The sequence below is a fragment of the Marinomonas alcarazii genome, from assembly GCF_003208215.1.
In the GTDB taxonomy this organism is placed as follows: Bacteria; Pseudomonadota; Gammaproteobacteria; order Pseudomonadales; family Marinomonadaceae; genus Marinomonas; species Marinomonas alcarazii.
In genome coordinates this window covers 1-115,343 of sequence record NZ_QKLW01000011.1, presented here as the reverse complement: position 1 = coordinate 115,343, position 115,343 = coordinate 1, and the positions used below count along the sequence as shown (strand labels likewise).

At 43.4% G+C, this 115,343-nt stretch carries 111 protein-coding genes (1 of these 111 running past the window's edge); 31 read left to right on the top strand and 80 right to left on the bottom strand.

Features of this window, described 5'->3' with window-relative positions:
* From DFP75_RS16955 to DFP75_RS16930, 6 genes are all read right to left on the bottom strand, one after another.
* Positions 1 to 104, bottom strand: partial view of a protein-methionine-sulfoxide reductase heme-binding subunit MsrQ gene (locus DFP75_RS16955; RefSeq protein ID WP_110577236.1) — the 5' end (the start) only. Its footprint begins 478 nt before the window's first position; only the first 104 of its 582 coding nucleotides appear in the window; the start codon lies at positions 102 to 104; its stop codon lies beyond the left edge, outside the window.
* Position 105: 1 nt separating this feature from the next.
* Positions 106 to 1,098: a protein-methionine-sulfoxide reductase catalytic subunit MsrP gene (gene msrP / locus DFP75_RS16950; RefSeq protein WP_110577235.1), complete on the bottom strand. Its 993-nt coding sequence runs from the start codon at positions 1,096 to 1,098 to the stop codon at positions 106 to 108.
* A 96-nt stretch (positions 1,099 to 1,194) separates the two neighbouring features.
* Positions 1,195 to 1,965: a CDP-diacylglycerol--serine O-phosphatidyltransferase gene (gene pssA, locus DFP75_RS16945; RefSeq protein ID WP_110577234.1), complete on the bottom strand. Its 771-nt coding sequence runs from the start codon at positions 1,963 to 1,965 to the stop codon at positions 1,195 to 1,197.
* 29 nt (positions 1,966 to 1,994) lie between these two features.
* Positions 1,995 to 3,278 (bottom strand): glutamate-1-semialdehyde 2,1-aminomutase, encoded by a 1,284-nt coding sequence (gene hemL / locus DFP75_RS16940; RefSeq protein WP_110577233.1) that lies wholly within the window; start codon positions 3,276 to 3,278, stop codon positions 1,995 to 1,997.
* A gap of 91 nt (positions 3,279 to 3,369) precedes the next feature.
* Positions 3,370 to 4,986: a chloride channel protein gene (locus DFP75_RS16935; protein ID WP_245927087.1), complete on the bottom strand. Its 1,617-nt coding sequence runs from the start codon at positions 4,984 to 4,986 to the stop codon at positions 3,370 to 3,372.
* Positions 4,987 to 5,154: 168 nt separating this feature from the next.
* The gene (locus tag DFP75_RS16930) at positions 5,155 to 5,583 is read right to left on the bottom strand and encodes an Lrp/AsnC family transcriptional regulator (RefSeq protein ID WP_110577231.1); all 429 of its coding nucleotides are present in this window, start codon (positions 5,581 to 5,583) and stop codon (positions 5,155 to 5,157) included.
* Between the two features lie 159 nt (positions 5,584 to 5,742).
* On the opposite strand from DFP75_RS16930, the gene yjeH reads away from it, so the two are divergent.
* The gene (gene yjeH, locus DFP75_RS16925) at positions 5,743 to 7,020 is read left to right on the top strand and encodes an L-methionine/branched-chain amino acid transporter (protein WP_110577230.1); all 1,278 of its coding nucleotides are present in this window, start codon (positions 5,743 to 5,745) and stop codon (positions 7,018 to 7,020) included.
* A gap of 64 nt (positions 7,021 to 7,084) precedes the next feature.
* Positions 7,085 to 7,597 (top strand): S-ribosylhomocysteine lyase, encoded by a 513-nt coding sequence (luxS, locus tag DFP75_RS16920; RefSeq protein ID WP_110577229.1) that lies wholly within the window; start codon positions 7,085 to 7,087, stop codon positions 7,595 to 7,597.
* A gap of 77 nt (positions 7,598 to 7,674) precedes the next feature.
* Here the strand turns inward: luxS and DFP75_RS16915 are convergent, their stop codons facing one another.
* Complete coding sequence (locus tag DFP75_RS16915; protein WP_110577228.1) at positions 7,675 to 8,310, bottom strand: LysE family translocator; 636 nt, start codon at positions 8,308 to 8,310, stop codon at positions 7,675 to 7,677.
* A gap of 301 nt (positions 8,311 to 8,611) precedes the next feature.
* Between DFP75_RS16915 and DFP75_RS16910 the strand changes: the two genes are divergently transcribed.
* Positions 8,612 to 9,487 carry a DMT family transporter gene (locus tag DFP75_RS16910; protein WP_110577227.1) on the top strand — a complete coding sequence of 292 codons (876 nt, stop codon included), beginning with the start codon at positions 8,612 to 8,614 and terminating at the stop codon, positions 9,485 to 9,487.
* On the opposite strand, the gene DFP75_RS16905 is transcribed toward DFP75_RS16910, so the two are convergent.
* From DFP75_RS16905 to DFP75_RS16895, 3 genes are all read right to left on the bottom strand, one after another.
* A complete protein-coding gene (locus DFP75_RS16905; RefSeq protein ID WP_110577226.1) occupies positions 9,484 to 9,930 on the bottom strand; it encodes an Lrp/AsnC family transcriptional regulator in 447 nt (148 codons plus the stop codon). The genes DFP75_RS16910 and DFP75_RS16905 overlap by 4 nt on opposite strands.
* Positions 9,931 to 10,011: 81 nt before the next feature.
* Positions 10,012 to 10,503: an acetolactate synthase small subunit gene (ilvN, locus tag DFP75_RS16900; protein WP_110577225.1), complete on the bottom strand. Its 492-nt coding sequence runs from the start codon at positions 10,501 to 10,503 to the stop codon at positions 10,012 to 10,014.
* Between the two features lies 1 nt (position 10,504).
* The gene (locus tag DFP75_RS16895) at positions 10,505 to 12,217 is read right to left on the bottom strand and encodes an acetolactate synthase 3 large subunit (RefSeq protein ID WP_110577224.1); all 1,713 of its coding nucleotides are present in this window, start codon (positions 12,215 to 12,217) and stop codon (positions 10,505 to 10,507) included.
* A 436-nt stretch (positions 12,218 to 12,653) separates the two neighbouring features.
* Here DFP75_RS16895 and DFP75_RS16890 point away from each other — a divergent pair, with 436 nt between their 5' ends.
* Together DFP75_RS16890 and queG are read left to right on the top strand one after the other, a co-directional pair.
* Positions 12,654 to 12,914: a hypothetical protein gene (locus DFP75_RS16890; protein WP_110577223.1), complete on the top strand. Its 261-nt coding sequence runs from the start codon at positions 12,654 to 12,656 to the stop codon at positions 12,912 to 12,914.
* Positions 12,915 to 12,972: 58 nt separating this feature from the next.
* Positions 12,973 to 14,046 (top strand): tRNA epoxyqueuosine(34) reductase QueG, encoded by a 1,074-nt coding sequence (queG, locus tag DFP75_RS16885; protein WP_110577222.1) that lies wholly within the window; start codon positions 12,973 to 12,975, stop codon positions 14,044 to 14,046.
* A gap of 3 nt (positions 14,047 to 14,049) precedes the next feature.
* Here queG and DFP75_RS16880 read toward each other — a convergent pair whose 3' ends face one another.
* Positions 14,050 to 14,907: an acyl-CoA thioesterase gene (locus tag DFP75_RS16880; RefSeq protein WP_110577221.1), complete on the bottom strand. Its 858-nt coding sequence runs from the start codon at positions 14,905 to 14,907 to the stop codon at positions 14,050 to 14,052.
* Positions 14,908 to 15,090: 183 nt separating this feature from the next.
* Between DFP75_RS16880 and moaA the strand changes: the two genes are divergently transcribed.
* The 4 genes from moaA (at position 15,091) to DFP75_RS16860 (ending at position 18,380) form a co-directional block, all read left to right on the top strand.
* The gene (moaA, locus tag DFP75_RS16875; RefSeq protein WP_110577220.1) at positions 15,091 to 16,116 is read left to right on the top strand and encodes a GTP 3',8-cyclase MoaA; all 1,026 of its coding nucleotides are present in this window, start codon (positions 15,091 to 15,093) and stop codon (positions 16,114 to 16,116) included.
* Between the two features lie 12 nt (positions 16,117 to 16,128).
* A complete protein-coding gene (gene moaB / locus DFP75_RS16870; protein WP_110577219.1) occupies positions 16,129 to 16,668 on the top strand; it encodes a molybdenum cofactor biosynthesis protein B in 540 nt (179 codons plus the stop codon).
* Positions 16,669 to 16,671: 3 nt separating this feature from the next.
* The gene (locus DFP75_RS16865; protein ID WP_110577218.1) at positions 16,672 to 17,865 is read left to right on the top strand and encodes a molybdopterin molybdotransferase MoeA; all 1,194 of its coding nucleotides are present in this window, start codon (positions 16,672 to 16,674) and stop codon (positions 17,863 to 17,865) included.
* An 89-nt stretch (positions 17,866 to 17,954) separates the two neighbouring features.
* Positions 17,955 to 18,380 (top strand): HepT-like ribonuclease domain-containing protein, encoded by a 426-nt coding sequence (locus DFP75_RS16860; RefSeq protein WP_110577244.1) that lies wholly within the window; start codon positions 17,955 to 17,957, stop codon positions 18,378 to 18,380.
* Positions 18,381 to 18,399: 19 nt separating this feature from the next.
* Here the strand turns inward: DFP75_RS16860 and DFP75_RS16855 are convergent, their stop codons facing one another.
* Both DFP75_RS16855 and serB read right to left on the bottom strand, forming a co-directional pair.
* Entirely contained in the window at positions 18,400 to 19,320 is a 921-nt protein-coding gene (locus tag DFP75_RS16855) for a LysR family transcriptional regulator (protein ID WP_245927086.1), read from the bottom strand.
* Positions 19,321 to 19,455: 135 nt separating this feature from the next.
* Positions 19,456 to 20,367, bottom strand: a complete 912-nt coding sequence (gene serB, locus DFP75_RS16850) for a phosphoserine phosphatase SerB (RefSeq protein WP_110577216.1) — start codon at positions 20,365 to 20,367, stop codon at positions 19,456 to 19,458.
* 144 nt (positions 20,368 to 20,511) lie between these two features.
* On the opposite strand from serB, the gene DFP75_RS16845 reads away from it, so the two are divergent.
* Positions 20,512 to 21,948 carry an AhpA/YtjB family protein gene (locus tag DFP75_RS16845; RefSeq protein WP_110577215.1) on the top strand — a complete coding sequence of 479 codons (1,437 nt, stop codon included), beginning with the start codon at positions 20,512 to 20,514 and terminating at the stop codon, positions 21,946 to 21,948.
* 75 nt (positions 21,949 to 22,023) lie between these two features.
* Here DFP75_RS16845 and rpoS read toward each other — a convergent pair whose 3' ends face one another.
* The 13 genes from rpoS to DFP75_RS16780 form a co-directional block, all read right to left on the bottom strand.
* The gene (gene rpoS, locus DFP75_RS16840) at positions 22,024 to 23,025 is read right to left on the bottom strand and encodes an RNA polymerase sigma factor RpoS (RefSeq protein ID WP_110577214.1); all 1,002 of its coding nucleotides are present in this window, start codon (positions 23,023 to 23,025) and stop codon (positions 22,024 to 22,026) included.
* Positions 23,026 to 23,056: 31 nt separating this feature from the next.
* Positions 23,057 to 23,851 (bottom strand): peptidoglycan DD-metalloendopeptidase family protein, encoded by a 795-nt coding sequence (locus DFP75_RS16835; protein ID WP_245927085.1) that lies wholly within the window; start codon positions 23,849 to 23,851, stop codon positions 23,057 to 23,059.
* 69 nt (positions 23,852 to 23,920) lie between these two features.
* On the bottom strand, positions 23,921 to 24,856 hold the full coding sequence (locus DFP75_RS16830) for a DUF368 domain-containing protein (RefSeq protein ID WP_110577213.1): 936 nt from the start codon (positions 24,854 to 24,856) through the stop codon (positions 23,921 to 23,923).
* Positions 24,849 to 25,514: a protein-L-isoaspartate(D-aspartate) O-methyltransferase gene (locus tag DFP75_RS16825; protein WP_110577212.1), complete on the bottom strand. Its 666-nt coding sequence runs from the start codon at positions 25,512 to 25,514 to the stop codon at positions 24,849 to 24,851. Before DFP75_RS16825 ends, DFP75_RS16830 begins: the two co-directional genes overlap by 8 nt.
* Positions 25,511 to 26,257 carry a 5'/3'-nucleotidase SurE gene (gene surE / locus DFP75_RS16820; protein WP_110577211.1) on the bottom strand — a complete coding sequence of 249 codons (747 nt, stop codon included), beginning with the start codon at positions 26,255 to 26,257 and terminating at the stop codon, positions 25,511 to 25,513. The genes DFP75_RS16825 and surE overlap by 4 nt, the downstream gene beginning before the upstream one ends.
* Positions 26,235 to 27,329 (bottom strand): tRNA pseudouridine(13) synthase TruD, encoded by a 1,095-nt coding sequence (truD, locus tag DFP75_RS16815; protein WP_110577210.1) that lies wholly within the window; start codon positions 27,327 to 27,329, stop codon positions 26,235 to 26,237. The genes surE and truD overlap by 23 nt, the downstream gene beginning before the upstream one ends.
* Positions 27,326 to 27,817: a 2-C-methyl-D-erythritol 2,4-cyclodiphosphate synthase gene (ispF, locus tag DFP75_RS16810; protein ID WP_110577209.1), complete on the bottom strand. Its 492-nt coding sequence runs from the start codon at positions 27,815 to 27,817 to the stop codon at positions 27,326 to 27,328. The genes truD and ispF overlap by 4 nt, the downstream gene beginning before the upstream one ends.
* A 31-nt stretch (positions 27,818 to 27,848) precedes the next feature.
* Complete coding sequence (ispD, locus tag DFP75_RS16805) at positions 27,849 to 28,556, bottom strand: 2-C-methyl-D-erythritol 4-phosphate cytidylyltransferase (protein ID WP_110577208.1); 708 nt, start codon at positions 28,554 to 28,556, stop codon at positions 27,849 to 27,851.
* Positions 28,553 to 28,831, bottom strand: coding sequence for a septum formation initiator family protein (locus tag DFP75_RS16800; RefSeq protein WP_110577207.1), 279 nt, complete (start codon positions 28,829 to 28,831; stop codon positions 28,553 to 28,555). The genes ispD and DFP75_RS16800 overlap by 4 nt, the downstream gene beginning before the upstream one ends.
* A 105-nt stretch (positions 28,832 to 28,936) precedes the next feature.
* Positions 28,937 to 30,238 (bottom strand): phosphopyruvate hydratase, encoded by a 1,302-nt coding sequence (eno, locus tag DFP75_RS16795; RefSeq protein ID WP_110577206.1) that lies wholly within the window; start codon positions 30,236 to 30,238, stop codon positions 28,937 to 28,939.
* Positions 30,239 to 30,289: 51 nt separating this feature from the next.
* Positions 30,290 to 31,924, bottom strand: a complete 1,635-nt coding sequence (locus tag DFP75_RS16790) for a CTP synthase (RefSeq protein ID WP_110577205.1) — start codon at positions 31,922 to 31,924, stop codon at positions 30,290 to 30,292.
* Positions 31,925 to 32,101: 177 nt separating this feature from the next.
* Entirely contained in the window at positions 32,102 to 33,058 is a 957-nt protein-coding gene (locus DFP75_RS16785) for a PDR/VanB family oxidoreductase (protein ID WP_110577204.1), read from the bottom strand.
* Positions 33,059 to 33,130: 72 nt separating this feature from the next.
* Positions 33,131 to 34,237 carry an aromatic ring-hydroxylating dioxygenase subunit alpha gene (locus DFP75_RS16780; protein WP_110577203.1) on the bottom strand — a complete coding sequence of 369 codons (1,107 nt, stop codon included), beginning with the start codon at positions 34,235 to 34,237 and terminating at the stop codon, positions 33,131 to 33,133.
* A 226-nt stretch (positions 34,238 to 34,463) separates the two neighbouring features.
* Here DFP75_RS16780 and DFP75_RS16775 point away from each other — a divergent pair, with 226 nt between their 5' ends.
* Positions 34,464 to 35,189 carry a GntR family transcriptional regulator gene (locus DFP75_RS16775; RefSeq protein ID WP_110577242.1) on the top strand — a complete coding sequence of 242 codons (726 nt, stop codon included), beginning with the start codon at positions 34,464 to 34,466 and terminating at the stop codon, positions 35,187 to 35,189.
* Between the two features lie 23 nt (positions 35,190 to 35,212).
* On the opposite strand, the gene DFP75_RS16770 is transcribed toward DFP75_RS16775, so the two are convergent.
* Positions 35,213 to 35,518, bottom strand: a complete 306-nt coding sequence (locus tag DFP75_RS16770; protein ID WP_110577202.1) for a DUF6482 family protein — start codon at positions 35,516 to 35,518, stop codon at positions 35,213 to 35,215.
* Between the two features lie 125 nt (positions 35,519 to 35,643).
* Between DFP75_RS16770 and DFP75_RS16765 the strand changes: the two genes are divergently transcribed.
* A complete protein-coding gene (locus tag DFP75_RS16765; protein WP_110577201.1) occupies positions 35,644 to 36,321 on the top strand; it encodes a P-loop domain-containing protein in 678 nt (225 codons plus the stop codon).
* A 10-nt stretch (positions 36,322 to 36,331) separates the two neighbouring features.
* Here DFP75_RS16765 and DFP75_RS16760 read toward each other — a convergent pair whose 3' ends face one another.
* The 21 genes from DFP75_RS16760 to rpsB form a co-directional block, all read right to left on the bottom strand.
* Positions 36,332 to 38,368, bottom strand: coding sequence for an FUSC family protein (locus tag DFP75_RS16760; RefSeq protein WP_245927089.1), 2,037 nt, complete (start codon positions 38,366 to 38,368; stop codon positions 36,332 to 36,334).
* Between the two features lie 19 nt (positions 38,369 to 38,387).
* Positions 38,388 to 39,248: an efflux RND transporter periplasmic adaptor subunit gene (locus tag DFP75_RS16755; RefSeq protein WP_110577199.1), complete on the bottom strand. Its 861-nt coding sequence runs from the start codon at positions 39,246 to 39,248 to the stop codon at positions 38,388 to 38,390.
* Positions 39,249 to 39,252: 4 nt separating this feature from the next.
* A complete protein-coding gene (locus tag DFP75_RS16750; protein WP_110577198.1) occupies positions 39,253 to 39,456 on the bottom strand; it encodes a DUF1656 domain-containing protein in 204 nt (67 codons plus the stop codon).
* A 152-nt stretch (positions 39,457 to 39,608) separates the two neighbouring features.
* Complete coding sequence (tilS, locus tag DFP75_RS16745) at positions 39,609 to 40,919, bottom strand: tRNA lysidine(34) synthetase TilS (protein WP_110577241.1); 1,311 nt, start codon at positions 40,917 to 40,919, stop codon at positions 39,609 to 39,611.
* A gap of 84 nt (positions 40,920 to 41,003) precedes the next feature.
* Entirely contained in the window at positions 41,004 to 41,951 is a 948-nt protein-coding gene (gene accA / locus DFP75_RS16740) for an acetyl-CoA carboxylase carboxyl transferase subunit alpha (RefSeq protein ID WP_110577197.1), read from the bottom strand.
* Positions 41,952 to 42,071: 120 nt separating this feature from the next.
* Complete coding sequence (gene dnaE, locus DFP75_RS16735) at positions 42,072 to 45,548, bottom strand: DNA polymerase III subunit alpha (protein WP_110577196.1); 3,477 nt, start codon at positions 45,546 to 45,548, stop codon at positions 42,072 to 42,074.
* A gap of 4 nt (positions 45,549 to 45,552) precedes the next feature.
* Positions 45,553 to 46,152, bottom strand: coding sequence for a ribonuclease HII (gene rnhB, locus DFP75_RS16730; protein ID WP_110577195.1), 600 nt, complete (start codon positions 46,150 to 46,152; stop codon positions 45,553 to 45,555).
* Positions 46,152 to 47,309, bottom strand: a complete 1,158-nt coding sequence (gene lpxB / locus DFP75_RS16725) for a lipid-A-disaccharide synthase (protein ID WP_110577194.1) — start codon at positions 47,307 to 47,309, stop codon at positions 46,152 to 46,154. Before lpxB ends, rnhB begins: the two co-directional genes overlap by 1 nt.
* 65 nt (positions 47,310 to 47,374) lie before the next feature.
* A complete protein-coding gene (gene lpxA / locus DFP75_RS16720; RefSeq protein ID WP_110577193.1) occupies positions 47,375 to 48,151 on the bottom strand; it encodes an acyl-ACP--UDP-N-acetylglucosamine O-acyltransferase in 777 nt (258 codons plus the stop codon).
* Complete coding sequence (gene fabZ, locus DFP75_RS16715) at positions 48,151 to 48,588, bottom strand: 3-hydroxyacyl-ACP dehydratase FabZ (RefSeq protein WP_110577192.1); 438 nt, start codon at positions 48,586 to 48,588, stop codon at positions 48,151 to 48,153. The genes lpxA and fabZ overlap by 1 nt, the downstream gene beginning before the upstream one ends.
* On the bottom strand, positions 48,585 to 49,625 hold the full coding sequence (gene lpxD / locus DFP75_RS16710; RefSeq protein ID WP_110577191.1) for a UDP-3-O-(3-hydroxymyristoyl)glucosamine N-acyltransferase: 1,041 nt from the start codon (positions 49,623 to 49,625) through the stop codon (positions 48,585 to 48,587). The genes fabZ and lpxD overlap by 4 nt, the downstream gene beginning before the upstream one ends.
* 3 nt (positions 49,626 to 49,628) lie before the next feature.
* The gene (locus DFP75_RS16705) at positions 49,629 to 50,123 is read right to left on the bottom strand and encodes an OmpH/Skp family outer membrane protein (protein WP_110577190.1); all 495 of its coding nucleotides are present in this window, start codon (positions 50,121 to 50,123) and stop codon (positions 49,629 to 49,631) included.
* Positions 50,124 to 50,153: 30 nt separating this feature from the next.
* Positions 50,154 to 52,469 (bottom strand): outer membrane protein assembly factor BamA, encoded by a 2,316-nt coding sequence (gene bamA / locus DFP75_RS16700; protein WP_245927084.1) that lies wholly within the window; start codon positions 52,467 to 52,469, stop codon positions 50,154 to 50,156.
* 10 nt (positions 52,470 to 52,479) lie between these two features.
* Positions 52,480 to 53,826 (bottom strand): RIP metalloprotease RseP, encoded by a 1,347-nt coding sequence (gene rseP, locus DFP75_RS16695; protein WP_110577188.1) that lies wholly within the window; start codon positions 53,824 to 53,826, stop codon positions 52,480 to 52,482.
* On the bottom strand, positions 53,826 to 54,998 hold the full coding sequence (gene ispC / locus DFP75_RS16690; protein ID WP_110577240.1) for a 1-deoxy-D-xylulose-5-phosphate reductoisomerase: 1,173 nt from the start codon (positions 54,996 to 54,998) through the stop codon (positions 53,826 to 53,828). The genes rseP and ispC overlap by 1 nt, the downstream gene beginning before the upstream one ends.
* Complete coding sequence (locus DFP75_RS16685; RefSeq protein WP_110577187.1) at positions 54,998 to 55,801, bottom strand: phosphatidate cytidylyltransferase; 804 nt, start codon at positions 55,799 to 55,801, stop codon at positions 54,998 to 55,000. Before DFP75_RS16685 ends, ispC begins: the two co-directional genes overlap by 1 nt.
* Positions 55,802 to 55,803: 2 nt before the next feature.
* A complete protein-coding gene (uppS, locus tag DFP75_RS16680; RefSeq protein ID WP_110577186.1) occupies positions 55,804 to 56,535 on the bottom strand; it encodes a polyprenyl diphosphate synthase in 732 nt (243 codons plus the stop codon).
* Between the two features lie 51 nt (positions 56,536 to 56,586).
* Positions 56,587 to 57,144 carry a ribosome recycling factor gene (gene frr, locus DFP75_RS16675; protein WP_110577185.1) on the bottom strand — a complete coding sequence of 186 codons (558 nt, stop codon included), beginning with the start codon at positions 57,142 to 57,144 and terminating at the stop codon, positions 56,587 to 56,589.
* A gap of 7 nt (positions 57,145 to 57,151) precedes the next feature.
* Complete coding sequence (gene pyrH, locus DFP75_RS16670) at positions 57,152 to 57,874, bottom strand: UMP kinase (RefSeq protein WP_110577184.1); 723 nt, start codon at positions 57,872 to 57,874, stop codon at positions 57,152 to 57,154.
* Between the two features lie 132 nt (positions 57,875 to 58,006).
* Positions 58,007 to 58,867 carry a translation elongation factor Ts gene (gene tsf / locus DFP75_RS16665; protein WP_110577183.1) on the bottom strand — a complete coding sequence of 287 codons (861 nt, stop codon included), beginning with the start codon at positions 58,865 to 58,867 and terminating at the stop codon, positions 58,007 to 58,009.
* Between the two features lie 85 nt (positions 58,868 to 58,952).
* Positions 58,953 to 59,687 carry a 30S ribosomal protein S2 gene (gene rpsB / locus DFP75_RS16660; protein ID WP_110577182.1) on the bottom strand — a complete coding sequence of 245 codons (735 nt, stop codon included), beginning with the start codon at positions 59,685 to 59,687 and terminating at the stop codon, positions 58,953 to 58,955.
* 331 nt (positions 59,688 to 60,018) lie between these two features.
* On the opposite strand from rpsB, the gene map reads away from it, so the two are divergent.
* The 5 genes from map to DFP75_RS16635 all read left to right on the top strand — a co-directional run bounded on the left by map (position 60,019) and on the right by DFP75_RS16635 (position 66,337).
* Positions 60,019 to 60,876, top strand: coding sequence for a type I methionyl aminopeptidase (gene map / locus DFP75_RS16655; RefSeq protein WP_175404950.1), 858 nt, complete (start codon positions 60,019 to 60,021; stop codon positions 60,874 to 60,876).
* A gap of 85 nt (positions 60,877 to 60,961) precedes the next feature.
* Positions 60,962 to 63,655, top strand: a complete 2,694-nt coding sequence (gene glnD, locus DFP75_RS16650; RefSeq protein ID WP_110577181.1) for a [protein-PII] uridylyltransferase — start codon at positions 60,962 to 60,964, stop codon at positions 63,653 to 63,655.
* Positions 63,656 to 63,661: 6 nt separating this feature from the next.
* Positions 63,662 to 64,849, top strand: a complete 1,188-nt coding sequence (gene dapC / locus DFP75_RS16645; protein WP_110577180.1) for a succinyldiaminopimelate transaminase — start codon at positions 63,662 to 63,664, stop codon at positions 64,847 to 64,849.
* Positions 64,850 to 64,893: 44 nt separating this feature from the next.
* On the top strand, positions 64,894 to 65,931 hold the full coding sequence (dapD, locus tag DFP75_RS16640; protein ID WP_110577179.1) for a 2,3,4,5-tetrahydropyridine-2,6-dicarboxylate N-succinyltransferase: 1,038 nt from the start codon (positions 64,894 to 64,896) through the stop codon (positions 65,929 to 65,931).
* A gap of 58 nt (positions 65,932 to 65,989) precedes the next feature.
* Complete coding sequence (locus tag DFP75_RS16635) at positions 65,990 to 66,337, top strand: ArsC family reductase (RefSeq protein WP_110577178.1); 348 nt, start codon at positions 65,990 to 65,992, stop codon at positions 66,335 to 66,337.
* On the opposite strand, the gene DFP75_RS16630 is transcribed toward DFP75_RS16635, so the two are convergent.
* A complete protein-coding gene (locus tag DFP75_RS16630) occupies positions 66,334 to 66,528 on the bottom strand; it encodes a hypothetical protein (protein WP_110577177.1) in 195 nt (64 codons plus the stop codon). The genes DFP75_RS16635 and DFP75_RS16630 overlap by 4 nt on opposite strands.
* 79 nt (positions 66,529 to 66,607) lie before the next feature.
* On the opposite strand from DFP75_RS16630, the gene dapE reads away from it, so the two are divergent.
* Genes dapE through panD form a run of 4 tightly spaced genes read left to right on the top strand, consistent with a single transcriptional unit; the run spans position 66,608 to position 68,854 of the window.
* Positions 66,608 to 67,753 (top strand): succinyl-diaminopimelate desuccinylase, encoded by a 1,146-nt coding sequence (gene dapE / locus DFP75_RS16625; protein WP_110577176.1) that lies wholly within the window; start codon positions 66,608 to 66,610, stop codon positions 67,751 to 67,753.
* Between the two features lie 30 nt (positions 67,754 to 67,783).
* Entirely contained in the window at positions 67,784 to 68,050 is a 267-nt protein-coding gene (locus tag DFP75_RS16620) for a hypothetical protein (protein ID WP_110577175.1), read from the top strand.
* Between the two features lie 4 nt (positions 68,051 to 68,054).
* Positions 68,055 to 68,429, top strand: coding sequence for a hypothetical protein (locus tag DFP75_RS16615; protein WP_110577174.1), 375 nt, complete (start codon positions 68,055 to 68,057; stop codon positions 68,427 to 68,429).
* Positions 68,430 to 68,473: 44 nt separating this feature from the next.
* Entirely contained in the window at positions 68,474 to 68,854 is a 381-nt protein-coding gene (gene panD, locus DFP75_RS16610) for an aspartate 1-decarboxylase (RefSeq protein ID WP_110577173.1), read from the top strand.
* Positions 68,855 to 68,944: 90 nt separating this feature from the next.
* On the opposite strand, the gene tpx is transcribed toward panD, so the two are convergent.
* Together tpx and DFP75_RS18725 are read right to left on the bottom strand one after the other, a co-directional pair.
* Positions 68,945 to 69,442 (bottom strand): thiol peroxidase, encoded by a 498-nt coding sequence (gene tpx / locus DFP75_RS16605; protein ID WP_110577172.1) that lies wholly within the window; start codon positions 69,440 to 69,442, stop codon positions 68,945 to 68,947.
* A gap of 26 nt (positions 69,443 to 69,468) precedes the next feature.
* Positions 69,469 to 69,939: a cold-shock protein gene (locus DFP75_RS18725; protein ID WP_110577171.1), complete on the bottom strand. Its 471-nt coding sequence runs from the start codon at positions 69,937 to 69,939 to the stop codon at positions 69,469 to 69,471.
* A gap of 287 nt (positions 69,940 to 70,226) precedes the next feature.
* Between DFP75_RS18725 and DFP75_RS16595 the strand changes: the two genes are divergently transcribed.
* Positions 70,227 to 70,439, top strand: a complete 213-nt coding sequence (locus DFP75_RS16595; RefSeq protein ID WP_110577170.1) for a SlyX family protein — start codon at positions 70,227 to 70,229, stop codon at positions 70,437 to 70,439.
* An 11-nt stretch (positions 70,440 to 70,450) separates the two neighbouring features.
* On the opposite strand, the gene DFP75_RS16590 is transcribed toward DFP75_RS16595, so the two are convergent.
* The 9 genes from DFP75_RS16590 to cysM all read right to left on the bottom strand — a co-directional run bounded on the left by DFP75_RS16590 (position 70,451) and on the right by cysM (position 81,860).
* On the bottom strand, positions 70,451 to 71,242 hold the full coding sequence (locus tag DFP75_RS16590; protein WP_110577169.1) for a class I SAM-dependent methyltransferase: 792 nt from the start codon (positions 71,240 to 71,242) through the stop codon (positions 70,451 to 70,453).
* A gap of 129 nt (positions 71,243 to 71,371) precedes the next feature.
* Positions 71,372 to 72,175: an undecaprenyl-diphosphate phosphatase gene (locus DFP75_RS16585; RefSeq protein ID WP_110577168.1), complete on the bottom strand. Its 804-nt coding sequence runs from the start codon at positions 72,173 to 72,175 to the stop codon at positions 71,372 to 71,374.
* Between the two features lie 6 nt (positions 72,176 to 72,181).
* Positions 72,182 to 72,889 (bottom strand): tRNA (adenosine(37)-N6)-threonylcarbamoyltransferase complex dimerization subunit type 1 TsaB, encoded by a 708-nt coding sequence (gene tsaB, locus DFP75_RS16580; protein ID WP_110577167.1) that lies wholly within the window; start codon positions 72,887 to 72,889, stop codon positions 72,182 to 72,184.
* Between the two features lie 7 nt (positions 72,890 to 72,896).
* Complete coding sequence (gene adk, locus DFP75_RS16575; RefSeq protein ID WP_110577166.1) at positions 72,897 to 73,553, bottom strand: adenylate kinase; 657 nt, start codon at positions 73,551 to 73,553, stop codon at positions 72,897 to 72,899.
* Positions 73,554 to 73,777: 224 nt separating this feature from the next.
* Entirely contained in the window at positions 73,778 to 76,408 is a 2,631-nt protein-coding gene (gene ppc / locus DFP75_RS16570; RefSeq protein WP_110577165.1) for a phosphoenolpyruvate carboxylase, read from the bottom strand.
* 72 nt (positions 76,409 to 76,480) lie between these two features.
* Positions 76,481 to 77,284, bottom strand: a complete 804-nt coding sequence (gene mazG, locus DFP75_RS16565) for a nucleoside triphosphate pyrophosphohydrolase (RefSeq protein ID WP_110577164.1) — start codon at positions 77,282 to 77,284, stop codon at positions 76,481 to 76,483.
* Positions 77,281 to 79,530: a GTP diphosphokinase gene (relA, locus tag DFP75_RS16560; protein WP_110577163.1), complete on the bottom strand. Its 2,250-nt coding sequence runs from the start codon at positions 79,528 to 79,530 to the stop codon at positions 77,281 to 77,283. The genes mazG and relA overlap by 4 nt, the downstream gene beginning before the upstream one ends.
* 16 nt (positions 79,531 to 79,546) lie before the next feature.
* Entirely contained in the window at positions 79,547 to 80,818 is a 1,272-nt protein-coding gene (rlmD, locus tag DFP75_RS16555; RefSeq protein WP_245927083.1) for a 23S rRNA (uracil(1939)-C(5))-methyltransferase RlmD, read from the bottom strand.
* Between the two features lie 148 nt (positions 80,819 to 80,966).
* Positions 80,967 to 81,860 carry a cysteine synthase CysM gene (gene cysM, locus DFP75_RS16550; RefSeq protein ID WP_110577161.1) on the bottom strand — a complete coding sequence of 298 codons (894 nt, stop codon included), beginning with the start codon at positions 81,858 to 81,860 and terminating at the stop codon, positions 80,967 to 80,969.
* Positions 81,861 to 82,058: 198 nt separating this feature from the next.
* Between cysM and DFP75_RS16545 the strand changes: the two genes are divergently transcribed.
* A complete protein-coding gene (locus DFP75_RS16545; protein WP_110577160.1) occupies positions 82,059 to 82,283 on the top strand; it encodes a hypothetical protein in 225 nt (74 codons plus the stop codon).
* Positions 82,284 to 82,307: 24 nt separating this feature from the next.
* On the top strand, positions 82,308 to 85,109 hold the full coding sequence (locus DFP75_RS16540) for a response regulator (RefSeq protein ID WP_110577159.1): 2,802 nt from the start codon (positions 82,308 to 82,310) through the stop codon (positions 85,107 to 85,109).
* Here the strand turns inward: DFP75_RS16540 and acpS are convergent.
* The 8 genes from acpS to glgC all read right to left on the bottom strand — a co-directional run bounded on the left by acpS (position 85,076) and on the right by glgC (position 92,975).
* Positions 85,076 to 85,462, bottom strand: coding sequence for a holo-ACP synthase (gene acpS, locus DFP75_RS16535; RefSeq protein WP_110577158.1), 387 nt, complete (start codon positions 85,460 to 85,462; stop codon positions 85,076 to 85,078). The two genes, DFP75_RS16540 and acpS, sit on opposite strands and share 34 nt — an antisense overlap.
* A gap of 21 nt (positions 85,463 to 85,483) precedes the next feature.
* Positions 85,484 to 86,227, bottom strand: a complete 744-nt coding sequence (gene recO, locus DFP75_RS16530; protein ID WP_110577157.1) for a DNA repair protein RecO — start codon at positions 86,225 to 86,227, stop codon at positions 85,484 to 85,486.
* Positions 86,228 to 86,232: 5 nt separating this feature from the next.
* Positions 86,233 to 87,135: a GTPase Era gene (gene era / locus DFP75_RS16525; protein WP_110577156.1), complete on the bottom strand. Its 903-nt coding sequence runs from the start codon at positions 87,133 to 87,135 to the stop codon at positions 86,233 to 86,235.
* Positions 87,128 to 87,811, bottom strand: coding sequence for a ribonuclease III (rnc, locus tag DFP75_RS16520; RefSeq protein ID WP_110577155.1), 684 nt, complete (start codon positions 87,809 to 87,811; stop codon positions 87,128 to 87,130). Before rnc ends, era begins: the two co-directional genes overlap by 8 nt.
* Before the next feature lie 18 nt (positions 87,812 to 87,829).
* Positions 87,830 to 88,654 (bottom strand): signal peptidase I, encoded by an 825-nt coding sequence (gene lepB / locus DFP75_RS16515; RefSeq protein ID WP_110577154.1) that lies wholly within the window; start codon positions 88,652 to 88,654, stop codon positions 87,830 to 87,832.
* Between the two features lie 50 nt (positions 88,655 to 88,704).
* Positions 88,705 to 90,510 (bottom strand): translation elongation factor 4, encoded by a 1,806-nt coding sequence (gene lepA, locus DFP75_RS16510; protein ID WP_110577153.1) that lies wholly within the window; start codon positions 90,508 to 90,510, stop codon positions 88,705 to 88,707.
* A gap of 246 nt (positions 90,511 to 90,756) precedes the next feature.
* Positions 90,757 to 91,389 (bottom strand): riboflavin synthase subunit alpha, encoded by a 633-nt coding sequence (locus DFP75_RS16505; protein ID WP_110577152.1) that lies wholly within the window; start codon positions 91,387 to 91,389, stop codon positions 90,757 to 90,759.
* A 329-nt stretch (positions 91,390 to 91,718) separates the two neighbouring features.
* Positions 91,719 to 92,975: a glucose-1-phosphate adenylyltransferase gene (gene glgC, locus DFP75_RS16500; protein WP_110577151.1), complete on the bottom strand. Its 1,257-nt coding sequence runs from the start codon at positions 92,973 to 92,975 to the stop codon at positions 91,719 to 91,721.
* A 93-nt stretch (positions 92,976 to 93,068) separates the two neighbouring features.
* Here glgC and glgA point away from each other — a divergent pair, with 93 nt between their 5' ends.
* Positions 93,069 to 94,508, top strand: coding sequence for a glycogen synthase GlgA (glgA, locus tag DFP75_RS16495; protein ID WP_110577150.1), 1,440 nt, complete (start codon positions 93,069 to 93,071; stop codon positions 94,506 to 94,508).
* A gap of 27 nt (positions 94,509 to 94,535) precedes the next feature.
* Here the strand turns inward: glgA and DFP75_RS16490 are convergent, their stop codons facing one another.
* Both DFP75_RS16490 and DFP75_RS16485 read right to left on the bottom strand, forming a co-directional pair.
* Positions 94,536 to 95,366 carry a substrate-binding periplasmic protein gene (locus DFP75_RS16490; RefSeq protein WP_110577149.1) on the bottom strand — a complete coding sequence of 277 codons (831 nt, stop codon included), beginning with the start codon at positions 95,364 to 95,366 and terminating at the stop codon, positions 94,536 to 94,538.
* Between the two features lie 268 nt (positions 95,367 to 95,634).
* Entirely contained in the window at positions 95,635 to 97,809 is a 2,175-nt protein-coding gene (locus DFP75_RS16485; protein ID WP_245927082.1) for a transglycosylase domain-containing protein, read from the bottom strand.
* A 406-nt stretch (positions 97,810 to 98,215) separates the two neighbouring features.
* Here DFP75_RS16485 and DFP75_RS16480 point away from each other — a divergent pair, with 406 nt between their 5' ends.
* Genes DFP75_RS16480 through modC form a run of 4 tightly spaced genes read left to right on the top strand, consistent with a single transcriptional unit; the run spans position 98,216 to position 101,180 of the window.
* Entirely contained in the window at positions 98,216 to 98,545 is a 330-nt protein-coding gene (locus tag DFP75_RS16480) for a Rieske (2Fe-2S) protein (protein ID WP_110577148.1), read from the top strand.
* A 33-nt stretch (positions 98,546 to 98,578) separates the two neighbouring features.
* A complete protein-coding gene (gene modA, locus DFP75_RS16475) occupies positions 98,579 to 99,370 on the top strand; it encodes a molybdate ABC transporter substrate-binding protein (RefSeq protein WP_110577147.1) in 792 nt (263 codons plus the stop codon).
* An 11-nt stretch (positions 99,371 to 99,381) separates the two neighbouring features.
* Positions 99,382 to 100,080 (top strand): molybdate ABC transporter permease subunit, encoded by a 699-nt coding sequence (gene modB / locus DFP75_RS16470; RefSeq protein ID WP_110577146.1) that lies wholly within the window; start codon positions 99,382 to 99,384, stop codon positions 100,078 to 100,080.
* Entirely contained in the window at positions 100,077 to 101,180 is a 1,104-nt protein-coding gene (gene modC, locus DFP75_RS16465; RefSeq protein WP_220032650.1) for a molybdenum ABC transporter ATP-binding protein, read from the top strand. Before modB ends, modC begins: the two co-directional genes overlap by 4 nt.
* Before the next feature lie 13 nt (positions 101,181 to 101,193).
* Here the strand turns inward: modC and DFP75_RS16460 are convergent, their stop codons facing one another.
* On the bottom strand, positions 101,194 to 101,646 hold the full coding sequence (locus DFP75_RS16460) for a DUF2798 domain-containing protein (protein WP_110577145.1): 453 nt from the start codon (positions 101,644 to 101,646) through the stop codon (positions 101,194 to 101,196).
* Positions 101,647 to 101,748: 102 nt separating this feature from the next.
* Between DFP75_RS16460 and DFP75_RS16455 the strand changes: the two genes are divergently transcribed.
* Entirely contained in the window at positions 101,749 to 102,195 is a 447-nt protein-coding gene (locus tag DFP75_RS16455; RefSeq protein WP_110577144.1) for a MarR family winged helix-turn-helix transcriptional regulator, read from the top strand.
* A 9-nt stretch (positions 102,196 to 102,204) separates the two neighbouring features.
* On the opposite strand, the gene DFP75_RS16450 is transcribed toward DFP75_RS16455, so the two are convergent.
* Positions 102,205 to 102,843, bottom strand: coding sequence for an HD domain-containing protein (locus tag DFP75_RS16450; protein WP_110577143.1), 639 nt, complete (start codon positions 102,841 to 102,843; stop codon positions 102,205 to 102,207).
* A gap of 119 nt (positions 102,844 to 102,962) precedes the next feature.
* The gene (locus tag DFP75_RS16445) at positions 102,963 to 103,574 is read right to left on the bottom strand and encodes an OmpW family outer membrane protein (RefSeq protein WP_110577142.1); all 612 of its coding nucleotides are present in this window, start codon (positions 103,572 to 103,574) and stop codon (positions 102,963 to 102,965) included.
* 315 nt (positions 103,575 to 103,889) lie between these two features.
* Here DFP75_RS16445 and DFP75_RS16440 point away from each other — a divergent pair, with 315 nt between their 5' ends.
* Positions 103,890 to 104,765, top strand: a complete 876-nt coding sequence (locus DFP75_RS16440) for a carboxylate/amino acid/amine transporter (protein ID WP_110577141.1) — start codon at positions 103,890 to 103,892, stop codon at positions 104,763 to 104,765.
* Between the two features lie 73 nt (positions 104,766 to 104,838).
* On the opposite strand, the gene DFP75_RS16435 is transcribed toward DFP75_RS16440, so the two are convergent.
* The 7 genes from DFP75_RS16435 to DFP75_RS16405 all read right to left on the bottom strand — a co-directional run.
* Complete coding sequence (locus tag DFP75_RS16435; RefSeq protein ID WP_110577140.1) at positions 104,839 to 105,570, bottom strand: YccT family protein; 732 nt, start codon at positions 105,568 to 105,570, stop codon at positions 104,839 to 104,841.
* A gap of 227 nt (positions 105,571 to 105,797) precedes the next feature.
* Positions 105,798 to 106,277: an MgtC/SapB family protein gene (locus DFP75_RS16430; RefSeq protein ID WP_110577139.1), complete on the bottom strand. Its 480-nt coding sequence runs from the start codon at positions 106,275 to 106,277 to the stop codon at positions 105,798 to 105,800.
* Positions 106,278 to 106,328: 51 nt separating this feature from the next.
* On the bottom strand, positions 106,329 to 108,164 hold the full coding sequence (locus DFP75_RS16425) for an ATP-binding protein (protein WP_110577138.1): 1,836 nt from the start codon (positions 108,162 to 108,164) through the stop codon (positions 106,329 to 106,331).
* A 187-nt stretch (positions 108,165 to 108,351) separates the two neighbouring features.
* Positions 108,352 to 109,437, bottom strand: a complete 1,086-nt coding sequence (locus tag DFP75_RS16420; RefSeq protein ID WP_110577137.1) for a hypothetical protein — start codon at positions 109,435 to 109,437, stop codon at positions 108,352 to 108,354.
* A 97-nt stretch (positions 109,438 to 109,534) separates the two neighbouring features.
* Positions 109,535 to 113,146, bottom strand: coding sequence for a toxin VasX (locus DFP75_RS16415; protein WP_110577136.1), 3,612 nt, complete (start codon positions 113,144 to 113,146; stop codon positions 109,535 to 109,537).
* Complete coding sequence (locus DFP75_RS16410; protein WP_110577135.1) at positions 113,133 to 114,053, bottom strand: DUF4123 domain-containing protein; 921 nt, start codon at positions 114,051 to 114,053, stop codon at positions 113,133 to 113,135. Before DFP75_RS16410 ends, DFP75_RS16415 begins: the two co-directional genes overlap by 14 nt.
* Before the next feature lie 3 nt (positions 114,054 to 114,056).
* Positions 114,057 to 115,343 (bottom strand): type VI secretion system Vgr family protein (locus DFP75_RS16405; protein WP_245927081.1); only part of this gene is annotated, 1,287 nt, incomplete at its 5' end.

Below are 115,343 nucleotides of genomic sequence, written 5' to 3'. Positions count from 1 at the left end.
GGAAAGTACTGCCCCATTAATAGTGAGCTAAACATCCATACAAATGGCAAAGCAAACACAATCAAGACATATGGCTTTTCTCTTCTATCCCAGAACGCTGCCATATTAATAAAACCTTTTCAGATCCATGCCTGCATACAAAGACCCAACCTCTTCTTCGTAACCATTAAACATCTTTGTTTCAATGACATTAGGAAAAAGAACACCACCAGGCAATCGCCTCTCTTGTTTTTGCGACCAGCGAGGGTGATCCACATTAGGATTTACATTGGCATAAAAGCCATATTCATTAGGAGCCAACATAGCCCAGGTTGTTTTGGGCATTTCCTCAACAAATCGAATTTTCACAATAGACTTAATACTTTTGAAGCCATACTTCCAAGGCAAAACCAATCTAACCGGAGCGCCATTTTGATTCGGCAATATACTTCCGTACATGCCCACTGCAAGTAGTGCCAAGGGATTCATAGCCTCATCAATACGCAAGCCTTCTCGATATGGCCAATCCAGTCCACCACTTCGCTGACCTGGCATTTGTTTGGGATCATATAAAGTTTCGAAATACACATATTTGGCTTTTGAAGTTGGTTCGAACCGCTTTAGGACATCCGCAAGAGGCACACCGACCCAAGGAATAACCATAGACCAAGCTTCTACACAACGGAGTCGATAGATTCGCTCCTCCAGCATCGACTCTTTTATAATATCCTCAAGATCAAAGACACCGGTCTTGCCAGCTTCACCTTCTACGGTAATGGTCCATGGCGTTGTTTGAAACTCAGAAGAACGATCTTTAGGGTCACTTTTTCCATAACCAAACTCGTAAAAATTATTGTAGGAAGTCGCAACATCATAAGGAGAGATTTTATCGTCTTTACCGAAGGAGGTTTCGGTAATGTTTTCAAAATAAGGCTTCAAGGAGATAGGCGGAGACAGAGGGTTACCGTCCTGAAGAGCTGCAGATACTTGACCAATAGCACCGGCACCCAAAACAATTCCGCCGGTTGTTTTCATAAATTGGCGACGATTCAAGTAAACAGATTTATCTGTCACCTCTGACTCAGAACAGTCTGACGCTTTCTTATTAAAAATTAACATAGCATGTCCTCTTCTATCGTTAGAATTATTGACAAGAAGCTATGGCACTAGTTCAAAAAAGCATTCATTAAAAATGAATGCTTTTTTGTACATCATCTAGCGGAATCGCTTAAATACGATCCCAAGCGGCCCCGATAAACCGTAAAGGCAAAACACGCTCATCAAAACCAACGCGGGTTGAAGAGTGACCAAAACGAATACCAACACAGCAATCAGGAGAACAACAAAAGGAACTCGCCCTTTTAAATTGAGATCTTTGAAGCTGCGGTACTTCACATTACTAACCATCAATAAGCCAGTAATAGGCACAAGTAACGCCATCAACGTGGCCATACTTTGCCCTGAAAAGCCATTATCATTAGCCGCCCATATAACACCAGCAACCAGAGCGGCTGCAGCAGGACTAGGTAGACCAGTGAAATATCGTTTCTCTTCTACCCCCAACATAGTATTAAACCGGGCCAGACGAAGTGCGGCGCCAACAGCGTAAATAAAGGCAGCAACCCAGCCTATTTTACCCAGTGGCGCTAAAGACCAAGTAAATACAACAAGCGCAGGAGCTATACCAAAGGAGACCATATCAGCCAATGAATCATACTCAGCACCAAACGCGCTTTGAGTATGAGTCAAACGAGCAACACGACCGTCTAAACCATCAAACACCATTGAAATAAAAATGGCGACTGCGGCATAGGTAAAGTTTTCGTTCATCGCTGCAATAATGGAGTAAAAGCCAGAAAACAGTGCCGCCGTGGTAAACAAGTTAGGCAACAAGTAAACCCCTTTATGCGGCTGCTTTTTTTCATCACCTAAATCCACATCTTCGATTTCATCGACAGGTGCTTTTTTCACATCTTCTATAGACATGTTAGAAACCTTCCTTCTTTAAAAACTATTTATACTAGCTTAGCAAAAGAACGCTTTGCGGCTTCGATAGTGTAATCGATGTCTTCTTCTGTATGAGCTTGAGAGATAAAACCAGCCTCGAACGCTGCAGGGGCAAAATACACACCCTCCTCCAACATATAGTGGAAAAATGCTTTAAATTTAGCTAAATCACATTTCTGCACATCTGCAAATGTCGTAACCTCTTGCGCTTCAGTAAAGAAAAAGCCAAACATTCCACCGACACTCACAACGCAAAAAGGTACGCCCGCCGCATCAGCCGCTTTTTTCAATCCAGATACCAAACGTTCAGCTTTAGCCCCTAATGCCTGATGAAAACCGTCTTCACTGATTTTGTTCAGTACAGCCAAGCCCGCAACCATAGCAACAGGGTTACCAGACAGAGTACCCGCTTGATAAACAGGCCCTAACGGAGAAATACACTCCATAATCTCACGTTTACCACCAAAAGCACCGACCGGCATTCCAGCGCCAATAACCTTACCTAAGGTTGTCAGATCTGGAACGATACCAAAGTGATCCTGAGCACCACCAAGAGCGACACGGAAACCTGTCATCACCTCGTCAAAAATGAGAACCGCACCGGATTCATCACACACTTTACGCAATGTTTCAAGAAACCCTTCGACAGGTAAAATACAGTTCATATTGCCTGCAACTGGTTCGACAATAATACAAGCGATTTGATCCCCTATCTCTGCAAAGCAGCGAGTCACTTCTTCGATATCATTGTATTGCAATGTGATCGTATGTTTTGCTAGATCGGCTGGCACACCAGGCGAGTTCGGCACACCAAGAGTTAATGCGCCAGAACCAGCTTTTACCAGCAATGAATCAGAATGCCCATGGTAACAACCTTCAAACTTAACGATTTTATCTCGTCCGGTATAACCACGAGCCAAACGAATCGCACTCATAGTCGCTTCCGTGCCAGAGTTCACCATACGGACCATATCCATGGATGGAACAAGTTCACATACTTTTTCCGCCATAGTGATTTCAACTTCTGTCGGAGCACCAAAACTCAATCCGAAATCCAATTGTTGTCTAACCGCATCCAAAACATCTGGGTGAGAATGGCCCAAAATCATCGGCCCCCATGATCCAACATAATCTATGTATGATTTTTTATCTTCATCATAAACATAAGCCCCTTCTCCACGCTCGAAGAAAACAGGCGTTCCACCTACACCATTAAAAGCTCTTACTGGAGAGTTTACGCCTCCAGGAATACGGTGTTGGGCGCGTGCGTATAGATCTTCAGAACGACTCATATTTTTAAATCCCATAGCTAATAAAATACAAAGGCAAACAAGCTTCAAAATAGTAAGCAATTGCCCATAAAAAATTTAATAAAAAAGTGCACTAGTCACTTTTCAGTAAAAATTGATCCACACGGTGACGAGATACCAAACTATAAGAGTCACTTGATGTCGATACCAACACCTCAGTCAAACCGGTTTCTTGAAACCAAGCCAACATAGCCTCTAATGATGAAGGTTCATCTATCACTGGTATACTTACGGAATCTAACGCCAAAGATAAGTTCATCTTCACTTTATCCTCTTCCGAAACCAACCAAATTTGTGGACCCTGATCTAGCATTATCAATGCATCTAATACCGCTTTTCGTCTAAGCAAGCGTAGCTCATCACCATGTTCGAAAGCGATATAGTCTACCATACTTGATGCTAAATCCTTCACCCGCTCAATAGAAACGACCTCAGGGAACATCAATACTTCTTCAGCAACGGGCTTAACTGTATGGTGTCGAAGGTAGCGTTGAAAAGGGGATATTGTCGAAGACATTCCCATAAAACTTAACCTTTCAACAAAAACCGATTCTTGATGACAAAACACTCGCACTAGCAAGCAAGCCAACACGATAACAAACAAAGCTGGAACAATAGCCGCAGACGAGTGTGTCATTTCTATAATAGCAACCAATGCCGTAAGTGGTGCTTGAAAGCAGGCCGCCATCATTGCGGCCATGCCTAATAGAGCAAACAAAGCAATATCCGCTACATTATTATCAAACACTAAAGCGACTTGAACACCAGCCAAGCCCCCGATGATAAAAGTCGGTCCAATCATGCCACCTGGAATACCTAAACCAATAGTAAGAGCAGTCAAAACCGTTTTAACCACAATTAACAGCAACAAAGAATAAAGGACCAAATCGCCCGATAGCAAACGAGAAAGAGAAAGGTAGCCACTTCCTAACGACTCAGGTAAATAAATCGCCGCCAATGTCGTAGCAATCGCGACCAACAAAAAACGCCACCAAATAGACACTCCACTAAAACGCCACAGGCTTTTTTGAGTGTGAAGAAATAATGCCGATAGCAATACAATAACAACAACTAAAATAGAACAAGCAACAAACAAGTCCGTTGAAAGCAACACAGAGGAGATACTTTCAATACTAAAAATATCCAGCGGCCCAATGACATAATGACTCACTATGGTAGCAATGACCGAAGACAGTAATACAGGCAAGACATAACGCTGTCGGTACTCGAGAAAGATAACCTCGAAAGCAAACAGAACGCCCGCTAAAGGCGTTTGAAATATTGCCGAAATGGCTCCAGCAACGCCACAAGCTAATAACGTTTCCACACCGTATTGAGGCAACTTAGCCTTCTCAGCTAAGTAGCCACCAAGCGTTGCCCCAAGATGAACCGCTGGGCCCTCTTTACCAATAGAAAGACCACCAACCAAAGCGATTGCCGCAGAGAAAAACTGTACAACCGCATTCCATACAGGCAAGTTTCCATGATGATGATTTAAACGTTCAATCACATAAGGGACACCGACTTTTTGCAACTTACGAGGTACAACAGTAAAAAGCAGCGCCAAAACAACACAAGCAGAAAGAGAAAGCCCAATACGCCATTCAACCGACAGCAGCTCAAACGAATCAAAATCAGAGCCAATCAAGGATCGAGTAGGCAAATAGATCACAGCGTAGAAAAACGCCATCAAAAGACCACTTAACAATCCGCAAAAAGCACCAAGAGCCGCCAGAACCAACAAATCATCATAAGATTTGACTTTAGCAGACCAGTTTTCCCTTAAATTTAATCGTTTCAGAAGGCCTCTCCATTATTAGGACACGTTCATTCAATCAAGCAGTCGAGCTAACACCACTCACCAACGATCTAATCGTTGAGCAAGGCACATATGTGTCACCACTTTGTGTAGATTAGGCCACGTCTCCATTTTTTCACGTATTTCATTCAACCTATCCATTGATGATGCTTGCACTAACAACAGCAAATCAAGATCGCCACTAATTGAATGAGCTAATTTAACTTCTGGAATACTGTTAATCAAAGGTAAGACTTGATCGCAGGATAAAGGTCGAAATGTCAGAGCAATATAGGCACTAACCCCTTTTTCTTTTGAAACTGACGTATGGGCGTGATAGCCAGTAATAGTTCGATTATCTTCCATGCGACGAATTCGTTCAGTCACTGCCGAGCGTGATAAATTCACTTGGCGACTGATATCAGACACTGACATTCGAGCATCATCTACCAGCAACGCTAAAATTTTTTGATCATAGTGATCGGCCACTCAAGCCCCCTTGTAAAACATAATCACTCAACTTGACGGTCATTCCGGCAAAATGCGCCTTAATGGGGTCAACTTGCATAGCGTATCGATAATGTAAGTATTTTATCCTTAGCAGCAATAAATAACAGCCACTGAATTTAACAAGTACAGGCAAAACTCATGACGCAATATCAAAAAACTCTTGGCCCTCTTCAGGGCATTGCAATGACAGTAACCACCTTTATCGGAACAGGGCTAATGATCTTACCTGCTATGTCGGTCGCGCAGGCTGGTTCCTTTGCTTTTTATGCTTGGTTAATTACCGCCACCATGATTATCCCCATTGCCTTTATTTTTGCTTTGCTTGGTTCTAAATACCCTTCTGCTGGCGGGGCATCTCATTATATTGGGCGTGCATTTGGTTCACGTTATGAAAAAGCTGTCGGCTGGTTGTTTTTAAGTATCTTATTAGTCGGCCCGGCGGTTGCCATCAAGGTCGCCGCAGCGTACTTAATCATTATATTTAAAGCGCCAGACGAATGGATTCTCGCCTTCAGCCTCGTCACTCTGGCTGGCATGCTGTTCTTTGCCATCGTAGGCATGCAAACTTCGGCTCGCTTTCAAACAGGTGTCGTCATTGTGATGATTGCAACCATTGTATGGCTATGTTTTATTGGCGACATTGCCGATAGCCGCCAAGTAATAGAGGCACCGATAACGAGTTCAGAATGGCAGCAAACTCTATACGCAACAGGCGTTATATTTTGGTGTTTTTTAGGCATTGAAGTCATGGCTCATATGGGCGCTGAGTTTAAAAACCCAACCAGAGATTTCCCAATCGCCTTATTAGGTGGCATCACCATCGTTATTCTTGCCTACCTAAGCTTGGTGCTGCTTATCGCTTGGCACCATACTTATGGCGATGAGGTTACCAATAGCCAGTCTTTAGCGCTTTTAGTAAGTAAACTCATGGGCGAAACCAGTAGCCGGTTCTTTGCAGCCGGTGCTTATATAATCGCCTTCGCTAATGTAGCCATTTACATTCTAGGCTTCTCTCGCATGGTGCAATCCATGGCGCAGCAAGGTGCACTGCCCAAGTCCTTTATCAGACTGAATAAAAATGGCTCGCCAGAAAGAGCCGTCCTGTTGGTGGGTGTTATTACACTATTCTCTATTGTGTTTTCTGAACTATCGGGCTGGAAGATGTCGTGGTTTATTGAAATGACAAACGGTAGTTTTTTGCTAATTTACACACTCACCTGTATTGCCGCATTCAAACTGGTTAATCGAGTCACTCAAATACTGGCCATGCTTGCCCTAATGAGCTGTGGCTTCATGGTACTTTTCATTGGCCAAAGCATACTATTCGCTGTTATCGCTTTTTGTTTGGCCCTCAGCTATGAATCTTTGAAGTCACCAAAAAGCCCAATCAAAGATTCAAAACTTCATGTACAATAACGCCTATTAATATCATCATTAAAACAGCAACGATGATTTCGTTAAGTTAAGCAGGAGAGTTTTTATGCCATTATTAGACAGTTTTCGTGTCGATCACACTCGTATGGACGCGCCAGCAGTTCGCGTTGCTAAGTCTATGTCCACACCTAAGGGTGATGACATCACAGTATTTGATTTACGCTTCTGTGTGCCAAATGAAGAAATTCTTTCAGAGAAAGGCATTCACACACTAGAGCATTTATTTGCTGGTTTTATGCGTGAACACCTAAACAGTGACAATGTAGAGATCATCGACATTTCCCCAATGGGCTGCCGTACGGGTTTCTACATGAGCTTGATCGGCACCCCTTCAGAAGAAGCGGTTGCGGCTTCTTGGAAAGCGGCAATGGAAGATGTATTGAAAGTGAAAGCCAAAGCCGATATTCCAGAGCTGAACGAATATCAGTGCGGCACTTACGAAATGCACTCACTAGAAGAAGCGCAAGAAATCGCGAAAATGATTCTAGACCGTGACGTGAAAGTGAACAGCAACGAAGAACTCTACCTAAGCGAAGAGTTCTTAAAAGAGCACAGCTAAGCGCCTTTCGATGCACCAAAATAAAAAAGGTGGCTATATGCCACCTTTTTTATTGAGTTCAAGAAAGAATATTGACCTTAAGAACGCGTCGCTGTTGCTAAAAAAGCACTCGCTGCAACAAACACACTTCCCATACCACGATTAAGATTTTTCATGCCATTCGGGCTACGAATCAAACGTCGAATTTGCTTACCACTCATCGCATAAACATAAGCCGCGATAAACTCAGTACAGCAAAATGTTAATCCCATCCAGAAAAATTGCATAGGAACAGGCTGACTAAGATCGAGAAGCTGAGGAAAAATTGCCGTAAATAGCAATACCGCTTTAGGATTGCCAATCGCAACCAAAAACTCCTGACGCATTCTCGCAAAATGTCCGCGTTTTGCCTTGGTGCCTATCTCACTTTCATGCTCCTCAAGAACAATGGCAGCACTTCGCCATGTTTTGATACCAACATAAAATAAATAAGCAACACCAAACCACTTAATAACACCAAACCAGAAGGCTGAAGAGACGATGATTGCACCCAATCCTAGCGCAGAAACCAACATCAAAAGACTAAACGCACAGTTTCGACCAACCACAGCAATAACCGCTTTTGTTGCCCCAACCTGAATGCCATTATGCATCGCTGTAAAATTATTGGGACCAGGCCCTAACGAAAGCAACATTAATAACGGCGCGGTTGCCAACCAAACACTGAATGTCATAACAACGGAATCTCTTAATATATACCTGTGGGATGGTGCCATTACACCCTGAAATTGGGCGCCACTGTACAATTAAACAACACACATGTCAGCCTATTTTTTAACCTTTTCGACTATCAAACAATGAATGTATTAAGCGGGTTTAAAATCAAATAGTTAACTCCCTTCATTTAGTAAAGCAAAAGCTTAAATTTATTTTTTTTCCAAAGCCAAACTCACTCAGAAGCTTTTATTTCAACTGTGGAAAAACACCCCCCATCCGTAAAATAGCCATTCCATTACCACTAACCAGAGAGTCACTATGTCTATTTCACATGTTTTTTTATGGGCCACCGCTGCCATTTGGGGTTTTGCCTTTGTCGCCCAGAGCGTAGGCATGGAAAGTCTTGGACCACACAGTTTTAACGCTGTACGTTTTCTATTAGCTACCTTATCGCTTTTACCTCTACTGTTGATCTTTAAAATCAAACAATCCCAGAACAATAGCAAATTGTGGTTAGGTGGCTTAGCTGCGGGAAGTTGTTTGTTTTTAGGCTTTACCTGCCAACAAATAGGCTTGCAATACACTACAGCAGGTAATGCAGGCTTTATCACCAGCATGTACATTGTGTTCGTGCCTATTTTAGGGCTTATGCTGGGTCATAAAACCGAAAGACATACTTGGGTTGGCGTTGGGCTTGCGTTAATTGGACTATACAGTTTGACTGTTGGGCCAAACCTATCTGTCAACAAAGGCGACGCGATAGAACTCCTAGGTACCTTTTTTTGGACAGGACATGTCTTATTGATAAGTTATTTATCTCGATATGTATCGGCTTTACCACTGTCTATCGTACAGTTTTCCGTGGCAACAGTACTAGCCGCACTCACCGCTTTCACATTGGAACCCCCCACAATTGAAGGCATCAAAATGGCCTGGTGGCCGTTAGTTTATGCCGGCGTTGCTTCATCAGGCATTGCCTTCACACTGCAAACATTGGGACAAAAAAATGTTTCCCCCAGCGTAAGCGCACTTATTCTGTCGTCCGAAGCGGTATTTGCCGTATTAGGCGGATGGATATTTATGGAAGAAATTCTTTCAACCCGCGCTTTGGTTGGTTGTGGTTTTATAATGACCGGAATGATTATTAGCCAATGGCCTAGAAAAGCGATCCCTACCAAAGTCGCGGTAAGCTAATCCTCTTGAGCGATATTTAATGGCATGACGCGCTTAACTGGTGTGGTCATTATCATCATGGTGTTGGTATCGCTTAAATCAATTAAACGCTCTAATAATGCATCAAGTTTAGACATAGACTTTACGCCGACTTTAAGTATAAAAGCATAAGGTCCTGTCACGTTATAGCACTCGATGACTTCATCCAGATCCATAATGAGCGCTTTAAATTCTCGCTCTTTGGTGCGATAAACTTGGCACTCCACTAAAGCGGTAATGGGAATACCTACTTTCTCTAAATTAACTTGCGCACTGTAGCCTGTAATGACCCCAGACTCTTCAAGCTTTCTTACTCGCTCTGCGACCGCAGGCGCCGTCAGATGAACCATTTTCCCCAGCTCTGCGTAGGTCAAACGGCCGTTGTCTTCCAGCAGTTTAAGTAACTTCCAATTCGTCTTATCCATTTAGCCTCCATTGTGACGTCATCAGATTTCCATAAAAAAGCCGCGAATAATCGCGGCCTTTTTAATCTAGCTATAAGGTGATTACAAAGACAATGTCTTTTCACCACGAGCAATACCAGAGACACCGGTTCGAACCACTTCAAGCAAATGAGCACCGCCCAATGCCTGCAAGAATCCGTCTAGCTTATCGGATTCACCTACGATTTGAACTGTGTAAATAGAAGGTGTCATATCAACTATGTTGCCACGAAAGATATCAACCGTACGTTTCACTTCAGCGCGTTGAGCACCAGTGGCACGAACTTTCACTAGCATCAATTCACGCTCAATATGTTGACCTTCAGTTAAGTCCACCAGCTTCACCACATCTATCAACTTGTTCAGTTGTTTGGTGATTTGCTCGACAACCTGATCGGAACCAAACGTCGTCAATGTTAAACGCGATAACGTCGGATCATCCGTTGCCGCTACGTTCAACGATTCAATGTTAAAGTTACGCTGAGAGAACAAACCAACTACTCGCGACAAAGCACCCGGCTCGTTTTCCATCAATACAGAAATAATATGTCGCATATTAGGTACGCTCCGTCTTGCTCAAGAACATATCGCGCATCGCGCCACGAGGCACTTGCATTGGATACACATGCTCTTCTGGATCCACGTAACAGTTAATGAAGACCAACTGGTCTGTCATCGCAAACGCTTCTTCCATCTTGGCATCGAGTTCATCTTTAGTTCGAATTTCAACGTATTTATGGCGATAAGCATCCATCAATACTTTAAAGTCTGGCAATGAATCCATGTAAGAGTTTGAGTAACGACCTTCATAGTTCATATCTTGCCACTGACGAACCATGCCTAAATAGCCATTATTCAAGCACAAAATTTTCACTGGCAAACCGTATTGCAAACAGGTAGAAAGCTCTTGAATATTCATTTGAATACTGCCTTCGCCCGTTACACATACAACCGTTTCTTCAGGGAAACTCATCTTCACACCCATCGCAGCAGGCAAACCAAATCCCATTGTTCCTAAACCACCAGAGTTAACCCAACGGTTTGGTTTATCGAATTTGTAATACTGCGCAGCAAACATTTGATGCTGACCTACGTCGGAAGCAACAAAAGCGTCACCTTTAGTGGCACGCCAGCAAGCTTCAATGGCCGCTTGTGGCTTAATTTTATCGCTACTCGTGTCGTAACGACCACCGTGCACTAAACGCCATTCATTAATTTGCTTCCACCAGCCAACAAGTGCTTCGGTGTTTGAGCTTTGACCTTCAACCAAGGACAGCATCTCTTCCAACACTTGGTGAACAGGACCAACGATTGGTACATCCGCTCGGATGGTTTTAGAAATGGCAGCAGGATCAATATCAATATGAATGATTTTCGCGCCCGGACAGAATTTATCAGGGTCATTTGTTACGCGATCATCAAAGCGAGCGCCAACAGCTAAAATCACATCGCTGTGATGCATTGTCATATTCGCTTCGTAAGAACCATGCATTCCCAACATACCGACAAACTGTTTATCTGTTCCTGGGTATCCGCCCAAGCCCATCAAAGTGTTAGTAACAGGGACATTCAACGATTTCGCCAGCTTTACTAGGTAATCAGATGCACCACCCATAATAACACCACCACCTGCATAGATGATGGGACGCTTAGCAGCAAGAAGAAGCTCAACCGCTTTCTTGATTTGACCGCTATGACCTTTCGTTGGTGGGGTATAAGATCGAATAGAAACAGATTCTGGGTATTTATATTCGTATTTATCACCAGGCATGGTCATGTCTTTAGGAACGTCAATCACAACTGGGCCCGGACGTCCTGAGGTCGCAATGTGATACGCCTTTTTCATGATCATCGGAATTTCAGAAGGATGCTTAACTGTGAAGCTGTGCTTCACAATTGGGCGAGACACACCGATCATATCCGTTTCTTGGAACGCATCTTCACCGATCAGATAACTCATTACCTGACCACAGATAATGACCATAGGAATAGAGTCCATATAAGCGGTCGCAATACCCGTTACCGTATTGGTCGCACCCGGACCCGATGTTACGAGAACGGTACCCGCTTTACCTGTAGCACGTGCATAGCCATCGGCCATGTGCGTAGCAGCCTGTTCATGCCTAACCAGAATATGCTTCACATCAGACTGACGATGCAAAGCATCGTAAATATGAAGTGCGGCTCCACCTGGATAACCATAGATATATTCAACTCCCTCATCTTTGAGGAAGCGGGCGATCATTTCACCACCGGATAATAACTCCACCTTGTTACCCTCTATAGTATTTATCTGTCTTTTAGTTTTAGTGCAGTCATTGTAACCGCATACGACAAGCAGATTAAAGTTGATAGAACGAAGTTTGCAAAACTAAATGAAGTAACTTTTAAAAACGAAGAACATTTAAATAAAAGTAGGAACACTCAACGCAATAAATCGCAGTTTTTACACTGCCCGCGTCTTTTCGCGAGGAGAAGTATAGGATAACAATATTGCGTCATTCTATACTTGTGCTTATCAGAAAAAATCTGATTGAGATGAGCTAGTGGCCCATAAAACGGAGTCATCGACAGGGTGTTGTCGAATTATATAGCGCTCCATTCTGTCTTTGTACCTAAGATTTGTCAACACAAAGCACATAAAAACTTGCTCTAGCCCACGCTTCATGGTGTCATAGCCACATAATTTGATTAGGAGTTTTACCATGGCTAATGAGCTGAACCAACAACGTATTATTGACGAATTTCTACGCTGTTTTCGTAAAATGTTGATGGACCCAGAACTCGCTGGTGAGTTAGTCCGAATAGCTAAAGAAAATATCAATCAGCCTAATGCCTACCAGCGCATTGCCGAAGAAGTGTCGAACCAAACAACAATAAAAATCCAAGAAGAGCACACTGAAGCGGATCGCAAGTTCATCAAACTATTGATGGACGTCGTAAAAGGCGATTCACAGCTTTACTAATTTTTTGTTTTACACGCTAGGCTGCTTTCTGGCCTAGCGCCCATGTTTCGGTACCCAATTGCTTCCTTTGATTTTATCCAGCCCTGAAGAGCTAAACCAACTTGCTGATGATATTAAATCATGGGCAATAGAGTTTGGTTTTGCCGAAGCTCGTATCGTCGAGCCAGATCTAGCACAACATAAAGACGACTATAATAAGTGGCTTGATAATGGCTATCAGGCAGGTATGGACTACCTTGCCAACCATGGTGATATGCGTTTTTATCCTGAGCAACTTCACCCAGGAACTCGTCGTGTTATCTCCCTTCGCATGCATTATCTCCCTCAATCGGTCGAAACCGTTGAACGTCTTAAAACCAAAGATAAAGCCTATATTGCTCGTTATGCACTAGGGCGTGATTACCATAAGCTCATTCGTAAACGCTTAACTCAACTGGCCAAAAAAATAGAACAGACTGTCGGTGATCACGGCTACAGAGCTTTTGTCGACAGCGCTCCCATTCTAGAAAGACAAATTGCCGAACAAGCAGGAATGGGTTGGATTGGTAAAAATACACTTTTGCTCACACCTAAAGCGGGCAGTTGGTTTTTACTTGGCGAGATCTTCACCAACCTCCCCCTTCCTGTAGATGCGCCCACCGCGACAAGGCATTGCGGCAGCTGTACGGCCTGTTTGACCCAATGCCCAACGGATGCGTTTGTCGAGCCATGGGTACTGGATGCAGGAAAATGTATTTCCTACCTAACCATCGAACATAAAGGCTCTATACCGGAAGAACTTCGTAGTAAAATGGGCAACCGAATTTTTGGGTGTGACGATTGCCAGCTGGTATGCCCTTGGACCAAGTTTGCCAAATACACAGCGGAAGACGACTTTCAACCAAGACATAGCCTAGACTCAGCGGATCTAGTTGAATTATTTGAGTGGGACGAAGAAACCTTCCTAAAAAATACCGAAGGCTCTCCTATTCGTCGAACAGGCTTTGAAAACTGGCGTCGAAACATTGCCGTAGCACTGGGCAACGCCCCCACCAGCCCAACCACTATTCAGGCTCTAGAAAATGCGCTCCCGCACTCGTCTGAATTAGTGAAAGAGCACATCGTTTGGGCATTAAAACAGCACAACCATTGACAGCTAACGAGAGTAACGCAACAAACCTTCTTGAGCAGTTGATGCAACAAGCTCACCTTTTTGGTTAAAAATTTGTCCACGAACGAACCCTCTCGCGGCACTCGCTGAAGGCGAATCCGCCACATACAGCAGCCATTCATCCAATCTAAATGGACGATGGAACCAAATAGCATGGTCTAAGCTCGCTACGTTCAGATAAGGGCTACCTATCGAAATCCCATGAGGCATCAAGGCCGTTTCAATAAAACCATAATCGGTTGTGTATGCCAGCATAGATTGATGTACCAATGCATCATCAGGCAAAGCCGATACACTACGAATCCACATATGGCGTTTCGCAATACCGGGACGCGGACGAAACGGATTTTGGTTCTCTACAATGCGATATTCTATCGGCCGATCGGCGGTAAATAAATCTCGTACTTTCGATGGAATCTCATCCGCATGCTCTCGATAGAGCGACAACTCAGATTTAAAAGATTCAGGCCCAGGAACATTCGGCATTGCCTCATGATGATCCAGCCCCTCTTCCGTTATATGAAAGGACACTGTCATCGCCAGAATACTTTTACCAAACTGCGACGCGATTACTCGCCTTACACTGAAGCTTCCACCATCTCTAACCACTTCCACGTCGTATTCAATAGGATGGGACGAGTCGCCAGGACGTAAAAAATAGCAATGCAAAGAATGAGGAAATCGACCGTCAACCGTTTGAGTCGCAGCACTCAAACCCTGACCAATAACCTGACCACCAAACAGTTTCGGAAAACCTATGTCTTGGCTGCGCCCAACAAATTGAGTCTCTGAAATTCGCTCTAACTTTAGCAATTCAATTAAATGCTTAACAACCTGACTCACCTCTTTCTCCTACTTTTAACCCAGCGCAATGGTGTCTATTATCGCGCGATTTTATTCATTGGCTGAACCCAAAATATTTATATATTAAAAATAACGTCAGAAATTATACTTAAACCGTCTTAGTACTTTGCTAAATAGACATTTTTTTGCTTCTATGGGCGTATAACTATTGGGGTAATTTTCTTGGCGACGTCCACTTTAATCGATCCATTTGGTCGAAAAATAGACTATTTACGCATATCTGTTACTGACAGATGTGATTTTCGCTGTACCTATTGTATGGATGAAGATGTTACGTTTTTAGCTAGAGACCATATTTTGTCTTTAGAAGAAATTGTACACGTAGCAAAAACCTTCATCGCCATGGGCACGAAACGCATCCGAATTACTGGCGGAGAGCCTTTAGTGCGTAAAAACATTCTTTGGGCCATCGAGCAAATAGCGAATACACCTGGCCTAGAAGAACTGACGATCACAACGAATGGCTCACAGCTTTACAAAATGGCGCAACGCCTGCTGGATGCAGGTGTGTCACGCATCAACATTAGCCTTGATACCCTTAAAGCGGACCGTTTTCACACACTAACTCGCAGAGACAAATTCCAGCAGGTTATCGATGGGATAGAGCTTGCAAGTAAACTGCCTTTCAAGCGCTTAAAGATTAATAGCGTGATGCTGAAAAATCATAATGATGATGAGCTGTTTGACCTTGCCCAATTTGCCTTAGACAGAAAAATGGACATCAGCTTTATCGAAGAAATGCCGCTTGGTATTATCACCGACCATAACCGTGCTGCTACTTATCTATCCAGTGACGACGTCATAGAAACACTGGGTTCTAGGTATGAGCTTACCCCCAGCTTAACGACGACCAGTGGCCCAACACGTTATTATCAAGTGACAGGCTATGAGCACAAGATTGGGGTAATTTCGCCACATAGCCACAATTTCTGCGACACCTGTAACCGAGTGAGATTGACAGCAGAAGGCCGTTTATTACTTTGTCTTGGTAATGAGCACTCAAAAGATTTGAAAAACGTGCTTCGTAGTCCTTCATACTGCTCGACGCCACTAAACTCGAAAGATCACGATGCAACAGCATTAGAAAACGCTATTATTGAGGCCCTCGCCCTCAAACCACATAAACATCATTTTAACCTCGATGAAGCTCCACAAATTCTCCGCTTCATGAGCGCGACTGGAGGCTAAATAAGGATTCCCATGGCTAAAACACCCACACCTTTTCGCCCATTAAATATCAGCGTTTTAACCGTTTCAGATACTCGTTCTATTGCTGAAGACACATCTGGCGATGCGCTTATTGAATTACTGACAAAAGCAGGCCACAAACTCAACGAGAGAAAGCTAGTCAAAGACGATGTGTACCAAATGCGTGCCGTCGTTTCTAACTGGATAGCGGATTCCGACACGCATGTAATTTTAATCACAGGCGGCACAGGATTCTATTCTCGCGACAGTACACCAGAAGCGATGACCCCCTTATTTGATAAAACGATAGAAGGCTTTGGTGAACTATTTAGACAAATTTCTTATACAGAAATTGGCACTTCCACCATTCAATCTCGTGCAATCGCAGGATTGGCGAACCAGACTCTGATCTTTTGTTTACCTGGCTCTACTGGAGCGTGTAAAACGGCATGGAATGGTATTTTAGAAGAGCAGCTTAATGCTTCTCACAGACCCTGTAATTTTGTCAGCATGCTGATTGGACCGTACTCTGAAAACCAGCATGGGGCGTAACCGATGTCCACTTTACTCGCCTTTGAAGATGCTCTAGAAGAGATTACGCGCAGTGCTAAGGTTCTTGTAGGGCAACAAACAATTCCCCTCGTAAGCGCACTTGGCTGCACTTTAGCTGAGGACGTCATTGCTGAAATATCCGTGCCACCTCACGATAACAGTGCGATGGATGGCTACGCACTGTCTACTAAAGATTGGCAGGCCGGTAAACAATTTAGCATCAGCCAACGAATTGCAGCGGGGCAACATCCGCAAACCTTGCTACCTGGAACCTGTGCTCGTATTTTTACCGGTGCAAATATTCCACCTGGTGCAGATACGGTTGTCATGCAGGAAAATGCTCTATTAGTTGGCGATAAAGTCATCTTTAGCGAGCAACCAGCGTTGGCGGACAACATTCGTCCGCTGGGGCAAGATATGCAAGCGGGGCAAACCGTCATGAAAGCTGGCTGTAAGATCACCCCAGTGCACATTGGCCTTCTTTCCAGCCTTGGCATTACCGAAATCTCGGTATACAAGCCACTACAAGTAGGAATACTCACAACAGGGGACGAGCTTATTGCTGCTGGTGAACCTTTAAATTCGGGCCAAATATACAACTCCAATGGCCCAATGCTAAGCGCCCTCGTCACTCAAGCGGGTCATCAAGTAAAGCATTGCATCCACGCGGCAGATACGGCTAACGACACCAGAAACGCACTAGAAACCTTAATGAAATCTTGCGATGTGATTCTTTCCTCTGGCGGTGTTTCTGTCGGTGAAGAAGACCATGTGAAAGGTGTATTAGAACAATTGGGGAAAGTACACTTATGGAAAATAGCCATAAAACCAGGTAAACCGTTAGTACATGCCACATTAGATGGCATTCCATTTCTTGGACTACCAGGCAACCCTAGCTCAACTCTAGTGACCTACCACTGGTTCGCGCGTCTTTTATTATCCATATGTGCAGGGCAAACTGCTGAACGCCCCCAGCCTTATCTTGTGGATGCAGGATTTAACCGTAGCAAAACCATCCAACGAGACGAGTTCTTGCGGGTGTCTATTGGTAAAGATGGACTGGCTTATGCCCATCCACAACAAAGCTCTGGCGCCCTACTTGCCGCTTGTGAGAGCCACGGGTATTTACATGTAAAAGCAAATACTCAAATTGAATATGGTCACTCCTATTCTTTTTACCCTTTCTCTAGCTTCTAACTTTCCCCTTTTCACTTATCTCACCTAAACTAATAAAGGCATGCATAACAATGTGCATGCCATTTCTTCATAAAAAAGGCGAAATCAAAATGAGAGATGTAGAATGGGAAACCTCCCTTTATAACCATCAGCATGAGATGATCAAACGTCTTGATGCCTATAGAAAACGGTCTTCCGGGGCAAATTACAGCAAAGATGAAACCATGGTAATCGAGCATTCATTTCAATTACTGGTTGCCTTCATGATTGATCTTGCTCGGTATGTGTTAGAACATCATTACGAAACAGTAGTGACTTCACGTAAAGAGGTGCTAAACGCATTAATTGCTCATAACGACGTGACTTATGAACAAGCCGAACAAATGCGAACTCTGATTTCATTGAGAGATAAGATTTTACATGATTATCTAGATGAAAATTTCAAAGACTTAGAAGAAGCCATGACACTAAGACGCTACGGGTTAGTCGAAATACTAACTAAAGAGTGGATAACACGCTTATCAAGCTTGCCCTGACAAGCGCTCAAAGCTAACGCTAAATAGATGCGTCTAGAAACGCTTGCCTCAACAAACCACGAAACCAAATGTGGGCGGCATCTCTTTGAAAACGTTCATGCCAAATCATCGAATAATCAAACTCACGCGTTCCAAATGGCAACTCATACACAGCGATCTCAGATACCGTTGCCGCCATATCCTCAGCAAAAAGCTTGGGGACTGTAAGCAATAAATCACTGTCCATCACAACGCGAGCAGCTGGTACGAAGTTCGGCAGATGAACAGAAACATGCCTCTTATGGCCCATTTTCTCAAGCTCTCTATCAACGGCAAAATACTCTCGACGCCCCAACACCACTTGCACATGATCGGCTTGTAGATAGTTGTCTAACGTCAACTCCTGCTGAATACTTGGGTGGTCTTTTCGGGCTAAACAAACCAATCGGTCACTTTTTAAACGCATAGCGCGTATGCTAGGCGGTGGCTCTTTTGATAATACAGCCACGGCAATATCAATGTTTGTTTGATCTAGTTCTAGCACTCTATCTTCGTCCCAAGACTTTACATCAAGAATCGCATTAGGGGCTTGCTGACGAAACAGATCTAAGATCTTTGGAAGAACCGTCAAGGTTCCAAAATCGGTTGTCGAGAGCACAAAACGACGCTTACTAGTTTGAGGGTCGAACTCGCTGGGCTGAATGATATGCTCAAGCCCTTTCAACATATCGGATAATAAGGGTGCTAAATTCTGTGTTTTAGCGGTTGCAGAAAGACCATGTGAGGTTCGAATGAACAAGGGGTCATCAAACATATCTCTTAGTCTAGACAATGAGCGACTGACGGCGGGCTGGGACACATTTAGGCGTGTTGCTGCTTTGGTAACATTCAGCTCTTCAATGAGAACCTGCAACACATACAGCAAATTTAAATCCACATCGGATAATCTAATTTCTGACAAAACAGCACCCCAACTAAGCTTGTTATAATTATAACTAAGAATCATAACAAGCTTTTAGAAAAGACAATAGCTTTCTCGCTAGGAAGTACTAAGCAATAGGGACATAGCGTTTTATCACATAATCCAAAGTAATAATTATACGACTAGATCTCGAATTTCAGCGGATGTCATCCCCAGCAAATATAAAATGCCATCTAATCCAAGGTTGTTCATCGGACAAGGGGCCTTTTCTCTTACTAAAGGTTTTGCATGCAACGCCACACCAAGCGCTGCATGGTTAAGCATCAACAAATCATTCGCACCATCACCGCACGCAATGGTCTGAGACCAATCCGCTTTTTTGGTTTCAACAATCTGGGTTAATAATAGTTTTTTACGCTCAGCATCGACAATATCGCCCAGATGGCGACCGGTTAATACACCTTCCTTAATTTCAAGAACGTTAGCATGAACTTCCGCCATCCCGTAATCGGCTTGGACACGATCGGCGAAATAAGTGAAGCCGCCAGATAAGATAGCAGTATGCCAACCATAGTGATGCAACACCGTCATCAAGGTTGAAATCCCATCCATATGTTGAATACGTTGATAAACACCGTCCATAACCTCGCTGCTAAGGCCTTTTAATAAGGCTAAACGCTGAACAAAGCTTTCAACAAAATCGATTTCACCACGCATAGCACTGGCTGTAACGGCTGCAATTTGTTCCCCGATTCCAGCCTCAACGGCCAACTCGTCCATAACTTCCGCTTTGATCAGAGTTGAATCCATGTCAAATACGGCTACGCTAGGCCGACGGATATCTATCATAGTCGACTGATAAATATGATCTATTCCAGTCTCATTCGATAACGCTAGCAACTCTGTACGAACAACAGCACTATTCGCCACTTCACTAGGCAGAAGAACTTGTGCAACAGCAATGTTATCATCTGCATCTGTTAGCAAACGAATTGCCCCTTGCAAACTACGCGCGTCTAACCAAGCGTTAAATTCATCAAGATATTCAGGGGTCAAAGCCCCTATAAGAGTAATACTGGCAGACATAAAGGCTCCTAATTCGATAAGACGCCTACTATAGCAAATCGTTTTCTTTTCGCTAAGCACCTGTTCTACTTTAAAGAATTCAGAAAATAGTCGTTATGATGTGTATACTTTAATTATTGTTCTATGTGTTACCAAAGGAAATAAATGAACACCCAATCTAAAACCCATGCAATTCGTGCATTTATACGAGAAAAGCTCAGCGCATCTGTCGTCACAATTGCCACTTTTATTTCATTAATGATCCTTACCGTCTGTCTTTTTTGGTATACGATGACGCATGCATTGGGCAACTACTTGTCACAACAAACAGAGGTATTAGGCAGTAGCTTGGCGACTCAAGCCGCCTTTAATGCCACCCAGTCGATATTGAACAATGACCTATTAAGCCTCAATGTTTTGTTAAACCGACTCGTCGTTGACGACAACATATTAAGTGCAAGAGTCTATAACAAGAAAGACGAATTACTTGCAGAAGCCGACAGTAGCAACTCTGGCATGCTATCAGAACCAGATTTCCGTCCAAATGACAAACGCCGAGTGTATAGTTCGAGCATCAAGTTCAGAGATGAAATTGTTGGTCATGTTCTTATCACCCTAGATAAAACCCCCGCCCAAGCGACACTCCAGCACTTAAACAACCTTCTAATCGGTGTCGCTATTTTTACTTGCACCATAGCGTTACTACTGATCATTCTGGTTACAAAATGGCTACTTGCTCCAGTCAATGAAGCAACATCAGCTCTCATTGCTTACAGCAAAGGCAAAAACCCTGTCGATATCCCAACACCATCTTATAAAGAAGCACGAGCACTATTAAAGGCCGTTAAAATTGTACAAGGCATAAAGCCACAAGAATCAATAGTCGAAAAGGCCGAAGAGAAGAAAGAAGAAAAAGTAGCAGAGGTAGCCAAACCTCAATTTGAGATAAACTTTGAGGCTATCTTTGAAGAGTCTAGAAATCGTAGCTGCGTTTTGTATTTCGACATTCTTAATCTTAAAGAATGGCATGAAAACATGACACCATTACAAGTTGCTAATTTACTAACCCCTATTTACAGAGCGATGTTTCAAGCAAGCGAAATATACCTAGGGCAAGTCCATCAGTATAAAAATGATTCAGCAATCGTTCTTTTTAGTGCCCGTCACTGTGAGGACAACCTCTATATTAACGCTGTCTGTACCGCCCAGCTTTTCTTAAGCTTGATGGATAAATTACTAGAAAACGACTTATATGCAGACTGCCCAAAACTCAACTTTCACTTAGGTCTACATCAAGGTAATACTTACATAACCAACATGGTAAAAGAAAATTACTTTGAGCCCGACGATATAGAATCTCTCTTAAACAACATTCATCAACTCAGCCGCTCAGAAAGCGTCAACGCTCTGGTTATTACGGATGATATTTTCACGTTATCTCACATCCAAAACCGCGTATTTACTGGGCTACCAGAAATAATAGAAGATGATGAAAAGGAAATTTTAGCCTATGAAGTTAAAGGACTTTCTGACAAATACAAACAACAGATTCAACAATATGTTGATGAGATAACACAACCTGAGCAGCATCAAGACGCCTAATATCGCAACACGAAAACAAATAAGAAGACCCGCTTTAAGCGAGTCTTTTTATTCGTCTCTTAAGCAAATGCACACCTAATCTTCAAGGCGGATAACATCGTCTAACGCTAAGCCAGCTTTATCCATGATCAATCGTAGCTTACGCAACGCTTCTACCTGAATTTGACGAACACGTTCACGTGTTAGGCCTATCTCAGCGCCTACGTGCTCAAGTGTACTTGCCTCGTGACCTCGTAGTCCGAAACGACGAGTAATCACCTCACACTGCTTCTCACTCAGTTCATTCAGCCATAATTCAATACAATGAATAACATCACCATCTTGACGGTCAGCTTCAGGCCCCTGATGAATAGTGTCGGCTAAAATTTCCACCAAACTCTTATCGTTATTCTCACCACCGAAAGTCGCATCAATCGAACTTACTTTCTCGTTGAGTCCAAGCATTTTCTGCACATCTTCAACCGGGCAATCAAGCATTTCTGCGATTTCTTCAGCTCTTGGCTCATGATCTAACTTTTGAGTTAACTCACGGGCTGCACGCAAATATACATTAAGCTCTTTGACAACGTGGATAGGCAAACGAATGGTTCTGGTTTGATTCATGATGGCACGTTCAATGGTTTGTCGTATCCACCAAGTCGCATAAGTGGAAAAACGAAAACCTCGCTCAGGATCAAACTTCTCAACAGCACGGATTAAACCAAGGTTCCCCTCTTCGATGAGGTCCAATAGAGATAATCCTCTATTTAAGTAACGTCGCGATATTTTAACCACCAAACGCAAGTTACTTTCTATCATGCGCTTACGTGCTTTTTCGTCGCCCTTTAGAGAAAGGCGAGCGAAGTAAACTTCCTCCTCTGCACTCAGCAATGGCGAAAAGCCGATTTCACTCAGATATAACTGAGTAACATCTAAATTGCGGCTAGTGTCAGCCTCTGCATATCGTGCGTTGACTGCCGATTCAAATTCTTCATCTACTAGGTCATCGTTCTCGTCAAACTCATCCATTGACTCGAAATCAAAGTCCTCTGTATTCGAAATTTTAGTTGATTCTTTGTCCATATTTGCCAACTTCATGCCCCCTCCTTAAAACGCCAATTCGCTTAATTTATTTGGGTAAAACATCTAGCGGATCAATCGGCTGGCCATCACGGCGCACTTCAAAGTGAAGCAGTGGTCTATCTTCTCCCTTGCCACCAATAACAGCAAGAGAATCGCCAGCGCGAACATGTTGCTTTTCTTTTACCAAAATCCTTTCGTTATAGGCATAAGCACTAAGGTATACATCATTATGTTTTACTATCACAAGATTTCCGTAACCAATTAGACCGCTACCTGCATAGACAACCGTTCCATCCGCTGCGGCTGTCACTAAGGCTCCTTCTTCTGCTTTTATATCTATACCTTTACTACTAACGCCGCTATTTGAAAACCCCCTAGTGACCTTTCCATCGACTGGCCAGAACCAATCACTGGTAATTTTGCTGTCTTTAGTGTCACTCTTAGGTGATATTACAGGCGTTTTAGTTACTGTCGACGTTGCAGGTTTAGATGGTGTAGTTTTCGTATCTTGTACAATTAAAGGAGTAGAAGATGTTGCTTTTGGATTTGCAGCTACAGCCGATTCTCTACTATTTTCCAAACGTATTTTTTGCTTCGGATAAATAGTATAAGGCGCATCGATACGATTAGCTTTCGCCAATTCTCTATAATCTAAACCGTACCGAAAGGCAATAGAGAACAAGGTTTCACCACTTTGCACGCGATGAATACCCGAAGATGGGATAGAAGAAACACTGGCATTATTCGATGCATAAGAGCGGTTATTTTTATCTGAATAATGCAGCACTTCATATGAGCAACCAGATAAAAAAAGACAAAAAAAAGCCAGCCAACCCGTCAAGCGAGTTAGCGAAAAAAGATCTTGTCTAATCGCTACACTACAAAAAATAACTCGTCACCTTAACTGTCATTAGAGTCCACTATTTACACTTGTATCTTTTTGTAAAAAAATGTAAGAAATGAGAACTACACTCAAAAAACCTATAAAAACAAAGACTACGGGCAGCAAAAAATCCGTTTGCCAATCAAAATTGGCGCTGTTCCAAGGCAAAATCAAATGCTCTTGCATAGGGTATTTTTTATCACCAATCAGCGCCCACTCATCTGTCACTTTCCATGGCCACACTTTTACCAGCGCACCTAGCATAACACCTGTTAAAACAGAGAGAGTCATGGACCTTACATGATTAAGCAAATAACGCAGAATTTTAGAAAAGCTCAACAACCCTACTAGTGCCCCCGCCGCAAAAATGGCAATTACAGCAAGATCGACACTCTTGACAGCGGACAAAATAAATCCATACATCCCCATCATCAGTAGCAAGAAGCTTCCTGAAATCCCAGGCAAAATCATGGCACAAATAGCAATCATGCCAGAGAAAAACACCATTAAAAGGGATGTGTTCAGTTGAGTTGGAACCAATAATGACAAGCTGGCCCCAATCACCACGCCAACCACAAGGCCACCAAAATGCTGGCGAGAGAACCCTTCTATTTGGCTAATTAAAAAGTAAGCAGACGCTAAAATCAGGCCGAAAAAGAAGCTCCACAGGTAGCTAGGATATTCTAATAATAAATGCGTTATTAAACCCGCTAGCAAAAAAATACTGGTCAAGATACCAGCACCCAGTGACAGCAAAAAAGCGCCATCAAAATGCCGCCACAAGGCCTTGAAGTCGCCTTTAAATAACATACTCAAACTGTCCTTATTAACACCACTCAACGCATTAATAAGGCGCTCATACACACCTAAAATAAACGCAATCGTACCCCCAGAAACACCAGGAACAACATCTGCGGCCCCCATCAGCACACCACTTAAATACACTTTCAGCCACTTAGGCATATTCCATTCCTTCCAATAGAGGGACAAAATGCGCAGATTCAGTCCCCAAACACTTCCAACGATCACCCTCTTTTTTCCAACAACCAATCTGCGGGCTAGGATGATCAATCGGCATAATAAGAATTCCGTTTTGCTTTAGGCAATTTGTTAAAGCCAACGGGATTTTGCTCGCCATTGCGGTAATAATAACAGCGTCCATCTCTACTTTATTTGGCCAACCAGCCTGACCATCGCCAAATAAATACTCAACGTTTTTCACCCCCATTGATGACAAGCGTTGTTTCGCTTGCAGATAAAGCGACTCTTGTCGTTCAACGGTATGAACTTTATTGAAAAAATGCGACAAAATTCGAGTCTGATAACCAGACCCCGTCCCTACTTCCAACACACGCCCAAGTCGAGCATGCAACAGCAGCCATTCAGTCATTCTAGCAACTGTCAGTGGCTGGCTAATCGTTTGATTTCGACCAATAGGAAGCGGGGTTGCAGAATAAGCCAAATGAGAAAAAGCAGGCTCCACAAAATCATGGCGAGGTATAGACTCCATCAAAGCCAATAGCTCTTCATGACAAATCCCATGCTCTCTAAGCTGTTGAACCATCCTAGAAGAGCGAGACTCAGAGTTTGATATCAACCAATTAAGATCGTGAAGACTCATAGCGTTATAGTATCAGTCCATATTTTCAGTGGTGATTGAGCTTCATAGCAGGTCATATCGGTGTGAATTGGGGTAATAGAAACGTAGCCATTTTCAATTGCCCAAAAGTCTGTTCCTTCAGACACATCATGAGGTTCAGACAGAGCACCAATCCAATAGCTTGGCAAACCACGCGGGTGCTGCGCAGAAATGGGAGCTTGAGCTTTATGCCGATAGCCTAAACGCGTAACTTGAATACCTTTTAGCTCACTATAGGGTACATCTGGAACATTGATGTTCAACAAAATACCCGCCGATAAAGTAAGCGAAGGAGCGTCTTTTAATAGCTGTAAAACCACCTTTGCTGCCGTCTCAAAATGCTGACTCCCAACCAAGGAAACCGCCAATGCAGGACGACCTAAGTGACGAGCTTCCATGGCCGCAGCAACGGTGCCAGAATAAATCACGTCATCACCTAAGTTAGCGCCATGATTGATTCCCGATACAACTAAATCTACCTCTCCATCAATCATCCCAGACAAAGCCAAATTCACACAATCTGTCGGTGTCCCATCAATGCGAAAGCAATGGGGTCTAACTTCTGTAGGTTGCAGCGGACGAGTCAAAGTCAAAGAGTTACTCGCACCACTGCGGTTACGATCGGGAGCGACGACTAAAACATCGTATTCCTGCTGTAAATGTTGCGCTAATGTTTGTATGCCAACCGCATCAAATCCATCATCATTGGCGATCAATATTCTCATGATATTTCTCAGCTGACTTATCCGTAAAATCAATCATCTCGCGTAATAAACTGGTCGCAAAACACCCTTTCGGTAAAGAAAACTCCACTATCAGTTGCGTATTCCCTTCGCTTTCTCTTAGCAATTCCCACGCCATATTCATAGGCACAAGGCGAGCTAAACGACTGTCTCTGGAAAGGTCAAAAGCAATGAGGGCATCCACCAGCTCCATACTCTCTGACAAAGAACTTTTTATCGCTTTTTCTCTCTGGGCGCCAGTGCCGGCTTCCCAACCTTCACTAATCATAGGTAAAACAGGGCTTATCGTGCCGCGATGAACACTTAGATGCATCAAAGCACCCACTTCTTTTACACGAAATTGCTCATCTTTATGCTGAAACTGAGCGATATCGCCATCGCATAAACGCATCCACATTCCATTTTCAACTTGATCACTTAACGCTTCATTGAAACACCAAGAGCGTACAGCTGATAACCAGAAAGACTCTGTCTTTGAAAGTTTGCGGCGACTTTGCCGCCCTTTTAACACAAAATCCTTACCATAGTGCAAATTATTACCGTTTATACCAAAGCGTTGTGGGCCATAATAATTAGGCACGCCGCTTTGTTTAATAAGATTCAAACGTGCCTCAAGCTCATCCAAGTCGCCATCAACGCCTCGTAATCGTATAACAAAACGATTCGCCAAATGCGTTCCGGTACGCAGCTTTTTGGAATGGCGTAACTGCGCAACGACTCGAACATTTTCAGGCTCACGAAAGGCTTCTTGAATTGTCGACAAATCAGGCTCTTGATTCAAAACATGCAAACAAAACCACTGACGCGTACAAGCATGGCGATCTTTTACGCCGCTGTAAGTCACTTTATTCGGTGCTATTCCAGCAAGCTGGGCTAAGCGCTTGGCAAGAAAGTCGGTATTTACACCTTCCTTTTCAATAAATACAAAGCAAAACTCCCCTTTACCATCGGGCTCAAAGCCTAACTGCTCTTCCACATAAAAATCTTGTACATGGGTTTTCAAATCCCCTGTAACCGTCGGCTTAGACCAAGCGTATCGCCATTCGGTATTCATATTTGATCCTGTTTGACAATGAGAGCAACCGCTTCGACTGCGATCCCCTCTTTACGCCCAGTGAACCCCAACTTTTCCGTTGTTGTGGCTTTTACATTAACCGTGCTTATATCAATCGCCAAATCATCAGCGATATTTGCTCGCATCGCATCAATATACGGTCGCATTTTTGGCGCTTCCGCAATAATCGTTATATCCACATTACCAACACAAAAACCCAGAGCCTGTATTTCTTTATAAGCGCGTTTTAATAAAATTCGACTATCAGCGCCAGAAAACTCAGCGTCTGTATCAGGGAAATGCTTACCTATATCACCCAGCGCAGCCGCTCCAAGCAAAGCGTCTGTTAAAGCGTGTAAAGCGACGTCACCGTCAGAATGAGCGATCAACCCTTGAGAATAAGGAATCGATACTCCGCCCAGTACAACGTGATCACCTTCACCAAATTTATGTACATCAAAACCATGGCCGATACGAAATGGCGTCATGATAGTTACTCCTGTGCGATATATTGCACTGTCAATGTGATTTAGAAAGGTATGAAAACAGCGCTTCTGCGATCAGCAAATCTTCAGGTAAAGTAATTTTAATATTGCTACTCTCACCGATAACAAGATCAGGGTGCCAACCAATAAACTCCATCGCAGAGCATTCATCCGTTACCGAGACACCTTCTAATCGTGCTTTTTCTAATGCGTCTAAAAGGGCTGAAAGAGGAAACTTTTGCGGTGTTTGAGCCAACCAAATAGCACTCCGATCCAACGTTGCGTCCACCAAAGGCCGCTCCGCCAACTGAAGTTTTACCGTATCTTTAGCAGGCATTGCCAAAATAGCTCCGTGTTCAGACTGATGATCCATAATACGATTGAGCGCATCTTGGCTTAATAAAGGTCGCGCCGCATCATGAACCAATACAGCTTGATGCTCATTGATATCAGGCATAGAGAGAAGATGACGCAAACCTTTTTGCACGGTATCGCTGCGCTCTTCACCACCAATAAAGGTTTTTACCAAAGCATGATTATACCACGTTGAATGTGGCCAATAAGCGTCTTCCTGCCCAACACCAACTAGTACACCAGCAATCAATGGATGCGAAATAAACAAGGCTATCGTTCGGTCTAGAATCGTTTCCCCAGCAAGTGATAAATACTGCTTAGGACAATTCGCTTGCATGCGCTGACCAACGCCTGCAGCAGGAATAATCACCCAGAAAGTCTGCGTCATTTTTTGTTTACCATGCGATAAAACACTTCACCATCTTTTATATATTGCAGCTCACTACGAACATGCTCTTCTACAGCCTCTTCGCCTAGGCGTAGATCATTTACCTGCGCTCTAAGCGCTTGATTTCGCTGTTTTAGACGTGAGTTTATACGCTCCTGATAAGCAATCTGTTTTGCCAGCTCTTCTTGTCGCTTAATACCCTGCTCACCAAAGTACAGATGATAAGATTGATAACCCACGGCACAAACGAAGAAAAAAATTAACAAACGCGCCATAACACCCTCAGAAGCCTAAAATACATTCCTATTATCAAAGGAATTGAATCAAAAACAAATAAAAAAAGGGAGAACCAAGTTCTCCCTTTTTTAATCAGGACGAGATTAAGCTTGACCTTTGATCTCAGAAAGACCTTTGTACGGAGCTTTACCGCCTAGTAACTCTTCAATGCGTAACAATTGGTTGTACTTAGCTACACGGTCAGAACGACATAGAGAACCGGTCTTAATTTGACCCGCCGCAGTACCTACTGCAAGATCCGCAATCGTCGCATCTTCCGTCTCACCAGAACGGTGAGAAATAACAGCGGTAAATCCTGCGTCTTTCGCCATCTTAATAGCCGCTAACGTCTCAGTTAAAGAACCGATTTGGTTAAACTTAATCAAGATTGAGTTCGCGATACCGTTATCAATACCACGCTTCAAGATTTTAGTGTTTGTAACAAAAAGATCATCACCCACTAATTGGATTTTATCGCCCATTAATTTAGTCTGATGTGCGAAACCATCCCAATCTGACTCGTCAAGACCGTCTTCGATAGAAACAATCGGATATTGCTTAGTAAGGTCTTGCAAGAAAAAGTTAAACTCTTCTGACGTAAACTTCTTACCTTCACCTTTAAGGTTGTAGATATTTGCCTCTTTGTCATAGAACTCAGATGCAGCACAGTCCATCGCCAAAGTAATGTCTTTACCTAGCTCGTAGCCTGCAGCGGCAACCGCTTCTTTGATAACAGCCAATGCTTCAGCATTAGATGACAAATCAGGAGCAAAACCACCTTCATCACCAACCGCAGTACTTAAACCACGATCGCTCAATACTTTTTTCAATGCATGAAAAATTTCAGCACCGTAACGTAACGCTTCGCGGAAATTCGGTGCACCAACGGGTTGAATCATGAATTCTTGAATATCAACGTTGTTGTCTGCGTGCTCACCACCATTAATGATGTTCATCATAGGTACAGGCATCGAGTAAACACCTGGCGTACCGTTTAGATCTGCAATGTGAGCATAAAGAGGCACTTTCTTTGAAGCCGCTGCTGCTTTGGCTGCTGCCAAAGAAACGGCCAAGATAGCATTTGCACCAAAAGTAGATTTGTTTTCTGTACCATCAAGATCAATCATAATCTGATCTAGTTCTGCTTGAGCAAGGGCATCTTTGCCGATCAAAGCGTCACGAATAGGACCATTTGCCGCTGCAACCGCCTTCAACACACCTTTGCCTAGATAGCGACTTTTATCACCATCACGCAATTCTAATGCTTCACGAGAACCGGTAGAGGCACCAGAAGGTGCACACGCTGAACCTACGGAGCCATCTGCCAAAATAACATCGGCTTCAACAGTAGGATTACCACGAGAGTCTAAAACCTCTCTGGCTTTAATATCAACGATTTGACTCATAACAAACCTCTTAAAATAAATGAAAAATCACAAACTACCTGTTTGCTCAACTTATTTTTCTTTTCCTGCGTATTTAAGTGCCGCATGTACAAAGGCACTAAACAGGCCGTGTCCATATCTAGGTGTTGAAGTGAATTCTGGATGGAACTGACAAGCAACAAACCAAGGGTGATCAGCAATTTCTACCATCTCAACCAAAGAGTTATCTTCTGAGCGACCAGAAATCGTCAGACCTGCTTTTTCCAATGCATCAACATAAAAGTTGTTCACTTCATAACGATGGCGATGACGCTCTTTAATGACTGCTTTACCGTAAGCTTCAAAGGCTTTCGTGCCTTCAGTAAGGTTACAATTCTGCGCGCCAAGACGCATAGTACCACCTAGATCGGATTCCTCTGACCGGATTTCTTTGGAACCCTCTGCATTAGTCCATTCAGTAATCAGACCAACAACTGGGTTCTCTGCTTTTAGATTAAACTCGGTGCTGTGAGCACCAGCTAAATTTGCTACGTTACGAGCAAATTCGATTACCGCTACTTGCATACCCAAACAAATACCCAAATAAGGTACTTTGTTTTCACGGGCATACTGAGCCGTTAATATCTTACCTTCAACGCCACGCTCACCGAAGCCACCAGGTACAAGAATCGCGTCCATCCCTTTCAGAACTTCAGTACCTTTTTCTTCAACGCTTTCAGAATCGATATAGTGTAATTTCACTTTTGTACGGGCGTGAATTCCAGCGTGATCCATAGCTTCAATCAAAGATTTGTAGGCATCCAACAACTCCATGTACTTACCGACCATGGCGATATTGATTTGCTTCTCAGGATTCAATTTAGCCTGAGTCACTTTATTCCAGATTTCTAGATCTGGCATATTACAATCTAAGTTGAAGTACTCAACGATCAAGCTATCTAAGCCCTGATCATTTAACATTTGAGGAATACGGTAAATAGTGTCCGCATCAGGAAGGGAAATAACGGCTCGCTCTTCAACACTCGTAAACAATGCAATCTTCTTACGCTCTGGCGCTTCAATAGACACTTCAGAACGACAAACAAGAATATCTGGCTGAATACCGATAGAACGCAGTTCTTTAACCGAATGCTGAGTTGGTTTGGTTTTGGTTTCACCCGCCGTGCGGATATAAGGAACCAAGGTCAAATGCATGAACAAGGCACGACGAGAGCCCAGTTCAACTTTTAGCTGACGAACCGCTTCTAAGAAAGGTTGTGATTCTATATCACCTACCGTACCACCGATTTCAACCAAAGCAACGTCTGCGCCTTCTGCACCAGAAATAACGCGGCGTTTGATTTCGTCAGTAATATGAGGAATAACTTGAACAGTACCACCAAGGTATTCACCACGGCGTTCTTTTCTCAGAACATGCTGGTAAACACGACCGCTGGTAAAGTTATTGCGTTTACCCATTTTGGTGGAAATAAAACGCTCATAATGGCCAAGGTCTAGGTCAGTTTCAGCGCCGTCTTCTGTTACGAAAACTTCGCCGTGCTGGAAAGGACTCATGGTGCCAGGATCCACGTTGATGTAAGGATCTAGCTTTAGCATGGTGACTTTTAGACCACGAGATTCAAGGATAGCCGCCAAAGATGCTGCTGCCAAACCTTTACCAAGAGATGAAACTACACCACCTGTAACGAAAATATATCGTGTCGCCATGAGTGTTTAACCCGCCTTACAAATATAAAAAAATGAGATTTGAAAGCACATAAAAATGTACCTTCAGGACGGGAGAAAATAATAACATCGGAAGGCCTTTCACTCAATGTAAAACACAGTTGTTTTACATTGAGTGAAAGATTCACTACAAGAAAAATTGAGGTGCAAAAAACGTTATTACAAATCCAGTTCCAGAACAGGCGTTTTAGAGCGAGAACAACAAGGCATTACCAGCTTACCTTGAGCATGCTCTTTATCTGTTAAAAAAACATCTCGATGATCAGGCGTTCCGTCTATGACACCCGTTTGGCAGGTACCACAAACACCAGATTCACAAGACACAGCAAGGAAAACCCCATTTCTATCTAGAACTTCAAAAATACTTTCATCCGCTTGTACGTCGAAAAGCTCACCACTGCTGTGAATCTTTACTTTAAACGCCGTATTCTCACTGACATTTTCATCCAATGCTGGCGCCGCAAAAAACTCTCTATGCAAGCGTTCCTCTGGCCAACCCAACATTTTTGCTTGCTGTAAGACGCCACTAATAAAGTCCGCAGGACCACAAATATACAGCTCTGAATCGTTCGAGTGACACGACAATACATTCACCACATCCATACGGCTAGATCCCGCCACCTGACTGTAATGAAAATGCATTTTGTCCGCAAAAGACGACGACGCTAACGCAGAAGCAAATGCCGCTGTCTCAGGCGATTTGGCACAATAGTGAAATTCAAAAGGCAGCCCCATTTTTTGCAAGTGCTGCGCCATAGGCAACATAGGTGTGACACCAATACCACCAGCCACCAAAATGCTATGGCGATTTGTTTCTACCAAAGGAAAATGATTTTTAGGTTCACTGATTGAAACAGAATCTCCAATATTTAAACTATGAACCTCAACAGAACCCCCTCTGGATTGAGGATCTTTCAAAACGGCAATTTCATAGTACTGAGCATCTTCTTGAAGACGACAAAGAGAATATTGACGCGTCAAACCACTTGGCAGCTTAATATCAATATGCGCCCCAGCTTCAAAGGCGGGTAACGCCGAACCATCCACAGAACCCAGCACGACTCGAACAATGCCTCGTGCTTCTGTGACCATATTTCTAACAATGACCGGAATCATTTGGCACTCCTAACTTATTATTATTCTTTGCCAGAAGACAAAGAGAATACCTTCTGGCAAGCACCCATTTGCTTAAAATGACACTGTTTGCAGTGGTGCATCAGCTTGTGTTTTTGACGTGTTTCCCTGCTCTTTTGTAAGCTGTTCCTTCGCAATGATACGATCAATAATTCGTCGTGACTGAACACCACCAGCGTCGATGTCTAACTTTAATAGATCATAGTCTGGAAAGGCCAATAGGTTTTGCTGCTGGCGCTCAAGCACTTCCAAATCTTCTGCGAAAATTTTACCTTGCCCTTCTCGAATAGTGTCGGTTAATGCTTGATCTTCAGGTTTAAAGTTACGAGCCATTCCCCAGAAATACCAAATGGACGTTTCTGTTTCTGGCGTAATAAAGTCCACCACGGTACTGCTGGCCTTTTTATCTCCTGGCGCTTCAAAGCCACCATTCCCCGCATGAGCAACACCGACATCAATCATGACATGCGAAGGTGGGCTGAAACGACAAATTTGCCAACGATCCACCAAAACATCATCCGCCAAGCCGTTACCACGCAATGCCGCTTTCCAAAACGGTGGCGCCATAATGTTTTCCATAAAGCGACTGGTAATAACTTTGTCGCCATCAACTTTCGTAGAAACAGGCGATTCATCGATTTCTTTCTGACCAATACTACTCGCATGAACATAGGTTTCATGGGTCAAATCCATCAAGTTATCGACCATAAGACGATAATCACAGTTGATATGATATAAACCACCACCGTAAGCCCACTCAGGACTGACTGCCCATTCTAAATGTGGAATCAATGATTTATCGGCTTGAGATTGATCACCAGGCCACACCCAAATGAAGCCATAACGCTCTTCAACAGCATAGGATTTCATGCATGGAAAGCCTTTCACTCGTTGCAACGGCATCTCTTTGGTTTTGCCATCTGCACCCATTTTTAAACCATGGTAACCACAGACCAATAGACCATCTTCAACATAACCTAAAGACAATGCCGCGCCACGGTGCGGACAAAAATCCAGCACGGCGGCAATTTCATTATCGAGGGAACGGTAGAAAGCAATGCTTTCACCACAGATTTTACGACCGAGAGGTTTGCTGCCCGCAACCTCTTCAGACATCGCTGCTACATACCACGCATTTTTAGGAAAAGTTTGCTTACTCATTGGGACACTCCTGCTTTTATTCTTATTTATTGGATCCAATATAGCCAAGGAAAATCAAAAAACAATACAGTTATGCATTAATTGGATCCATTAAAACCATAATGAATAATAGTTAAAAAGCTAAACAGTTGATAAATAAACGTTTCTTTATTGGATCCAATTGTTACTTTTTTATTCATATTTACGTTATGATTATTTTTCTATGAAAGACACTGAGGCAAGAACCATGAACAAACCCGGACAACAAGTAATTGGCCGATTACGACAAATGATTTTGTCTGGCGAATTGGCTTCGGGTCAACGTCTTGCTGAAATCCCCACCGCAGAGCAACTTGGCGTTTCACGAACGCCTGTGCGCATTGCCTTCAGAACGTTAGAGCAAGAAGGGCTACTGACCAAATTATCTGGGCGGGGCTATATCGTCCGCCAAGTGACACAAGCAGAAATCAGCGGTTCTATAGAAGTACGTGGAGTTCTGGAAGGTTTAGCCGCAAGACAAGCGGCTGAAAATACGCTATCCCAAGCACAAAAAAGTGAGCTATTAACATTATTAAAGCAAGGCGACGAGCTATTCGTAAAAGGCAGCATAGATGAACAAGACCTTGCTCTATATCATGATATGAATCAGCGCTTTCATCAGATTATTATTGAGGCCAGTTTAAACCCCGCCATAGCCGAGGCACTAAGTCGCAACGAGCACCTGCCTTTTGCTTCCGTTAGCGCATTGGCGTTTGACCAAAACAACCTAGTACAGGAATATCGACGCTTTAACTTTGCCCATATGCAACACCACGCCGTCTTCGACGCCATCACGAATGGCCAAGCAAGCCGCGCAGAAGCCATTATGCGTGAACATGCGAATGCCACTCATGGCTATGCCAAAACATTCTCCCAGATGGAAGAAAAAGGTGAAAAGATGCAAGTGTTAAACAACGTGAACTCAGCACTGTAAGCTCAACATGCCTCACTCCCCCATTAGGTAGACTGAGCGAATTCTGTATTCCCTATTGGCACCTCTAACACATTTCCAACTCCGATCGGCTGACCTATCATTTCGTCATAAGCACTACGATGACAAAGCACCATAGCCCCAACCGATTTACCTTTAAACAAGGCCTGCAGATCTAGCTTATTATGGCTGGTTATGAAGCGTCCTTCATCTGTTTCAATATATTGCTCCTCTCCATCGATCACCACCGATAACTGGTATAGGTTTGACTCTAAAGAATGCAGTTTGACTTTATCAAAATGAAAAATCTTCTTAAGCTCTTTTAACAACATAACAGTATTCCTTTATGGCTTTACTTAAGTACGTACCTCATTGCATTATCAGTTCACATTAAGTGGTGAATTGCCTTCATAAGCTCGCATTAACGACCTAGTACAAGAATAAAATAGGAGAAACCATGGCCATTGATATTTACGACAGTTATACCAATTCGACCAATGTCCAAGTCGCCCTTAGCAAAATAGAGTCTTACATTAAGCAGCCAAACCGTAGTTTGATAGGTTTAACTGGCGGACCGGGGTCAGGAAAAAGCACCCTAGCAAACTATTTACTCGATCACTTTAGTAAGCAGCAAAACGCTCAGGTAGTTTGCCTCTCAATGGATGGGTTTCATTTATCGAAAGCCCAACTTCACAGCCTCCCCAATGCTGAAGACGCTTTTGCTAGACGCGGAGCCCCTTGGACTTTCGATAGCTCAGCCTTTATAAAACAAGTGAAGAAGATCAAACATGGCTACCAACAAGAGGACATATTATGGCCAAGCTTTGACCATGCCCTTGGCGACCCAATTACCGACGATGTATCGATCAAAAAAGAAACAAAAGTCATATTAATTGAAGGGCTTTATTTGCTCCACCAGCAAGACGGCTGGGAAGAATCAAAAGCCTTATTCAACGAGCATTGGTTTCTAGACATCCCCGTTAATGTAGCGATCGAGCGTTTGGCAAAACGCCACATGCAGGCTTGGGGATTTAGCCATGAGCAAGCAATGAATAGAATCAACCAAAGTGATGGCTTAAACGCCAAACTCGTTGCCACCTACAAAAATCAGGCAGACTGGCTATTAAAAATATAGCCTTCCTTTCCTAAGATTTCTGCATAGCAATGGCTTCTGCACTGCGCTCAAAGGTCAAATTAATGCGTAAGAACATACCTTGAATCGCTTCAACTTGACTAGAATGACCTCCCAAAGCAAGCAACTCGTCATATAAAGACTGACTGGCTTTTTCAAAACCATTATTACAGTGACCTTTGCTTGCTAATAGAAATGCGTCAGCCAAGGCTGTCTGCCATTTTTCCAATGATTGCAATTCCTTACCCGCCAACTTTTCACAAATGGAGCGTAAGCGGATAGACACATGCCCAAGATTCAAAGCAGTCAGTGCCAAATCAGTAATCGCCCGCGTTTTAGAACCCTGATCATAATTGGTTAACCGCAACAATCTATCAGCCATTCGGCGATTATACCAAGCAGCAGGTGCTGCATGCTGGTTCACCTCCAATAGATCCTGATACGTTGTCTTAAATATACGGTGAACCAGCAACTGAACACTTGGCCCCGTAATTAAGTGGAATACCCAAAATAAAATACTCACTCCAGCAAAAATAGCCATCGCAGAGCTTATTGTAAAATCGATAGAGAAGGCCCGACTCATATCTCGACTTGGGCTGACCAGAATAGAAAAAGGAATACAAAAACCCAAACCATATGGCAGAGTCTGACGATCAAAGAGCAACAACAAACCAATAAAATATGGCACTGCTAGCACAAGCAACAAAAGCTCTAATTGACCAGAGCTCTGAGCCAATAAATTAAGCGCAAAGAAAATAGCAACCAGCAATGCCACGACGACACCAATCAGCAGCCGTTTCAAAACCACTTTTAGAATCATCAAAGGCAATCTAGCCAGCATGATAGAAAAAATAACCGGCAAAATCATAATCATCAGTGCAGCTGAAGAGCCAGTACCAACCCAGATACACGCTCCAATCAAAAACACAACCATAGTGCGAACACCAATGACCATTCCCGCTAATGGATCACGATAGGACAGCATGCTAGGCGCATTCAACAAGGTGCTATCACGCTTTTCTAGTGCGCGAAACGCTCTCAGCAAAACAGTTAACTCCGAGGTGACTTCTGCACCGACATTTAACATATGGGATTCAAAGGGAGCATCTGAGTCATTATTTGCACGGTAATCAGCAAGATCACTACGTAATATTTTGACTTGCTCTAGGCAATAATCAAAATCTTCCGATTCTGCAATTCGTCCAAATGTGTCCCGCAACTGATCGAGAAGTTGAGTCACAGCGGGCGTCATCAACTCGGCATGACGACGCTGTAAGCGCCCAAAGATTTGCACCAAGGCCAACAAAGACAAAACTTTTTGAGCCAATTGATTCGCAGCTCGTGTGTGACCGGGTCCTTTTGGCCCCTCGTAACTCACTGCACTGGAATCTTCGCTAACCATTCCTAGCGTCGCCATAATGCCATCAATTTGCTTATGGCGATTTTCGTGAGTGCCAGACTTATCGAGTTCCGTCACGAGGTATTGTAGCGTCTGGTTAATGACAGATCTTGCTTGTCGTTGCAGGCTATCTTTTACTTTCACAGGCCAAAACATATGGCTGACTACCCCTGCGCAAATAGAGCCAATAATGATTTCACTCACCCTCGCTTGAGCAATATCAAACACCGCTTTACTGTCTGCGGTGGATGGGCTAGCCATCACCATTAACACAATAATCTCCGACGTCACTGCCGCCATTGCAAACGCATAGACAAAGTTAGCTTGTCGCACCATAGCGGATAACGCGGAATTCAACCCTAACCATAACGCCAGCACACCTAAAGCCAAAAAAGGGTAAGCCATTAAATACGTTAATAAGACAATGCCAAATAGACCACCAATAATCGTTCCTATAATTTGGCATACCGCCTTTTCAATGACCAAACCACTCTCAGGCCGCATTTGCAAAAAAACAGCAGAGACCAAAGCCCAGTATGGACGATCAAGATTTAACGATAAGGAAAGAGTCAGCGCCATTGCCATGGCAATGATGCCTTTCAGCGCAAAAATAACCGCCTGCTTTTCAGGTAAAAACAGATTGCGAAGCACGATCTCCAAAGCGGTCTCCCTACTGTTTGGCCAAATGAATCGTCGCCGTCATCCCCGCACTAAGTTGAGTGCCCTCTGGTAATGAATCAAGCTTAATATCCACTGGAATACGCTGCGACAAACGCACCCAGTTAAACGTTTGCTGAACCTGCGGTAAAAGCTGACCGTTGCTCTGGGTGTTGCTATTCGCTATGGCCTTACCAATACTCACCACATGACCTGTCAATGGCTTACCACCACTTAGCAAAGTGATTTTGGCTTGCTGATTTAAATGAATGAGGGGGATTTTAGTCTCCTCAAAATAACCTGTGACATAAAACGAATCAGACTGGACTATGGCAAAAACAGACGCCCCCTGCCCAACATAATTCCCTTTACGCAAATTGAGATTAATAATATGCCCTGATGCCGGAGCATAGACATGAGTGCGATCCAGATTAAGCTGCGCAGTTTCTTGCTCCGCAACAGCTAAATCATAATTGGCTTTGGCGATTTCAGTACTGATGCGTGACGACTCTAAATCTTCTGCACTAATCGCCTCTTGTCTTCGAAGCGCGGTTCGTCGCTCATTTTTATGCTTCTCCAGCTCCCAAGTATATCGAGCATTCTCAGTTCGGGCTTTGCTTTGATTAAGTGCAGCTTGATAGCGTTGCCGATCTACACTAAAAAGTAAGTCACCTTCTTTGACGACTTGGTCATCAGAGATTTTTAAGTCTGTTACCCAGCCAGAGACATCAGGCGCAACCGTTATAATTTCGGCGCGGATACGTCCATCTCGTGTCCACGGTGAATGCATATAATCATTCCACACCCAATTTCCCGCAAACAGAGCGGCCAGAATAACCAATAAAGTGATAAAAATTCGTAGATATTTTGTCATTGATTCATCTTCCACCTAGAACATAAACAGTAAGAGCCAAATAGCACACAAACAAAGACACCTCGAACCAAGCGACTTTCCAAATAAGGTCATACCAATCTAAACGATGAAGAACAAAGCGTGTGAGTGCCGCTAATAAGAAAGCGATAGGAAAGTACACAACCAGTGGGCTAAATTCCAACCCACCAAGAACAGCAACTTGAAGCATTAAAAAATCCTGTCACGTTAATATGTTAGACAATGTGATGACATTATCGAAAATCCGAGCATGTTCTAAGCATAGAATTATATCGGGATAACACCAAAGAATTGTGCAGCTAACAGCCAAATAAAGGCACAACGATTTCGACAGCCAGTTTTTTAAGTGTTTTTAGGAAAAGGAAGGCTTAGATCTAAACGCCAGCTAATTTTCAAATAAGAATAATCGGGGTGCAGCCATAAATCCCCAATGGCGACCAATGTATCTCCGTCATACACATAAGGAAGGTGCTCTCTCCACCAGCTAGGAATAGCGCAATCATTAAACCATTTCTTTAGTTTACGAGTTGTGCCATTGGGCATGAGCAAACTTGCGCCTTGTGGTCGTGCTTTCAGGACGCACGAATCACTTCCGGTAACACAAACGCTGTCAAAAGAGCGCTCAAAGCGTTCACCTGAATGCAGTGCTGATAGTTTGATTTCTTGATCCAAGGGCAGTACGTACACAGCATTCTGATGACGCTTTATCCGCCCTAGAGGAAACTCAAACTCTGGCTGCTTATCCTCTGCACCAGAAAACATGGCTTCTACACTTTCTAGCTGGGATTGCGATAATGAAACACCATTACCCTGTAAAAAATATCGCCACCAAAACAACCTTTCTTGAAGAGGTTTATCAGCAATACATGATAAATCAAGACCACCAAATTCATTACTCCAAGTCGCCAACTGTTGCTGGGCAAATTGAGAGAGCATCGCGTAATCCGTGGCAATTCGTTCAGCGCTCGACGCAATATTCTGTTCCATTTTTGGGAAACGCGTTTGCAAAATGGGCACAACGCTTTTACGAAGAAAGTTACGTGTAAACCGCTCATCTTCGTTCGATTCATCATTAATATGAACCAATTTATGTTGATCTGCATAGGCTTCAATATGCTCTTTCGACACTTTCAAAAAAGGCCGAATTAAGCGAGCCCCGCCACGTCCAATTACTCTTTCTTGCGGAATGCCCGCTAACCCCTTTCCTCCAGTTCCGCGCAACAAACGAAACAACAGAGTCTCCACCTGATCCCCAGCATGATGAGCAAGTAAAATGACGTCTTGGTCAGACATGACTTTTTGAAAGGCTTGATAACGCGCATTGCGAGCGGCATCTTCGAGGGAAGCTTGCGCCTCTAATTGAACTTTTTCAGCGATAAAAGCGACATTTAAATTGCTGCAAATAGACTCACAATGCTTCAACCACGCATCGGCATTCATACTCAACCCATGATGAACATGAAGCACCACAAGTTGCTGTTTTCGCTCTTCTGAAATCTGACTAACCAAAGCATGAAGCAACACATGTGAATCGACGCCACCGCTAAAACCAACCCATACTCTCGCCTGCCCCGAAAAGACAGAATCAAGCCACTCGGTATTAAATTCGAGCCGAGATAAGGAAGCCAAGGATGCAGAGGTTGAACGTTTCATCATAAAGCCCAAAAGCAAAACACCTTACACACAAGAAACAAAAAAGCCCCCTAAATATAGGAGGCTTTTGAGAGAAACAAAAACTTATAAACCGTAAGACATCAGGCGATTGTAACGGCGAGCCAAAAGCTCTTCAGTCGTCAATGCTTCCATACGATCCAATGCCGCAAGAACATTTTTCTTTAAGCTTTGAGCCATTTCTTCATGAGAAATATGCGCCCCACCTAAAGGCTCTTGAATAATGGTATCAACAAAACCTAGCTCTTGTAGACGCGGAGCGGTAATGCCCATCGCTTTTGCCGCATCAGAAGCACGATCTGCGCTCTTCCATAGAATAGAGGCACAACCTTCTGGAGAAATAACCGAGTAAGTGCCATATTGCAGCATCATTAGCTCATCACATACACCAATGGCCAAAGCACCACCTGAACCACCTTCACCGATAACGGTAGAAATGATCGGCGTTTTTAGACGAGACATGACAGCCAAATTAAAGGCAATCGCTTCACTCTGACCACGCTCTTCAGCACCGATACCAGGATAAGCCCCAGGTGTATCAATAAGCGTAACGATTGGCATATTGAATCGCTCAGCCGTTTCCATAAGGCGCAATGCTTTACGGTAACCTTCAGGGCGAGGCATACCAAAGTTACGTAATACTTTTTCTTTAACTTCACGGCCTTTCTGATGACCAATCACCATCACAGGACGGCCATCTAAACGAGCAATACCACCAACAATAGCACGGTCGTCAGCGTAATGACGGTCACCATGCATTTCTTCAAAGTCAGTAAAAGCGTGTTTAATATAATCAAGTGTATATGGGCGCTTTGGGTGACGCGCAAGCTGAGAAACTTCCCATGCCCCTAAATTACTGAACAGGCTTTTTGTAAGTGCTACTTTCTTATCTTCTAAGCGACTAATTTCGTCACTTATATTGAGTTCGTTGTCATTACCGACTAAACGTAACTCTTCGATTTTTTGTTCGAGCTCAGCAATCGGCTGCTCAAAAGGGAGATAATTTAAATTCATGTTTAATTACACTACTGTTTGGTTGCCATCAAATTCAAAGAAAAAAGATAAAATCTTTTGTCCTATAGCTCTATTAGCGCGTCGCGACGCTACATTCCGTTACAAAACTATTAAATGAGTCTAAGTATACACTAACTGAACATTTTGTTTACCGTATTGTTTCTGAAGTTGGTGAATTAATTCGTCATCTGGACGAACTTTCCAACCAGAACCCAAGCGAATATCACCACATGCTTGCGGTGTATCAAAGCCTATAACCACATCACAGCCATCACCGCGATAGGACTCCATATAATTCGCCAAGGCTTGAATTTCTGTTGGTGTCACCGTCTCAGACGTCCAAGTAATACGCAATGCTTCAACATAGCGAACTCGAGCCTGAGCAATATCGAGGACATTACGAGCAATAACTTTTTGCCCACCCCTAAACTCATCAACAGTAATTTCCCCTTCAACAACGACAACCTCATCTTTTACAATAACATCTTTAAAAGACTCGTAGTTATCCGGAAAAACAGTCACTTCAATACGGGCTGAACGGTCATCTAACGTGACGAAGGCGATGTTACCACCTTTTTTACTCTTGGTAATCCGCAAGTCTACGATCAAACCCGCCATCACTTGAGTATCGCCACGCTTAGGCTGCAAATCAACAATCTTGGAACGAACAAAGCGACGTATCTCTTTTTCGTACTCATCGATTGGATGACCTGTTACATATAAGCCCAGCGTATCTTTCTCACCATCAAGTCGTTGACGTGGTGGCCATTCATGTTGAATACCAATTTCCTTATAAGCATCCTCCGTATTTTCCTCTACCGCAACACCAAACAAGTCCATCATGCCGGCATCTTGGTTCTTAGCATCCTGCACCGCTCTCTTAAGCGCTTCATCAATACAAGCAAACAAGGTTGCACGATTCGGCCCTATGGTGTCAAACGCACCGGAACGAACCAAGGCTTCCATTACCCGTTTATTTACTTTCTTACCAACGCGTTGGCAGAAATCAAAAATATGCTCAAACGGTCCATCTTTACGGGCTTCGACAATCGCCTCGATTGGCCCTTCACCAACCCCTTTAATCGCACCAAGACCATATACGATGGCCCCTTTTGGGTTAACGGTAAATTTATACACAGACTCATTAACATTAGGCAGCTCTAACGCCAATTCCATAGAACGACATTCTTCAATGAAGATAACGATCTTGTCCGTGTTCTGCATATCCGCAGATAATACTGCAGCCATAAACGGCGCAGGATAATGATTCTTTAACCAAGCAGTTTGATAAGAAACAAGGGCATAGGCTGCAGAGTGCGATTTGTTAAAACCGTACCCCGCGAACTTTTCCATCAAGTCAAAAATATTACCTGACAGATCCTTATCGATATTGTTCTTAAGTGCCCCCTCCATAAAGATCAATCGCTGCTCGGCCATAACCTCGGCTTTTTTCTTACCCATGGCACGACGAAGCAAATCGGCCCCACCAAGAGAGAACTTGGCAAGCACCTGAGCGATCTGCATTACCTGCTCCTGATAGAGAATAATGCCGTAGGTTGGCTCCAAAACAGGAATCAAATCTTGATGCTGGTAATCAGGATGAGGGAAGGCCAATTCAGCACGACCATGCTTACGGTTGATAAAGTCATCCACCATGCCTGAACCCAACGGCCCCGGACGATACAAGGCCACCAAGGCGATAATATCCTCAAAACGCGACGGCAAAAGCTTTTTGATCAACTCTTTCATACCGCGGGATTCCAGCTGGAATACGGCGGTAGTTTCTGCCCGTTTCAATAGATCGTAGGTGGATTTGTCTTCCAAATCGATCAGAGAGATATCAAGCGGCGGCTTTCCTTCCAACTCATTAATAGCATCAATGTTTTTAACCGCCCAATCGACAACGGTTAGGGTTTTAAGACCCAAAAAGTCGAATTTTACTAAGCCAGCTTCTTCAACATCGTTTTTATCGTACTGAGTCACCAGACCTGAGCCATCTTCTTCACAATAGAGTGGAGCAAAATCGATCAGTTTGGTTGGTGCGATTACCACACCACCAGCGTGCTTACCAAAGTTACGAACCACACCTTCCAAAGAGATTGCCATTTCCATGACTTCTGCAGCGTCTTCATCACCCGAGATAAACTCAGGCAATGCAGGCTCTTCTTCCAAAGCCTTTTTAAGCGTCATGCCTATCTCAAAAGGAATCAGCTTAGATAACTTATCCCCCAAGCTATAAGGCTTACCTAGTACCCTAGCCACATCTCGAACTACGGCTTTCGCCGCCATGGCACCAAAGGTAATAATCTGAGACACCGCATCACGTCCATAAGTCCGTGACACGTAGTCAATCACTCGGTCACGGTTATCCATACAGAAGTCGATATCAAAGTCAGGCATGGAGACCCGCTCTGGGTTCAGAAATCGTTCGAAAAGTAGATCATACTCAAGTGGATCAAGGTCGGTAATTTTCAACGCATACGCCACCAAAGAACCAGCACCCGACCCTCGACCAGGGCCAACGGGAATACCGTTATCTTTGGCCCACTGGATAAAGTCCATTACAATCAGGAAGTAACCAGGGAAGCCCATTTGATTGATGATAGTTAACTCAAAATCCAAGCGATCCCAATATTCTTGGCGACGCTTTTCAATACGTTCACCGTATTTTTTGGTAAGGAAGTTAAACCGTTCAATCAAACCATCATAAGAAAGCTTGCTAAAGAATTCCTCCATCGTCATACCTTCCGGTACGGGATAGTCCGGTAGAAAGTATTCCCCAAGCAACACATCAACGCTACAGCGCTTGGCAATCTCGACGGTATTCTCTAACGCTTCAGGAAGATCCTGAAACAACTCGGCCATTTCTTCTGGGGTTTTAAAGTATTGCTCTTCGGAGTAACTGCGCTTGCGACGCGGATCATCTATGGTGACGCCATCATGAATACACACTCGAGCTTCATGAGCGTCAAAATTTTCTCGTTTTAGAAAGCGTACATCGTTAGTAGCCACAACTGGGCAACCTAATTCAGCAGCAAGAGGGACAACGGAATGTATGTAAGTCTCTTCTCCTGGGCGGCTAGTTCTCTGCAGCTCGACATAAAAACGATCTGGAAATACCGACATCCAATGAGCTAGACGCTTTTTGGCTAGCTCATTTCGTTCCTTTTGCAGCAAGTAACCAATGTCACCAAAGCCAGCACCAGAGAGCGCAATCACATCTTCACTGTGCTCCTCTATCCATTTACGCTGAACAATAGGACGACCTTCCACCTGCCCTAACTGATAGCCTTTCGAAATAATGGCGATGATATTTTTATAGCCTTTATTTGATGTCGCCAACAGGGTAAATCGATAGCGAGAATCCACATCCTCATCTTCGTCCACCACGACATCCGCACCACAAATCGGCTTAATACCTTTTTCCATTGCGCCTTTGTAAAAACGCACAAAGCCACACAGATTATTCTCATCTGTAATGGCCACCGCTGGCATGGACATAAATTCAGTTGCGCCTAGCAGTCCTTTAATTTTCACCAGTCCATCGACTAATGAAAATTCGGTATGCACTCGAAGATGTATAAACGATGTGGACAAAATATTATCCTTCTAATAGCTTTTTAACTGGACCAAAGCTACGTCTATGTATTGGTGTAATACCATACAAACGTATTGCTTCAAGGTGCTGGGCTGTGGGGTAACCTTTGTGTTTTTCAAATCCGTATTCTGGATAAATCTCGGCAGCCTTCACAATATCCCTATCACGAGTCACTTTCGCTAATATAGAAGCAGCCGAAATAGCCTCTTGGCGAGCATCACCTTTCACAACCGCTTCTGCTGGACACGGTAAATTGGGCGGAAGACGGTTACCATCCACTAATACATGCTCAGGTTGAACTGAAAGAAGCGACACTGCTCTAGACATAGCTAACATGCTGGCATGTAAAATATTTATTTCATCGATTTCAGCCACTGTTGCACTAGCAATAGCATAAGCTAAGGCTTTGTCGATTATCTCGGCATACAAAGCCTCGCGTTTTTTCTCTGTCAACTTTTTAGAGTCCGCCAAGCCAAGGATGGGCCGAGTAGGATCGAGAATCACCGCGGCTGCAACAACCTCACCGGCTAACGGACCTCGCCCAGCTTCATCAGTACCTGCTAACAACTCGCCGAAATACATCTGACTAACAAAAGGTTCCATTACTTTCCTTTATCCTCAAGCATCGCAACAATCGCTTCTGCCGCCTTTTCACCTGCATTTTTACGCAACATTTTATGTAACTGCAGGTATTTATCTTGAATGGACTGATCCGTGATAAAAGACTTCCAAGTTTGCACCAAACGAATCGCTAGATTATCTGGTGTGGCTTCATCTTGTAATAACTCAGGTACTAACGTTTCATTTGCCAATAAATTAGGCAGGGAGACATACGGCACTTTTATCATTCTAGACATAATAGCAAAGGTCAATTTATTCACCCGATATGACACAACCATTGGGCGTTTAACCAACATAGCTTCTAATGCGGCTGTGCCTGATGCCAATAAAATAGCGTCAGACGCGGCCATCACAACACGGGACTTGCCATCAATCAGAATCGCTTCGGCGTTTGCTTCATGAAGGATTTTTTCAATTTGTAGGCGTCGTTCCTTGTTGGCGGCTGGAATTAAAAAAGTCGCCTCTGGTTGATGTTGCTTGATTTGCTTCATCGTTTCGATAAAAAGTGGCGCCAATCGTGACACCTCACCTTCTCTCGATCCCGGCAAAATACCAAACACAGGGCCAGAAATATCCGCCAAATTAAGCGAACGCCTTGCCTCCAGAGGATCACTTTCTAATGGAATATCATCAGCTAAAGTGTGGCCAACACAGACAACAGGAATATTATGCTCATGGTAGATTGGTAATTCGAATGGAAAAAGTGCCAACATGAGGTCGACAGACTTCTTAATATTAAAAATTCGTTTTTGGCGCCATGCCCAGACAGAGGGGCTAACATAATGGACGGTAGGTATCCCTGCATGCTTAAGCTTTTTAGCCAGTGGCATATTAAAATCAGGTGAATCTATACCAATAAAGGCCGTGGGTGGATTCGCTAAACAATCTTCATACAAGCGCTTACGTATCCCTAACAACTCTCTTAAGCGCCCTAATACTTCAACCAATCCCATTACGGATAATCGGTCCATAGGTACCATACTTTTAAAACCCTGCGCCTCCATCAAAGGACCACCGATGCCTTCAAAAGTAGCGTTGGGCTGTAATAGTTTTAAATGAGCAATTAAGTTTGCCCCTAATATATCACCAGACGCCTCACCAGCGACCAAAACATAACGCGTTGCAGACGTTACTTGCATTTTCACAACCTCTAACAATAAAAAAACCCCGAAGCTGTCCGGGGTTTTCTTTTAATACATGGTGTCTATCGGACTATTCCACGTTTTGAATTCCGAATTGACAATATGAACTCGGTGACTTCAGGGATCTGAGACAGCTCCCCTTTCTCGAGCTCTGATAATGCAACTTCTAAGGTTAAGCCTTTCAAATACACTATTTTATAAGCAGCACGTAATGCTCGAATAATTTCTGGGGCCACGCCACGACGGCGCATACCTTCAAAATTCATTCCATGAGCTTTCGCAGGGCTACCAGACACCATGACATACCTTGGTATGTCTTTGGACACCATAGAACCCATACCACACATACTATAAGAGTTCACTTGGCAAAACTGGTGAACACCAGTGTAGCCACCAAGAATAACATTATTACCTACTGTGACATGCCCTGCTAGCGCAGCAAAATTCGCTAAAATATTATTGTCGCCCACAATACAATCATGACCAACATGAGTACTTGCCATGAACAGGTTGTTGCTTCCAATGAGAGTGATACCGTTATCTTGGACCGTGCCACGGTGGATAGTAGCATTTTCGCGAATCACATTATTGTCACCCAACACCAGTTGTGTCGGCTCACCCTTGTACTTTTTATCTTGGTTTGCTTCTCCAACAGAAGCAAACTGGTAAATTTCATTATTAGCACCAATCGTTGTATGACCATTAATCACAACGTGGGATTTAATAACACTACCAGCTCCAATTTTTACATTCGGTCCGATAACACAAAAAGGACCAACTTCCACACTGGAGTCAATCTCTGCTTTCGAATCGATTAAAGTAGTTGGATGTATCGCCACTATATTTTCCTGTCTGCACACAGAATAGAAGCAGAACACGCTAACTCACCGTCAACAGTTGCTCTACATTCAAATTTCCAAATACCACGTTTTTCAGTCACAATTTTAGCTTCAAGTTGTAAACGATCACCAGGCACAACTGGACGCTTAAAACGTGCGTTATCAGAACCAACAAAGTAGTAAATAGATCCATCTTCTGGCTTTTTATCCATGGTTTTAAAACCAAGAATACCGGCAGCCTGAGCCATTGCCTCAATAATCAAAACACCAGGCATAACCGGATGGTTTGGAAAATGTCCATTAAAAAACGGCTCATTAATGGTGACATTTTTGTACGCAATAATGGACTCATTTAAATTCAGTTCTACAACACGATCCACCAACAAAAACGGATACCTATGCGGTAGGTATTGGCGGATTTCATTTACGTCCATCATTTATTATCAACCTTCTCTAAAAACTTATTAACCTGTTGTTTCAATTGTAAAAACTGTTTCGCCATGTCATCAATTCTTCTGACCCTAGCAACAGTTCGACGCCATTTACTTGTTGGTTCCATTCCCATTCCGGAAGAGTAAGAGCCACTCTCCAAAATGGAATTACTGATCAGACTCATACCGGTAATATGAACATGATCAATGATTGTCAAATGACCGGCAATACAAACACCACCAGAAATCGTACAAAGGGCACCTATCTTCGTACTACCTGCAATTGCCGTACTGGCTGCAATTGCCGTATTATCTCCAATTATGACGTTATGAGCAATTTGAACTTGATTATCTATTTTAACGCCATTGCCAATTAAGGTGTTCTCTATCGCACCACGGTCAATTGTTGTACTGGCACCAACTTCAACAGCATCGCCAAGCACCACAGACCCAAGTTGATGTATTTTTTCCCAGCAGCCCTCATTAGGAGCAAAACCAAAGCCATCTGCACCAATCACAGCCGCACTATGAATGATACAAGAATCTCCGAGCACAACATCATGATAAAGAGTGACATTAGGGTATAACTTAGTATTTTTACCTAGGCGAACGCCACGACTAAGCACACAGCCAGCACCAATGACAGATCCTTCGGCAATAACAACATTGTCATCTATAACAACATTAGGGCCTACGACGACATCGCTCGCTAATTGGGCCGTCGATGACACGACCGCGCTAGGGTGAATCCCGCTCCAGCACTGAGTACGGGGAACAAACAAAGTTGATAATTGAGCAAACGCTAGGTATGGGTTAGCAACCACTATGGCATTTTCAACCAACTGAGCCAGCTCCTCAGTTTTAACAAGAACCGCTCCTGCAGAAGTCGTAGCAAGCTGGCTTTGATACTTTGGATTAGCCAAGAAGCTTAACTCTTGCGGTGTCGCATTTTCGAGTGTTCCTAATTTTTCAATAATAAGATTAGGATTACCCTTAACGACACCTTGTACATTGGCAGCCAATTGCCCTAGCGTATGGCTCATATATTAATTGTCCTTATTAATTCGCTCTACAAGCTCATCAGTAATATCTGATGCACCACTTGCATACAAGCTCAACTGTCTATTTAGCACCAAATCTAATTTTCGCTCTTCAATTAACGCTTTCAAAGCCGCTTCACCTTTTGGTGTTAACGATTGAATAAGCTGTTGTTCTAATTCCTTCGCTTGACGCTGCATATTCGCAGCCATATTACGAATTTTATTCTGTTTCTCAGCTAATTCAGCGCGACGTTTTTTAAACTCCTCTTCAGACAAGGTTAATTCATCGCGTTTTAAATTATTTGCATCCGCTTCTAGGCTTTCTTGCTCACTTTTAAGACGAGCGTCCATAGCAGCAACTTTTTGCTTAGGTTCTTTGGCAGCTTCTTGACCAATATTACTTTGTAAAAGCGCCGCTCTAAAATCTAATACAGCCACTTCTGTCGCCTGTACACTCGTTATAAAGCATAGTGTAAAAATCGCAGTTATGAGCTTTTTCATTTTAAATCCTATTAAATAATGCGTTCTAAATTAAAAAGTAGTTCCCAACTGGAATTGGAAAAAGTCTGTCTTATCACCGCTCTTGGAATTCAAAGGACGCGCAATATTAAACGACAAAGGCGCTATTGGTGTAATCCATGTCCAACTAAACCCAACACTGAAGCGCAGTTCCTCAGGATCAATGCCTTCATTACACTGAGCATTACCAGCAAGGCAAGTATCAGTAAATACGTTACCACCATCTAAGAACAAAGCCGTCCTAACAGACTTATGGTCTTCCACCATTGGTAATGGAAAAATCAGCTCCGCAGTACCTGTCATTAGGATGTTACCACCCAATGCAGAACTAGTATTATTAGAACCAGCATCATAAGAGTTCTTAGGCCCTAAAGATGAGGCTCCATAACCCCTTACCGAATAGGATCCACCTGCATAGTAGTTTTCAAAGAAAGGAAGCGTATCTGTGTCACCATATCCTCTCCCATACCCAAGGCGACCTTTCAGGCGGAACAACCACAAATTAGAGTCTGTCAAATTCCAATAGCGCTGAGAAGTTAATCCTACCTTAGTATATTGCTGATCACCAACGGGCAGAGCGACCTCTAGCGTAGCCCTCGTTGAGTAACCATCAGTTGGCAATACCCCACCCACTAAATCGCTATCAGTCCAAGTAAGGTTCGCAATGACATCTTCATAGCTTTCACCATAATTATTAACATAATCTTTGGTTTCATTAGATGGCTCAAAACCTAACTTCACGGTACTTTCTTTTACTGTCATACCAAAAGACAAACGCTGAGTGTCCGATATAGGATAACCATAGTTAACACCCACACCTATCTCATCAAGATCATAATCTTCCACATCATCATCAGCATGATCACTGGTTTGATAGAACAGCTGGAAGCCACGACTTACACCGTCAACGGTAAAGTAAGGATTATCATAATTAACAGAGTAATCTTGTGTTTGATTGGTACGTTGCGCATTAAAGGAGAGCTTATTGCCTGTACCTAAAAAGTTGCGCTTGGAAATACCAAAACCCAGTACCGTTCCATCTTCTTGAGAGTAGCCAAGGCTCGCTTGAATACTTCCAGAAGCTTGCTCTTGAACAACCACATCCAGATCGACTTGATCCGACGTGCCCGCAACAGGACGAGTTCTTAAATCAACACTACTAAAGAAGCCGAGACGTTCAATACGGCGCTTAGAGGATTGTATTTTGGAATGAGTCGCAAGCGCCCCTTCAAACTGTGTCATTTCACGACGCAGCACTTCATCTTGGGTTTCGCTATTACCACTGAATGTGATTCGGCGAACATACACTTTTGGCCCTGGAGCAATTTGGTAACTTAAATTCACCGTATGATCATCAAACTTTTCAGGAATGACATTCACATTGGTAAATAAATAGCCATGATCACCAAGCTCTGTTGAAATGCCTTCAATAATTGAAGTCACCTGACTACGAGAAAAAACATCGCCCGTTTTTTGAGTGATCTTCGACCAAACTCGATCTTCAGAAATAGGCAAACTGCCGCTTAACGAAACTTGATTGATAGTGTACGGTTCACCCTCATCAACGTTAATAACGATGTAAACGTCGCGCTTATCGGCAGACAGACTTACTTGGCTAGAAACAACTTGAAAATCTAAATAACCCTTATCTAAATAAAAGCTTTTCAGTGTATTTATATCACCTTCAATTTTTGCTTTTGCGTATTCATCCGCAGAGCTGAAAGGGTTCCATGACCCTGTTTCGCTAGACTCAAAGTCTTTTGTCAGAGTTTCCTGATCAAACGCTTTATTGCCAACGATATTAAGGTGAACAATCTTTGCTGTATCACCTTCATCTATATTGATCACAATCCCCGTACGGTTACGAGGCATTTCATTAATCGTGATATCTACCTTAGCGCTGTATCGACCTAGTGCGTAATACTGACGCTGGAGTTCTTGAACGATCTGATTAAGGGTTTCTGGTTTATAGATTTCACCAACCTCTAAACCTGATAACTTAAGCCCCCTCTCCAAGTCTTCCGTCTTGATTAGCTCATTTCCCTCAATAGTTAGATTACCTATTGAAGGTCGCTCCTCAACATCAAAGACCAAGACATTGTTGTCTTCATAAACATCAATATCACTAAAGTAACCCGTCCTAAAAAGACCAGTAATTGCTTGATACACTTTAGCAGAGTCATACGACTCTGTTTCATTAAACCCAATAACATCGAAGGCTCTTGCTGAAGGCATCTGAACCAAGCCATCAATACGAACATCTTCTACCGTTTTCGCAAAACTCTGCACGCTTATTAAAGCCAACAATACAGCTGAAACGACTTTCACATATACCTCTCTACAAGCGGGCAATATCATTAAAAATGGCCACAGCCATTAAAGCAAATAAAAGCGAAGCGCCTATACGATAAGCCAAGGCCTGAACTCGTTCAGATACTGGCTTACGTCGAATCGCTTCAATGCCAAAAAAGACCAAATGCCCACCATCTAACATTGGAATAGGCAATAAATTAAGCACCCCCAAACTCACACTGAGGTACGCCATAAACTTCAAAAAAGACTGTACTCCGGAGTCCGCCGATGCGCTTGCCACTTTGGCAATCGTTATCGGCCCGGATAAATTATCAACGGAAATCAATCCTTGTAACATTTTCCCAATGGAGGAAACGGTTAAAGATACCATTTTATGGGTTTGCTCAACACCATAAAACAAAGCCTCGAAAACCCCATAGTGCCTCTCCCTAACAAGACTTTCATCCCATTTAGGAGGAACCACCGCCAAACCTGCATAACCAATCGCCTTGCCATCACGCTCAGTGTACTTTGGCTGTAACGTCAAATTAACCACATTTTGCTTACGCTGCACCGCCATACTAAGCGTCTGATTAGGACTACTTTGCACAGATGCGACAACCTCTTGCCAACTCGAAACAGACTGACCATTGATCGATAAAATTTCATCACCAGGCTGAAAACCTGCAGCGAAACCCGCTCCATCATCGACAACCTGAGAAATCACGGGCAGCACAGTGGGTTGCCACGGCAACAGTCCAAATGCTCGAATCAAGTTATTTGGTTCATCACCCACTAGCCAACGATCTAAATCAATCTCCTCTTCATGCAAAGAGCCGCCACTTTCAGATTGATAACGAACGATAATGGTTCCTGTTTTACCGATCAAGTCTGCTAACACTAAATTTACATCGTCCCATGACGATACAGACTCACCAGCAAGTGCCACAAGCTCATCGCCAGGCTGGATTTGCGTTTGAGAGACAGGTGATTGCGGATCAACCTGCCCTACTTTGGGCGCAACAGACTGCACACCAAGCAAAGCAACAATCGCATAAATAACGACGGCTAAAATAAAATTGGCGATAGGACCCGCCGCCACAATCGCAATACGTTGCCACACTGATTTGCAGTTGAAGGTTTGACTTTTCAAAGACTCAGAAACATTCCCCTCACGCTCGTCAAGCATGCGAACATACCCCCCAAGAGGAATCATAGCCAGAGTAAACTCCGTTCCTGTTTTACCAATATGACGATATATAGGCTTGCCAAAACCAACCGAAAAACGCAACACCTTCACACCACAGCGGCGCGCAACAAAATAATGCCCAAACTCATGAAATGTAATAAGAACACCAAGGGCAACAACAATAGAAAGAATATTCTGTATCATCAGAAACCACCACCAGAGACCAAGTCCAGAGCAAGGCGACGAGAATAAAGATCCGCCTCAAAAACATCTTCTATTGCATTAATGGAACGAATATCCGCAGACATTAACACCCTCTCATTTAAGCGGGCAATATCAAGAAAACCAATTTCACCTTTTAAAAAAGCAGAAACAGCCACTTCATTCGCGGCATTTAACACAGCCATCGCTGTGCCTTCCATAAACCAAGCGTCGGCCGCCAACTTTAAGTTAGGAAAACGCACTAAATCTGGGGACTCAAAATTCAGCCGAGCCACATCCACAAAACTCAAAGGAGGTACATTTGTCTCAATACGCTGTGGCCAACTCATACCGTACGCAATTGGAATCTTCATATCTGGATTCCCCATCTGCGCGATGACAGAACCATCAATATAAGACACCATAGAATGAACTATGCTTTCTGGGTGGACAACAACCTCCACCTCATTCGGCGTCACATCAAACAACCAACAAGCCTCAATCAGCTCTAAACCTTTATTCATTAAGGTTGCAGAATCAATGGATATTTTTTGCCCCATCGACCAATTCGGGTGCTTACAAGCTTGCTCTGGCGTCACGCTGGCCATATCTTCAATTGACCAAGATTTAAACGGACCACCAGAGGCTGTTAAAATAATACTTGCGACATCTTGCTTATGAGCGCCATTAGATGTCTGAGGTAGACTCTGATAAATAGCATTATGTTCACTGTCTATTGGTAATAAGACAACATTATTACGTGCCACCTCATCCATAAAGAGCTTCCCAGCCGTTACTAAAGACTCTTTATTGGCAAGCAAGGTTCGCTTACCTGCACGAATACCCGCTAACGTTGGCTTTAGGCCAGCAAACCCCATTATGGCAGCCATAACTTGGTCAACAGACGAGTCTGAAGCGATGCTATCTAGCGCGTCCGCTCCCCACTCAAACGAAACATCTAAGTCTTGGCACTTACTTGCCAACTCATCTCGTGCCGCCTGAGACCCCATAACAACACGCTGCGGGTTAAAACGACGGCATATATCTGCCATTTTATCCACGCTTTGATTCGCTGAGGCACTTACCAAAAAAAATTTATCTGGGTGCTGAGCGATAACATCCAACGTGCTTTGACCAATCGATCCTGTTGCACCTAAAAGACAAATGCCTTGCATCAAAGCCATCCCACCAAACTAAGCATTAACACAAAAATAGGAGCCGCCGCCGTCAGGCTATCCACACGATCCATAACGCCACCATGACCTGGAATTAAATGACTTGAATCTTTTAGCTCTTCATGGCGCTTAAACAAACTCTCGGTTAAATCACCTAACACAGAGACAAATGAAGTAATCAAACCAATCGCAGCCAAAATGAACCATTGATTTAACGTAAAATCACTCAATTGAGCAAATACAACCAAACCAACTTGGGTAAGCAGCAAGCCACCAATAACGCCTTCCCACGATTTGCCAGGGCTAACAAAGCGGGCTAATTTTCTTTTACCAAAAGCACGACCAGCAAAATAGGCTCCCGTATCAGCGCCCCAAATAAGCCCCATAAGAAGCAGAATCCAAACAACAAAATCACCTGACTGGCGCAATACAACCAAAGACGACCATGTCGTTACCAATACAAGGGCGCCAAACACCAAACGACTGCTTTTAAACTTCCACAATAAAGGAACGGGGTAACGAATCACCCAAAACAACGCAAGAGCCCATAAAACCGGGCTAATAGTCAGCGACGCACTCTGCAAATCTCTATCAAGAACCACAAAACATATAGCACCTACTGCCGCTGCAAAAGCAACGCGACCCAATTGACTTCGCACGCCAGACAATCTGGCCCACTCCCAGCCAGCCAGTACAACAACAGCCGCCATTGCAAAAACAAAACTAGAAGCGCCCAAGACAAAAACAGCATAAATAAACAGAAAAGCCATGACAATGGCGCTAAAAATTCTGGGGAGTAACATAGTTATCGACCACCATAACGACGTTGACGGTTTTGATAAGTTTGAACAGCCTCATCGAAATGCGATTGATCAAAATCTGGCCACAATACCGGAAGAAAGACAAACTCAGAATAGGCAGTCTGCCAAAGCATAAAATTACTAATTCGCTCCTCTCCTGAGGTTCGAATCAACAGATCTGGCGGGGGCAAATCGGCCAACTGCACGTGCTCAGCCAACGAAGATTCATTAATATCTTCTGGCAACAATTCGCCAGCAGCAACACGCTCTGCCATTTTCTTGGCCGCTTCAGCAATATCCCAGCGACCACCATAATTTGCCGCAATGACAAGCGTCATCTGATCATTATTTTTTGTTGCATCTTCGGTGCTTTGAATCTGCTCTCGTAGTCCCTGACTAAAGCCAGACAAATCACCGATTACTCGCAAGCGGATTTTATGCTCATTGAGTCGTTTCAACTCTTTTTTCAAAGAACGCATAAACAACTTCATCAAACCATCCACTTCCAACTTTGGGCGTTTCCAGTTCTCGCTTGAAAATGCGAATAGTGTTAGCACTTTAACACCAGCTCTAGCAGACGCTTCAACAACACGGCGAACCGCAGCAGCACCGGCTGTATGACCCGCAATGCTCGGAAGATGTTTTTTCTTTGCCCAGCGATTATTGCCATCCATAATAATGGCAATATGATCAGGCACGACTACTGAATTAATATCAGCGCCATCCAATTCAGACATAGCATTACCCTAGTCAACAAAAAAAGCGAGCTCGAAAGCTCGCTCCTTCCATTAGATTTCCATCAAGTCTTTTTCTTTCGCAGCAAGACGCTCTTCAACAAGAGCAACATACTTGTCAGTAATTTTTTGAACTTGATCTTGTGCACGACGATCATCGTCTTCAGAAATCTCTTTTTCTTTCACTAGGTCTTTCAAAGAACTGTTCGCATCACGACGAATGTTACGGATGGAAATACGACCATTTTCCGCTTCATTCTTAGCTTGCTTAAAATAATTCTTACGCGTTTCCTCTGTCAGAGCAGGCATAGGAATTCGAATAAGATTACCATTTGTCGCTGGATTTAAACCAAGATCAGATTTCATAATGGCTTTTTCAATCTCAGGAACCAAGTTATTTTCCCAAGGAGACACACCCAATGTACGTGCATCTTCAACGGTAATATTCGCCACTTGGCTTAGTGGTGTCTCTGAACCGTAATAGTTCACTTTCACTGAGTCCAATATACTTGGGTGTGCACGACCTGTACGGATTTTTTTAAACGCAGATTCAACAGAAGCCACTGCTTTGCCCATACGGTCTTCTGCGTCTTTAAGAATTTCGTTAATCATAATTTCCTCACTTAATCAGTGTACCTTCACTGCCACCAACCATGATATTCACCAAGGCTCCGGGCTTATTCATATTAAATACGCGTATTGGCATAGAATGGTCACGAGTCAAACAAATGGCAGTTAAGTCCATAACGCCTAATTGCTTTTCAAGCACTTCATCGTAACCCAATGTATCATATTTCACGGCAGTAGGATCTTTCATAGGATCGGCAGAATAAACACCATCCACCTTTGTTGCTTTCATTACGACATCTGCATCAATCTCAATGCCGCGTAAACAAGCAGCAGAGTCAGTTGTAAAGAAAGGGTTCCCTGTACCAGCAGAGAAAATAAGCACATCACCTTCTTTCATCAGTCGCATCGCACGACGTCTGTCATAAGGCTCAACAATTCCTGTCATAGTAATAGCCGACATTACACGTGTTGCAATATTCGCTCGTTCTAATGCGTCTCGCATTGCCAGTGCATTCATAACGGTCGCCAGCATCCCCATATGGTCGCCAGTTACTCGATCCATACCAGCCTGACTCAACGCCTGACCACGGAACAAATTACCGCCACCAATAACAATACCTACTTCAACACCAATACCACGCAACTGCCCTATCTCTAACGCAATGCGGTTTAACACTTTAGGGTCAATACCAAATGACTCATCGCCCATCAAGGCTTCGCCGCTTAGCTTAAGCAAAATTCTTTTGTATTTTGGACTCTTTTCTTTTGGCATATCAACCTCCGGCAATGATTTCATTTCTTGAATAACTGAGGTCAATCTAACCGACACTCATCGCACTCATCTCTCATAAAAAGGGGCAGTCAAGCTGCCCCTTTTTTTTTCGCAAGACATTACAACTAGGAATTAACCTTTAAGTTGTGCTGCTACTTCTGCTGCAAAATCCACTTCAGCAACTTCAATACCTTCACCTACTTCAAGGCGAATGAATGAAGTAACGGTTGCGCCAGCGTCTTTAACTAGCTGACCAACTTTAACTTCTGGATTCTTAACGAAAGGCTGTTCAGTCAAGCTGTTTTCAGCCAAGAACTTCTTCATACGACCAACAATCATTTTATCAACGATTTCTGCTGGTTTACCAGCCATGTCTGGCTGCGCACGAACAATCTCTTCTTCTTTTGCAAGAACTTCAGCAGGCATATCTTCACCGTTAACAACGCGAGGAGATACTGCAGCTACGTGCATAGAAACATCTTTAGCCAATTCAGCGTCGCCGCCTTCAAGCTGAGTCAATACAGCGATTTGGCCATTACCGTGAAGGTAACCACCTACTAAACCGCCCTCAACGATAACAGCACGACGAGGTGTGATGTTTTCACCGATTTTTTGAACCAAAGCTTCACGAGCTTCAAGCATTTCGCCTGAAATCACTTTCTCCATGTCAGTTTCTTTCGTTGCAAACACAACGTCAGCTACTTTATTAGCGAAAGAGATGAAACCTTCGTCACGAGAAGCGAAGTCAGTTTCAGAGTTAACTTCAACCAAGACACCGTAAGATGCATCATCAGCTACACGCATAATGATTGTACCTTCAGCTGCAGTACGGCCAGCTTTTTTAGCTGCCTTCATGCCACTTGATTTACGTAGTTCTTCGATAGCCACTTCGATATCAGCGTTAGCAGCGACAAGTGCTTTTTTACACTCCATCATGCCTAGGCCAGTACGATCACGTAGCTCTTTTACCAATGCTGCAGATACTGCGGCCATGTTAAATCCTCTTTATACCAATTCAAATTTAAAAAAGGAGGCAAGACACCTCCCTTTAGAAACCAGAGTAAACTAGAAAGTTTACTTACGCTTCAGTTGCTTCGCTTACTTCAACGAATTCATCTGCAGTTCCAGCAGTCGCATTACGACCTTCAAGAACAGCATCAGCAAAAGCGCCTACGTACAACTGAACAGCGCGAATCGCGTCATCGTTAGCTGGGATGATGTAATCAACACCATCTGGATCACTGTTAGTATCGACGATACCGATAACAGGAATACCTAATTTGTTAGCTTCTTTGATTGCAATACGTTCATGGTCAACGTCAACTACGAACAATACATCTGGAAGGCCGCCCATATCCTTGATACCACCCATAGAAAGCTCCAATTTATCAAGCTCACGAGTACGCATCAAAGCTTCTTTCTTAGTCAGCTTATCAAAAGTACCATCGGACATTTGTGTTTCAAGCTCACGTAGGCGCTTGATAGATGCACGAATAGTTTTGTAGTTAGTCAACATACCACCTAACCAACGGTGGTTAACGTATGGCATACCAGAGCGAGCAGCTTGCTCTTTGATCGTTTTAGATGCAGCACGCTTAGTACCAACAAACAAAACCTTGTTCTTGTTTTCAGCCATTTTTTTAACAAGCTCAAGAGCGTTGTTAAGAGCTGGAACTGTGTGCTCAAGGTTAATGATGTGAATCTTGTTACGAGCACCGAAAATGAAAGGCTTCATTTTTGGGTTCCAGTAACGAGTTTGGTGACCGAAGTGTGAACCAACCAATAATAGGTCGCGCATAGAAACTGTAGGCATTTTACTATCCTTTAAATTTGGGTTGTTTATGCTTACCAGCTAAAAGCGTCAGTCATATAAGGTTTAAGGCAACCTAAGACACCCAAGACACTTTCTTTAATAGCGGCAAGATCGTTGATTTAAGTAATTTCACTTATTTCAGGCACAAGCCTGATAAGCCGGCGTTTTATACCACATTTAACCCCAAACCAAAAGACCTGAGCGTATTTTTTACACCCCATCATCTGCACGTTTTTTTCATTTAGAGAGGCGATTCTACCGCTCAAGTCATGTAGAATACTTCGCAACCCCGTTTCTATGTAGACATAAACCAAATTAAGACACGTGAATCATGAGCAACGAAATCTTAGAAAAAGTCGAAGCATTAACCAAAGATGGTCGAGTTGACGCGCCTAGCTGGACTCCGCGCCCAGCTTCAACGCGCTTCACAGACATAAGCGATATTGAAGGCATGCGTACAGCAGGCAAATTAGCCGCTGACGTTTTAGTGATGCTGGAAGAGTTTGTTGTTCCAGGTGTGACAACCGAACAACTAGACATTATTGCTCACAATTACATCATTAAAGAGCAAGGCGCCATTCCTGCACCTTTGAACTACCATGGCTTTCCCAAGTCCTGCTGCACATCAGTCAACGATGTTATATGCCATGGCATTCCAAATGATAAAGCCTTAAAAAAAGGCGATGTAGTAAACATCGACATCACTATCATAAAAGATGGCTACTATGGTGATACGAGCAAAATGTTCTTTGCTGGCCCAGCTCTTCCTCACGCAGAACGACTTGCAAAAGTCACGCAAGAGGCACTTTACCTTGCCATTGATATGGTTAAGCCTGGCGCCCGCCTAGGTGATATTGGCGCAGCCATTTCAGCCTACGCACACAAACACCACTATTCAGTTGTTGAAGAATACTGCGGACACGGCGTTGGAACGACCTTCCACGGCGAACCTCAGGTTGCCCATTATGGTACACCAGGTACAGGCGTGATACTGGAAGAAGGCATGACCCTGACGATTGAGCCAATGATCAACGCTGGCAAAAAACAAGTTAAACACACTGGACCAGACAACTGGATTGCAAAAACCAAAGACGGGCGACTGTCTGCACAATACGAACACACCTTGCTCGTTACTGCTGATGGCGTTGAAGTACTAACTCGTCGACCAGAAGAAACTCGCTTCTCATAAGAGAAGCGAGCTAATACATGATTAAATAATTCACGGCTGACTTCACAAACACCAATAACAACGATTCATTCTTCGAGGCTTTTGTATGGACTTCCCTGCTTTTCCAGACGCTCCGCCACTACTGACAACGGAAGAAAAAAACGAACTTTCCAAAACGGGCTGTTCGATTCCCCGCTACAAAGCCATTATTGAAGAAAAAACGAACAGCTATAATGACCTTTTTCATTCTCTATACCCCATTGAGAAACTCGTTAAAGGCCTATCCTGTCTTTATGACGAAATCATGCAGGCAGCATGGATATCTAAGGGGTTAGACAACGAAGCTCATGTAAGCCTTGTTGCGGTTGGCGGATACGGCCGCGGAGAGCTGCACCCGAAATCAGACATAGACCTACTCATTCTGATCAAAAATGAAACACTGGCTCCCAAAGATAAAATAGAGTCATTCATCACCTTCTTGTGGGATATTAATTTAGATGTCGGCCATAGCGTCAGAACCATTGACGAATGCACCGAAATGGCAGCAAAAGACATCACGGTTATCACAAATTTAATCGAATCTCGCACATTGATCGGCCCTGATGACCTATTAGCCACACTCAAATTGCATGTAGATATCTCGCAAATGTGGGATGGGCACTCTTTTTATCAGGCCAAGCTGGCAGAGCAAAAGCAGCGCCATGCAAAATACCAGAACACAGCATACAACTTAGAACCCAACCTAAAAGAATGCCCTGGTGGACTTAGGGACATGCAAGTGATCGATTGGGTTGCTAAACGTCACCTGCACACTAACAGACTTAGCGCCCTCATCGAAAAAGAGTTTTTGTCAGAAGATGAGTACATACAAATAAAGGGTGCCGTCAGCCATCTTTGGAGAGTCAGATGGGCTCTACACATGGTTGCAGGGCGCAAAGAAGATCGCTTACTTTTTGACCACCAGCGCACCTTAACCAAATTATTTGGCTTTGATGATGATGACCTGAAGCGCAACGTTGAACGCTTCATGCAAGGCTACTATCAGAGCGTTGCCGCCATCCAACAACTAAACGACTTGCTCCTTCAGCATTTCGAAGAATCTTTCTTAGCAAAAGACGCGGTAGATACAGTCGAAATCATTAACGATCACTTTCAAATTGCCAATGGTCAACTTGAAGCACGCTCTGCAACACTATTTAGCGACACACCTTCCAGCATGCTGGAGCTGTACGTTTTATATGGAGAGTATGAAAATATAAAAGGCATTCGAGCTAATACCATGCGACAACTTCGCGACAGTTTAGACTTGATTGACGACGACTTTAGAAATGACAAAGTCAATACAGACCTATTCCTCGACATCATTGCCAGTCGCTACAGACTGACAAGCATCTTAAGGTCAATGAAACACCTTGGACTACTAGGCAGATATTTGCCTGAGTTTGGCGCCATTATTGGTCAAATGCAGCATGACTTATTTCATATTTATACCGTTGATGCCCACACCCTTCAACTTGTTGAAAACTTGCGTCGCCTTTGGCTACCTGAGTTTAAGCAAAAGTTTCCGATTTCCGCACAAGCCATTCGACACATAGCAAAAGTTGAGCTTTTATACATAGCAGGCTTATATCACGATATCGCCAAAGGTCGTGGGGGAGATCATTCTGAGCTTGGCTGTGTCGATGCTCAAGCTTTCTGTGAACGCCATGGTCTATCTAAAAGGGATACTGAACTGGTTGTCTGGCTGGTTCGAAATCACCTATTTATGTCGGTAACGGCTCAGCGCAAAGACATCTCCGACCCAGAAGTCATCTGGGAGTTTGCTAGCTACGTTAAAGACCAAGAGCACCTAGATTATTTATTTATACTCACCGTCGCCGACATAAATGCGACGAACCCAACGATGTGGAACAGCTGGCGTGCATCATTAATGCGCCAATTGTATCTGGAAACCAAACGCGCCCTTCGCCGCGGGCTGGATTTTCCTATCGATGCAGACATGATCAGCGATGAGCATAAACAACGAGCTTTAGAAATCATGATTGAGCGTAATGTCGATATCATGGAAGCAGAAAATATATGGGAAACCATTGAAGAGGAATATTTCATTCGCTCAAACGGTGACGAAATTGCTTGGAACACAGAGGCAATCTTACGCCATCGCCCAAGCGACAAACCTCTGATTGCCATCACCCCTCTGGGTGGACGCAATTTCTCTGGTGCCAGTAAAATTTTCATCTACACCCCAATTAGTAAGCACCTCTTTGCGGTAACCGCGGCGACTTTCGAGCAATTGGGCTTAACCATTTTAGATGCAAAAATAAGTCATACTAGTGACAACTACAGCCTAGATAGCTTTGTCGTGATGGACAGCAATGACAACGAAACCAACTTGCATCTAGACAAGGAACGTATCACCCTGATTCGCAAAACCTTGATGGAGCAATTAGAAACGCCTTCAATGTTTGAAAGTGTGGTACAACGCCATACGCCAAGAATTTTGAAAATATTTAACTCTCCTTCAACCGCTCATTTTGTTAGCCAACCAGAAGAAGTATGGTCGGCACTCGAAATAACCGCTCCAGACAGACCGGGGCTATTGGCGTTAGTTGGACAGTTTTTTATGAACCACAACATCATGTTACACAAGGCTAAAATCGCCACTTTAGGCGAACGAGTAGAAGACACCTTTTACATCACGGATGAAAATGGTGATCTAATTACCGACCCTGATAACATGAATACTATCTGCGAACTTTTAAAAGAGAAAATAGATCGTTTCTCTCAAGCAATGGACTAAAGACAAATGAACCCTCTTATACATTCTTTGCACCCATACCCATTTCAGAAGCTCGCAGAGCTAATAGAAGGGTTAGCACCAAATCCAGAAAAGCCATTGATTAAATTAACCATTGGCGAGCCTCAACACGAAGCACCTGCGATTGTTTTAGACACCCTAGCCAAAAGCTTAGCTGGCGTAAGCAAGTACCCAAGTACAAAGGGGGAGCTCCCTCTTAGACAGGCAATTAGCAATTGGGCGACTAAACGCTTTAACCTCAAGGCACTTAACCCAGACACAGAAATCCTGCCAGTAACAGGAACCCGTGAAGCACTGTTTGCTATCACACAAACACTGGTTGGTGAAAAACAGAACGCTCTTGTCGTCAGCCCAAACCCGTTTTATCAAATTTATGAAGGTGCAGGGATACTTGCTGGAGCAAAACTACACTTCCTACCCTGTGGAGCAGAAACAAACTACAGAGTAAATTACCAAGAAGTTAGTGATCAGGTATGGCAACAGTGTGAAGTACTGTTTGTCTGCTCGCCCAACAACCCAAGTGGCAGTATTACGACACTAGAGGAATACGCTTACCTAATAGAAAAAGCCAAAACCTTTAATTTCACCATTGTGGCAGATGAATGCTATTCAGAGATCTACTTTGGTGACCAACCACCTCTGGGCTTACTAGAAGCCTGCGATAAACTGGGTCACACAGATTATAAGCACTGCCTAATCTTCCAGTCTCTGTCCAAGCGCTCTAATCTACCTGGCCTTCGGTCAGGGTTTGTTGCCGGTGATGCCTCTATTCTTAAGCCATTTTTGTTGTATCGCACCTATCAAGGGTGTGCCATGCCGATTCACCATCAAGATGCCTCCATTGCCGCTTGGAATGATGAAGAGCATGTCATCAAAAATCGCCAAATATACACTCGCAAATTTGATTCCGTTTTGGAAATATTATCGCCTGTAATGCCTATCTCAAAGCCTGAAGCTGGTTTTTATCTCTGGCCTGAATTAAATATGACAGATGAAGAATTTTGCACCTCGCTTTATCAAGAAGAGTCAGTTTTAGTTTTACCTGGCAGCTATTTAGGTAGAGAAGACAATGGCCGCAATCCTGGTAGTAGACATGTTCGTATGGCCCTGGTTGCTGAAGAATCTGAGTGCGTTGAGGCAGCCAAAAGAATCAGAGACTTCCTCAGTCGTCGATAACACCCCTAACCCCTTTAGTTAAACAACTCAGTTGGAGAATAGACATGAGTAACACAATTTTCGCATTCGGACTTGGTATCGGTGCACAAAATAAAGAAGGCAACTGGCTAGAAGTTTTCTACCCAACACCAAGCCTTAACGTTGAAAAAAGCACGCTAGATGCTTTACTAGAAAGCACCAACTACGAAGGCGGAAATAGCACATTGGTACTTGATGAGGGCGACTTAAATCGTCTTCACATGAGCCTATTAAAAGCGGGAAACATTGAGCAAGCCGAGCTAGCTTCTCGCCTAAAAGCATCTACAAAGCCTGTTATCCTTTGCATACTTGCAACAGACGAAGCGCCAACAAATCCTGCTGAAGTGTATTTAAAACTGCAGCTTATTTCGCACCGTCTAGTACAACCGCACAACACCGTATTGGATGGCATGTTTGGCCTACTAATCAATACTGCATGGACAAGCGAAGGCCCTATCGATGTTCGAGAATTGGCTGATCGTCAGTTAAGCGCTCGCATGGAAGGACGCACAATAGAAGTATTCAGTGTTGATAAATTCCCTAAAATGTTGAACTTCGTCGTTCCTGCTGGCATTCGTGTCGGTGATGCTGCTCGCGTGCGTTTGGGTGCTCATCTAGCAGAAGGCACAACCGTCATGCACGAAGGTTTTGTAAACTTCAATGCAGGCACTCTAGGCAACAGCATGGTGGAAGGACGTATTTCTGCTGGTGTAGTGGTCGGTAATGGTTCTGATCTTGGTGGTGGCTGTTCAACAATGGGCACATTGTCTGGCGGCGGCAACATCGTTATCGCTGTTGGCGAAAAATGTCTAATCGGTGCTAATGCTGGTATTGGTATTGGTCTTGGCGACCGCTGTATCGTTGAATCTGGTCTTTACATTACTGCTGGATCAAAAGTCGCTGTTTTGGATGAAAACAACCAAGTTGTATCAACAGTAAAAGCGCGCGAACTTTCTGGCCAATCAGACCTTCTATTCCGCCGCAACTCTGCTACTGGCGCAATCGAATGCAAGACAAACAAAACCGCTATCGAGTTAAACGAAGCGTTGCACGCACATAACTAATAACCACACCTAAAAGGCCATTTTGCGCAGATCAAAATGGCCTTTAACGGAATTTGCTATGATTACTATATTTGGTATAAAAAACTGCGATACGATGAAAAAAGCCTTTCGCTGGCTTGATGACAACAACCTTGAATACCACTTCCATGACTACAAAAAAGCAGGTGTTGATGAAACATTGGCCAAGACATGGGTAGAGGCATTGGGTTGGGAAAACGTCATTAATAAACGTGGCACTACGTGGCGCAAGCTAGACGATGAAGTAAAAAACACAATAGACAGCGAAAAAGCAGTTAACATTATGCTTGCTCAGCCATCTATTATTAAGCGACCTCTATTAATGCTAGACAACTCAGAGTTTTTACTCGGCTTTAGTAGCGAAGAATACGCAGAAAAATTACTTTAATCAAAAGCAGGTGTGTAAATACGAGGCATTTCTTTTCGCTGTATGTCTGGCGTGACAGTTGGTACATAAGCAGAATTGGAGGTATCAGAACGTATTACAGGAACAAAGTACGATTCTTGAGTAACAGGCGGCGCAAAAAGACTGCAACCAGCTGAAATCAACCCTAAAAAAACAACAACACCTAACTTCATAAGCCCACCTTTATCCGAATCTCCTGTTATAGTAACAGGATCTTCTATAAGGTAGCGAAAACCAACACAAAGGTAAAGAATGTCAGACTTGTCCCCAACGCTAAAACTTGCCCTAGATCTCATTTCTCGCCCATCAGTGACACCAGTAGACGCCGGCTGTCAGGATCTAATGATTGAGCGACTAAAGAACATTGGCTTCGAGATTGAACACATGCCCTTTGGAGAAGTGAAGAACTTCTACGCAAAACGCGGAACTTCCGGGCCAAACCTGTGTTTTGCAGGCCACACGGATGTCGTGCCAACGGGACCAGAAACAGAATGGAAAATACCGCCATTCTCTCCTAGCATTGTAGATGGCATGCTTTATGGGCGTGGTGCTGCGGATATGAAAGGCAGCCTTGCTGCTATGGTGACAGCGGTTGAAGATTTTGTTGCTAAATACCCAAATCACCAAGGACAAATCTCTTTTTTGATTACCAGCGACGAGGAAGGCCCTTTCGTAGACGGCACAACCCGAGTGGTCGATGCGCTTATAGAACGAGAGGAAAAAGTTGATTGGTGTATTGTTGGCGAACCTTCCAGCACTAAAACACTGGGCGATATTATAAAAAATGGCCGTCGAGGCTCATTCAGTGGCGATTTAACCATATACGGAAAACAAGGCCACGTTGCATACCCTCATTTGGCAGAAAACCCTATTCATCTAGCTGCGCCAGCACTTGATGAAATGGCAAAAGCCCACTGGGACAACGGTAATGACTTTTTTCCACCAACAAGCTTTCAAATATCCAACATTCAGTCTGGCACAGGTGCAACCAACGTTGTTCCAGGTAAATTGAATGCTCAATTTAACTTCCGCTTTTCTTCTGAGCTGGACTTCGATGCGCTTAAAGCGCGCGTAATTGAGATCCTAGACAAGCACAACCTTCGCTATGACATCGAATGGACCTATAATGGTTTACCATTCTTAACTCGCCCCGGCGAACTTGTTGATGCCATTGTTGAGGCTGTTAAAACGACCGTCAATATCACCCCTGAATTATCGACGTCAGGAGGCACTTCTGATGGCCGATTTATCGCTAAAATGGGAACACAAGTTGTAGAACTGGGCCCTATTAACGCCACAATCCATCAAGTAAATGAGTGTGTTGATGCTGAAAGCTTAAATCAGCTTTCGACAATATACGCTCGTATACTTGAAAATCTTTTTACTGAAAAAAAGTAGCCTACAGGCAGAGCACCCATTCAATCCAACATGAAGAACGCCATACATAAATTAGCCATGAAACTGGGAAACAATCCTAGACAAGCACTGATCAAAATGATCCAAGGCGGTCTTGTGTTTGTTTTTGGGGTACTCATACTCATGGTTGCTGATCGCGTTATTGTAGAATCTCTCACACAAGAGATTATGGCGCTGTTTGGCTTGATTCTCGCTGGCTGCGGGGTGCTCTGGACTTTATTTGGCTATATATGCATGAGTGTTCTCAGGATTTACCACATGATCAACAAGAAGGATTAGAACGATGCAAGCAGATATTGAAATATATGTATTGTCCTGCCCGACAGAAAAAATCATATCTTGGCTAGAAAGCACTTTTACTATCATCGATAAAAGCAGCCCCTCGTCACTCTGCACTAAAGTGACAATTGCCATAGACACTAATGAAATTGACGTCACCATTTTAGAACAAGCCGCAGGAAAGCGCTTCACCTCTGTCTGGTTTGACTCAGACAAAACCCCTTGGAAGGACGATATTGCTTGCGCCAAGCAAGCATTTGAAGCCCTTAACTGTGAAATACGTTGCAACTTTCAGGGATGGGAAGAAGAAGGCAACCAAGATCCAGACCAATGGTGGCGCATTAATAGCCACGAAGAAGGCCCTTTCATTTGGAATTAATGCGCTGCTCAAAAACAGCAATATATTATTAGAGATTTTTATACATGCAAATAACACTTCTAAAAGGCAAACTCCACATGGCCAGCGTTACTCAAGCTGAGCTTTGGTACGACGGTTCTTGTGCAATAGACAAAGACTTGGTTGAGCTAGCAGGATTCAGAGAGTTTGAACAAATAGACATCTATAACGTTGATAATGGTGAACGCTTTCATACCTACGTCATCCTAGCAGAATCAGGGTCAGGTACAATTTCCATGAATGGCGCAGCAGCAAGAAAAGTCCAAGTAGGCGATAGAGTGATCATCGCAGCCTATGGACAACTGGATGAAACTGAAGCAGATGAATTCAAACCTAAACTCGTCTATTTAAACAAAGACAATAGCGTAGAGCGCACCACCAACACGATTCCAGTACAGAAAGACTAATTTTATATCTACTTAAAAAATTACTTTCATGAAATACAAAAAAAGCCCCTTCCAAAATAGGCAAGGGGCTTTTTTATATGCAACCGCAAATTACGCCAATGCGGCTAATGCAGCTTCATAGTTAGGTTCATCTGCTGTTTCAGCAACTTGCTCGGTATAAATGACAGTACCGTTTTCATCCAAAACAATCACAGAACGAGACAAAAGACCGGTTAACGGGCCTGTTGCAAAAGCAAGACCGTAATCTTTGCCGAACGTTGAACGGAAAGTAGAACCAGTATCGACATTATCAATACCTTCTGCACCACAAAAGCGCGCTGCCGCAAAAGGCAGATCAGCAGAAACGCAAATAACATTCACGCCTTTTAATGCTGCCGCAGATTCATTAAATTTACGAATAGACATGGCACAAGTCGGTGTATCAACCGATGGAAAAATATTCAAAACCAGCTTAGCGCCTTGGTAATCGGCCAAAGTAGCTACAGACAAATCCGTTTTCACCAACTCAAATGCTGGTGCTGCAGAACCTACAGCAGGAAGAGTTCCAACGGTTTCAAAAGGATTACCTTTTAACGTAACAGTTGCCATACATACCTCTTAAATTAAATAAAGAATTAACCGCGAATAATAGAAACGTTTTCTGCTTGCTTGCCTTTCTCGCCTTCAGTGACGTAAAAACGCACCAACTGACCTTCAACAAGAAAGCGACGACCACGGCCACGGATAGCGCGGTAATGAACAAATACATCATCACCATTTTCCATCGTTAAAAAGCCAAAGCCTTTTGAAGAATTAAACCACTTAACAGTCCCCTGCTCGCGGTCATCATCTTCGTCTTCATCAGAGTCAGAGTCCATACTGGCGGAGCTGACCTGGCTAACCATAGCGCCAACATAAACAGACACTAGAATAAAGGCGAAATACACTAAGAAGTTTGCACCCATTTCTTCTTTTAGCACGCCCGCAATAAGCAGAGGTACAACCAAAGCGATAACAAGGCTGACGATAAACGTGCGCAGGGAAAACAAACCAGAACCAACAGAAGACCCTTTGTTATGTGAAACATTATCCTGATGATCATTCATAAAATATATCTCTTATTAAATTAAATATTATCGTGAAGCGGAGGCCATCCTAGAAAAACAGACTCCGTATTAGTACGTATAGTGAATAAATAAATATTATTACTAAACTCTTTTTAAAATCACTGTGTGAAGCGAAAGAAGATAGTAGTAAAATACTTACCTTCATTTTAGAGCAATTTTCACGCCACTCTACACATAAAATGACTAATAGCTAAATCATATATTTGTATAGAATTGCTTATAAAATACGAATTTAGTTTCATAAGGTTAACACACAGAAGGTATCTATGAACACCTCACAAATCAATCAACGCATCGACGAATTAGAATTCAAACTACAATTTCAAGAAGACACAATTGACAGTTTAAACCGAGCTTTAATCAGCCAACAAAAAGACATGTTGCTAATTCAAGAAAAGCTCGTCTTATTAGGAAACCAGTTGGAGTCCTATCGACAGCAACAGCCTATTCACGATGGAGATAAGCCTCCCCACTATTAACGCTTCGAGCGCTATTCTGAGCTATCTAGAGATTTTAGAACATAAATGTCGAATCGCCCCGACTTTCCTTCCAATTGGTAAGTTGGTTCGACATTATTTAAATAAGGAGCCCCTTTTGGTCGCTTAACCACCACTCGGTACTCCGCTAACGCCATGGCATAAGGAAATAAGCTATCTGCGTCCTCATCCTTGCCAACCAAGTCTCTAAAGAACGCCATTTCTTTTTTGGCCGCAGCAGAAGATTTTTCAGTATGAGGGTACATAGGATCTAAATACACAACATCAAACTTTTCGTCACTATCGATGCCGGTGATATCCGTGTCCAACAGCTGCATTCTTTTTGCGATCTCAGCCACTTCACAATGAAACGACGCTCGATATAAGCCATCTTTCAACATAGCCCTAACAAAACCAACGCGCTCACACAGCGATACAGAGCAACCAAGACACGCTAAGACAAAAGCATCACGACCTAACCCAGCAGTGGCATCTAACACAGACAAGTTAGCACGTTTATTCAACCCAACCGCTTTGGCTATATCCTGCCCTTTGCCACCACCAAAGCGCCGCCTGTGATCAACAGCACCAGAGGTAAAATCAACATAAACTGGCTTTGGTGCCCCTTTCCCTGTTTTTGCAATAGCCAGTCCCTCCGTTGTATTAAGCAGGAGGTAGTCATACTGAGAAACAAATTTAATCGGATCACGCAAAGACATAAAGCTAAGATCAAGTGACTTTGACAACAAACGAGATTCAGCCTCTAGAAGCTTATCAGACGCTGCTACAGCAATAGAATTAGGCAAAAGGAACGCTCTCCGAAAACCATGAAACGGGCTTGAAATAGGTTCAGCCTACCATTTAAAACAACAGTAGGCCGTCAACCTTTCTCCATTTATTCCGCCGCTTTTTTATAGCACGACAGAGATACACATTTATAAAATATAAACGATAAACAGAAGAATAAAGCCTAAAACAAGGCGATATATGAAAAAAGGGAAAAAACCAATCGTGTTTAGCCATTTTAGGAACAGATAAATACAACAATAAGCACTTATCGCCGACAAAATAACGCCAGCAAGAATACTTCCCCAATCAACGGCTAAATTAGATGACGCCAGTTCAACCGTCTTTAAACCACCAGCCGCTAAAATCAACGGAATAGACAGAAGAAAAGAAAACTTTGCCGCTGCCTCACGACCAAATCCCAGAAAGCGTGCAGCAGTCATGGTAATACCGGAACGTGATGTTCCAGGAATTAATGCAAGAGCTTGAGCAAAACCAATACAAAGAACGCTCTTTATACCGAAATCACGCTCTGTTTTATTCGATGTACCGTATTTATCAGACAACCAAAGCAAAACACCAAAGCCGATAGTGGTATACGCAATAACCTCTAAAGAACGTAAGTGTGTACTGATAAAGTCATCAAACAGCAAACCTGCTGCACAAGCCGGTAAGGTAGCTAACACGATCCACCAAGCTAGACGACTTTCAGGTGTAGACTGTCTAGTCTTTAGGGACACAAACCAAGCAACAACAATGGCAAAAATATCTTTCCTGAAATAGCCAAGGATGGCCATTAAAGTGCCAACATGAACAGCGACATCAAAGGCCAAACCTTGGTCTGGCCAATGAAGTAATTGAGCTGGGAGAATTAAATGAGCAGAACTTGAAATTGGCAGAAACTCAGTAAGACCCTGTATTACTGCCAAAAAAACAATGTGATACCACAACATAGTTTGTTATCGCTTTCCTATCCTTGGAGCTTGCTTTTCCCAGCTTATTTCATCTCTCAAATAGGTCGGTATTGCTTCATAAGAAGATACCGTCGCACCCTGTTGAAATTGAAGCATAGCTAGATCAGCAATACATGCTGCTCGAGGGGCAGCATCCGTTAAAATGTACTCTGGAGCAGCAGGCATTAATGAACTAAGAATGTCTTCATAACACCAGCCAGAACCTACGCCGTTATAGTGTTCAGTAAAACCTTTTAGGGATTCGGGCTTCACAACACACTCATCAATCAATGACTCTATTACATAGCGGCCTTCCACTTTATTAACAGTGCAACCACCCATGTAAATCTCCCCCATACGGGCATCAAGGGCAGCCAGCCAACGATTTTTTCCGGTTTTCTGAAAACCTTCCAGAGATAGAGCCGCCAATGTCGATACAGGAATAACAGGCAAATCAGCACCAAAGGCAAGCCCCTGCACAACACCCGCACTTATTCTCAGACCAGTAAAAGAGCCGGGCCCTCTTCCAAATGCAATAGCATCTAGATCTAACAGGGTAATACCAGCTTGGTCTAGAATTTGATCGACCATAGGAAGAATCAGATCATTATGAAGACGTGGCGCCATGCGAAAATCTTCTAACACAACGCCATTCAAATTCAACGCCACAGAACATGCAGGCGTTGAGGTATCAAGAGCTAAAATGACCGACATGAACTCATTAAGCCTTTAGTGATTCTAAAAGATTTTGCTTAATTTCATTCAAATCGCCAATACCGTTGACTTTAACGAACTTAGGAGCAGTTGCACTATCTGCTTTCAGCCAATCTTGGTAATAACCAATCAGAGGCGCTGTTTGATCATGGTAAACACCTAAGCGAAGACGAACAGTTTCTTCTGTATCATCAGCACGCTGTACAAGGTCATCCCCTGTTACATCGTCCTTACCTTCTACTTTCGGCGGGTTGTACACAATGTGGTATGTACGGCCTGACGCTTCATGGACACGACGTCCACTCATGCGCTTAACAATCTCTTCATCTGGCACATCGATTTCAACAACATAATCGATCTTAACACCAGCGTCTTTTAGAGCATCCGCTTGAGGAATCGTACGAGGAAAACCATCAAACAACGCACCATTAACACAATCGTCTTGTGTTAGGCGCTCTTTTACCAAACCAATAATAATATCATCTGAAACAAGCTGACCTGCGTCCATAACCGCTTTGGCTTTTAAACCCATTTCGCTTCCTGCTTTCACGGCGGCACGCAGCATGTCTCCAGTAGAGATTTGTGGAATACCAAACTCTTCTGTAATAAATTGAGCTTGAGTGCCTTTACCAGCGCCTGGCGCACCTAATAATATTACTCGCATAAACGTCTCCAAAAGACAGAGTTAACTGATAAGCAAGGCTAACTGACACAGCGCACCATCAACGTGCAAAAAGCACGGCAGCACTATGAAAAATTACACCATTTGCATACTAATAAATTGAATGGCCGCCAAGCATACCCAAGCAGCCATCCTTTATGCAAATTTACCTGCCTTTTTTTATGTTTTTCTTACTCATATTGAGCATTTATCAACCATATTTGTAATTAGCCCGTATTTTGCATACCACTGGCAATGCCCGCCATGGTTATCATAAGAGCTTTGTTGACCTCTGCATTATCTTCGTCCTTACGACTACGATACAAAAGCTCGGCCTGCAAATAGTGCAATGGATCAATGTAAGGGTTACGAACATCGATAGACTGACGAATCGTTTTGTTGTCTTCGATTAAGCGCTCTTGCTGTTTAAGCATCTTCACAAGCTCACTCACTTGCTTTAGCTTACCCCGTAATAATCGCCCTAATCCCTGAAGCTCTTCCCCAACCAAACGCTTCTCATAATATTCAGCAATTTCTGGTTCAGCCTTTGCCAATACCATGTCGAGCATGTCTAGGTAAGCACCAAAAAAAGGCCATTTTTTATGCATTTCGCGCAGCTTTTCTAAGTTTCCGGATTCAACGCCTTGTTGCAATGCACTCTCGGCACCCAGCCAAGCCGGCAACATCAGACGAATTTGCATCCACGCAAAAATCCAAGGAATTGCTCGCAAACTTTCAACGCCACCGTCTGAACGGCGACGGGCAGGACGAGAACCTAAAGGCAATTTAGCCAACTCTTGTTCCGGCGTGGTTGCCCTAAAGTAAGGAACAAAATCTTCATGACCACGAACGATAGAGCGATATTGATTCATGCCCACTTCCGCCATCTCATCCATAATGGCACGCCACTCCTCTTTCGGAGCTTCAGCAGGTATCAAAGACGCTTCCATAACAGCAGAACAATACAATTCCAAAGAGCGAACAGCGATGTCAGGAATACCAAATTTGAAGCGAATCATTTCACCTTGCTCGGTCACACGAATCGCACCATTAACCGAACCTGGAGGTTGGGACAAAATCGCCACATGAGCTGGGCCGCCGCCACGACCAACGGTACCACCACGACCATGGAACAAGGTCAGATGAATACCATGTTTCTTACAAAGACGCGTCAAGGCCTCTTGCGCTCGATATTGCCCCCATGTCGCCGCAATTTGGCCAGCATCTTTAGCCGAATCAGAATAACCAATCATCACCTCTTGATGACCGTTAATATAAGATTTGTACCAAGGCAACGAGAACAATTGCTCAATAATTGGCTCAGCATTATCCAAATCCGCAAGGGTTTCAAACAATGGCACTATTCGCATCGGGAAGGCCACACCGGACTCTTTCAGCATTAAAGCAACAGCCAACACATCAGAAGGCGCACTGGCCATTGAAATGACATAAGAACCGAACGAATTCTGCTCACCGTTGGCAATCATTTTAAACGTATCGAGGACTTCTTTAACTTCGGCTGTTGGCGTCCACTCCATAGGCAAAAGAGGACGTTTTGAATTTAGTTCGGTAAGCAAAAAAGCTTGGCGAGAAGCTTCATCCCACTCGGCGTAATCTCCCAACCCATAGAAGCGAGTAATGGCAGACAGCGCATCAATATGGCGAGAGGCATCCTGACGCACATCCAAACGCACAAGCGTTGCGCCAAAAGTAGCTGCACAACGAATAAGGTCAAGCAATGAACCATTGGCAATAACCTTCATACCGCAATCTAACAGAGACTGATAACACAGTATTAGATCGTCCTTAAGCTCTTGTATATCAAGAAATATCTCTTCATCAGTTGTTGGCTTACCTTCCAAACACGCTTTCGCCCAATTTTTGGTCGCTAGCATTTTATTTTCTAGGTGACGCAGGACTTCGCGATAAGGTTGCGCACTGTCCCCAACGCGTTCGCGCAAAGCGGCATTACATTGGGTCATAGAAAATTCAGAACGCAGTGTATTCAGATCTTTGATGTAAAGATCTGCCGCCATCCAGCGAGCCAACAAAGCCACTTCTTTTGTTACTGTGTGCGTTACATTTGGATTGCCATCTCTATCGCCACCCATCCAAGTTGCAAAACGAATCGGCGCTAAATCTAAGGGCAAACGGTCTTCTTTTGAAAACTTACTAAACTGCTCATCGAGTTGGCGAAAAAAGCGAGGGACTGCTTGCCATAAAGACTGCTCAATAACAGCAAAGCCCCACTTAGCCTCATCTACAGGAGTCGGACGTTCTTCACGGATTTCATCGGTATGCCAAGCCTGAGTGATGATTTCTTTCAGGCGACGAATGTGTTTCGTCTCTTCTAGTGGCAGAATATTATCTTTATCAAGCGCTTCTAGCTCAGTGGAAATATTGTCGTATTTACGAATCAAAGATCGACGTACCACTTCCGTAGGATGCGCTGTGAGAACTAATTCAATAGATTGAGACTGCAAAGAAGCAATCATTTGCTCGGCGGTAAAGTTCTTCTTATCGAGGCGAGCCAATAAATCCCCTACAGGATTATGATAAACCCCCAAACTCTCGTTTGTACGTCTACGATGAACTCGGTGATACTGCTCTGCGATATTAGATAAGTTTAAAAACTGGTTGAAAGCCCGCGCGACAGGAACAATTTCTTTATCATCTAACTCTTCTAAAGCTTGAATAAGAGCGGCTGAGTCTCCTGATTGACGCCCATCTTTTGAAAGCATTCGAATATTTTCTACTTTCTCAAGAAAACCTTCGCCTAAATGATTACTCATGCTTTCGCCAAGACAATCTCCTAGCAACCTAACATTTTCACGTAATGACGCCTGACGATCACTCACTGCACCCTCCTTATCTTGCTAATAACACCTATGTGTTCAAAGGTATTTTTATCATCCGACCAAAAATCAAACTCATAAACCTTCGCGTTTAGCTTGATCCCAAAAATTATCTAGTTCCTTTAAAGAACAATCTGTTAGCGTTTTATTTTGCTCTGCAACAAGCGCTTCAATTCTAGCAAACCGTCTACGGAATTTAACATTTGTTTTATTTAGAGCGATATCAGGAGACACCTTGCAATGACGAGATAGATTTGTCATTGCAAACAAAACGTCCCCCATTTCTTCTTCTATATGAGGCTGATTTTGCTCTTGAATCGCCTCTTCAAGCTCATCTAACTCTTCACGAATTTTGTCAAAAACGGGCTTAATGTCTGACCAATCAAAACCCACTTTCGATACTTTTTCCTGAATTTTAATGGCTTGCATTAAGGCTGGCATCGACACGGGCACATCCGCTAACATGCTCGTTTTTTTATCCCCTTTTTCTTGCGCCTTAATCTGCTGCCATTGCTCAGCAACTTCTTGTTCGGTAAGCGCTGTCGGCTCACCAAAACGCGTCAAGTCTGCGTCTGGAAACACATGTGGGTGACGCCGTAGCATTTTTTTAACAATACCAGCGGCCACATCTTCAAAAGAAAAGCGTTGCTCTTCGTCCGCTATTTGCGCATAAAAAACCACCTGAAACAGTAAATCGCCAAGCTCTTCTTTTAGATGCTCAAAATCTTCTCGTTCAATGGCATCTAGCACTTCATAGGTTTCTTCCAGAGTGTAAGGTGCAATCGTTTTATAGGTTTGCTTTTTATCCCACGCACACCCAAACTGCTCATCTCTCAAGCAGGTCATTAAATACTGCAACTGGGTAATGGCGTTACTCAAAAGTCTCTCTCTCTAAACACATTTAAGACATTTGGCAGCTGATTAATGCGGTGCAGCAATTTGCTTAGCACGCTTAACTCGCCTACTTCGATAGTAAAACGTATGCTCGCCGTATGATTTTCCTTTGCAGACAAGGTATTCATCGATAGTAAATTGACCTTCTCGTTGGCCAACAGACTGGTAATATCATTAAGCAAACCAGTGCGATCATAAGCTTCAACCTGAATATTTACAGGGTACTGATTGTCTAGCTCTTCACCCCAGCTTACATCAATGATTCTCTCGGGCTCATCCAATCCTAACTGCACGATATTAATACAATCTTGTCTGTGTACCGATACACCGCGCCCTTGGGTAATAAAACCAACAATATCGTCCCCAGGAATTGGCGAACAACACTTGGCCATTTGGGTAAGTAATTTGCCAACACCCAATATATGAATATCGTTATCAGACGACTTATGAAGGCTCTTTTTAAGGCGAATTGGTCGCGTTGGTGAAGTTTCGCCATTCAGGTTATAAAAGTCATCAATAACTCTTAAAACGCGTGCCAACTGTATATCGCCAGCGCCTAACGCCACATACACTTCTTCGGCATAAGAAAAATTAAAGCGCGCTGATATCGCCTGTAAATCAATACGACTATCTTCAAGCCCTAAACGTTTTAGCTGTTTATCTAGTAATTGCTTACCCGCTTCAAGGTTTTTCTCTCGATCTTCTTTTCTAAACCAATTCTGGATTTTGGCTCTTGCACGGTTAGTTTGAACATAGCCCAATGTAGGGTGGAGCCAGTCGCGACTCGGTCCACCCTCTTTCGTGGTTAGAATTTCGACTTTGTCGCCAGTTTTTAGATGCGTTACTAAAGAAATAATCTTGCCGTTTACTTTTGCACCTCGACAACGATGTCCAATTTCCGTATGGACGCGGTAAGCAAAATCAACAGGCGTAGCGTTAACTGGAAGATCGACAACATGCCCATCAGGCGTAAAAACATAAATACGATCTTGCTCTATATCACTGCGAACTTGCTCAGACAAAGACTCCAAGTCGCCTTGAACCTCATGAAAGTCCAAAATGGTACGCAGCCATTGCAATTTCTCTTCATAGCTGGTGCTGTTAGAGCTTAAATCGGTTCCTTTGTACTTCCAATGCGCACACACGCCCAGTTCTGCATCTTCATGCATTTTATGCGTACGGATTTGGATCTCCAGCGCTCGTCCTTGGGGACCAACCACTGCCGTATGCAAAGACTGGTATCCGTTAGACTTAGGATTGCTAATGTAATCATCAAATTCTTGCGGAATGGGGCGCCACAAATTATGAACAACACCAAGAACGCCATAGCACTCCATTGGTTCATCCACCAAAATACGAACAGCACGCACATCATAGACTTCATCGAAGCCTATATTTTTACGCTTCATTTTTCGCCAAATACTGTAGATGTGCTTGGCACGTCCCATTAGATCGGCGTGAATATTAATGGCTTTTAGTCGTTCATCTAGCAAAGAGATAACATCGTCAATGAATTGCTGACGATCTAAACGCTTTTCATCCAACCAGGTAGCAATACGTTTGTAGTCAGAGGGGTATAGGTAACGAAAAGACAGGTCTTCCAGCTCCCATTTTATATGACCAATGCCTAAACGATGGGCCAATGGGGCATAAACACTTTGTACTTCTAGTGCAACAGCAACACGTCGCTCTTCGCTTTGATGCTTTGCTTCTTTGATAGCACAGGCGCGTTCCGCCAATTTAATCAATACAACGCGGACGTCATCAATAATAGAAACCAGCATTTTGCGCAAAGATTCTAATTGATTTTCACTGCTTCCAAGCACCTCTGCCGCCGTGTCTGCAGTGAGGTTTTTAGAAACCTCCCCCATTTTAATGACGCCTTCGACAATCAGAGCCACCTTGCGCCCAAACATGTCCGTCACCCGGGAAATAGGCAGTTGGTCTTCTCGTACTGCACGATAGACGGCAGCCGCTACCAAGGAGTCTTGATCCGCCCGAAAGCCAGACAAAATTTCGACCATTTCTAGTCCGGCTCGAAAAGTACTTGCCTGTGGCCCCCAATAAGATGGTCTTGCAGATTGAAGTTCTGCCTGCCTAGCTAATTCACAAGCCATACGCAAAGGCACTCGAGCACTGTCATCGATTAAATGAGAAAAGTGCCCCATCCAACCATCAATATCCACGCTACCATCATCTAAAACAGGGTGATCTTTTCTTACCGTTACCATTTATCCGCCCTTCAAGTTACTTCTTTTTTTGCAACAACATCATCGTCTCTACATGGGAAGTTTGCGGAAACATGTCCATCAAACTCACCCTCAAAACACGATATCCTTTTGCAACTAGATATTCGGCATCCCTTGCTAAAGTAGAAGCATTGCAAGAAACATACAATATTTGTGTTGGTGCAATTTTTATGATGCTGTCTAAAAATTCAAATGCTCCCGCACGTGGAGGGTCCAGCAGCACTTTTGTAATTTGCTTGCTAATAAGCCCATTTTCAACCGGCTGAGTCAAGTCTGCAGCAACAAATGCGACATTATCCAATCTATTTAGTTGTGCATTGTGACGCGCAGCCTCCACCATAGAGTCTTGCACCTCAACGCCAATTACCTTTTGTGCGTACTTAGCTAAAGGCAAAGAGAAATTACCCACACCACAGAATAAATCCAACACAATGTCTCGATCATTTAACGCCAACCAATCAATCGCCTGCATCACCATTTTTTGATTCATCGCGGCATTCACTTGGATAAAGTCTTGAGGGTGATAACTCAATTTCAACCCATCAAGTTCATAATGGCGCATTTTTTCTGGCGACACCTCCGCTTTGCTCGCCTTTGGTGCTTGCCAATATAACGTAATTTGCTCGTCTTGCGCCCAGCGTTCCCACGTTTCTTTGAGCTCATCACTCACCTCAAAGTTCAATCGAAACAACACGGATACGCCTTTTGTATCTTCTAACAATTCAATGTGCCCAAGCAAACCCGCTAACTCACTTTGTAATAACGCAGTTTTTAGTGACAAAAAAATGGTTTGCAAAGGAGCAGTAAGCACAACACATTGATCAATAGAAACGATATCGCTTGAGGACTTGCCACGAAACCCCATTGCCAGTTGGCCTTTCTTTTGCTCAATGGCTATTCGGGCTCGGCGACGGTACTGTGTTGGCGCATCAACCAGAGACTCAAAATCTTGCATTGTCGCTACTTTGCGCAACTGTCCTTGCAGCCAATCATGTTTGGCAGCTAATTGCTTTTCATCGGCTAAATGCTGAAAGCTACAACCACCACAAATAGAAAAATGTGGGCAAGCAGGCTCAACTCGGTAATCACTTGGCTCAATAATCGAATGCAAAGCGGCTTCATCAAAACGACGTCCAGCTTTAGTCACTTGCGCAGTCACTGATTCACCAGGTAAAGCACCTTCGATAAAGGTCACTTTACCATTCAGGCGAGCAACGCCTTTGGCTTCATGAGTAATGCCTTCCACATGGTAAGTCTGGACGGGGCCCAATACCTGGGGTTTGCTTGTTCGGCGAGGGGGTGTTCTTCTTCTCAAAGGTGGCTCTCTTGTTCCTGAATATAGGATAAATGCATATCTATTCTATCTCATCTGTAGATAGAACTGTACGCGAAAGCAAGCCTTAATAGCCATTGATCACTCAGCCATCAAACACGCCAGTCGACAGATAACGATCTCCGCGGTCACACACAATCGCGACAATCACGGCATCCGTTAGCTGCCTAGACAATTCCATCGCTATCGCAACAGAACCACCCGAAGACACACCGCAAAAAATACCCTCCTCTTTCGCCAAACGACGCATTGTTGTCTCAGCGGCCTCTTGCGACACATCCATAATGGTGTCCACTCGGCTATCGTCAAAGATTGAAGGCAAATACTCTTTTGGCCAACGACGGATACCTGGGATACTTGAACCATCTTGAGGCTGAAGACCAACAATTTGGATGTCTTTATTCTGCTCTTTCAAATAATGTGACACTCCCATAATGGTGCCCGTGGTGCCCATTGAACTCACAAAGTGTGTCACGGCTCCTTGTGTTTGTTGCCAAATCTCAGGCCCTGTTGTGAGATAATGCGCATTAGGATTGTCTTGGTTTGCAAACTGATTCAATACAATACCAACACCTTCATCTTGCATTTCTTGAGCAAGATCACGGGCTCTTTCCATACCCTCTTCTTTTGTCACTAAGTGCAAGATGGCGCCATAAGCCGTCATCGCTGACTTTCGCTCTTGGCTCATGTTATCCGGCATAATCAGGTGCATTTTATAGCCCTTAATGGCTGCCGCCATCGCCAAGGCAATCCCAGTATTACCACTTGTCGCCTCAATTAAACTATCACCTGGCTTAATGTCTCCGCGAAGTTCAGCCTGAAGAATCATATTCAATGCAGGGCGGTCTTTTACTGATCCTGCTGGGTTTTGGCCTTCAAGCTTTAATAAAATCGTATTACTTGGATTTGGGTTGATGCGCTGCAAGCGAACCAGAGGAGTGTGTCCAATTAAGGACTCGATGCTAGGGTATTGGATCATAAAAAACTTCATTGACATTGATGACTGAGGGAATGAAACTTAACGCTATGGGCCTATTTAAGAACACTTACGCCCAACAGTACAATAAGAAAGCGTTATAAACTTAGTGTTAGTTTCTCATTTTGAAAAATAAAACAGGTTACTCTATCTTTTTAGGTAGGTAAAATCTGCTGTTTGCACTTCACTTGGACTAACCCTATGCGCGCTACACGCTTTCTCACATTGCTCTTTTTGTTACTAGTAATAAGCGGCTGCAACAAGCCTGCGGAAGACCTCACAGAGCTAAGCAACGCAGAATTACGTAAAAATTGGCGAGCATGCGCTTACCTAGACTCGGCATCCGGTGACGAAATAGCGGCATGCGAAAATTATGAAAAAGAATGCGACACACGCAAAGAACAAGGCCGCTTAGCATGCTACTAACCTTTTATATCTATGGCTCGCACAATGAAAATTCCTTTTATTAATATCACTTCACTGAGCCTAAGCAGCAAGTTGTTTTGGGTGTTATTCACTCCTTCTTTCATTATCTCTTTGATGGTCACCATCTTCTTATTATCTACGCGTTTCAATGATCTAAATCGCAACCTACATGAGCAATCACGCCACATAACAGAACAAGTCTCCACAACGAGCGCCTATGCCATTGTGTTCTCTGACCAAAACATGATGTATCGGATTCTACAAAACGCACTTAACAACCCAAATATAAGTAGTGTCCAACTCTACAACAGTGAACAAAAAGCCATCGCCGAACTAGGCAAACCATCGATACAAAACAGTCCTTTTTTTCCCGAAAAAAATGAAGTGATCGAATACGAAGACCGCCTCGAATCTATTAGCGCTATCTACTATACCAGTAACTCTCTGGACGGTATTTTCAACAGTCAAACTGACCTTTTCAACACCCAAGATCAGCGCAGCCTAATTGGCTGGGTCAGAGTGGAGGCAAATAAAGCCACTGTGCAATTAGAAAAATACCAGTACTCCAGCTTAGTCATTTTTATCTTTCTGCTTTTTAACGTTGCCATGATATTAGGCGCATTCCATGCGTCAAAAATCCTCACCCAACCCATAAACAAACTGGCTTCAGCATTAAGTAAACTGGTCAAAGGTCAATTTTCCACAGCGAAGCTGATGAAACTACCAGCAGAATACACCTCCATACAAAGAGACTTACTCGATTTGACGGAAAGGCTGGAGCACCATAATGAAGAGCTCGTCTCGGGCATTGAACAAGCCACAGAAGACATTCGTCGTAGCTTAGATAGCATGGAAGAAAAAAGCGCCCAGTTGCACATAGCCAACCGCGAGGCAATGGAGTCCAACCGCTTAAAGTCGCAATTTTTAGCCAACATAAGCCACGAGGTAAGAACCCCTCTAAACGCTATCCTCGGCTATACAAAAACCCTGCAAAAAGACATAAAAGACCCTCAACACCGCCTTTATGTGAACACCATTGAGCAATCTACCAACAGCCTACTGGCGGTTATCGGTGATATTTTGGATTTCTCTAAAATTGAAGCAGGCAAGCTTAGCTTAGAAAGCAACCATTTCAATCTTAAAACCTTAATAGACGATGTTTACCAGACATTAAGTATCAACTTACTCAACAAAGAAAAGCACATCGATTTAGTCCCAGAGTTTGGCTTAGATGTACCGGAATGGTTTATTGGTGACAGCACCCGAATACGACAAATTTTAACCAACCTAATCGGTAATGCGATTAAATTCACCCATCAAGGTTCGGTGAGAACCCGTGTCGCTATTGCGACTGAGAACGATCAAGATATCACCCTGTCTTTTCAAATTATCGATACCGGCATTGGCATTGCAGAAAACAAAATTCATCGTTTATTCAAGCCTTTTTCACAAGTCGATACCAGCACCACTCGACAGTTTGGCGGAACAGGGTTAGGTTTGGTTATAACCAAAAAGCTCGTTGAACAAATGAACGGCAAAATTGAAATAAGCAGTGACCCAAGTATTGGCTCCACCTTTCGCTTTACAATCACACTGAAAAAATCGACCAAAACCCAAAGTGACAAAACATCACTTGGACTTCATACCCTCATACTGGAACCTAGCTCCACCTATAAAAGCTATCTAAACAACTATTTACAGAGTATTGGGGTCAGTTGCAGTATATGCTCAGATATCGAGCAAACCGTTGCACTTTTAAACAAACAGCACGACAAAATAGATGCCATTCTATTGAGCGTTGTACCAAATGAACAAAGCATTTATGAAATCCGGGAACTCATCACGTATTCGACCCAGCAGTTCTCTATTCCATGCATTCTGATGATCCAACCACCAGGCCAAATTACACATTACCCAGACTTAAAAGATATTTGCAGTGACATTTTGCTAAAGCCAATCAGTCATGATCGCCTTTATCATGCTTTGCAAAACTTAGGGCATAATCCGATCACCACCTCTCAACCTCAAAAAACCAATGCTCAACGAGACAAGATTAAAGGCCTCAGCATACTTGCGGTCGATGACTCGCCAATCAATTTACAATTGCTTAACCATTGGCTCATTCCGATCGGACTCGATGTCACCTTAGCCTACAGCGGACAACAAGCCTTAGACCTAGCGATGAATAAACATTTCGACTTGGTTTTTATGGATATACAAATGCCAGAAATGGATGGCATGGAAACTACCCAGCATTTAAGACAACTCGACGCCTACAAAAACACGCCTATCATCGCCCTAACAGCCCATGCTTTAGGGTCAGAGCAGCAACAAATGCTCAGCAGTGGGATGAATGCCTATCTTACCAAGCCCATTGACGAAGAGCTTCTCATTAGCACGATCGAAAAATGGTGCTCCAATACCGACACCTTTCAAGATCAAGTCAATGCAAAGCTAGTTGATATATTTGACTTAGAAAAAGCATTATCTATTGTCGACGGCAAAGAAGAGATTGCAAAAGAAATGTTCGATATGCTGGCTGATTCCCTAAGCGCAGAGAAGAAGCTGATTAAGCATCACTTAGAAAACCAAGATACTAAAAAACTTATTGAAGTGGTTCACCGAATACACGGTGCATCAAAATACACAGGTACAGTAAATATCGCGAGACACGCAAATTTCCTTGAAACCCATCTAAAGGAACTCGGCATGGAAGACGCCGAGGGCGTCACCGAGGACTTTTTAGAAGCCATCGATGAACTGCTTGATCATCGCCAGCTTATTCCTTGGAATCAAGCCTTAGATTCAAGTACTACAAAGGCCTGAGCATACGCCCTTTCATCCGTTAAACTTACATGCCATGAAATAGGAAAATCATAACGAGCCGCAATAGCATCATCAACAACAAGAATCGGCTGACCTGTGGGCAAATTCATAACACTAAAGTGCTGAAAACTCACACCAGAACCAATTCCCGTACCCAATGCCTTTACTGCGGCTTCTTTTGCGGCAAAACGTTTCGCGACATAGGCAATGGCCTTATCTTCATTACTAATAGCTTGCCAACATTTTTTCTCGTCCGCACTCAAAATGCGATCAACAAAACGCTCTCCCAAACGAGTGATAGATTGCGCAATACGGGCAATTTCTACTAAGTCCGTTCCAACACCAATAATCAAGATATAACCTCTTCACTCAACTCAAACTTTCAACGTACGGAAAATTGGCACACCCAAATGCAACTCTCCTTGGAAGGACTGTTTTGGCAATAAACGCCTTGCAACGATAGGCTTACCATTTAACAAGCTGTCCAACCAATTACGATGCAATTCTTTGGCAAGGCTTAACACCTGCTTATCTGTCCATTTCCCCGCTTGATAATCAAGCGCGACCTGCCCTTCTACAAACAACATAGGCAAGAGTTTCGGCTTCTCGCCATAATATGGACGCAAGCCAAACTTATAGTGAAATTGATAGAGCTGCTTCGCGTCTATCAACTCACCACGGCTTGTGGAAAGCATATTAATAGCCACCCCTAATTCGGAGAACAACCCGACTTCAAAACGTCGTAACAAAGGCGCTATTGGCGCTCCTGCGTACAAGCTTTCAATAAGCCATTTATACAGCTCATACACATCAGGCAAGGGAAGATTAATCGGGAGCAGCTTTTCCAGCAACTCATGCACATAAAGCGCAGCATACAAGGGCAATCCCTCAAGAGCAGAAGCAGACGTAATAGATTCTAAGCTTTTCACTGTCTTTAAGTCGCTACGGCCAGAAAACTCCATTTCATAACACAAAAAAGGCCCAGGTATGACCCGAGCCTCTTTTTTAGGTAATCGCCACACGCCTCTTACCAAACCTTGCTCAAGGGTTAATACATCGAGCAAAATTTTGTTATCCTGAAAAGGACGAGTGTGGATAACATACGCAGATACGCGCATCGGAATTACTCTTCCTGATAACCTAAACTGGCTAGCGCACGTTCATCATCAGACCAGCCAGAACGAATCTTAATCCAAAGATTCAGCATCACTTTATGTTGAAACAGATTCTCCATATCAATACGCGCTTCTTTGCCGATGAGCTTAATTTTTTCGCCACGCTCACCAATAATGATACGCTTTTGGCCATTCCGCTCTACCAAGATTAACGCACTAATATGAATAGCAGACTCTTCGAAAACGAATTCTTCAATTTGCACAGCCACTTCATATGGCACTTCCTGGCCAAGCTGACGAGTAATCTTTTCACGAACGATTTCTGCCGCAAGGAAACGAGAACTACGATTGGTAATTTGATCTTCTGGGTAAAATTGCGTGCCTTCTGGAATATAGCTCTCAACCAAACGCTCTAAACGATCAAGGTTATTATTACGTAACGCTGATATCGGCACTATTTGCGCAAAATTCATTCGGTCAGATAAATTTGCCAAGCGTGGCAACAGGCTTTCTTTTTGATCTAGTTGATCAACCTTATTTACCACCAAAATAACCGGGCAACGCGCATGCTTAACCTTCTGAAGAACAGACTCATCTTCTTCAGTCCAACGGTCAGCATCGATAACAAACAAAACAACATCCACGTCTTTCAAAGCCGCTGCGGCGGTTTTGTTCATAATTCGGTTAATTGCTTTTGCCTCACCGAGATGCAGCCCAGGAGTGTCAACATAAATAGCTTGAACATGCCCTTCGGTCTTTACACCAAGAATTTGGTCACGAGTCGTTTGCGGCTTACGCGAAGTAATCGACAGTTTTTGACCCAAGATATGGTTAAGCAAAGTGGATTTACCCACATTAGGGCGACCAACAATGGCAATATAACCACAGTGTGTAATTTCAACGTCAGACATCTTTCTTTTCCAATTGTTTCAGTGCTTTTGAAGCGGCATTTTGCTCCGCAATACGGCGGCTATTACCTTTCCCTTCAATAGCGTCTTCACAGAGTTCTATATAACAGTGAACATGAAACGTCTGGTCATGTGGCTCACCAACAATGTCTACCACATCATACTGAGGCAAAGCATGCTTACGGGCTTGTAAATACTCTTGTAGACGCGTTTTGGCATCCTTCGTAACGACTTTCAAAGATGTCGCATCTAAACGTTCTTTGTACCATGACAATATGTGCTCTCGACAAACATCCATGCCGGCATCCAAATACATAGCACCAATAATGCCTTCTACCGTATCTGCCAGAATAGAGTCACGTCTAAAGCCACCGCTTTTTAATTCGCCAGCACCCAGCTTCAAATAGTCGCCTAGTTGAAATTCACGAGCGAGTTCAGCTAGCGTGTCACCTTTCACCAAAGAGGCACGCAAGCGGCTCAATTCACCTTCCTTAGCTTTTGGAAAACGATGAAATAGGTCTTCAGCGATCACATAGTTAAGAATCGAGTCACCTAAAAATTCAAGGCGCTCATTATTTTTTCCACCAAAACTACGATGCGTTAGCGCCAGCTCAAGCAGTCCAAGGTCGGCAAAAAAGTAACCTATTCGCCGACTCAGCTTCTGATACAATGAACTCAAAATTTCTCCAAAAAATACTTATTCAATCAAACCGTTATTTTTAAAACTTGGAATACTGAAAAACTCATCCCAATGTAACCACACGTAAAAAGCGCGGCCTTTCATATTCTCATCAGGAACAAAGCCCCAGAATCGGCTATCTGCGCTATTATCTCGATTATCTCCCATTACAAAGTAATGACCTTCAGGAACCGTCCATTCTCCTTCATGGGGAGTAAATCGGAAACTATTATAAATCTCGTGCTGCACGCCACCTAAGTTTTCGTTAAATAGCTCAACCGGCTCTTGATCCGGGTTCAACGACACAGGCAACTTAGCTAAAAACTCTTTACTCACTTGCTTGCCATTTATCGTTAAGATCTTATTGCGATAAACAACATGATCACCAGGCAAGCCCACCAAACGTTTAATATAGTTTAAATCAGGTTTTAGCGGGTACTTAAAAACCACTACATCACCACGTTTTGGCTCTGTGGTAGGAATAATAGTGGTATTGAGTACTGGCAAACGAAGTCCGTAATCAAATTTATTCACCAGAATAAAGTCACCAATCTTTAACGTCGGCAACATAGAACCTGATGGGATCTGAAAAGGTTCGACGACAAAAGAGCGCAGACCAAAAATAATTGCGATTATGACAAAATAAGACTTAACCTCTACAACAAATTTAGGGGTTTGCGCCAATCTTTCTTTCGCATCTTTGTCTAAAGCACTGCGCGCCTCTGTCGCCATGCTCGCCAGAACCTGTTTGCGTTTTGGTAAATATACAATGCGGTCGTAAACCCAAAAAACACCGGTTACCAAAAACGCAATCGCCAGTATCAATTCGAAATCAAAACTCATACTTCATTTCTCCGCCTTGGTGCGCTCGTGCGCACCAGTTGATTTTCTGGCTAGCTATCAAGCTGCAAAACCGCAAGGAAAGCAGACTGTGGCACTTCAACGTTGCCCACCTGCTTCATGCGTTTTTTACCTTCTTTTTGTTTCTGTAGCAATTTCTTCTTACGACTCACGTCACCGCCATAACATTTCGCTATAACGTTTTTACGCAACGCTTTGACCGTTGTTCGCGAAATGATTTTCGCGCCAACCGCACCCTGAATGGCAACATCAAACATCTGACGAGGAATCAGATCTTTCATTTTTTCACACAAAGCACGCCCTCTGAACTGAACGTTATCTTTATGCATAATCAAGGCTAATGCATCAACACGCTCACCATTGATAAGTATATCCAAACGGCACAACGGAGCAGGACTAAAGTGAGAGAAGTTGTAATCCAACGAGGCAAAACCACGGCTACAAGACTTCAATTTATCAAAGAAATCCATTACCACTTCGTTCATTGGCAACTCATAACGCAGTTGCACCTGACGACCAACGTACAACATGTCTTTTTGAATGCCACGCTTTTCCACACACAAAGTAATCACGTTCCCCAAGTATTCCTGTGGAACCAAAATATTGGCTTCAACAATAGGTTCACGCATTTCTTTAATAGTGCCAGGGTCAGGCATTTTAGATGGGCTATCAACATTGATAACCTCACCATTGTTTAATTCAACTTCAAAAACTACCGTTGGCGCTGTCGTGATCAAATCGAGATCGTATTCACGCTCTAAGCGTTCTTGGATGATTTCCATATGCAACATCCCTAGGAAGCCACAGCGGAAACCAAAACCCAATGCGTCTGAGCTTTCAGGTTCAAAGAACAAGGAAGCATCATTTAGGGTTAATTTATCCAAGGCAACACGGAAATCTTCGTATTGGTCAGAGCTTACAGGGAAAACACCAGCGTATACTTGCGGCTTAACTTTCTGGAAACCAGACAATTGAGGCACATCAGGAGTCGATGAGTGTGTAATAGTGTCACCAACAGGTGCGCCATGAATGTCTTTGATACCAGCAACAACATAACCCACTTCACCAGCGCGCAGAATACCAGTTTCTTTACGCTTAGGCGTAAAAATACCCGTCATATCAACAGGGTGAGTTTGTTTAGTCGATTTAATATAAATCTTGTCTTTCTTACGTAATGTTCCTTGCTTGATACGAACAAGAGAAACAACGCCTAGGTAATTATCAAACCATGAATCAATTATAAGCGCTTGAAGCGGCGCATCTACGTCACCTTCTGGTGGTGGTATAGTCGCAACCAATCGCTCCAATACATCATCAACCCCCATGCCTGTCTTTGCAGAACAAGTCACAGCATTCATGGCATCAATACCAATGATCTCTTCAATTTCTGCACAAACACGTTCAGGCTCAGCCTGAGGCAAATCGATTTTGTTCAAGACTGGCATAACTTCGAGGCCTTGCTCGATAGCGGTATAACAGTTTGCAACAGATTGAGCTTCAACACCTTGCGCCGCATCCACTACCAATAATGCGCCTTCACAAGCAGCCAGTGAGCGTGATACTTCATACGAGAAATCTACGTGTCCAGGAGTATCGATGAAGTTCAACTGATAGACCTGACCATCTTTCGCATGGTAATCCAGCGTGACGCTCTGCGCCTTGATGGTAATGCCTCGTTCACGCTCAATGTCCATTGAGTCGAGAACCTGAGCCGACATCTCACGCTCGCTCAAGCCTTCACAAGTCTGAATGAAGCGATCGGCTAATGTCGATTTCCCATGGTCAATGTGGGCGATGATACTAAAATTGCGTATGTGCTTAAGATTATTGGAAGACACTATTTACTCACACTTAAAAAGCGATATTTGAATGATTTCCTGTTGATAAATAAGCCACATATGCACACATTTTCATCAAAATGGCGTTCAAATTGAGCTCCATTACCATGTTTGTACTATGAAAAAGCTTATCAACACATTTTCAGGATAGAAATTGGCGAGCATTCTACCGAAAATCGAGCGTGGACTCCATTTATTTCAGCGGTCAAGCCAGAAGAGCCCAGCAAGTTAAGTCAATGCATAGGATTAAGGCAACACAATCCCTCTTTCTTTTAAGACTCGTTCAACCGTGTCGACGGTGGCTTGTGTGTGAGAATCAATTTCAAGATTGACTCTGTCGCCCACACTGAGCATTCCAAACGTTGTTAACCTTAGTGTTTCTGGGATTAACGACACCTCTAACCAATCATCACCAATGTCGCTGATGGTCAAACTCGCGCCATTCAAGCCAACATAACCCTTATCAAATAAATAGCGTCGTGCATCGACGTCATGTTGGCGATCTGTCGTAAAGCGGATATGAACACTTTCTTCGATTTTTTCAATACGCGTGACACAAACAGACGTCATGATGTGACCAGACATAACATGCCCGCCTATTTCATCACCCATGCGCGCCGCACGTTCAAAGTTGACCGTATCACCCGCCTGCAATAAACCAATATTGGTTAATGCTAACGTGGTATCAATCACATCAAACGTTAAAACATCATGGCCAATCTCAGCAACGGTTAAACAAACACCATTAATCGCAACACTAGCCCCTAACTGCTGCCCCAACATCACACCCGCTGGGAAGACAATTTCTAGTCGTTTATTACGACCAACTTGGCTTGTACTTTGAACCGTTGCAGTACCTTGAACAATACCCGTAAACATAAAGAATCCTCATTCATAGGTGAAAAAATGTGCGGTATGACGAACTTAATGCTGGCCACCAGCGAGACTGAAGAAGAAATGAACACTTTTATTCAAAGCTGCATCAGAACTGGTTTTGAGCAAGTTATCACAGTGTCACCAATAGGGTTATCCACAGGTTACGGGGATAACAGTTTCTTCACAAAAAGATAAAACTAAACCTTACTAATGCGCCCATTTTATCCATTTTCAAGTTGGCAGTAAGCATTGCTCGGTAAAATTAAAAAAAAAGCCGCTTCATCATAAGCGGCTTTTCGGTCTATACGGGAGAGAAACCTAGTCTATTCGCACTACTTCTCAGATAGGGCGTCAATCATGCCCTGAGTCACCAAGACAATCCCATCAGAACTACGATAAAAACGCTCAGCATCTGCAACAGCATCTTCACCAATTACTGTTCCTTCGGGTATATGGCAATCGGAATCCACCACCACTTTGTTTAAGCGACAATTACGACCTATATCACAACGAGGCAAAATAACGGATTTATTCACATGTGAGTATGAATTGACTCGCACATTGTTGAACAAGATAGACTGCTCGACTGTAGAACCTGAAACAATACACCCAGCCGATACAACAGAATTCAACGCCGTACCAATACGTTCTTCGTAATTGTAATTAAACTTAGCGGCAGGACGTTGATATTGGGTGGTACGAATAGGCCAATCTTCGTCGTACAAATCCAATTCAGGGACTAAACGGGTCAAATCCATATTGGCTTCCCAATACGCAGTCAAAGTACCAACATCGCGCCAGTAAGGTTTGTCTGGGTAGCTTTTATTATCAATCACACTGTTAGCAAAGTGGTGAGCTTTTATTTTGCTTCTGCCGACAAAAAGAGGGATCAAATCTTTACCAAAATCATGGCTCGACGCATCATCACTGGCATCAGAGCGCAGATTCTCAGATAAAAATTTTGTATTGAAAATATATATTCCCATACTAGCAAGAGACACATCGGGTTTGCCCGGCATAGTAGGAGGATTAGAGGGTTTCTCTTCAAAAGCGATGATGTTGTCATTGTCATCGACATGCATAATGCCAAACTGATCCGCTTCTGCCAAAGGAACTTGAATACACGCAACAGTGACATCGGCACCACTGTCTATGTGCTCTTGCAACATAACACTATAATCTTGCTTATAAACATGGTCACCGGCAAGAATTAAAATATATTCACTTTCCAAGCCGTTAATCATGCTTAAGTTTTGATAAACAGCATCTGCTGTTCCACGATACCAATCGCCTCCAGTCTGCTGCTGAGCAGGCCAGAGTTCAATAAACTCATTAAAATCGGAACGCAAGAAGTTCCAACCACGTTGCACATGTTGATTTAAAGTATGAGACCGATATTGAGTTAAAACGGCGATTCGTCTCATACCTGAATTCATGCAGTTAGAAAGCGGAAAATCGATAATTTTATACTTACCCGCAATCGGGACAGCGGGCTTAGAGCGGTTATCCGTCAATTGCTTTAATCTTGAGCCACGTCCACCGGCTAAAATAATGGACAAAGTTTTCATACGCGCCGTATTTAAATCCATGTAATGCCCTTAAAATTTTTATCAACACACTCTATTTAAAGTTTCATTTAGGTATACTCGTATCATTATTCCAAATCAATAAGATGCCTAATAATGAAAATACTCTTTGCCGCTTCCGAAATTTACCCTCTAATTAAAACAGGTGGATTGGCCGATGTCGCAGGTGCCCTTCCCGTCGCTCTTCGAAAGAAGGGCCTTGATGTCAAACTTATCATGCCTGCCTATCAAGGCATACTTGAAAAGGTAGCGCCAATTCAAAAGAGTATCAACCTTGGAAATCCATTTGGTGTTGGAGATTTGTTACTTCTTGAAACCCATATACCAGAAAACAACACACCGATTTACCTCCTCCAATGCCAAGCGCTGTACGAGCGTGAAGACGGCCCTTACGTTGATCGAAATGGAATAGACTTCAAAGACAACCATATCCGCTTTGCCGCCTTATCATGGGCGACAGCAACACTTGCTTTGCATGGCAATCTGATTGATTGGCAAGCAGACATTCTTCATTTAAATGACTGGCAAACAGGGTTCGCGGCAGCTTATCTTGAAAGCTGGAAAGTAAAACATCTTCCGATTGTGACAACAGTACATAATTTACGCTATAACGGAAGTTTTGATATGGATCAATTCTCTGACACATTTTTATCGACTGAACTACTCAGCATGCATGGCATGGAATTTTATGGCCGCTTCTCAGGACTAAAAGCTGGCCTTGTGTATGCAGATGCAATCACCACCGTAAGCCCAACCTATGCACAAGAAATCCTTACACCAGAATACGGTGATGGTCTTGATGGCACATTAAGAGCGATGTCTGAGAAACTGGTTGGCATTTTAAATGGCGTAGACTACGAGCAATGGTCACCAGAAGTCGACCCTCTCATCGCTCAACAGTACAACACAGACAACCTAAAACAAAAACAGGCAAACAAGCTCGCCTTGTTACAAGAAAACAGTCTATCGGAAGACCTGAATCAGCCCATTTTTGGCGTAGTCAGTCGATTGACCGAACAGAAAGGACTAGACCTTATTTTAGAAGTTATGCCCAACTTGTTAGATAAGGGCGCAAGACTCGTTGTGTTAGGTTCTGGAGACAAACAGCTGGAATCTGGCTATTTAGCCTTACAAGATAAATACCCAGAACAAGTATCCGTCCGCATTGGTTATTTTGAAGACTACTCACATCGCATCCAAGCTGGTATTGATGCTTTACTCATCCCTTCTCGATTTGAGCCGTGCGGTTTAACACAACTTTATGCTTTGAAGTACGGCACTCTGCCAATCGTAAGGCAGACAGGCGGACTGGCTGACAGTGTTTTTGAACTCACAGAGAAGGCAAATGGCTTTGTCTTTGCTGATGCCAGTAAAGAAGCTTTACAGGCCGCCATGGAGCGTTGCATGACTTGTTTTCATCAGGATAAAGTGCGCTGGCAAGCATTACAAAAGAACGCAATGAGCTATGACTTTAGCTGGGAGGCCGTTACAGATCAGTGGGAAACATTATATAAATCGCTTCTTATTGATAAATAAGCCTGTTTTCATCAAGCGGGTTATCTTTTATTCAAGAGATAACCCAGCGTGACGACTCTCTTCCCATAACTTTTCGCCCTCAACCAAGGCTTTTTCAGTAAAGCCCTCCTGCCTCATTTCTTGCAAGGCAATAGCGATCCGATACTTTAAATCATCATTATTGCATGGCGACTTTTTAGACATAGTTAGGTATAAGCCTTCGCTGCTTATAAATGGCTGCCGAGCAACAATAGTATCAGACAAGCCTAAAACCACAGAGTAAGCTTGAGCAGGACTTTTTTCATATAAAACATAATCAACACGATCGGCAGCAAGCATTCGCAACGCTTGCGATAAACTAGCAACAGACAATATGCTTAATTTACTCTGGGCAAATTGATCAAACTCCTGACCAAAACTGTTATTGATAACGGTAACGCCCCACTTACCAATCAGATCTTCTTTTTTATCAAAAGCAAAAGGCTTGTCTTTGCGTTGCCACACAACACTCGTTGTATGAAGCATGACAGGTGTGAAATAGTCCATATAATCGGCACGTTCAGTGGTGTAGAACGCACCGGCCATTAAATCAATACGCCCGTTTTTTACTTCATTTTGCGCTCGTGACCAAGGCCCCACATGCACCAACCGAATAGGAATATCTATACGTTGGCTCAACTCATCAATAATAAGGCGATTTACACCTTGTAGAGTCTTTGCATTTGGTTGCGCTTGCCACAAAAAAGGAGGGTATTCTGAATTACCTGATGCCGTAAGCTGGGTGCATGATGAAGGAAGAGTTTCTTCGCCTAAAACGGCCGAACTTTTAAAGAAGGTCGCCATTAATAAGCAGCAAACCAGGTGTGTATGTAGTCGCATATCACGCCACTCCCCATAACAAATAAAACTCAAACAACAAGTGACGCGCTGTACTCTACAAATATAGTGATCACGTTACAGCAAAAAATACGTAAGTTCATTAACCATTTATAACAGCAACCGACCCTTGTGCTCACACACAACATTGTCGGTAAATATAATCACGATTCGATTATAAAAAACAGTAATCTGTTTCATTCCAATACTCTAAAAAGCAGAATAAAGCCCTAAACCTTATAACCCCTTCTTTAGACGAACCCTAATCACCTTAAAAAGGCCAAAAGCAGGAAGTACTGTCTTTAGGCTCTGTTCCTAAAATAAAAGCCAGTGTGATTTTATCACTACAGCGACTAGCCGCTATTTCAAATTCGTCATCGAGCACATCATAACGAGCCGCGCCACTAGGCAAACTTGTTGGCAGTGATCTAGGGTTTACGTTTTTAGTAAAGTCTATCCAGACTTTTTGAGCACCACTGCTTCCCGTTATGCTGAGTGGCACATTGTTGTCATCACCTAGCCAGACGGTTGAAGAGTAATCTCCCGTAATACCAACAAACCAACTGTCTTTTTGCTGGTTAGTCGTTCCCGTTTTAGCCGCAAAATTCAGATCTGGAAACGCTGCCTGTGCAGCACGCGCCGTACCTATTTTCGGCGTTTTTGTCATTCCATCCAGTGTCACAGCCAGCAAAGCATCGGTAAAAGGCACATCGTTTTGCTGGTCAAAACGCTTCATCATTCGATCATTTTGATCCATTACCGCAAGGACGACACCCAATTCACTGCTTTTACCTTGGGACGCAATCGGCTGATACAAACGCGACACTTCAAACGGAGACAATTCTAATGCCCCCAACGCCATGGCTGGATGCATAGTAAAGGAGCGCTTAACTCCTAATTGTCTTAACGTATCCCCAACCCGATCAAAGCCTATTTGCTCCGCCAGAGAGACGGTCGCCAAATTATAAGATTTCGCCATCGCTTCATACAGATGCACCACACCATGCGTTTTACGATCATAGTTTTCAGGCTCCCAAATCTGGTCACCGACCTTGAAACGAAGTCGCTTATCTTCAATTTTTGACCACCATGTATAACGCCCAGTCGCCAAAGCTGACATATAAAGTGGCGGTTTCACTAATGATCCAATAGGTCTAACAGCGCCTAACGCTCGGTTAAACCCTGTGTAGTACTGGCCACTCGAACCAACAATAGCGCGCACCTGCCCCGTTACTCGATCAGTAACTACCATCGCACCTTGAAGGCCTTTTAATTTCGCATCACGTCGTTCTAATGCGCTTACCTGACGCTGCATTGCAGCACTTGCAGCACGTTGTGCTCGAATATCAACACCAGTATAAATACGTAAATTTTTTGTCGCCAAAGTCGTTTCATCAAAATCTCGAGAAAGCTGCATAGCAACAAGGTCTAAATAATCCCCATATATAGAGCGCTCTTTCTTCTTACTGGCAAGACGAATAGGTCGCTTGATTAGGCTTTGATAATCCTTATCGGATAAACGACCTTGCTCTTTAAGCACCGCTAAAACGGTATTGCGTCGAGCTTTTGCCCTATTTGGCGAACGTTCAGGATTGTATAAAGATGGGCCTTTTACCATGCCAACCAAGAGCGCAAATTCATCTATATTAAGCTCGTTTAAAGGTCGGCCGAAGAAGTGTTGACTGGCGGCAGCAAAGCCATGTAACGCACTGCTACCAAGCTGAGCCAGATACACTTCATTCATATACGCGGTAATAATGGCTTCTTTTGAATAGTGATACTCAAGCAACAAACTCATCACAACTTCGGTTAATTTGCGTGTATAAGTTCGCTCCGAACTTAAATACATATTTTTAACCAATTGTTGAGTCAAGGTAGAGCCGCCCTGACGTCTAGCGCCGTGGGTAAAATTAACAATAACAGCTCGTGCTATCCCTGTTAATGAGATCCCCCAATGATGATAAAAATCGCGATCTTCAACAGCCACCAGAATATCAATAAGGGGTTGGGGTATTTCCTTGTAGGTCAATATTTGACGGCTTTCTGTGTTACCACCATATAAATAGCCAATTCGTTGAGGCTCGATTCTTGCCTCATCGACTTCATCACCATTCAACGCTTGAATAACCAAACGTCCATTTTCGAATGAAAAAATGCGTCTTTCACTTTCGTGGAAACCAAGATGATCGACATACGAACGAAGGTGTGCGCTTACTTTTGTCTGACTACGAGCAGCCCAACCGACTTTTTGACTGTTCCGACCAAAACGATAACCCGTTTCTTCCAGCAAGCTCTCTAAATCTTGTTTTTTCCAAGGCGCGCCGCTCGATAAGATAATAGGAGCACTGTAAACCTCAGAAGGCACCTGCCACTTTTGGCCTTCAAAACGTTCCACCACTTGCCCGTTTAACCACCAGACCCAAACAGCAAATGGGATACTGGCCACTAATGAGAGGATAAGTCCCCACTTAAAAAGAAAACGACATGACCTCTTCAAAAAAGAAGATTTGCGCACTTTTTTCGTTTGGGACGAAGATTTACGAGAGGATTTTGCCGGAGTTTTTTTAGCCATGGCGGCAAGTATAAGGAGCTTGTCAAACGCAAGCAACGATCAAAACCCAACTAGCTAAATTATTGCATATTGACTCATTTGCCATAGCACTTTAGAGTCGTTCCTCACGGAATGCTTAACTAACTGACATTCCCTTGATATTTAATCACTTAATCGGCCGTAGAATTGGAAGAAAACAGCACTAGATTGGAATAAATATCTCTCTGCTCTAGTTCGCATAAACACGAAATGCGCCAATTCTCACAAACAAGTAATCCATTATAAATAGTGCGGTAATCACGTGTTTAATAAGTATCTCATTCCAGACGCGCAAAACCTTCCAGAAGGAAAAGCGCTGAACATAAAAGTAGCAGAATACAACTTTTTAGTGACGAAACAGCAAGGTCAAATTTTAGCCTATGAGAACCTTTGCCCTCACCAGAAAAAGCAATTAAGTTGCTCTTCAAATACCACCTTGGACGAAGGCGGAGATTATTTGAAATGCCACCATCATGGCGCTCTCTTCTCTCCAATTGACGGCACTTGCATAACAGGACCTTGTCAAGGTAGCCATTTAAAGAAGGCCACTGTTGGCATGGAACAAGGCAACTGCTATCTCCTTTTTGCCTAACGGCTCTCTTACTTAACCACACGCTGGACAAACATGGGTCACAATGCATTTTTAGTTAACATAACGCTTTTTCTACAAAACAAGTTTAGCGTCTTGTTAACTATGGCTTTGTGTTGCCTGCTCTCTACCAAGTTGTTCGCGGCTGATACACTTCACCTTGCGGTAGCCTCTAATTTTATTTCACCAATAAAGCAGCTTGCACAAGACTATGAAGAGGAAACAGGACAAAAAATACAACTGTCTTTTGGTTCTTCAGGGAAGCTATTTGCCCAAATCCAGCACGGGGCTCCCTATGATATTTTCTTATCTGCCGATGTTGCCAAACCCCAGGCGTTAATTCAAAGTCAATTTGCCTTAGCTGACAGCATCGTCACGTATGCCAAGGGGCAATTAGCCCTATGGTCTGTTACGCCTTTGGGGTCAGACATAAAAATCAGCTTGCAGAACAGCAATCGCATCGCCATTGCAAACCCAAAACTCGCGCCCTACGGAAAAGCTGCACAAGAAAGCCTGCAAGCATTATCGCTTTGGAATACGGTTGAACAAAAGCTAGTTCAAGGAGAGAACATCGGACAAACCTATCAATTTGTCTATTCTCAAAATGCCGATATAGGTTTTGTAGCGTACTCACAAGTATTGGCAGGGAAAGTAAAAGGCAACACCATTAAAATCCCGAGCGAACTTCATAGTGATATTAACCAAGCTGGGGTAATTTTATCGCATTCTAAAAATGTAGAACTCTCCCGCGCCTTCATGGCATTTTTGATGCGCCCTGACACCCAAGCTAAAATTACTCAGTTTGGTTATGCAGCGCCAAACAGCTAGGCCGAATCACAATGCACCTTACCTCCGAAGACATTGATGCTATTTGGCTAACACTTAAGCTAGCCAGCCTAGTCACTTTTTTGCTGATTATTATTAGCACGCCACTGGCATGGTGGTTAGCAAGAACACAATCTTGGTTAAAAGGCCCTATTAATGCCATTGTAGCGATGCCACTGGTATTGCCCCCAACGGTACTTGGCTTCTATTTACTGCTCTTTTTGAGTCCGCAGGGAGCAATAGGCTCGATAATGAGCAACATGGGGTTACCACCGCTGCCTTTTAGTTTTACAGGTTTAGTCATTGCTTCCATGCTCTATTCACTTCCGTTTGTTGTACAACCTATTCAAAATGCTTTTTTGGCCATAGGAAAAGGGCCTTTAGAAGCCGCAGCCACTTTACGCTCTTCCCCTTTAAATCGTTTTTTTTATGTTGCCATTCCATTAGCAAGACCCGGTTATATCAGTGCTGCGATTCTTGGGTTTGCCCATACCGTGGGCGAGTTCGGAGTGGTTCTTATGATAGGTGGAAACATAGCCAGTGAAACAAGAGTGATTTCTATACAAATATATGACCATGTTGAAGCACTAGAATACGGCCAAGCTCATACACTGTCTCTGCTAATGGTGGCCTTTGCATTTATCGTACTTGCCTTTTTATACGGCGTTCAAAAACACCAAAAAAGCAAAGCTGTCTCAGGGGGATTACTGTGACTCCAGCAGACGATAAAAAAGCATTGCACATACAAATTACTCAACCAGCCAGCAAACAGTCGCACTTCTCTTTGGATATCAACCTCCAGCTCCCGAGTACTGGCGTTACTGCGTTATTTGGACCATCCGGTTCAGGAAAAACCACGATATTGCGTCATATTGCCGGTTTAGAGGTGAGCAATAGTAGCCACATCCGCCTAGACGATACTATTTGGCAAAACTCTCAAACATCATTACCGCCGCACAAACGCCCAATAGGCTTTGTTTTCCAAGATGCAAACCTGTTTGAGCATTTAACCGCTGAAGGGAATCTGCGTTTTGCGATGAAACGAGCCAAGAAAGATCAGTCCGTTATTTCTTATCACGATGTCATTCGTTTAATGGATATCGACTCTATTTTGGCTCAATATCCGGCACAATTATCAGGTGGAGAACGTCAACGAGTCGCCATTGCCAGAGCATTGCTTATTCAGCCAAAATTATTGCTTATGGATGAACCTTTAGCCGCCCTAGATGAAACCTTGAAACAAGACATTTTGCCTTACCTAGAAAAGCTGTGTCGTCGAGCTAACATCCCTATCATTTATGTGAGCCATTCGTTAGATGAAGTAATCAGATTAGCTGATCACATGGTGGTATTGGATAAAGGACGAGTCGTAGAGGAAGGCGACATCCATACATTACTTGGGAAACTTGGTACTTCCTTTTCACGTTATCAAGATGCCAGTGTGGTTGTGGTAGGCACAGTGACTCGACATTCTCCCGAATGGGGGCTGTCTTGGTTAACAATTGGCAATCAAGCCATTGCATTTAAACAAGGTAATGAAGCACTGGGGGAGCCCGTTCGGCTACGTATCCAATCAAGAGATGTTAGCATCACGCTGGACAAACAAGACGGATCCAGCATCCTTAATCGTCTAACTGCCGTAGTTGATGATATTGAACGAGATCCCAAAGATCCTAGCCAAACTATGGTTCGGCTCATGATCGACAATACGGCAATTTTAGCCAAAATTACCGCTTTTTCTGCCCATCAATTGGCTTTGCAAAAAGGTCAATCCGTTATTGTACAAATAAAGTCTGTGGCGGTTCTTTCGTAAACACTGACAGCCTTCAAGCAGGCTTAGCCCAAAAGGCCGCTAATTTAGGCTTTATAACCAGAGACATTAAAACAGAGATCGCCAATCCAGCAGGTAAAGCAGCCATAAACGTCGCGATCCAAAAGTGAATTAAATCCTTAAGTGCTAGGAAGCCATGTAAGTTCACGGTCGTGACAACGGCCATGATCGATTCCATCAACACCGCCATAATAAGCCCGAAAACAATATTTTGCTTCATAGACGACAGGCTTGGAAATAGCATATTAACCAAGCGATTAACCATAAAAGCGATAACACCGCCAATTGGTGCAATGCATAGAATACACAAAGCAAAAGAAGACAACCAAGATGTCATGAAATCCTGGGTAAAACCAATATTTCTCCAGGTCATTAAGAAAGTTAACGAACCTCCTATAGCAATAACAAGGCTAACGATAACAGCAATTTTTTGAACTTTATTTGACATAGATTCTCTCGCGGAAAATGATAAGGTAAAAACGCCAAAACAAATTGACAAAGTCAACTATATTGAATTAAGTTGATAAAGTCAACTAAAGCAAGGATTGTCATGCAACACTACGAATCAGAACTACAAACTCTCTTCATAAATACGATCAGCGGATTAAAAGTATCAATGAAAGCCATCATGAAGGAGCAAGGACTGTCATTATCACCTTTGCATTTTATGATTTTGAAAAATATCTACGAGACAGAAAATTGCACAGCAAATTATCTTGCAGACGTAGCCGCCAAAGACAAAGGACAAGTCACACGCTTAATTCAGGAAGTTATAAACCAAGGGCTGATTATCAAGTCTCCAAATCCAAATGATAAACGCAGCCAATACCTATTTTTAACCGACAAAGGTTTGACGGTTTATCAGCATCTAGCGCAAGCAGATCAAAAGGTTCTAAAAGAAATGAGAAAGGATGTTAGTGATGAAGAGCTCAAGGCATTCTTAAACATTGGTAAAAAAATGCTCGCTAATTTAAATACTGTCATTAGCGAGGCATAAAACTTAACCTTAAATTTCCTGTGCTAAGTGCTCCAAAAAGTCACGCATGAAGGCGACTCTTCGCTCGCCTTCATGCCGAGCAGAAGGTAGGTTAAGCGTTTCAGCAATACCAAACAGCTTGCTATAAAAGTGATCAATTGAATAAGCACTGTCGTTCGGTTCGCGCACCTCACAAAAAGGATCCTGACTAGCGTATAACGCACGATTAAGTGCCCCACTCACCTGCATACAACGAGCTATCCCTATCGCTCCCAGGGCATCCAAGCGGTCCGCATCTTGTACTATTTTGGCTTCCAGTGTCTTTGGGGGAATATTGGCACTAAAGCTGTGGGCACAAATGGCATGATGTATGGCTTCATGATGCGCACTCGGGTACTCAATTGATTCAAGAAAGCCAATGGCTTTATCTGCCGCCATGGTTGAAGCGAAAGCTCGATCAGGGTGGTTTTTTGGCAATGACACACAATCATGTAGCCATGCAGCAGGCATAACAATCCCCCAATCAGCACCCTCCTCTTGAGTCAGTTGCTTAGCCGCTTTTACTACCCTATGGATATGATTCACATCATGTGCCACATCCACTGCATTTTGAGAGACTAAAAAAGACTGACACTGAGATGAAAACCGCTGCTCGTTTGGAAACCACATAACCTTCTCTGCTCTTACAGGATGAAACGGTCAGAATGGTAACGTCAAAGTTCAACCTCCTTCAATAAAAAAGGCCTTGCTGTTTCAAGCAAGGCCTTTCTCTATCATGTCATTGTCTATTAAAACGTATAACCAACACTCGCCATGAAAGTGAGCGGATCAATATCCGTATCGAATGTGCCAACGGTTGTGTGTACATCGGTATTAATATCCATGTACCAAAGAGACGCATTGGCAAACCAGTGATCAGATAATGTCACGTCTACACCCACTTGAGCAGCCAAACCAAATGAGTTATCGAGGTTAACATCCGTATTGGCCAAATCGCCCTTACCTTCTTCATCAAAGAAAAGCGTGTAATTCAAACCAGCACCCACATATGGACGCACCTGGCTATTGGCTTGACCAAAATAATATTGCGCCATCACGGAAGGCGGCAAATGAGACACTTCAGCGACTTTTCCCAAAGTGTTCACGGAAACATCGTGAGTAAAAGGCGTTGCTGCCAAAACCTCAAAGCCCACATTGTCTGTCAACATATAGCTTAGCGTTACCCCAATCTGAGTATCTTTATCAATCTCTAATTCATTGGACCCAGTTACTTTATCGCTACTTTCGTTGGGCATCACACTGGCCACACCACCACGAACAAAAATATCCCCAGCACTGTGTGCAAGAGCCATAGAAGAACAAAACGCAGAAACAAGGGCTACAGGAAGTAAAGCTTTCATAATCGATTCCTTTTTGTGTCAAACAACATGTCAGTGACCAAAAAGTAACAGGATCTACAATCAATATTTTAATCTAGATCAAGGTTTTACTCGCTCCAGAGAGACAACTAAGGTGACACCCCCACTAGGTCAAGAAAAGGTAAACTGCCCAAATAGAATCATTTTTCCCCCAAATATGCAGATAAAAAGACTCGTCTACTTGAAGGTGAGCATTGAAACATTAGTAAACTATCAAAATTATAAAAGTAAACTGATTTACCCTAGCTCAATAAATCGGTAATATTTGCGAAAATTCTCATCTGGATAAAAAATAATATGCCAATACTTATTGCTGTCACGCTACTGTGGGCGTTTTCATTTAGTTTAATTGGAGTCTACCTAGCTGGGCAGGTTGATGCTTGGTTCTCTGTATTAATGCGAGTAGCTCTTGCCACCCTTGTGTTTCTTCCTTTCTTAAAACTTCGCCAGATCGAAGCAAAAATAGCATTGAAATTAATGGTCTGTGGCGCATTTCAGCTCGGTATCATGTATGGCTTTTACTACCAATCATTTTTGTACCTATCGGTTCCGGAAGTATTACTGTTTACCGTTATGACCCCTCTGTATGTCACGCTCATAAATGACATGTTAGATCGTCGTATCAATATTGGTTTTGCAATCAGTGCATTGCTTGCCATTCTTGGTGCTGTTGCAATTCGTTACCAAGGCATAGATGAAGGCTTCGTGAAAGGCTTGTTGATTGTGCAATGTGCCAACCTTTGTTTTGCAGCCGGACAAGTTGGTTACAAACGTGTTATAGCAAAAGAGCGTCCAGACTTACCACAACGCACTGTATTTGGCTGGTTCTTTCTAGGTGCTCTTGCCATTGTTATTCCCTGTTACCTTGTGCTTGGCAACCCAGATAAACTGCCTACCACAACACTACAATGGTCTATTTTGACTTACTTAGGAATTGTGGCTTCTGGCCTTGGCTACTTTGCTTGGAACAAAGGGGCAACCTTAGTCAACATTGGCACATTAGCGGTAGCAAACAATTTACTGATTCCTGCAGGAATACTGGTCAATGTGCTTTTCTGGAATCGTGATGCAGATATTCTACGTTTAAGTATTGGTGGCGGGATTATATTACTAGCACTATGGGTGAATGATAAATTCAACCAGAGACAGAGCAAGGCGCAAGCAGCCCTCTAGAATACAGCTGTTAAACTAAAATCGCCCAACATCACAAATGTGTATGTTGGGCGATTTTTTTGCTAATCGCTTACTACTCTTTAATCAACCATTGCTGAAAAGCTTGTTGTGATTCCTTATCCGCTCTCTTAAACCAAAATGTTGCCATCTCAAATTGGATACTTGAGACTTCTGGTTTATATAAATCATCCGCGATCCAAACTCGAATATGCTTACGAGTCACTTTGTCGGATTGGTTATACCAAAACTGCATCATTTGCAGCTCAACATCGTCAGACATTTTGGTAGGCGCAACATCAGGACCAGAAGATGAGACATTGGCACTCATTGAATTTTTAGCCGTTAAACGCTCAACCTCTGCCACAAAATCCCGCGTGTTTTGTAACCCAGACTTGGTCGTTAGCATTTGTTGCTTATAATCAACCTCTTTGCCACTTACTTCATCAATAATGGAGAACTGAGGATCTTTTACATTGTCTTCTGCCTGCCTAACCGTAGAGACATAAGGGGCTTTCAAACTCAGGTAGGTATCCTTCTCAAACTGCAAATTCAATACAATCGGTTCCGATTGGAAAGTTTGAGTATCGCCGCCACTACGTAGCAATTTATTAAATCGAACAACAATTTGATGCGGCCCTTCCTCCACATCGACCTTGAAGTCGTTCCCAAACTGTCGAGAACTTTCTAAGTCAACATACATAATTTCAAAAGACCTGGGCACTTCAAATGTCGCTGCCATAGCAGGGAGTACTGTAAAGCAGCTAACTAAAATTGCCACGGCACTAAATCCACGTTTTACCTTCATCCTACGTCCTTAAACATCACAATATTTGAAGCAAATCTAACATAGAATGCCGTTTAAATTGTGTGTGAAGACCTAGTTCAGAAGCACTTGCGCGATTTTGTCTTTTTTCCTTTACATTGAATAAAAACGAACAGCCTAAGTAAGTCACTCTTTGTGGACATCAGCTTGCTACTTTTATATGAAAGTTTCAGGTAACCCCTATGCGGTATTGTAAGCTGAGCACATACTTAGTCTTTCTTACGCCAGCGGCTGTATTTTGAATGCACTCCTCGTGTAAAAGCCGAAGAATACTCCTCCAAAATATCCACCCCATATAAAATCGCCACAACAATAAAAGACAACTTTATCGCTACATAAGAATCAACGATCGCGATACAGACACCAACCGCGGCCAATGCCCAAATTGTGGCAGCGGAAGTAACCCCTATGACAGCACCATCTTTAGACAACATAACACCTGCGCCAAGAAAACCAATACCAGTAATCACCTGCCCAATTATGCGTGACGGATCTGTCGTCTCAGCAGCCACAAACATCGACGATGCAATAAACACATAGGTGCCCAATACAATTAATGCCGAGGTTCTAATTCCTACAGGCTTACCCCTTAGTTGACGTTCTAAACCAACAATAACACCACAAAAAACAGCGGTAATTATCGAACTCCAACTATAGGGTTCAATAGAAAATAACGACTCTAAATTCATACAACTTTACTTCGTCTTAATGCCATGTTTTTGAATAAGAATGGAGGAAGGTTACCCCTTCCTACTATCTTCCTTGAAGGTAATCTCATTGTGCAAGCCCGTCCGAACTTTTTTCACCATAAACTCTAAGTCCTCGAACAAGAAAGGCTTACTAATAAAAGCATTCATACCAGAATCAAGACACTGGCGCTTAATATCGTCTTCCACATGAGCGGTCAGTGCGATTACCGGAGTTTGATTTAGACCTTTGCTTTTTTCAATCTGCCTAATAGCAAGGGTGGCTGAAAAACCATCCATCTCTGGCATGTTACAGTCCATGAAAATAACATCATACTGTTGAGAGCCATTAAACTTCTCCAACGCCATAACACCGGTTTCAACCAAATCAACAGAGCAGCCTAATTTTAAGAAAAATTGCTCACAGATCATCTGATTCACTTTATTGTCTTCAGCCAACAGAACGTGCAAGTTAGACGGAAGGTCTGGCTTTATCCCAACACCTCCTAGCGCAGAAGATTCCTGACAAGCCGCTTGGTCACTTAGAGCAAAAGGAATCGATATAGTGAACGTGCTTCCCACTCCCACTTCGCTCTCAACACAAATACGCCCACCCATGAGCTCAACTAAACGCTGAGTAATGCTCAACCCTAAGCCTGTGCCTCGGATATTAGGGTTAAAATGACTAACCTGATAAAACTGCTCAAAGATTTGCTGTTGGTCCTCAGCTGAAATGCCAATACCAGTATCTGTAACAGAAAACGACAACATTACCGTATTAGTATCATCGCTTTCCTGACAAAAAGCCTTTATGGATATTTCCCCGTTGTCCGTAAATTTAAACGCATTTCCAACAAGGTTATAGAGAATTTGATGGACCCGATAAGGGTCGCCCTGAACAAACTCTGGAATATCGTCCAGCGTACAAGTGAAATTAATTGGCTTTTTCTCAAACTGAGGCGCAAGTAATGACATCACCTCATTAACAACAGCTGCAGGGCTAAATGATATTTTCTCTAACTCCAACTGCTCTGCATTGATTTTAGAATAGTCTAAAATATTATTAATAATGTGCATCAGTGTTCGACCCGCATTATTAATCACGGTAACTTGCTGCTGCTGTTTTTCGTTAAGGTCCCCCATGGATAGCAATTGGGCCATGCCAAGTACTCCGTTCATGGGCGTGCGGATTTCGTGCGTCATGGCAGCCAAGAAATCGGTTTTCGCTTGACCCGCAAGCTCAGCGGCTATTTTCGCTTTTTCCAGTTCTTCAGCCTGCTCTGACAGTTTTAAATTGTCATTAAGAGCCTGCCAATACACACGATTTTGCTGTTTTCCAGTCATAAAAATAAACAGGCCATAACCAATAATTAAAGCCGCAACAATCAAGTTACCCGGCTGGTCTAACAGCAAACCAGCACCTAAGGCAAAAGGGAAACAAATCAACACGAAATAGCTGCGCATTATTTTATAAGAAGGCGCTAATACAGTGACCCCTCCTATACTGATACCAGCTGCCGCCATAACATTCACTGTCACAGCTAAATCAATAGTTGGATTCACGTAAAAAAGCCAAGCAGAACCACTTACCCACACAAGAGCGGATGAATTGTAAATAAAAGCATAACGAGAGAAATAAGACGGGTAGTCAATCTCGTTAGAGGAAAATACTTTGAAGAATAAAACCAACCGATAAAATTGGATCAATAAAAAGCAGCCAGAAAAAATCCCAATAATGTCTAAATGCTCACGAGCCGTTGCAGAACTGAAAACCGCAGCCCAAAAAGCAAGCAGATAGAAAATCCCACCATAGCGAGAACGTTTAGCTAGATCTTTTAAGCTAATGTCATTAACTTGCTTATCGCCCAGCGCATAAAGTGAATTATTCAATAAAATCCTCGAACTTAATGGCTATAAAAGTGTGGAAAAACCTACTTTACCAAAACTGACTTACGCCATAATAGTTCATTTATGCGATATAAAAAACTAAACCAAAAAAACCAGCAGGGAGAAAACTGCTGGTCTTTTGTTATCAATACACTCTGACGCTTATTTCATTAATCACCAAGTCCATTGGCTACTTTTTCTTTTTACGATTGTGTTTTTGGCTTGTTGTGGAGTCAGGGCCTTTGAAGATATCGATTGGCTTACCTGTCGCTGGGGTGTTTTTCTGAGTCTTTTCGATCTCGTCCATCTTTTGCTTAAACTCTTCATCCGTCATGTCGCGCCAGTATCTTGGGTTGCGGTTATGCTCTTTGTCATAGGCTATGGTGGTTGGATCACGTTGACGGGCTGGCTCTAACACCAAAATGTCTGGCAGCGGTTGGCTGATGTCCATATAGCGTTGCACCATGTTCCAAAAACGAAGGTATTCAATCACTTTATGATTGGCACCCATGGAGCCGCTAATCGGCACGCCAACAGAATAATCACGGTAACGATGAATTAACGTTAACGAGTAATTCAAAAAGCCTTGCTGAGTCGGTGACGACATCAATACACAATCAAACTCGATAAAGGGATGAGTAAAATAAGGCTTATTCTTTTTAAACAAAGTCACCATACCCGTCGTGCGATTTAACTCAAATATCCGGCTTGGACGTAAAAACGGCGCTAGAAACATATAACCCGCGTGCAATAGTTTGTAGTGAAGGTAAATAAGAAAACAAGGTAAGGTCACGTACAAAGTAAGTCCCCAGAAAAGATCATCCATTCCATCATTCCAAGCAAAAACAATCCCTCCCTTACCAAAAACGAGCCCTGATAAAAAAAGTATATATGCCAAAGGCAATACAAACATTAAGCAAACATTAGCAATCCCAGCTATTAAGACATACAACTGAGACCAGCCACTTAATGACTCTCCAATTAGTTTCGTTTCGGTCCAATACATGGGCTTTGAACTTTTCTCTTCTTCAGCCATTATGGTAGGCGTCATATCGTCCAGTCCATAAACGGTGATGCTGTCCGTTGTTTGACTAAATGAAAAGGGCTTGCCGCTGGTCATCATACGGCGTAAGAAGCCTTTTTCTTGGCGTGGCTTCTGAGGAGGAAAATTCTGTGAGTTATAAGCCGTGTCTTGATATTGGCTGATGGTATTCTCCGGTTCTGTTTGCGAGTCGTTTTGTTTTTTGGCGGTGGCGTTAGCGTTAACAAAAGCCATGTATTTGATCCTTTACTGTCTAGTGCTTGTGACGGGATTTATTTCCCCTTAGAACAAAATATTTATAGCTCTAAGGGGCGAATCTATTGCAATTCTGTTATGTTTGTTGATTCGGTGTCATAGTAACGACTTGATTGATCCAAGACTTTTCATCCTCGGTAAAATGTGGTGGATCAAATACTTCGTCCTCAAAAGTGACTTTATCCAATGCTGGCATGGGAAACACTTCATCGCCAATGTGTAATCTCACTCTTGCTATAAAGGCTTTTGAATAGGTGTAAGTATGATGCTTTCCGCCAAACCAAGCACTTTCACTATGGGCTTGAGGTAAAGCAACATCGTGTTTTACAAAATAAACAGTGCTATCTGAGCCATCCGATTGTGCGAGAATCGGTAATGCTCGATTGCCTAACGGTTTGACTTCCTCGTCATGGGAAATAGCGGCGGTTCGAGAAGAGCGGGTTTCGATTTTTTCCAAAGCCGCAGGACGAACATAAAAATCGATACGGGCGTTGTCCTCCCCCATGAGCGCAGCGAGGTTACTGCTCACTCGTATTGCATGGGTAACACCTTTAGCCTGCATGGCAGCATTAAAGTCCTCTGGTAAGGCCGTTTGGCGACCATATTGGTAAGCTTTTATATCCACAGAGAACAGGCAATTTACAAAGCGCTCGAACGCGACTTTATTATCCTGTAAATGAGCGTATTGCTCACCTGGATCGTCAGCAAAAGGACCATTTTTTAGCCACTCTTCAATAGGTGTGTCTAAGAACAACATGTATAAGAGTGCTCCTGTGACTGCAATACCAATGCCTAACCAGGCAACCGGCCCCATACCGAATAAGATAGGCGCACTGGTGGTAAACAAGCCCGTGGCAAAGGTCGACATCACCGTTCCCACCGCTACCATGTACATAGCAGCACTGGCATCGCCATCATTTTTCGCGGACAGGCGAAGTGCCTCCCAACCCGCCATGCCAGCGGTCAATAAGCCACCAATAACTCCTGCTACAGCTAAACGACTCATGCTACCGACTAATTGAGCACGACCCGAAACAGAGTTAATAAAGGACGCCATTTTACCTGTTAATTTAACTGCTTCTTTATTAGCAAAGCGAGTTAACCATGAGGCATTTTTGCCATGTAAATTCGCCGCATGTGTAATCGCCACACTTAAGTCCACAGATGCACTAAACATATAACCAAATGAAGGTAATCGATCTTTACCTTCATAAAAACTTTCAAAATACTTAAAATTCAACACCAAATTCACTGTCTCAATGGCAACAATCCAGTACGGGATTCGGATGCGCTCGTAGGCGTTGCTGCTGTTAATCTCAGTATTGTTCATGTTCCGCAAAGCACGCTGGGTATTGGCTTGGTTATAGGCTTGTGCCATGTTGCTGTCTTCTGGCAACACCACCACTTTTAGATTACCGCGCTCCGCCAAGTTGGCCTTGTCCGCGTTACTAAAGGGCTTTTTATTAGATGCCACCACTAAGCGGCCATTTTCTTCACGCAATTGACCTTGTAGCCCTTTACGTCTTTTGTTTTTAATGTGCTCTCTATCATCGGCACTCAGGCCAAATTTCAACCCTTGACCATGCACACCCACTACATAGCCCTTGGTTTGCGCTCCTTGGGCTGAGGTGAACAACATTTTCCCAAGATAGGTCGGATTCGTTGCCTTAGTTAATGCCAATACGGATGCATAGGCTTGGTTAAATTGAATAACTTTGGCTTCTGAAGCCACATCTTTTATAGACATCAGAGCTTCGTAGTAACCCTTTAGAATATTATCTAGAATGCTGCTTACACGCCTTGCTTGAGAAAATGCATCCTGTGCTTTATCTGACAAAGAAGCAGCCACGTTACTCTTGGTAATAAACACGAGATCAATGACTTCCAGCTGGTCATCTTCGAGCACAAAGTCGTTAAGGCTCCATTGTGCTAGGCTTTGAGGGGTGGCAAAGCCGGAACCATCATTTAAAGCTTCTGGAGACGTATATTCAGAGTCTAAGGGAACAGCTCCTTCTTCAACAAATAGCACTTTACAAAGAGGATGGCTACTGGAGGATAAGACATTTCTGAGGGTGGCATGACAGTCTTCTACACTCAGACTATTTATCTGATTTAGCGGTTGATCAGACGGCAAGTAGTCATGTATGTACTGGTATTTCGAAAAGGCGTCAATTTTGTCGATGTTAATACTCAATGCGCTCATAGCATGACCAACGATCTTATGTGCACCTGCTGAATTAAGGCCATTTAGTGAAGATATATCACGTAATACATCGGCCGTACGTTGACTATTAAGTACTTGATCCAAGTGATATTGCAGTTCTTTGATGTCACGGTTGGCAATCAAGCGTTCTCGTGTACGTAATGTACGATGAAAGCGTCCGCTTAAATCACGACTGACATCATCGTTGAATTTATAAAGCGGATTCTCTTTTTCACCAAACCGTTCTGTCATGATCATTTGTTGTGTCAGTTCGGCGGTCTGATAATACTCTTGTTGGCTCATATCCACATACAATTGCTGCATGTACGCTGCACCAGAAAGCACCATAAAGGCGCGCTGTTTTAAATCAAATATAGGATCATCAAGCACTAAGGTTCTTAGCTGGCGAGCTTTGGCATCACTCAGATAATCTAAGCTTTGTGACGCTTCCCAGGTTATATCTAGATCATTGTCATTGGTGATCAGAGACTTTAACGCCGTTTCTTTCATATCGTATTCGTACTGGAACGCACTTCGGTGCATCAGGGCTTCGAATTGTTCATCACCATTGTTATTGGCATTTTCTATGCCATTTTTGATGTCTGTATATTGTTGATTTAGCCAACTTCCGCTTAGGTCACGGTTAAACTTAAGTGGCTCACCAATATGCCATTCAATGTCCGCGCGAGCTCGCATTTCAGGTAAGTCGCTCGCAAGTAGAACACAAGCCTCTTTTTGTCTATGGCTGGGCGGGTTATCCATACCTTTTAGTTCATGCAAGGACTGCGCGCGTTTCTGCAACTCTGCTACATTATTTTCAAAATAATTTAAACGCTCACCACTCCATGGCACCTCTGAATAGGCAAGGTAGACAAGCGTGTCTTGATTGTTATCTTTTACTGGTAGCCAAATATCTTTTAGGGGGTTACCCACCGCCTCTCGTTTGTCTGACGAAAAAGTCTCGTTTTCGCCGGTACGATAGGCAGACAAATCCACATCCAGGAACTGTACACCTTCGCTGTCGGATGCGTGTATTTCCAGTTCGCGCCATGCCTTGTTATTATAAAATACATACAAGTAACCGTTACGAGTAGGTACATAGCGTTCATTGTCTTGCAAATGTGGATTGTAGGTCGGCATGAGTGTCAACGGCACTACTGCATGCATTAAGTAATCTTGCTCGCCATCCACCCGCTCTTTGGGCTGAACATCATTAAATAACGGCAAAAGGATATCACCCTGCTGCCCTGCTATCGCTAAGCAAGCATCCACGGGAGATGCGTTTTGCTGCCATGGCCAGCTGTTAATCGTCGTATTCACCAATGGCATAGAGACCAGCTGACCTTCAATATCTTCTTTGCGGCTCGCGTCTTGCGCATCATAAAACTGAAAGCCGTAGCTTGGGTCATGCTGCACCCCAGTGACTTCGATAAATACTTTAGTGCCATCACAGGCAGGGCCTGAGCTTATTTTATCCGTTGGCATACGATTCATCCTTTTTAATCAGCATTTCTATATGATGTAATTTTTGAGCTTCATTCAATGACTGAATAGCTTTTATATCAAGGCGCTCAAACAAACTGGCAGCCACCTTTTCAGCACTATAATGCTCTTGATCACATGGGCTATTTTGCGCTCGACATAAAGTAAGGTATTGATAAATATTGTCTAGATCAGCAAAACCCAGTGTCTCTGCCTCATTGAAGTAGCGTCGATATTGAGTCCATATATGGCTATCTTTTAGATCTAACGAAACATTCGTGAAGTATGTTGTTAACGCTCTATCAATATTCTGCAGCTTAAAAGCCGCTTCTTGTGACGGCGTTATCACCCATGATGGCGTATGAGCTTCTGCTTTATCTGAATGATTTTGAACTTTGCACCATAACCCTTGGTTGGGTGAATTTTCTGCGCCATACCAGCAAACTTGTTTAATCATTCCAAGCCATGATTCTGTGTTGGTACGCAACTCCGTTTCACCAAAAAAATAGTTTGCTATGTTGGGGTTGGAATAGTGCAAAATGCCTTTTCTTCCTGAGGAAAAAGACACAAACAAACGCTGGCGTAAATGAGCCAGTAACGCTTCAAAGCTGGTCTCTTCAGTCACCGCAATTAAAACGCCTGTCCAACCTTTTTTTGTGAGTGCATTCTGCTCGTATTGTTGAAGCAAATGATCTCCTTCACGTACCCGAATAACATAAGGACTAACATCAAGGAATGTGGAAAGATCGGAATCAAGGTACAAAGCTGCACTTTCTACACTGTTGCTGTGGGTATAAATATCAGCACTTAATGTTGGTGTACTAGCAGGAACACTGTTAGCAATTAGGTAATACTGTAAGCCAGCCTCAAATGAATCCGAATGTAGATTTAACGTATCTGATGTAATCATCGGTTAATTATTCCCACAAGGACAGTCACCTAAAGGACAGGTTCCGTCGGCTCTCTTTTGACACACTTCGGTGACTGGTTCATTTTGCAACTGATCCGATATCAATTGATGTTTTAATGCTGCAGTTGCCACTATTGGCGCTTCATTGCCTTCCGGCGCCTCAAGGTTGGCATCGTACTCCGGTGAAACAGCACTAAGTGGTAGCTCGGGTGCTGCCCCACTAAATCCACTGCCAGAACCCGCACCACCGCCTGAGTTTAGGTTGATGGCAGAACCAACTAAATGAACCCCTGAGCCATCAATTTTTAAGAAGCTTCCCCCTGCCATTAAGGTGAGCTCTGCCCCTGCGTTAACCACCAATTTCACACCGCTGCTTAGGTGAATCTCGTTCCCAGCATCGAGCACGGCTTTCGAGCCTACTTTTTGTTGCAAGCTTCCGTCCACCATAAATGTGTGATCTTTATCTATCTTGTGGCGACTTTCGCCCTTGATGGTCAGGTGGTCGTTGCCTGTGCCGTTTTCTCCGCCGATTTGGGTGAAGCGGTCGTTGTCGATTTGTCTGTGTTGGTCGTGACCGATGCGAGTGATGCTGTCGTTGAGGACATCGGTTTCGTGGTCTTTTTGGGCGTGTACATAGACTTTTTCATTGTCGACTTGATCTTCAAAACTGATCTCGTTAAAGCCTTCCCCTTGGTGGGTGTCGCTGCGCCACACAGTTTTGGTTTTGTTGTTCGGTAGAAGGTATGGCGGGGTATTCTTGGCGTTAAAGGTACGCCCTGTAACAATCGGTTGATCTGGGTCGCTGTTTAAAAAGCTGACGATGACTTCGCTGCCGATTCTCGGGATGGCCATCATGCCATGTTGGTTACCGGCCCAACCTTGGGAGACGCGTACCCAGCAGGAGCTGTGATCGTTGGCTTCGCTGTATCTGTCCCATGGGAAGTGCAGTTTGACGCGTCCGTGTTCGTCACAGAAGATTTCTTCCCCTTCAGGACCAACAACCGTGGCCATCATGGGGCCATCGACACTCGGTTTGGGTTGTGGTGTCGCTTGCCAGTTGGTGGTGGCGGGAATAAAGGTAAAGCGATTGTTATAGGTGGTGCTGCCAGATTGGCCTTCTTCTTCCAAGACTTGCGGCTGGGTGCCGTGGTGTTCGACCCAGACCGGCAGCCACTCTTGGTTGATGGTGTCTTCGTTGTGCCCTTCGATGGTGATTTTCATGCCAGCTTGGATGCCAGCGTGGTTACTTTTACCCACGAGAGTGCGAGCACTACGGCGCAGGTATTCTAG

Coding starts and splice junctions, on each gene's coding strand:
- msrP (WP_110577235.1), bottom strand. CDS start 1,098: ATGTTAATTTTTAATAAGAAAGCGTCAGACTGTTCTGAGTCAGAGGTG.
- pssA (WP_110577234.1), bottom strand. CDS start 1,965: ATGTCTATAGAAGATGTGAAAAAAGCACCTGTCGATGAAATCGAAGAT.
- hemL (WP_110577233.1), bottom strand. CDS start 3,278: ATGAGTCGTTCTGAAGATCTATACGCACGCGCCCAACACCGTATTCCT.
- DFP75_RS16935 (WP_245927087.1), bottom strand. CDS start 4,986: ATGGCGTTTTTCTACGCTGTGATCTATTTGCCTACTCGATCCTTGATT.
- yjeH (WP_110577230.1), top strand. CDS start 5,743: ATGACGCAATATCAAAAAACTCTTGGCCCTCTTCAGGGCATTGCAATG.
- luxS (WP_110577229.1), top strand. CDS start 7,085: ATGCCATTATTAGACAGTTTTCGTGTCGATCACACTCGTATGGACGCG.
- DFP75_RS16915 (WP_110577228.1), bottom strand. CDS start 8,310: ATGACATTCAGTGTTTGGTTGGCAACCGCGCCGTTATTAATGTTGCTT.
- DFP75_RS16910 (WP_110577227.1), top strand. CDS start 8,612: ATGTCTATTTCACATGTTTTTTTATGGGCCACCGCTGCCATTTGGGGT.
- DFP75_RS16905 (WP_110577226.1), bottom strand. CDS start 9,930: ATGGATAAGACGAATTGGAAGTTACTTAAACTGCTGGAAGACAACGGC.
- ilvN (WP_110577225.1), bottom strand. CDS start 10,503: ATGCGACATATTATTTCTGTATTGATGGAAAACGAGCCGGGTGCTTTG.
- DFP75_RS16890 (WP_110577223.1), top strand. CDS start 12,654: ATGGCTAATGAGCTGAACCAACAACGTATTATTGACGAATTTCTACGC.
- moaB (WP_110577219.1), top strand. CDS start 16,129: ATGGCTAAAACACCCACACCTTTTCGCCCATTAAATATCAGCGTTTTA.
- DFP75_RS16865 (WP_110577218.1), top strand. CDS start 16,672: ATGTCCACTTTACTCGCCTTTGAAGATGCTCTAGAAGAGATTACGCGC.
- DFP75_RS16860 (WP_110577244.1), top strand. CDS start 17,955: ATGAGAGATGTAGAATGGGAAACCTCCCTTTATAACCATCAGCATGAG.
- serB (WP_110577216.1), bottom strand. CDS start 20,367: ATGTCTGCCAGTATTACTCTTATAGGGGCTTTGACCCCTGAATATCTT.
- DFP75_RS16845 (WP_110577215.1), top strand. CDS start 20,512: ATGAACACCCAATCTAAAACCCATGCAATTCGTGCATTTATACGAGAA.
- rpoS (WP_110577214.1), bottom strand. CDS start 23,025: ATGAAGTTGGCAAATATGGACAAAGAATCAACTAAAATTTCGAATACA.
- DFP75_RS16830 (WP_110577213.1), bottom strand. CDS start 24,856: ATGCCTAAGTGGCTGAAAGTGTATTTAAGTGGTGTGCTGATGGGGGCC.
- DFP75_RS16825 (WP_110577212.1), bottom strand. CDS start 25,514: ATGAGTCTTCACGATCTTAATTGGTTGATATCAAACTCTGAGTCTCGC.
- surE (WP_110577211.1), bottom strand. CDS start 26,257: ATGAGAATATTGATCGCCAATGATGATGGATTTGATGCGGTTGGCATA.
- truD (WP_110577210.1), bottom strand. CDS start 27,329: ATGAATACCGAATGGCGATACGCTTGGTCTAAGCCGACGGTTACAGGG.
- ispF (WP_110577209.1), bottom strand. CDS start 27,817: ATGACGCCATTTCGTATCGGCCATGGTTTTGATGTACATAAATTTGGT.
- ispD (WP_110577208.1), bottom strand. CDS start 28,556: ATGACGCAGACTTTCTGGGTGATTATTCCTGCTGCAGGCGTTGGTCAG.
- DFP75_RS16800 (WP_110577207.1), bottom strand. CDS start 28,831: ATGGCGCGTTTGTTAATTTTTTTCTTCGTTTGTGCCGTGGGTTATCAA.
- eno (WP_110577206.1), bottom strand. CDS start 30,238: ATGAGTCAAATCGTTGATATTAAAGCCAGAGAGGTTTTAGACTCTCGT.
- DFP75_RS16790 (WP_110577205.1), bottom strand. CDS start 31,924: ATGGCGACACGATATATTTTCGTTACAGGTGGTGTAGTTTCATCTCTT.
- DFP75_RS16785 (WP_110577204.1), bottom strand. CDS start 33,058: ATGATTCCGGTCATTGTTAGAAATATGGTCACAGAAGCACGAGGCATT.
- DFP75_RS16780 (WP_110577203.1), bottom strand. CDS start 34,237: ATGAGTAAGCAAACTTTTCCTAAAAATGCGTGGTATGTAGCAGCGATG.
- DFP75_RS16775 (WP_110577242.1), top strand. CDS start 34,464: ATGAACAAACCCGGACAACAAGTAATTGGCCGATTACGACAAATGATT.
- DFP75_RS16770 (WP_110577202.1), bottom strand. CDS start 35,518: ATGTTGTTAAAAGAGCTTAAGAAGATTTTTCATTTTGATAAAGTCAAA.
- DFP75_RS16765 (WP_110577201.1), top strand. CDS start 35,644: ATGGCCATTGATATTTACGACAGTTATACCAATTCGACCAATGTCCAA.
- DFP75_RS16755 (WP_110577199.1), bottom strand. CDS start 39,248: ATGACAAAATATCTACGAATTTTTATCACTTTATTGGTTATTCTGGCC.
- DFP75_RS16750 (WP_110577198.1), bottom strand. CDS start 39,456: ATGCTTCAAGTTGCTGTTCTTGGTGGGTTGGAATTTAGCCCACTGGTT.
- tilS (WP_110577241.1), bottom strand. CDS start 40,919: ATGAAACGTTCAACCTCTGCATCCTTGGCTTCCTTATCTCGGCTCGAA.
- accA (WP_110577197.1), bottom strand. CDS start 41,951: ATGAATTTAAATTATCTCCCTTTTGAGCAGCCGATTGCTGAGCTCGAA.
- rnhB (WP_110577195.1), bottom strand. CDS start 46,152: ATGGAACCTTTTGTTAGTCAGATGTATTTCGGCGAGTTGTTAGCAGGT.
- lpxB (WP_110577194.1), bottom strand. CDS start 47,309: ATGCAAGTAACGTCTGCAACGCGTTATGTTTTGGTCGCTGGTGAGGCG.
- fabZ (WP_110577192.1), bottom strand. CDS start 48,588: ATGATGGACGTAAATGAAATCCGCCAATACCTACCGCATAGGTATCCG.
- lpxD (WP_110577191.1), bottom strand. CDS start 49,625: ATGAGCCATACGCTAGGGCAATTGGCTGCCAATGTACAAGGTGTCGTT.
- DFP75_RS16705 (WP_110577190.1), bottom strand. CDS start 50,123: ATGAAAAAGCTCATAACTGCGATTTTTACACTATGCTTTATAACGAGT.
- rseP (WP_110577188.1), bottom strand. CDS start 53,826: ATGATACAGAATATTCTTTCTATTGTTGTTGCCCTTGGTGTTCTTATT.
- ispC (WP_110577240.1), bottom strand. CDS start 54,998: ATGCAAGGCATTTGTCTTTTAGGTGCAACAGGATCGATTGGTCAAAGC.
- DFP75_RS16685 (WP_110577187.1), bottom strand. CDS start 55,801: ATGTTACTCCCCAGAATTTTTAGCGCCATTGTCATGGCTTTTCTGTTT.
- uppS (WP_110577186.1), bottom strand. CDS start 56,535: ATGTCTGAATTGGATGGCGCTGATATTAATTCAGTAGTCGTGCCTGAT.
- frr (WP_110577185.1), bottom strand. CDS start 57,144: ATGATTAACGAAATTCTTAAAGACGCAGAAGACCGTATGGGCAAAGCA.
- pyrH (WP_110577184.1), bottom strand. CDS start 57,874: ATGCCAAAAGAAAAGAGTCCAAAATACAAAAGAATTTTGCTTAAGCTA.
- tsf (WP_110577183.1), bottom strand. CDS start 58,867: ATGGCCGCAGTATCTGCAGCATTGGTAAAAGAGCTACGTGATCGTACT.
- rpsB (WP_110577182.1), bottom strand. CDS start 59,687: ATGCCTACAGTTTCTATGCGCGACCTATTATTGGTTGGTTCACACTTC.
- map (WP_175404950.1), top strand. CDS start 60,019: ATGAGCAACGAAATCTTAGAAAAAGTCGAAGCATTAACCAAAGATGGT.
- glnD (WP_110577181.1), top strand. CDS start 60,962: ATGGACTTCCCTGCTTTTCCAGACGCTCCGCCACTACTGACAACGGAA.
- dapC (WP_110577180.1), top strand. CDS start 63,662: ATGAACCCTCTTATACATTCTTTGCACCCATACCCATTTCAGAAGCTC.
- dapD (WP_110577179.1), top strand. CDS start 64,894: ATGAGTAACACAATTTTCGCATTCGGACTTGGTATCGGTGCACAAAAT.
- DFP75_RS16635 (WP_110577178.1), top strand. CDS start 65,990: ATGATTACTATATTTGGTATAAAAAACTGCGATACGATGAAAAAAGCC.
- DFP75_RS16630 (WP_110577177.1), bottom strand. CDS start 66,528: ATGAAGTTAGGTGTTGTTGTTTTTTTAGGGTTGATTTCAGCTGGTTGC.
- dapE (WP_110577176.1), top strand. CDS start 66,608: ATGTCAGACTTGTCCCCAACGCTAAAACTTGCCCTAGATCTCATTTCT.
- DFP75_RS16620 (WP_110577175.1), top strand. CDS start 67,784: ATGAAGAACGCCATACATAAATTAGCCATGAAACTGGGAAACAATCCT.
- DFP75_RS16615 (WP_110577174.1), top strand. CDS start 68,055: ATGCAAGCAGATATTGAAATATATGTATTGTCCTGCCCGACAGAAAAA.
- panD (WP_110577173.1), top strand. CDS start 68,474: ATGCAAATAACACTTCTAAAAGGCAAACTCCACATGGCCAGCGTTACT.
- tpx (WP_110577172.1), bottom strand. CDS start 69,442: ATGGCAACTGTTACGTTAAAAGGTAATCCTTTTGAAACCGTTGGAACT.
- DFP75_RS18725 (WP_110577171.1), bottom strand. CDS start 69,939: ATGAATGATCATCAGGATAATGTTTCACATAACAAAGGGTCTTCTGTT.
- DFP75_RS16595 (WP_110577170.1), top strand. CDS start 70,227: ATGAACACCTCACAAATCAATCAACGCATCGACGAATTAGAATTCAAA.
- DFP75_RS16585 (WP_110577168.1), bottom strand. CDS start 72,175: ATGTTGTGGTATCACATTGTTTTTTTGGCAGTAATACAGGGTCTTACT.
- tsaB (WP_110577167.1), bottom strand. CDS start 72,889: ATGTCGGTCATTTTAGCTCTTGATACCTCAACGCCTGCATGTTCTGTG.
- adk (WP_110577166.1), bottom strand. CDS start 73,553: ATGCGAGTAATATTATTAGGTGCGCCAGGCGCTGGTAAAGGCACTCAA.
- relA (WP_110577163.1), bottom strand. CDS start 79,530: ATGGTAACGGTAAGAAAAGATCACCCTGTTTTAGATGATGGTAGCGTG.
- cysM (WP_110577161.1), bottom strand. CDS start 81,860: ATGATCCAATACCCTAGCATCGAGTCCTTAATTGGACACACTCCTCTG.
- DFP75_RS16545 (WP_110577160.1), top strand. CDS start 82,059: ATGCGCGCTACACGCTTTCTCACATTGCTCTTTTTGTTACTAGTAATA.
- DFP75_RS16540 (WP_110577159.1), top strand. CDS start 82,308: ATGAAAATTCCTTTTATTAATATCACTTCACTGAGCCTAAGCAGCAAG.
- recO (WP_110577157.1), bottom strand. CDS start 86,227: ATGCGCGTATCTGCGTATGTTATCCACACTCGTCCTTTTCAGGATAAC.
- era (WP_110577156.1), bottom strand. CDS start 87,135: ATGTCTGACGTTGAAATTACACACTGTGGTTATATTGCCATTGTTGGT.
- lepB (WP_110577154.1), bottom strand. CDS start 88,654: ATGAGTTTTGATTTCGAATTGATACTGGCGATTGCGTTTTTGGTAACC.
- DFP75_RS16505 (WP_110577152.1), bottom strand. CDS start 91,389: ATGTTTACGGGTATTGTTCAAGGTACTGCAACGGTTCAAAGTACAAGC.
- glgC (WP_110577151.1), bottom strand. CDS start 92,975: ATGGATTTAAATACGGCGCGTATGAAAACTTTGTCCATTATTTTAGCC.
- glgA (WP_110577150.1), top strand. CDS start 93,069: ATGAAAATACTCTTTGCCGCTTCCGAAATTTACCCTCTAATTAAAACA.
- DFP75_RS16490 (WP_110577149.1), bottom strand. CDS start 95,366: ATGCGACTACATACACACCTGGTTTGCTGCTTATTAATGGCGACCTTC.
- modA (WP_110577147.1), top strand. CDS start 98,579: ATGGGTCACAATGCATTTTTAGTTAACATAACGCTTTTTCTACAAAAC.
- modB (WP_110577146.1), top strand. CDS start 99,382: ATGCACCTTACCTCCGAAGACATTGATGCTATTTGGCTAACACTTAAG.
- DFP75_RS16460 (WP_110577145.1), bottom strand. CDS start 101,646: ATGTCAAATAAAGTTCAAAAAATTGCTGTTATCGTTAGCCTTGTTATT.
- DFP75_RS16455 (WP_110577144.1), top strand. CDS start 101,749: ATGCAACACTACGAATCAGAACTACAAACTCTCTTCATAAATACGATC.
- DFP75_RS16450 (WP_110577143.1), bottom strand. CDS start 102,843: ATGTGGTTTCCAAACGAGCAGCGGTTTTCATCTCAGTGTCAGTCTTTT.
- DFP75_RS16445 (WP_110577142.1), bottom strand. CDS start 103,574: ATGAAAGCTTTACTTCCTGTAGCCCTTGTTTCTGCGTTTTGTTCTTCT.
- DFP75_RS16440 (WP_110577141.1), top strand. CDS start 103,890: ATGCCAATACTTATTGCTGTCACGCTACTGTGGGCGTTTTCATTTAGT.
- DFP75_RS16435 (WP_110577140.1), bottom strand. CDS start 105,570: ATGAAGGTAAAACGTGGATTTAGTGCCGTGGCAATTTTAGTTAGCTGC.
- DFP75_RS16430 (WP_110577139.1), bottom strand. CDS start 106,277: ATGAATTTAGAGTCGTTATTTTCTATTGAACCCTATAGTTGGAGTTCG.
- DFP75_RS16420 (WP_110577137.1), bottom strand. CDS start 109,437: ATGGCTTTTGTTAACGCTAACGCCACCGCCAAAAAACAAAACGACTCG.
- DFP75_RS16415 (WP_110577136.1), bottom strand. CDS start 113,146: ATGCCAACGGATAAAATAAGCTCAGGCCCTGCCTGTGATGGCACTAAA.
- DFP75_RS16410 (WP_110577135.1), bottom strand. CDS start 114,053: ATGATTACATCAGATACGTTAAATCTACATTCGGATTCATTTGAGGCT.